Origin of the sequence: Streptomyces sp. NPDC005494 (genome assembly GCF_042872025.1) — a bacterium.
Taxonomy (GTDB): domain Bacteria; phylum Actinomycetota; class Actinomycetes; order Streptomycetales; family Streptomycetaceae; genus Streptomyces.
Genome location: NZ_JBIAJR010000008.1, coordinates 1 through 115343, shown reverse-complemented (window position 1 = coordinate 115343; position 115343 = coordinate 1). Strand labels below are relative to the sequence as shown.

The window sequence follows — 115343 nt, the reverse complement described above, 5'->3', positions numbered from 1 at the left end:
ACCGGTACAGCAACCGGCTCGTCAACGACTTCTGCCAGGAGGGCCGGGCGGACCTGGTCAGCCAGTTCGCCGAGCGGCTCCCGATGATGGTGATGTGCGCGATCATCGGCATGCCCGAGGAGTACAACGACCGGCTGGTACAGGCCGCCCGCGACATGACGCGGGGCTCGGAGACCGCCGTCGCGAGCAACGCCTACGTGATCGGCGCGCTGGACAGGCTGGTCCAGCGGCGCCGGGCCGTGCCGGGTGAGGACTTCGCGACCTGGCTGGTCGAGCACCCCGCCGGTCTCACCGACAAGGAGGTCAGCGAGCACCTGCGCGTGGTGCTGATCGTGGCCTACGAGACCACCACCAACCTGATCGCGAACGTGCTGCGCATGGTGCTCACGGACCCCCGTTTCCGTGCGCGTCTCAGCGGCGGGCACATGACCGTGCCCGAGGCGGTGGAGCAGACCCTGTGGGACGAGCCGCCCTTCACCTCGATCCTCGGCCGCTGGGCGGTGGGCGACACCGAGCTCGGCGGACAGCAGATCAAGGCGGGTGACGCCCTCATCGTCGGCATCGCACCGGCCAACACCGACCCGGTCGTGCGGCCCGACCTCAACGCCAGCATGGAGGGCAACCGCGCGCACATGGCGTTCAGCAGCGGCCCCCACGAGTGCCCCGGCCAGGACATCGGCCGCGCCATCGCTGACGTCGGCGTCGACGCCCTGCTGATGCGCCTGCCCGACCTGGAACTCAGCGTGGACGAGAGCCGGTTGCGCTGGGTCGGGAACTTCGTGTCACGGCACCTGGTGGAGCTGCCGGCGAGCTTCGCCCCGAGCCCGGAGCAGGAGATCGACGCCGAACCGCTGCCCGCGGTCTCCCGGGCCCGGTCGCAGGCCGACTGGGAGGTCGCCTCTCCCACCCTGCCCCCGCTCTCCGCGGCGGCACCGGCCGGCCACGCCCCCGCTGCCGGCCCCTCCGCCGAGCCCGGCGGACCCGCCGTGCTCCCGGCACAGCGGAGCGGACCGCCGAAGCTGTGGCAGGCCCTGGTGCGCTGGTGGAACGGCCACTGACACCGGCCGTCGCGATCGCCGTGCCCGGCGCCCCGGCCGTTCGGGTGCCGGGCCGCGTGCCCCGTACCATCGAGCAGCGTGAAGCTGACAATTCTTGGCGGTGGCGGATTCCGGGTGCCTCTCGTGTACGGGGCACTCCTCGGCGATCACGCCGAGGGCCGCGTCTCGCGGGTGACCCTGTACGACACGGACGCGGCCCGGCTCACCGCCGTCGCCAGGGTCCTCGCCGAGCAGGCCGAGGGCATCGCCGACGCGCCGGCCGTCGTCGTCGCCGACGATCTCGACGAGGCGCTGAAGGGGGCGGACTTCGTCTTCTCCGCCATCCGTGTCGGGGGCCTCGAAGGCAGGGCCGCCGACGAACGCGTCGCCCTCGACGAGGGAGTCCTGGGCCAGGAGACGGTCGGTGCCGGCGGCATCGCCTACGGGCTGCGCACGGTTCCCGTCGCCACCGGCCTCGCCCGTCGCATCGCCGCACTCGCGCCCGATGCCTGGGTCATCAACTTCACCAACCCGGCGGGGCTGGTCACCGAGGCGATGTCCCGGTACCTCGGCGACCGCGTCATCGGCATCTGCGACTCGCCGGTGGGGCTCGGCCGCCGGATCGCCCGGGTCCTCGGCGCGGACCCCGACCGGGTGTGGATCGACTACGTCGGGCTCAACCACCTCGGCTGGGTGCGCGGACTGCACGTCGAGGGCCGCGACCTGCTCCCGCGCCTCCTCGCCGACCCCGAGCTGCTCGGCTCCTTCGAGGAGGGCCGGCTCTTCGGCCCGGAGTGGCTGCGCTCGCTCGGCGCGATCCCCAACGAGTACCTGCACTACTACTACTTCAACCGGGAAGCCGTCCGCGCCTACCAGGACGCCGAGCAGACCCGTGGCGCCTTCCTCCGCGAGCAGCAGGAGGGTTTCTACGCCCGGATGAAGGACCCCGACGCGCAGCCGCTCGCCACCTGGGACCGTACGCGCGCCGAGCGCGAGGCCACGTACATGGCGGAGAACAGGGACGTGGCCGGAGCGGGCGAGCGCGAGGAGAGCGATCTGGACTCCGGCGGCTACGAGCAGGTGGCCCTCGCCCTCATGCGCGCCGTCGCCCGTGACGAACGCACCTCGCTGATCCTCAACGTCCGTAACAGGGGCACCCTTTCGGTGCTGGACGCCGACGCCGTCATCGAGGTGCCGTGCATGGTGGACGCGAACGGTGCCCACCCCCTCGCCGTCGACCCCCTGCCGTACCACGCGGTCGGGCTCGTCACAGCGGTGAAGGCCGTGGAACGGGCGGTGCTCGAAGCGGCGGAGAGCGGCTCGCGAGCGGCGGCCGTACGCGCCTTCGCCCTGCACCCGCTCGTCGACTCCGTGTCCGTGGCCCGCCGGCTGGTCGACGGCTACACCGAGGTCCACCCCGGGCTCGCCTATCTCGCACCGTGACGGGTCAGGCGCTCCCGGTGTCGAGGAGCTCGCCGCTGACCAGGACGTGCAGCTGAGCCTCACGCCAGGCGGCGGCTCCGGCGGACTCCTCGGCGCCGGCCCCGCTCACCGTGGCCAGGAAGCCGCGCAGCAGCGCCGCCCCGTGTGCCAGCCCGGTCCGTGACAGGGCCGTCGCCGCGGCGCCGAGGCGGTCCCGCGCGGGTACCGAAAGCAGGCGCAGCCCGCTGTGCGCCACCGCGGCCAGTGCGCCCGCCGCCTCGTCCAGGGCGGCCGACAGGGGATCGGACGGGCGGCCGACGGGGGTCGCCGGAGCCGCCGAGCCGCCACCGGGAGCCAGATCCGGCACGATCACCCCGGCCGGGGTCGACACACCCACGGGGTCGATCCGGATCTCACCGCCCACGAGCCGGACCGAACCGCTGACATGCGTGGCGCCGCTCCCGAGCGCCTCGGCGAGCGCGTCGAGAGCCCCGGGGCAGGCCGGCCGATAGGTGGAACTCACCACGGCGCGGGTGCCCGCCTGATCGCGGACGACGGCGTCCAGCCGCTGCTCGGCGGGGTCGTAACCCACCCGCTCCACCTCCGAGAGGGCGACGACACGCATCGATTCCGCCTCGACCCGAGGACGGATCAGCCGGGGCGGGCGGCCCTCCCAGGCCGCGGCGAGCGCCGCCAGATCCCGGACCAGGAGGGAGTCGGGCAACTCGCTCCAGGAAGAGGCCACCGGGGTCACGCTCGTGGCGCCCAGGCCGGCGGAGGACACCGTCAGCGCGCGGCCCGCGGTGCGCCGCGCGTTCTCGCTGACCATGTTGCACGTGGCCAGGCGCCCCAGCGTCGTACCGAGATGACGGCGCGTGGACAGCCGGTGTCCCGTCAGCTCCTGCCCGTCGGCAGCCGCCCACCGCTTGTGCAGGACGAGGACGGCACCCGCGCCGGGGTGCGCGAAGTACACCTCCGCGGCCGCACCGTCGCCTCCCGTGCGGACCCGGCAGCCGAGCGAGGTGAGCCGCACGCGCCGCAACCGCGTCTCGCCGGACTCCCGCACACCGAGCACCGAAGGGCCGGACGAGGCCGCGCGCCGGGCGTGGATCTCGGTGAGCAGCGCCGCGACGAGCTCGGGACGGTAGTCGGCGTTGCGCGAGGCGTACGCCGAGAGCTGGTGCGCCAGTTCGCCGACGGCGCCGGCAGGCCAGTGCAGGCCGGCCCCGGCGAGAGCCTCCCCGGAACGCGCCATGGCGCCGGCGAGCACGGGGCCCGCGTGCGCGACACCCGACAGCAGCAACTCGTCGGCCAGGCCTGCCGCGTCGTCCAGCGCGAGGCCGCCACCCGCGGACAGGACCGCGGGACGCCCGCCGACCCGCACCGTGTCGTGCCCCGCCGCCTCCTGTGCGGCGCGGAAGGCCCACACGGCGAGCGTCACCATCTCACCGCGCAGCGCGGCCGCCGCATCCGTCAGCGCGTAGGCGATCTCACCGGGGACCGGGAAGCGCACCGTGCACGTGGGCAGCTCCACCCAGGGCTCCGGACGGTCCACCGTGGGGTGGTGCACGCGTGCGCCGTACCCCTGCTCGAAGGTGCGGCGGGCGGCTGCCAGGGGCCGTGCCCCGAAGGCCTTGGTCAGCGCGTCGTCGTCCAGGGCTGCGGGAGACCAGACGGCCGGAGCGGGCTCGGCCGCGAGGTCCCTTTCGGCGCCCGCACCGGCTTCCGCGTCGGTCTCGCGATCCGGCCCGGTGGCGCTGTCCGACGGCGCGGCAGCGCGCTGGTAGGCGAGGACCAGGGTGACGAGGTGGCGGCAGACACCGGGGGCCGCGCAACTGCACACGCCACCGTCCAGACCGGCTCCGGGCGGCAGCGAAGCGGTCGTGCCGTCCCCGAAGAGACCCCGCACCGTGCGGTCCGGGTCCGTGGCGACCGAGGGGGCCGCGCCCGACTCCACGTCCTTCACCGCTCGCTTGACCAGACCCCGGTTGGCGAGCGCGGCGAGTGTCTCCGACGTGAGGGCCAGCAGGTCCGTACGCAGGGCCGGCCCGTCCGCGGTCGTCGTCCCTGTCATCGGCCCAGCTTCTCAGCGACGAACTCCGCGAGCCGCGCCGGTGTCATCGCCCCGACGTGCGCCCCTGCCTGTGCCAGCCGTCCGGCCAGCTCCCGGTCGTAGTCGGGGTCGGCGTCCTCGTCGAGCGCGGCCAGCCCCAGCACGGTGACACCCTGCTCCGTCAGCGCACGTACCGAACGCTCCAGCCTGTACGGGTCGCCGCCCTCGTAGAAATCGGTGACGAGAGCGATGATCGTGCGGCGCGGATTCTCGATCAGGCTCGCCCCGTAGGCCACCGCGCGTGCGATGTCGGTCCCGCCACCGAGCTGGACCCCCATCAGCAACTCCACAGGATCGGTGACCTCCGACGTCAGGTCGACCACGTCGCTGTCGAACGCGACCAGATGGGTCCTGAGACCCGGAAGCCCCCACAGACATGCGGCCGTCACCGCGGAGTGGATCACCGAACCGGCCATGGAGCCCGACTGGTCCACCAGGAGGATCAGCTGCCATCGGGTCAGATGGCGCTGCGTGCGGGAGCGGAAGTGGGCCCGTTCGATGAGCAGCCTGCGCTCATCGGGACGGTAGTGCGCGAGGTTGGCCCGTACGGTCCGCCGGAAGTCGAAGTCCCTGGCCAGCGGAACCCGGCTCGGCCGGCGCGAACGGGTGCCGTGGAACGCCCGGCGGATCTCCGGCCGCAGCCGCGCCAGGAGCTGCTCGACGACCGAGGCGACGATACGACGGGCGAGCGCCAGCACCTGAGGGTTCATGAGGTGCTTCGTGCGCAGCACGGCCCGCAGCAGGACGGCACTCGGCTCGATCCGCTCCAGGACGGCAGGGTCCGTGACGATCTCCTGGATGCCGTACCTCTCGACGGCGTCGCGCTCCAGACGCTCCACGGTCTCCTTCGGGAAGAGCCGGTGGATGTCGTCGAGCCAGTCGACCGCGGTCACCTGGGACGGGCCCGTCCCGCCCGTGCGCCCGGAGGGCCGTACGCCGCGGCGCCGGAGATCGGGATCGCGGCCGTAGAGCCAGTCCAGGGCCGCGTCCCGTGCCCCGGCGGCCTCGCCCAGCGGGCCCGTGGCGGACTCGGCGGCCTCGCCCAGGATCAGCCGCCACCGTTCGAGGCCGGCGTCCGGGGCGTCCGGAGTCCCGGCGGGCGGGGACATTCCGGCGGGCGGGGATACCCCGGTGGGCGGAGAGATCCCGGAGGGTACGGACGTTCCCCCGGACGCGGGAGGTTCCACCGGCACGGACGCCCCCTCGGGCCCGGGAGCGGTCGCGGGGCCGGTCATGAGGCGGCTCGCAATCCGAACCGGGCCAGTACTCGGGACACGTTCTCCTCCAGGGCGCCGGCGCGGGCCAGCAGCAAAGGGTCGGCGGTGGTGCGGAGCAGTCCGCGCGCGGAGCCGCGCACGGCGCGCCGTTCCAGCAGCGCGGCCGCGATCCGCTCGCGTTCGCGCGGGGGGAAGTAGGCGAAGGCCTGGCGCAACGCCGGCAGCCCCGCCAGGAACTCCTCGTCGGACAGATCACCGACCAGCGTGTCCAGCACGTCGATCAGGGACTCCGCACCGGCCCCCGAACCGCCCGTCACCTCCTCGCGGGCCAGGGCGAACAGCCCGGCCAGCCAGTCCCCGAGCGTGCTCGCGCCGCCGGCCGCGACCGCACGGACGACGGTGGCGAGGTCACCGGGCTCGACGCGGGCACCGTCGGCCAGGGCTCTGTACAGACCGAGGGCCGCGCCCCGCAGATCGTCCGGTGCCTCCGCGTCCCGGCTGACCCGCAGGGCGGTCTCCGCGACCGTCCTGGCGGACAGCGACAACAGCCCGTCCGCGTGCAGCACCGCGTCCCGTACGGCGGCGACCGCCCGAAGGCGGGCTACGTCGACCCCCGGCCCGCCGCGGGCGCCCTCCAGCAGCCACAGCAGCCGGCTCGTCGCGCCGTCGATCACCGAGGCGAGCAGCGGGCCGCGCGCCACCCCGTAGACCCGGTCGTGCCGCCACAGGCCGAGGGCCGTGGCCAGTACCTCGCCGAGCGGGCCCGGCGTCTTCAGCACCCCGACCCGGGAGGCCAGTGCGCCGAGGAGGTCCTCCGAGAGACCGCCCACTCCGCACAGGACGGCGTCGAAGAGCGTCCCGGCCAGGGCTCCGGCCTCCGCCGTGGTGCCCTGGGCCCGCTCGGCGAGGGCGGTCGCCGCGGCTTCCGCGAGGCTCCCGCCGTACGCCCCGGCCTCGACCAGAGCCGCGTCCCTCCCGGGCGACGGGTGACACTCCCAGCGTTCGGCGAACACCGGGTCCGCGCCGTGCTCGGGCCCCTGGGTCCGCTCGTGGCCGGGGACACCGAGGACACGCAGCCGGTGCAGTACCCGGCTGCGTTCCAGGTCCCGCGCGTCCGTCAGGTCGAGGCGGTACGGCGCGTCCCGGCCCCGCAGCCCCAGCCGGGCCAGCTGCGCCGCCACGTCGTGGACCAGCGGTGGCGCGGGCGTTCCTGGGTGCAGCCGCCCGGCACGTGCACCGCTGCACGCCGCGACCATCTCCACCACCGCCGGGTGGGAGCCCGGCGCCAGGGTGGACCGGGACGTCCAGGGCAACGGCTCGGCGAGATCGTCCGTGATCAGTGCGCCGGCCAGCCCGTCCAGGACGTCGATCCGCGCGGGGCGGGGATGACCGCGCAACGCGGTGAGCCCTTGCGAGAGAGTGCGGGCCGCCACCAGATCCGCGGTGGACACCGGGTACCTGCGGGACCGCAACCGCTCGACGACCGCCCGCAGCAGCCCCTCCGCCGCGGCCTCGGGCCCCTCCTCCCACACCTGCTGGTAGTAGCCGGGTGAGGGCATGCCGGACTGGTAGCCGGAGAAGGAGTCCAACTGCCGGAAGGAGTACGGCACCAGGAAGCTGCCGGCCAGCGCACCTGCGGGCGGAGCAGGCACCTCGGGCCACCCGTCCGCGCCGAGTGGCCACCCGTCCGCGCCCATTGGCCATCCGTCCGCGCCGAGTGGCGATCCGTTCGCGCCGAGGCACTGTTCGTCCGGAACCGGAGATCCGCTGCCGGAACCCTCCTCGTGGCCGCCCGCCTCGTGGCCCGCTCCTGGACGTGCGCCGCTTCGCGACCCGTGGCCGGCTCCCGGACGCATGCCGCTTCCCGCCTCGTCGTCCGCTCCCGGACGCGCGCCGCTGAGCGACCCGTGGCCGGCTCCCGGACGCATGCCGCTTCCCGCCTCGTCGTCCGCCACGAGTGCGCGCAGCGCCGGCTGGTGGAAGCCACCGGTCACCACCAGGACGGGGCGCCCGCGCGCCGCGTCCACCGCCGCCCGCACCCACTGCGCCATGTACGACTCACGCGCCCGGTCACGCGCGTCCGCCCGCGCGTCACCCCGTACCAGCGCGAAGTAGGCATCGAGCCGCTCCGCGAGACCCTCGTCCGGCTCCACCTCGAACAGCCGGTCCCAGAGGGCGTCGGACGAGTCCACCGCGAAGTGCGCGCACAGCCGCTCGGTCGCCTCGGCGTACCGGGCCTCCGCGTCCGCATAGCGGTTGGTGCGCTCCGCGAACGCCGGGTGCCAGGCGGGCAGATCGATGAAACGGACCTCGGCCCCGGCCGCCCTGCCCGCCCGGAGCGCGACCCACTCGGGTGAGTAGTCGCACAGCGGCGCCCAGGAGGTCGCCGCCCGCTCCCCGTCCCGGTAGTGGCTGAACACGGCGACCGGCAGCTCGTGCCCGAGCAGCAGCTCGTCCAGCCGGGCGTTCATCTCGGCCGGGCCCTCCACCAGCACGTGGGCCGGCCGCAGTTCCCCGATGGTCCGCTCCACGAGCCGGGCGCACGCCGGGGAGTGGTGGCGCACTCCGAGGAACACCGCGGACATCAGTCGGCCAGCAGGTGGCGCGCGTCGTACAGGGCCTGCCACTGCGGGCCGCGGCGACGCGGCACCCGCTGCTCCAGGAAACGGCGCAGTCTGGCCATGTCGTCCGGGCTGTCCTTCGCCGCCGTACCGGCCAGGCAGGCCACGACGTCGGCCGCGCTGCCCGCCTCACCCCGCAGGAACCAGCCGCGCACTCCCACGGCATGGGCCACCGAGACGGCCTCCGCCGTGCTCATCACCGCCGACGACGGACGCCCGCCGCCCGCACCGGGCCCCTCGGCGCCGGCTCCGGCACGCAGCTCCCGGAACGTCCCGACCAGGACCTCCAGCACATCGCGGTCCGGCGGCGGCTCCACCCCGGAACGGCGCAGCAGCGTGGCCGCCTCCGCCTCGACCAGGGCGAGTTCGGTGTCCAGGTCGGGGATCGGGAACACCGTCTCGAAGTTGAAGCGGCGCTTGAGGGCGGCGCTCATCTCGTTGACGCCCCGGTCCCGGGTGTTGGCGGTCGCGATCACGTTGAATCCCTGCCGGGCGAACACCATGCCTTCGGCACCCGTGAGTTCGGGGATGGCCACCACCCGCTCCGACAGCAGCGACAGCAGGGAGTCCTGCACCTCCAGGGGGCAGCGGGTGATCTCCTCGAACCGGACCACGCGGCCCTCCGCCATGCCGCGCAGCATGGGGGCGGGGACCAGCGACCGCGTCGACGGCCCTTCGGCGACCAGCAGCGCGTAGTTCCAGCCGTACTTGATCTGGTCCTCGGTCGTGGCGGCGCCGCCCTGCACCGTCAGCGTTGACACCCCGCTCACGGCGGCCGCGATCAGCTCGGACAGCAGCGACTTCGCCGTGCCGGGCTCACCCACCAGCATCAGCCCGCGGCTCGTCGCCAGCGTCACCAGGGCACGGTCGACCAGCGAGGGGTTGCCGACGAACTTCCGGCTGATCCCCGCGGCCTCGTCCCCGATCACGAACCGCCGTGCCGCCCGCAGACTCAGCTCCCAGCCCGGGGGGCGGGGATCCCGGTCGGCCGCCCTGAGTTCCGCCAGCTCCCGGGCGTACCGCACCTCGGCAGGCGGCCGCTGCACGGCGGTCTGCCCCGCCGTGGGCAGTGCCCCGTCCCGCACGGCGCCCCCGCTCATGCGGCGACGCCCTCGGTGAGTTCGGCCAGATCACCGAGCAGCTCGGACACGACGACCGGATCCAGACCGGAGAAGCGCAGGGGATAGCTGTACCTCCCGGGCCAGTGATCGCCAGGACTGCCGGCGAGCCAGACGGTCTCCAGGGTCTGCTCGGGGAACATGTCCACCACGCCGACGGCGATTCCGCTGTTCAACGCGATCACCAGGTATCCCGCCTCGCCGAGCCGCTTGGAGATCCAGCGCTCCACCCCGGCGTCCTGGGGCGCCCCGCGCTCCCATCCCCGCCGCTGCAGCCCGAGCACCTTGCCCGTCGGTACCTTGAGCCCCTCGAACCGGTGGAGCCGGTAGCCGTCGGCCTCCTCCGCCCGCAGCGTCTCCACCGCACGGCCCAGTTGCGGGAACGGCTGGAGGATCTCGTAGTCCGCGAACACCTCCGACCAGTCGGCGAGCGAGTCTCCCAGGTGCAGCGGATGCGCGAGGTACACGGTCGAATCGCCCGAGGGGACGAAGAGGTCGTCCCGCACATCCGCGAACGTACGGTCCTCCGCGACCCGGAACGCCGTACGCACCCCGTCCGTCTCGCTCAGCCAGACCAGGCGGCGCACCAGGTGCTGGAGCAGCGGATGCGTCACGAACAGGTCGTTGAACTCCTGGGCCGTCCAGGAACGCCCCGCGACCATCGCGGCCTCCAGCCTCCGCACCTGGTCGGACGCGATCGTGCGTACGTCCTTCTTCAGTGCCATGAAGCGCTTGCGCTCGGCGGGGGCCAGCTCCGCGTCGTCCTTCGCTCCCGGCACCGGCAGGTCCTTGCGGCGCTTGCCGTCACTGTCCAGGACGAACGGCCGCAGCTGCTCGTCGAATCCGACCGTGAACGAGCGCGTGCCGTAGTCGACGACCGTCGAACCGTCCGCGTCCAGACCGAAGTCCGGGACGAGCCGGTCGGACAGCTGCTCCCCGGAGAGCCCCAGACCCGCGGCGACCTCGGAGATCTTCTCCTGGGCGCGCACCTTCAGGGCCTTGAACTTCACCCGCTGGGCGATGCCGTGCAGATGCAGCAGCGCGGCATCGGTGCCGATCGCCGCCAGCACGTCGAGGCCCTCGACGGCCCGGTGGTGCGCGGCCTCTCCCGGCCAGGCCCGGATCACCGGAGTGAGCCGGCGGACCGTCACGTCGTTCCCGAGCAGTCCCAGCGCGTGCAGAGCCCAGGCCTCCCTGGCCGGCTGGTCCGCCTGTCGCCACTGTTCGAACAGCGCCCACGCGAACTCGGCGAGCGAGTCCGCCTCCGCCGCCTCGACGAGCGCGGTGACGCCGGGATACGGCTCGCCCGGCTTCGACAGCGCCAGCATCGTCACGGCATGGCGCGCCGCATCCTCAGGCAGTGCGCCGCCCGCCCGTGACGCGATCTGCGGCAGCAGCGCGGGCTGGGCCCAGCCGGGCAACTGCGGCATCGTCGCGGGCAGGGCCCGCTCCAGCGGATCGACGGCCAGCAGCCCACCGATGGCCTCCACCGCCCGCGCGCCGTAGTGTTCGGCCGCCTGCCGCACCACCTGGTCCCCGTGCAGCGCCGTGATCAGGAGGAGGGCCTGTTCGGCGGCCCGGCGCGCGGTTCCGGTCCTGCCCACGGCGTCGGGGACCAGGAGCGGCGCGGCCGCTTCCCCGTGCCGGCGGAACCAGGAACGCGTGGTCGTCGCCGCGGACTTCAGCCGGACCGCCCAGTTCGCCATGTGCCGTGCGACGGCCACGTCGACGTACGGCAGGAACAGCGGCGCGAGCGAGGCCGGCTGACGGGGCACGGCACGCAGCAGCAACGGCAGGGCGTCGAGCCCGAAACGCGCGGCGATCGGCTTGAGGGTGTCCAGGCCGTCGTACAGATCGGTCGGGTCCCAGACGGCGAGCGCCTCGGTCACCCACTCGTCCGGCGCGTGGACGTACACCCAGGCCGACTGTACGGACGATCCGGTCAGACCACCGCGCAGCCTGGCGATGTCCTGCTCCCAGTCGCCGCTGCCCTTACAGCCCGTGTACCAGCTGGAGCAGGCCGCCCACGCGTCCCGCTCCCCGGGAAGCCAGTCCAGCGAAGGTGTGTACCGCGCCGTCAGTCCCTCCACGACAGCGGGTGGAACCGTCGTACGCGGCCGGCTCCACGGCGGGGCCGTCAGCACGGCCGGCAGGGCACCCGCGTCGGTGTCCGGCATCAGGTCCACCGGGTTGAGCAGCGGATCGACGACGGCCACGACGTCGTCATCGAGCGTCGGGAGCAAGGACGACACGAGGGCGCGGTGACCACCGATGTGGCCCAGCAGCAGCCGGCGCGTGTCCTGGGCCGCCTTCCCGTCCGCGTCCCGCAGCTCGGCGGCGAGCAGTCGCAACGCGCGCACCGGATAGCGCCTCATCGCGTCGAGAAGGGCGGCGCGGGTGTGCTTGGAGTCCGCGTGGTCGATCAGCAGCCGCATCGCCTCGTCCGTCGGGATCTCGACCAGGACTGCTGCTGCCGTCTTGGCCCTGTCCGCGTACTGGTGGGGCCCGAGGCCCTGGGCCAGCAGCGGGGCGACCGCCGTGCCGATGCCGTCCGCCACCGTCCCGATCAGCGCGACGCTCTGGTGGATGCCCGGTCGGTGGGGGAACGTCTCCAGCTGGCCGGGGGAGTGGAACGAGCAGAGGAGCATCACGCTCAGGGTGTGATCCCTGATGCCCATCACGTCGAGGTCCGCGCAGAGTTCGTCGACCCATGAGGTCTCGCTCGGCACCAGATACGAGACGACGACCTTCCGCTGCGCGTCGGTACGGGACTCCGCGAGTGCCGCGACCGTCGCGCGGTAGGTGTCCTCGTCCGCCGCGGCGATCAGTGCCCGGATGCGGTCGGCCGCCGGACCGCGCGGGTCCGACCCGTGGTACCTGTACGTGGGACGGGGCGAGCGGAGTGCTTCCAGCCAGGGGTCGTAACGCTTGTGCCCGGACTGGAACCAGTGCGCCTCGATCAGGAAGAACTCGACCGCGGCGCGCGCGGCGAACGGGAGCCCGTGACGCGCGGTCCACAGATCCGCCCACCCGGATCCCGGCTGAGTGGTGGCGACCATGGACGCCAGTACCGACGCACCGGCCGGCGACGGGTCGCCGTCCAGTTGCGCGCGCGCCGCCGCGACGAGCGCGTCGTCGCTCGCGGGTGCTTCGAGGAACTCCTGGATCCAGTCTGCCTCTTCGGCGATCCGGCTCTCCAGCGCGTCCAGCACCTGCCGACGTGCCTTGCCCGGTGCGCGAGGCGTGCCACCGCGCCGGGGATGGAGCGCCCGCTGCCAGGCGGCGGGCATCACGAACGTGTCCTCGTCCGCCGGCTCCGCCGGTCCGGCGGCCGAGGCGGCAGGGGCAGGGCCGGGAGCAGCCGGTGAGGAGGCCGCGGGAGCCGGGAGGACGGCAGGTGCCGTTCCGGAGGCCCCCACCTCGCGGTACCCCTTGCGCTCCTTCTCGGCGACGGTCTTCAGGACCTGGGCCGCGGCGGCCTCCGCCGACGCGTACTCCTTCGTCCGGGTCCGTCCGTCGCTCCCGCACCGCCCGTACCGCACGGTGACCACGGCGCCGTCCGCCCCGGTCTCCCAGAACTTGGACGCACTGCCCTCTACGAACTCCCAGCGGCGCACAGGCCTGCCCCCTTCACACGGCCCCGCTCCGCCGCGGGTTTGTGGATCAGTGGTGCCAGACTAGGTCCGGCCACTGACAACGCCCCCGGGAGGTGCCCGCCGCCGCGACGGGTCAGGGGACGTGGACGGCCCTGGGGCGGCCGGACGGGTCCCAGGACGGCGTGTGGCCGGTCACCTGGCACACCATGAGGAAGAGCGGGATGGGCGGCGTGTAGGGCGTGCGGCTGTCCGGCGCGTGGATCAGCCGGGGCCGCCCGGCGGGGACGTACGCACCGGCGGCGTACGAAGCCTGCTCGGGCCAGTCCAGGTCGAGGTCCGAGCCCGAGGGGACGATCCACCACCACCGGTCCGCGTCGGCGAACACGCATCCGGCGCGCGGCAGATGCGACATGAGGCGGAATCCGTACCGCGCGGGCACCCCCACGGCGTCGCAGCCCAGGCTCGCGGACAGCGCGGGCGGCAGTGACAGCCGGACGCGGCTCCCGGCGCCGTCCTCCTCCCCGGCGCGGGTGCGACGCGCGCCGAGCAGCTGGGACAGGGCGTTCCTCAGCATGTCCGCTCCGTGCGGTACGGCAGTTCCGCCCAGACGATGCGCCCCGAGGAGTTCCCCGCGTCGACGGACCCCCAGGCCGTGCTCATGGAGTCGACGAGCAGCAGCCCGCGGCCGTGCTCGCCGTCGGCCGTCAGGGAAAGCCGTGGGCCGCCGGGCTGATGGCCCTGGTCCTGTACGGATATGCGCAGCCGCTCCTCGTCGCACCTGAGCTCGCAGACGACCCTGGTGCTCATGGTGTGTACGACCGCGTTGGTGACCAGCTCCGAGACGATCAGAACCGCCGCGTCGTGTGCGTCGCCTGACAGCCGCCACTCCGCCAGCCGTGAGCGCGTGAGACGCCGGGCACCGGCAACCGACTCGGGATGCGCCGGCAGTGCGAAGCAGTGTCGGAGCGCTTCCGTCCCGGGGCTGAGGTCCATGAGCCGGGGGATGAGCGCACTGCCAGGTGCCACGACCGATTCCTCACAGTGGGGGCTGTGTCACGCCTCGCGCCGCCCCGGAACGGGTGGGCGCGATCACGCGAACTTGGTTCGGGCACCAACTCTCCCCCTGACATGAACACTTGGCAAGAGGCACTCTGAAAAATTCAGAGTGGCTGTGTCCACCGGGCCATGCGCATGGCACACTGCTCGCACACAGCGCATCGGGAGGTCTGAAGTGAGCGAACCGCGGTCCGCCCCGACCGTGGGTCAGGTCGTTCTCGGCAAGCGCCTGCAGGATCTGCGGGAGCGCGTCGGCCTGAGCCGCGACCAGGCGGCGAAGGTGCTCCGTGTAGCCCCCGGGACCATACGCCGCATGGAGACCGCCGAGGTCGGGCTGAAGATCCCGTACGTCCAGCTCCTCCTGAAGGCCTACGGCATCGGTGACGACGAGACCGACGCCTTCGTCGAACTCGCCGAGGAGGCCAACAAGCCCGGCTGGTGGCAGCGCTTCCACGACGTGCTGCCGGACTGGTTCAGCATGTACGTCAGTCTGGAGGGCGCGGCGAGCCTCCTGCGTACGTACGAACCGCACTTCGTCCCGGGCCTGTTGCAGACCGAGGACTACGCGCGCTCCGTCATGCGTACCGGTGCCGTCGGCCAGACCAGACCCGAGGACATCGAGCGTCACGTCGCGCTGCGGATGGAGCGTCAGTCGCTGCTCACCAAGGCGGAGGCACCGAAGCTCTGGGTGGTGATGGACGAGACCGTCCTGCGTCGTCCGGTCGGCTCCACCGAGGTCATGCGGGACCAGATCGGCCGTCTGCTCGAAGCCACCGAGATGCCCCACGTGACGCTCCAGATCGCGGAGTTCTCGACCGGCCACCATCCAGGCACCTACGGCCCGTTCGTCCTCTTCCGCTTCGCGGTCCCCGAACTCCCGGACATGGTCTACAGCGAGTACCTGACGGGCGCCGTCTACTTCGACGCGCGCCCCGAGGTGGCTTCCTACCTCGAGGTCATGGACCGAATGGCGGCTCAGGCCGCCACTGCACAACGCACGAAGGAAATCCTCAGGGACTTCCGCAAGGAGCTGTGATGAACCACATATACAACGGCATGCCGGCCGCCGACCTCGGCACAGAAGGCTGGTACAAGCCGTGGAGCGGTGGTAACGGGGGCAACTGCATCGAGGCCATGAAGCTCGCGGACGGCAGGGTGGCGGTACGCCAGTCCGCGGACCCCGACGGCCCCGCGCTCATCTACTCCAACGGCGAGATCGCCGCTTTCATCCAGGGTGCCAAGGCCGGCCAGGCCGACTTCCTGTTGACCTGACAGACTGTCACAACCTTTTGCTCCACGCGCTGTTCGCCGAGACCACGACCAACGGAGTGCGCTATGACCGGGCAGGACCCCCAGGCCGTCGAGATCGACACCAGCAAGCCGCATCCGGCCCGGATGTACGACTGGTTCCTCGGCGGCAAGGACAACTACCCGGTCGACGAGGAGATGGCCGAGCAGCTGCTCGCGCTGGACTCCAGGGGCAGGGACATGGCCCGGGTCAACAGGGCTTTCATGCACCGGGCCACCCGATGGCTCGCAGAGAACGGCGTACGCCAGTTCCTCGACATCGGATCGGGCATACCCACCGAGCCGAACCTGCACCAGATCGCGCAGCGCACCGCTCCCGACGCGCGCGTCGTCTACTGCGACAACGACCCGATCGTGCTCGCGCACGCGGCAGCCCTCCTGCGCTCCACCCCGGAGGGCGCGACCGAGTACATCCAGGCGGACGCCCGGCAGCCCGACGCCATCCTCGAGGCCGCGGGCAAGGTCCTCGACTTCGACAGGCCCATCGCCCTGTCCCTCCTCGCGCTGCTCCACTTCGTGGACGACGAGGACGGCGCGGCGGAACTGGTGGACCGGCTCGTGGAGCGCCTGCCCTCCGGCAGCTATCTGGTCCTCTCCCACACCACGGGGGACTTCGACCCCGAGGGTGCCGCCGAGGCCCGTGCCATGTACAAGGCGCGGGGGATGACCCTGCGGCCTCGCTCGCGCGCCGAACTCACCGCTTTCTTCCACGGCCTCGAGATCGTCGAGCCCGGAGTCTCCCTCTCCGCGGACTGGCGTCCGGAGCTCGGCGAGGTCATCGACGTACCCGGCGACGCTCCCATCCCCGGCTACGCGGGCGTGGCCCGCAAGCGCTGAGCTCCGCCCCCGGCGCCGCCCGCAGTGATGCGGAGCCGCGTCCGCTCGGCCCCGGCCCGCCGAGCGGTCCGGGGCGAGGGTCACAATGGACGCATGTCACGACGTACCTCACGCCCGAGCAGGCCGGCCACCGTCCCGGAGAACTCCCCGCGGATCACCCCGGCCTCCCCGTGCCCGTGCGGGCTCCCCGCCGCCTACGGGGACTGCTGCGGCCGATTCCACGCCGGCACCGCGGCCCCGACGTGCGAGGCGCTGATGCGTTCGCGGTACTCCGCCTTCGTCGTCCGGGACGCCGGCTACCTGCTGCGTACCTGGCACCCGGAGACCCGGCCCCCGTCCGTCGACTTCGACCCCGCGATGCGCTGGACGGGCCTGGAGATCCTGGAGGCCACGGAGGGCACCGCCTTCCACACCACCGGCACGGTCACCTTCCGCGCGCACTACAGCGACGACGGCCGGCCCGACGCGCTCCACGAGAAGAGCCGGTTCGTCCGCCACGAAGGAGCCTGGGTCTACGCGTCGGCGATCTTCGTCGACTGAAATCCCTTGCACGGGCCCGCCGCCCGTTCCTACGATCCGCCGCATGGGTGAGGACACGGCGGAACAGGCCACCGAACGGAACCGCTGCTGGCGGGGGCGCGGCATCGGCCTCACGCCGCTGGAGATCGAGGACGCCGGACTCCTGCACCACTGGCGCTCCGACGCCGTGGCGGCACACGAGACCGGCGTCTGGCCCGGTTCGCTGTACGAACTGCGTGAGCGCGTCGAGCGCCACCTCGACGACAGCTCACGCGACGACTTCCTCGTCCTGCTGCCCGACGGCACGCCGATCGGCCTCATCGCCCTGCACGACCAGCAGCTGGCCGAGGGCACAGCCGAGGCGTATCTGCTGCTGGCACCGGAGCACCGAGGGCAGGGGCACGGCCTCGCCGCCCTCGACGCCCTCACCGACCTGGCCTTCGGTGAGCTGCCGATGCAGCGGGTCGAGGCGTTCACCCACACCGACAACGCCGCGGCCCTCTCCGTCCTGGCCGCCGCGGGCTTCGTGCGGGAGGGCGTCCGCCGTTCGTCCTGCCTCCACCGGGGCCGCCGCTACGACAACGCGGTGCTGTCCCTGCTCCGGCCCGAGTGGGAGGCGCTGACCCGCCCCCGGTCGTGGGAGCTCTGAGCGAGGCCTCAGACGGCGGCGACCGCCCGCTCGGGCGGGGCCAGCTGTTGTGCCAGGTCCTCCGCGAGCAGCCGCTTGGCGATCACGTCGACCGCTGCCCGCAGCTGCCGGTCGTCGGGCCGGGCGCCGTCCTCGGCCAGCCGTTCGTTGAGCCAGCGCCCCCACGCGGCTGAGATGGTCGCCGCTTCCCGCTCGCCGGCCGGGGTGTGGGTGAAGAGACGGCCGTCCCCGGTGAGGTAGCCCTCCTCGATCATCCGGTCGAACACCGGCACCAGTACCTCCGGCGGGATCCGGTGCCTGGTGGCGATCAGCCTGAGTCCCGCGTGGCCGACCATCCGTGTGAAGAGGTCGACCTGCATCACGGCCCACGCGCCCGCCATGTCGAGGCGGGTGTCGGACCCGGCCACGATCTGGCGGGCGGTATCGGGGCCGGCCTCGTGGAGGATCCTCGCCACGGACGATTCGAGCACCTTCGCCGCGTCCCCGGTACCGGGCTGGGCGAAGCCCTCGCCCATGTCGGTGGAGCCCGCCCGCGCGCTGTCGCGCAGCTTCACCTGCTTCAGGAAGAGTGAGACCACGAAGCCCAGCAAGGCCACCGGGACCGTCCAGAGGAACACCGTGTGCAAGGTGTCCGCATAGGCCTGCGCCAGCGGAGCGGTCTGTTCCGCGGGCAGGGCGTGCACCGCCTGCGGACTCTCCGCGGCCCGCGCGAGCGACGCCGGATCGCCGCCGGCCCGTGCTGCCTGCTCCACCCCCTGCGTCAGATTGGGCCGCAGCGCGTTGGCGTAGATCGTGCCGAACACGGCCGTGCCGAACGAGCTGCCGAGCGTACGGAAGAACGTGACGCCCGATGTCGCGGTGCCCAGGTCCGCGTAGTCCACCGTGTTCTGCACGGCGATCGTCAGCACCTGCATGGACAGGCCGATGCCGGTGCCCAGCACCAGCATGTACAGCGACTCCAGCCACACCCCGCTGCCCGGGCCCATCCGGGACAGGAGATAGAGCCCCGCAGCCATCACGAGCGACCCGATGACGGGGAAGAACCGGTAGTGGCCGGTCTTGCTGACGACGTTGCCGCTGAAGATCGAGGCGGCCAGCAGTCCCACGACGAGGGGCAGGGTCCGTACGCCGGACAGGGTGGCCGAGTCGCCGTCGACGTACTGCAGATAGGTCGGCAGGTAGATCATCGCGCCGAGCATGGCGAAGCCCACGATGAAGCTGAGGACGGAGCAGACCGCGAACACCGGATTGCGGAACAGCCGCATGGGCAGCATCGGCTCCCGCGCGCGTGTCTCCACGAGGCAGAAGAGCGCCAGGGCGATCAGGCCGCCCACGAACAGGCCGATGATGACCGGCGAGCCCCAGGCGTACTCGTTGCCGCCCCAGCTCGTGCCGAGGATCAGCGCGCTCGCGCCGGCCGCGACCAGGGCGATGCCCAGGTAGTCGATGACCGGCCGGCCGGCCGCACGCACGGAAGGGATGGTGCGGGCGGCGGCGATGACCACGACGATCGCGATCGGCACGTTGACGTAGAAGGCCCAGCGCCAGGTCAGATGGTCGGTGAACAGGCCGCCCAGCAGGGGACCGACGACCGTGGCGACACCGAAGACGGCGCCGATCGCCCCCTGGTACTTGCCCCGGTCGCGCAGGGGGATGACGTCGGCGATCAGCGCCATGGAGGTCACCATGAGTCCGCCCGCGCCGATGCCCTGGACACCCCGCCAGATGATCAGCAACAGCATGTTCGACGCGAGGCCGCAGAGGAACGAGCCGGTGATGAAGATGATCGCCGAGATCTGGAAGATCAACTTCCTGCCGAAGAGGTCACCGAACTTGCCGACCAGCACCGTCGCGACGGTCTCCGCCAGCAGATAGGCCGTCACGACCCACGACATGTGCTCCGCGCCGCCCAGGTCCGAGACGATCGTGGGCAGCGCCGTCCCCACGATCGTCTGGTCCAGTGCTGCCAGCAGGATCCCCAGCACGATCGTGACGAACACGATGTTCCGGCGTCGAGGGTCGAGGACGGGCGGCGCTGCGGCACTCTGCGCGGCGGGGGCGGTCTCGCTGGCAGTCGTCACCCTCGCACCGTCACACCCGGCCCCGTCCCGCGCATGCGGGGGACGGCCGGACGGGTCAGGTGGGGGACGGCCGGACGGGTCAGGTGGGCAGCTCCCGCACAGGGGTTCCGTCCGGCCCGGACATGGCCTCCCGTACGGAGTCCTTCATCCCGTCAGTCCAGGAGTTCCCGTACGGAGTCCTTCATCCGGGCCACGAACGCGTCACGGGTCTCCTCGGGGACGCGGTCCAGCGACAGGTACGGATTGAGGTCCTCCAGCTCGACGAGGAGCAGCTCGCCCTCCTGCGTCCGGCACGCGTCCACCCGCTGGATGCCGTGCGAGAGGGTGTTCCACTCCACGAAGCGGCGGGCGAACTCCAGATCCCCGGTGCTCGGCGCGTACGGTTCGAGGACCCATCGCTGATCCGGGCGGGGCGCGTTCAGGGCGTACTGGAAGTCCTGGTCGACGAAGTAGAAGGACACCTCGTAACGGAAGTCGATGCGCGGCTGGACGAGCAGCGTGCCGTCCGGCGCCCCCTGGAGGTCCGGCTCCTTCGTGAAGCGCAGGCCGACGGAGTCCGCGCCGAGCTTCGGCTTGACCACGTAGGCGTCCGCCCTGGGGAGCATCCCCAGGTCCTGCGCGCGGTCCACCGTGGGTATCACGGGGAACCCGGCCAGGCTCAGATCGACCAGGTACTGCTTGCCCGCCATGTCCGCGCGGCCGTCGAGCGTGTTGTAGACCCGGACCCCCGACTCCCGCGCCCTGACCCGGAACGCGTCGTACGCCTCCTGGTAGTGCAGCACCGGGCCGCTGTTGCGTACGACCACCGCGTCGAAGCCCTCCAGCAGAGCCGCGGCGTCCCGGGGGTGACAGAGCGCGACGTCGAAGGCCTCGCGCAGCCGGGACGTGAGGAAGATGTCCTCGTCGCAGTAGCGCCGGCCGCGCGCCTCGTAGGCGAGATCCGTGACGAAGAGGACGGAGGGGCGGGGGCCACCGGATGCGGCGTTCAAGAATACTCCCAGGGGGTTCGGGATCGGTTTGGCCATCAATAGCCTTGCTGGTATTGCCCGTTCACTGCCATGAAGCACACCGTCTCTGCCTCACAGGAGTCACACGTGTCCCAGGCGTCTTCACCTCCCGACATTCTCTCGCCCGCATTCGCCGCCGACCCCTACGGGGCGTACAGGACGATGCGTGAGCACGCCCCGCTGATCCGTCACGAGGCCACGGGGAGTTACCTGGTCTCGCGGTACGAGGACGTCGAGCGCGTCTTCAAGGACAAGGCGCAGGAGTTCACGACCGAGAACTACGACTGGCAGCTGGAGCCCGTCCACGGCAGGACGATCCTCCAGCTCAGCGGCAGGGAGCACGCCGTCCGCCGGGCCCTGGTCGCCCCTGCCTTCCGCGGCGCGGACCTCCAGGAGAAGTTCCTGCCCGTCATCGAGCGCAACGCCCGCGAGCTGATCGACGCCTTCCGGTACACCGGCGCGGCCGACCTCGTCGAGGCGTTCGCGACCCGCTTCCCGGTGCTGGTCATCGCGGACATGCTGGGCCTGGACCGCAAGGACCACCAGCGCTTCCACGGCTGGTACACCAACGTCATCGCCTTCCTCGGGAACCTGGCAGGCGACCCCGAGGTCGCGGCGGCCGGGGAGCGCACCCGGCGGGAGTTCGCCGAGTACATGATCCCGGTCATCCAGCAGCGCAGGGAGAAGCCGGGGGACGACCTCCTCTCCGCGCTCTGTGCCGCCGAGGTCGACGGCGTACGGATGAGCGACGAGGACATCAAGGCGTTCTGCAGCCTGCTGCTCGCCGCCGGCGGGGAGACGACCGACAAGGCGATCGCCTCGCTCTTCGCCAACCTGCTGGCACACCCGGAACAGCTGGCCGCCGTGCGGCGGGACCGGTCCCTGATCGACCGGGCCTTCGCCGAGACCCTGCGCTACACCCCGCCGGTCCACATGATCATGCGCCAGACCGCCGGGGACGTCGAACTCTCCGGTGGCACCGTCCCGGCCGGTGCCACCGTCACCTGCCTCATCGGGTCGGCCAACAGGGACGAGGCCCGCTACGCCGAGCCCGACCGCTTCGACCTGTTCCGTGACGACCTGACGAGCACCACCGCGTTCTCGGCTGCCGCCGACCACCTTGCCTTCGCGCTCGGCCGGCACTTCTGCGTGGGCGCGCTGCTGGCCCGGGCCGAGGTCGAGACGGGTGTGAACCAGCTGCTCGACGCGATGCCGAACCTGCGGCTCGCCGACGGCTTCAGCCCGGTCGAGGAGGGCGTCTTCACCCGGGGCCCGGCCTCGCTGCCCGTGCGGTTCACCCCGGTGGGCGGCTGAACGGAGCCGGTGCGGTGAACCGCCGCACCGGCTCCCGCTGTCAGCGGATGTGACGCCCCGAGATGGCCCGGGCGATGACCAGGCGCTGGATCTCGCTCGTGCCCTCGAAGATCGTGTAGATCTTGGCGTCGCGGTACATCCGCTCCACCGGGTGCTCCCTGCTGTAGCCGGCGCCGCCCAGGATCTGGACGGCCTTCTCCGTCGCGGAGACGGCCAGCTCGCCCGCGCGGAGCTTGGACATGGAGCCCTGCCCGGCGTCGAACGTCCGGTCGTTGCGCGCCATCCAGGCGGCCTGCCAGATCAGCAGGCGTACGGCCTCGATCTCCGTGCGGATGTCTGCCAGCGCGAACGCGATCGACTGGTTCTCGATGATCGGCCTGCCGAACGCCTCGCGCTCCCCGGCGTACTCCAGCGCGTACTCGTAGGCGGCCCGGGCGATCCCCAGGGCCTGCGCGCCCACGGTCGGGCGGCTGACCTCGAAGGTCGCCATCGCGGCCTGGCTCTTGCCCGTGCCCCCCTCGCGGGCACGGGCGAGCCGGGCGTCCAGCTTCTCCTTGCCGCCCAGCAGACAGTGCCCCGGCACGCGTACGTCGTCGAGGAAGACGTCCGCGGTGTGCGACGCACGGAGGCCGAGTTTCTTGATGGTGCGGCTCGCCGCCAGTCCCTTCGTGCCCGGCGGCACGATGAACGCGGCCTGTCCCCGGGCGCCGAGCGCCGGATCGACGGAGGCGACGACCACATGGATCTCGGCGATGCCTCCGTTGGTGATCCACGCCTTCTGGCCGGAGAGCACCCACTCGTCCCGGGCCTCGTCGTAACGGGCCCTGGTGGCCATCGCGGAGACGTCGGAGCCGGCCTGGGGCTCGGAGACGCAGAAGGCGGCCACCTTCGGGTCGTCCTCGTCGCCGTAGCACTGCGGGACCCACTCGGCGAGCTGGTCGGGGGTGCCGGACGCGAAGATCCCGGCGACCGCGAGTGAGGTGCCGAAGAGGGCCATGCCGATCCCGGCGTCGCCCCAGAACAGCTCCTCGTTGGCGATCTGGAGGGAGAGGCCGCTCGGGTCCCCGTACATGTCGGCGAGCGACTCGAAACCGTAGAGGCCGATCTTCGCCGCCTCCTGGATGACCGGCCAGGGGGTCTCTTCCCGGGCGTCCCACTCGGCGGCGGCGGGCCGCACCACCTGGGCGGCGAAGCCGTGCACCCAGGTGCGCAGATCCTGCTGCTCCTCGGTCAGGGCGAGGGAGAAGTAGCTCATGGCGCTCAGGCCTTCGGGATGTCGAAGTAGCGGGTGAGCCCGGAGGCCAGGCTCACGTCACCGGCCACCCTGAGCTTGCGCATCATGAACATCGTCACCGGGTTGCCGTTGCCCGAGACCAGCTTGAGGAACTCCGCGTCAGCCATCACCAGCGTCGTACGGGGCTCGGCGCCGGAGCGGCCCGCGCTCACCGTGCAGGCGCCGTCGGCTATGGAGGTCTCGTAGACCTCGTCGGTCTCGCCGGTGATCTTCCAGCGGATCAGGGCCTTCAGCTGCCCGGCCGCTTCGGGGCGGAACTGCTGCTGCATCCGGCCGAAGACCTCGCTCAGCACCCGGGTGCGCAGGTCACCCCGCATGACCTCGCCCAGCTGCTTGGCGGACAGGCCCTTGACGATCCGGGCGAACTCCTCCGGGGAGACGGCGGCGAAGTCGAGCCCGGACAGTTCGTCGGTGAGGTTCCCGCTGCTGTTGTCGGCCACGCCAAATCCTTACTCCAGAGTAAACTTACTTCTGGGTAAGGTAGAACGGCCGTGGCCGCACCGCAAGCGTCAGGAGGCGCCGTCCGGGCGCACCGCGAGACGGGGGTGATGGGCGGACAGCACCTTGTTGGCCCATGCCAGCTCGGAGAGCGCCTGCTCACGGTCCGCCTGGTCCTCGACGCCGAGCCTCGGTCCCCGGAACCTGCGCACCTCGCGGGCGGCACAGACGGCGTCGAACTCCGCCTGCAGGACGTGCGGAGGGGTGCAGGCGCCGATCAGTGCGGCGACCCTGTCGGGGATCGGCACGGGGACGAGGAGGTGCGAGGCGGTCATGGGGGTTCCCTCTCGGATGGTTGGCCAGGAGGTGGTGCTCCGCGGCGGCCGGTGGGCCACCGCTCCTCCTTATGTAACGGGACGCAGTTCCTGGTTTCTCGTCCGGAACGTCTCCGTGTCGCAACCGTTTGGGACTGACCGTCTATTTCGCGTTACCTCGGGGTAAGTTGACTCCCCGCCGCGCGTGTGATGCGTACTCAGTAAAGGGATTGGCCTCCCCGGGCGCGTAACTGCAGCGCACGCAGGACCGCTTCGGTGGCGAAGCGACTCTCCGGATCGGTCAGTTGTTCCCCGAAGATGGCCTCCAGGCTGCGCATCCGGTAGCGGACCGTCTGGGGATGAACGTCCAGCAACGCGCCCATCTGGGCCGCCGTGCCGCGTGTGTCGAGCCAGATCCGCAGCGTCTCGATCAGCCGTTCACGCCGCGTGGTGCTGATGCCGGCCACGGCGGCCAGCTCGCGCTCGGCGAGCTGGTCGAGAAGGGCGAGGTCGGAGAGGAGCCACAGCGTGACGAGGTGGTCCTCGCAGAGGATGACCGGCGCGTCGTCGATGACTCCGGCGTCGACCAGTTCGAGCACGCGGCGGGCCCAGCGGATCGAGTCGGCGGCGAGCGCCGTGGGCACGGTCAGGCCGATCGCCGCACCGCCGCCGGGGACCGTCCGGTCCAGCATCTCCCTGCGCGCGTCGTTCATCGGCCCCGGGATGAGCAGGTGCGGCTGTGGGTCGCCGGGATCGATCAGGACGTCGGGATCCGCACTGATCCGGTCGAGACCTGCCGGGGCGCGTACGGCGACGAGCGTGACCTGCTCGGGGAGTGTCCACCCGGTCTGCTCGCACAGCTCGGCGATGGCGCTGCGGGGGACGGGTCTGCCCGTGAGGATCAGGTGCAGCAGCCGCCGGCGTACCGCCTCGCTCTGCCGGTCGGACTGGGCCTGCACCTCCAGATAGCCCTCGCGGGACAGCGACTCGAGTTCGTCCACGTACGCGAACAGCGCGTCGGCGAAGCTGAGCATCAGCGCCGGCGAGAAGTTGTAGCTCCGCCCCACCTTCTTGGCCCTCCGCAGCGCGACGCGCGCGCCCAGCCGGTACGCCCCCTGGAGCGCGTCCATGGTGCGGCCCTCGTAGGCCTCGAACCTTCCGAACCTCCGGCACATGTCGTCGCGCAGGACGGTGGGCGCCGAGGGTTCGGCGACCAGGTCGACGAACGAGGAAAGGCTCTGCTCGACGCCCATGCGAATGGATTTGCCGTTGGGGCCGTTCAGCAGACGCGCGTATTCCGGATAGGCGCGGGTGACTTCCATGCCTATCTCTTTGATCAGGCTCGGCAGTTCGGGCCGCATGATCGCGGCGAACTCCTGGGGGAGAGGCCCCAGCGGATCTCCGGTGTCCAGCGGCTGGATGAGTCTCGACATGACCGTCCCCTTGCTTCCCGGGCCCGGCGTGGAGAGAGCAGGTGGGGGGAGAGCGCTCCCACGGACCGACAGGTGTATACCAACATCGGCGCCGAAGATAGACCAAGTCGGACGGGGTGCACACTGTCTGGACAAGATCGAAGTGCAAGGGGCACACAACGTGGCCCCGTTGTGAGGCTTCGGTGCAGGTGGGACGGTAAATGCTCACTTCCGGACAATGTTTTCGGCCGCCGGCCGCGCCGAGGGCGCCGATATGGGGCGGTGGCGTCCGCGTCGGGCCCGGGGTCCGTTCCTGACCCGTCGGCGCATTTTGACCTTGGCGGTGGGGGTGGCACGGAGTCGGGCACCCCGGTCGATGCTCGACATTTCTCAGGAATATTGCGCACCAAGTGACAAGTGCGCCGCATGAATTAGTGAGCTACTGACGAGGAAAAAAAATCGCTGAGCCAATCTTGACCGGCGGGATTGTGCTCGAAGTTTCCCGCAAGTAACGTCACGCCCTGTCACAGAACGTGTGTGGCTGAAAGAGCAGTACGGCCCCCCACGCAACACGATTCATCGCGGCACTCCCTGCACCTTTGCAGGAATTCGGGTGCTGTCCCCGCAACAGTGCTCCCGCACTGCCGAATCGGAGGAACTCACTGTGCGCAACACCCTCAGAAAGATCGCAGTCACGGCCGGTGCCGCCGCGGCCGCCATCACCCTCGGCGCCACCACCGCCACCGCCGGCGTCGCCGCTCCGACCTGGACCGTCACCCCGGCTCCCTCGCCGGTGGCGGTCACGGCCACCAACTCCGGTACCGTCGCGCTCAGCCTCAACGGAATCCCGATGACGTGTACGACATCGTCGGCCAACGCCGTGCTGGCGACCGCCTCCGGTACCTCGAACGTCACGGTCGGCACGATCGCTCCGCTGACCTGGAGCGGGTGCACCAGCCCCTTCGGCCCGGTGTCGCCGTCCGCCAACACCTCCCCCGCGTGGCAGCTGAAGGCGAACTCCTACAGCGCGGGCACCACCACCGGGTACATCACCGGGGTGAAGGCCACGGTGACGGTCCTCACCTGCACCTTCACGGTGACGGGTGATGTCACGGCGTCCTACAACAACACCAGCGGCCAGCTCACCATCGGCAACAACGCCACCTACCAGCTGACGGTCGCCACGGTCACCCCGGGCTGCACCGGCATCGCGGCCGTGGGCCAGCACCCGACTTACACCGCCAAGTACAACGCGGTCAAGACGGGTACGACCACCAAGCCGGGCATCGTCTACACCCCCTGACCCGGTCACCGACCCGTTCCCGGGTCATGAGAGATCGCGCAGCGGGCCCGCCCGCTGCGCGATCCCCGCACCGGACGGCACGTGCCCACCGCGCTCCTTGCCGAAGCTCGGGCCTCGCGGCCGTGGGTACCAACTGGACGTACAGCACGAGGCACACGCTTGTCACTCCGGCCGTACCGGCCATCGTGTACTCCCCCTGACCCGGCCGTACACCGGGGCAGGGGGAGCAGGGAACGCGCCGGGGCTCCTCCGGCGCGCGAGGCACGTCCGGTTGTCCGAGAAGGGGACATCGCCAGTGAAGGGAAGTCGTATGGCGGGAACGCGCAGGCGCACCGCGCGTGGTGCGGCAGTGGCCACCGCTGTGCTGCTCGGGGGAATGATCCCCGGCGCACAGGCCGCTCCCGGAGTGCAGGAGATCGACGCGGAGCTTGCCTATACGTGTGACTTCCCGGAGGGCGACCAGCCGGTCAAGGTCCGGCTGGCCGTGAAGGTGCCCGAAGCTGCTCGGGCCGGACAGACGATCCAGCCCGAGGAGATGGCGCTGGACCTGACCCTGCCCGAGGCTGCCTCGGCCGCCCTCGCCGAGTCAGGGGCGGCGGCCGTGAGCGCGGAGGCACAGCTCTCCGTCGACGTCGTCCAGGAGGGCCGGCAGGCCCGGGCGGAGTGGGCCGGGACGGCCTCCGAGGCAGTGCCGGTTCCCGAGGCGGGCGAGCTGACACTGAGAACGGCCGGCGGCGTTCCCTACGTCCGCCCCGGGGCGCCGGGCGATCTGGAGTTCAGGGCCTCCGACCTCTCGGTGGAGCTGGCCGTGAAGAACGCCGACGGCGTCCCGGCGGAGCCGCCGACCCTCTCGGTGCGGTGCGCGGTGGACGCGGACCAGGAGACGGCCCTGGCGACGGTCGGCGTAGAGGGCGGTGACGAGACGCCCACACCGGCACCGTCCTCGTCCGACGAGTGGCCCGATGACGAGGAGCAGGGACAGTCCGTCGCGCCCGAGGTCGGGAAGCGGGCGAAGGAGTCCGCCTCCGCGGCCGCGCCGCCGTGCGTCGGGGACCCGCTCAACGCGGAGGGCCGCGACATGGTCGCCTACGTGGCCGGCTACGCGAACGTGACCAAACTCGACGGCGCCACCAAATTCCCTCCGGCCTGCGCCCGGATCCACACGTACGACGGCCAGAACTGGTTCGAGTTCCCCTACGTGCACGCGGTCCTGAATGCGGCGATCGTGCTGGACTACAAGGGGAAGCCCCAGCTGCCGCCCACCACGGGGACGTTCCTGACGTTCGGTTTCATGCCGACGACGGCCACCCTCGAGATGACCCAGATCCCTCCCGAGCCCAACTCCCCGGAGGACCGCAACGTGGTGTCCCACGGCATCACGGATCTGCTCAACGGGGGCTTCACCAAGACGACCACCAGCGTCGACATGGACTTCGTGCTCCGGCTGCACGACGTGAAGGTCAACGGCGTCGCGCTGGACGTGGGCAAGAGCTGCCGGACGGAGCGTCCGTTCCGGCTCTCACTCACCGGCCTGGGGACCTGGGACCCGGAGAAGGGGAACGACGGCTACACGGTGATCACCGGAGGGGAACTGACCGGGTCGGTCACCATCCCGCCCTTCGAGGGCTGCGGTGTGGACGAGGACCTCGACAGCCTCTTCACCGCCTCCCTGTCCGGGTCTCCCGGATTCGTCAAGCAGGTACAAGGGGCGCCCTGCGTTCCTTCGACCGCTGCCGCCTGTACACCCGAGTACGAACCCCAGGACATTCCCAAGGCGACGCGCTGACCCGCAGTCACACCCGGCCATCGCACCGAACGGCGACGCGGCTGCACCGCGGTCGCCCTCGATCACCGTGCCCAACAGCGGCCGCCGACCCCGCGGTCGCCCCGAGCATCCTGCCGAGAACAGCACCTTCCCGCGCCTGCTACCGAATTGAGGGAACGATGAGACCTGCTCCGAAGACCTGGATCAAGGCCGCCGGTGCCGTCGCCGCGTCCGCCGCGCTGGTCATGCCGCTGACCGCGTCGCCGGCCGGTGCGGCCACGGCCGCCGCCCAGCTGGGCGGCGCGTGGGCCCCGTTCGACCGGTGTCCCGTGGACGCCCCCGCCATGCTCGCGACGGACGGCGACACGGCCGTCCCGCTGTGCGTGACGTCCACCTCACCCAACGGGACGATCAAACTGGGCGACGTCACGGCGACGACCGGTTCGACGAACCTGCAGTTCGGCGTCATCCAGCATCCGGCCGAGGGGACCTACACGGTCGTTCCGCCGCCGGCGGGCTCCATCGTCAGCGGGAAGACCACGATCCCGGGCGGGCTGCTGGGCATCATGTGCCCGAGTAACGTCCCGGTGGTCTCGGCCGTCTGCGGACAGATCACCAACGCCACCCTGAACAAGGTGACCGCCACGGTGGAATCGGCCGGTACTCCGACCGAGTTCAGCCTGGTCGCCGGTATCTCGACCGGGCCGATCGTGAAGCTGCCGGTCAAGATCCGCCTGGAGAACCCGTTGCTCGGCTCCAACTGCTACATAGGGAGCAACAGCAACCCGGTGCTCCTGCGCCCCGGGAACCTCAGTGCCCCGTCCCTGGCCGCCTCCCGGTTCAACGGTGACGGAACGCCCAACCCGGACGAGGGCTCCCTCATCAACCTCGCCCTGTCGGGGGCCGGGCAGGGCGACAGCCAGTTCTCCGCGCCCAAGGCCAGCGGCTGCGGTCTCGCCGGCATCCTCAGCTGGGCCATCGACCTCAAGGTGGGCCTGCCGGCTGCCGCCGGGTCGAACAACCTCGTCCTGAACGACGCCAAGACCTCGACGATCGGCCTCACCGCGCCGGGGCTCTCCGTGCCCAACGCGGGCAAGGAGCTCTCCGAGAGCTGGCACTCCGCGGTGCAGTAGTCCCAGGGGCTGACACGTCGCGCGCACCTTTGTCACTTGGTGCGTGCGGTCGTACCGCCCGTCCGAGCCCGCCCCGACCGCATGAACCCTGGTCGGGGCGGGCTTCGGCGTGACCCGCGCGGCATCCCCGAGCCGGCAGGTCGTCTCGAAAGCCCTCACTTCTCGATAGGTTTCGCGCCCAGAATGCTCATCGCGTCATAAGAATACGGGGCTGTGCAATTACCTCGGAGAAAGTTCGTGAAGTGGTATTGCGGACTAAGGTTACTGGCCCGTAGCGTCCCGCTTGAGCAGCTCGGAAACGCGTCCGTACCTGCTTGTCCGACGCACGTGGAGTCCTGGCCGAGCCCTCTTGACCCGGGATTCCTCCGGGAGTTCCCGCTACCCCCGAACCTCCCACCGGGGTGGGGCTCCTCCCCACTGCTGGGGTCTCGTGGCTCCGGCCCCCCTGGGCCGCGGGACCCCGGTGCACCCGAGTGCTTGCGCAGATTCCGACAAAGCCGCGGAGCGGGTTTGTCAATCGGTGACAAGTGATCCACACCGAGATCGACATCCGGCGAATCCCGCTGTTCAACGGCTTGTCCTGGCGGTTTCGACGGACATAACGTGCGCCCCCTGGTGCATGTGTGACAAGCCGTCGTTGCATGGACCGGAGCCGGAGCGCAGACAGATGACGTCGTTCACCACCACCTCGAGGGAGGGCCGATGGGAATCGAAGTAGTCGTCGAAGGCCTGACGAAATCCTTCGGCAAGCAGAACATCTGGCAGGACGTCAGCCTCACGCTGCCGGCCGGTGAGGTGAGTGTGATGCTCGGTCCTTCCGGCACCGGAAAGACCGTCTTCCTGAAATCCATCATCGGACTGCTGAAGCCCGAAAAGGGCCGCGTCCTCATCAACGGCGTCGACATGGTCAACAGCCCTGAACGCGAGATCATGGAGACCCGGAAGCTCTTCGGGCTCATGTTCCAGGACGGCGCGCTCTTCGGCTCGATGTCGCTCTTCGACAACATCGCCTTTCCTCTGCGTGAACACACCCGCAAGAAGGAGTCCGAGATCCGGCGCATCGTCATGGAACGGATCGACATCGTCGGTCTGCTCGGCGCCGAGGGCAAACTGCCCGGCGAGATATCCGGCGGTATGCGCAAGAGGGCCGGCCTCGCCCGCGCCCTCGTCCTGGACCCGCAGATCATCCTCTGCGACGAGCCCGACTCCGGGCTCGACCCGGTGCGCACCGCCTACCTCTCACAACTCCTCATCGACCTCAACGCGCAGATCGACGCGACGATGCTCATCGTCACCCACAACCTGGACATCGCGGCCACCGTCCCCGACAACATGGGGATGCTGTTCTGCCGCAACCTCGTCACCTTCGGGCCCCGAGAGGTGCTGCTCACCAGCGACATGCCGGTGGTCTCCCAGTTCCTCGCGGGACGCCGCGAGGGCCCCATCGGGATGTCCGAGGAGAAGGACGCGGCCACCCTCGCGGCCGAGCAGACGAACGGCGGCGGTCACGGCCCTCGCGCTCCGCGCACCGTCGTACCGCAGCTGGAGCCCTCACCCGGGATGCCCGTACGGCAGGCGGCCCTGCGCCGCCGCGAGCGGGTCATCTCCATGATGGGCCAGCTGCCGGAGGCGGCCCGTACGGCCATCATGAACAGCTACACGCCGACCTTGGACGGTGGGCGCCGATGACGGCACCGCTGCCCGTACGGCCACCCGAGCCGGCCGCCACGGAGGCGGGGGAGAAGACACCCGGGCAGAGGCAGCCCTCGCGGCTCCTCGCCCCGCTGCGCCAGACCGGCCAGTTGTTCGCGCTCGCCCTGGCGGTGTCGCGGGCGATCTTCCGACGGCCTTTCCAGGTAAGGGAGTTCATCGAGCAGTTCTGGTTCGTCGCCAGCGTGACCATCCTGCCCGCGGCGCTCGTCTCCATCCCGTTCGGCGCGGTCATCGCCCTCCAGGTCGGCTCGCTCACCGAGCAGCTGGGCGCCCAGTCCTTCACCGGCGGCGCCAGCGTCCTCGCCGTCATCCAGCAGGCCAGCCCGCTCATCGTGGCCCTGCTGATCGCCGGGGCGGCGGGTTCCGCCATCTGCGCCGACCTGGGGTCCCGGAAGATCCGCGAGGAGCTCGACGCCATGGAGGTCATGGGCGTCTCGCCCGTCCAGCGTCTCGTCGTCCCGCGGGTGCTGGCCACCATGTTCGTCGCCGTCCTGCTCAACGGGCTGGTCTCCGTCGTCGGCACACTGGGCGGCTACTTCTTCAACGTGATCATGCAGGGAGGCACCCCCGGCGCCTACCTCGCCAGCTTCTCCGCCCTCGCCCAGCTGCCCGACCTCTACATCGGTGAACTCAAGGCGCTGATCTTCGGCTTCATCGCCGGCATCGTCGCCGCCTACCGGGGACTCAACCCGCGCGGCGGGCCCAAGGGGGTCGGCGACGCGGTCAACCAGTCCGTGGTCATCACCTTCATGCTGCTGTTCGCGGTGAACATGATCATGACGGCGATCTACCTCCAGATCGTCCCCCCGAAGGGGGGCTGAGCGATGTCGATGCTCGGCTGGCTCGACCGCTCCGGCGAGCAACTCACCTTCTACGTACGGGCGCTCATCTGGATCCCCCGGACCCTTCGCCGCTATCTCAAGGAGGTCCAGCGGCTGCTCGCCGAGGTCGCCTTCGGCAGCGGTGGGCTCGGGGTGATCGGCGGAACCATCGGTGTGATGATCGCGATGACCCTCGCCACCGGTTCGGTGGTCGGCCTCCAGGGTTACGCCGCTCTCGACCAGATCGGCACCTCCGCCTTCACCGGCTTCATCTCCGCCTACTTCAACACCCGCGAGATCGCCCCTCTGGTGGCCGGCCTCGCTCTCTCGGCGACCGTGGGGGCGGGCTTCACCGCCCAGCTCGGCGCCATGCGGATCAACGAGGAGGTCGACGCCCTCGAAGCGATGGGCGTGCGCTCGATGCCGTACCTCGTCACCACGCGGATCATCGCCGGTGTCGTCGCCATCATCCCGCTGTACGCGATCGGGCTGCTCTCCTCCTACCTGGCGTCCCGCTGGATCACCGTCCTCTTCAACGGGCAGTCGGCGGGCACCTACGACCACTACTTCAATCTCTTCCTCTCCCCGGACGACGTCCTCCTGTCGGTGCTCAAGGTGCTGATCTTCAGCGTGCTGGTGATCCTCGCCCACTGCTACTACGGCTTCCACGCCACCGGCGGCCCGGCCGGAGTGGGCGTGGCCGTGGGCCGGTCGGTGCGCAACGCCATCGTGCTCATCAGCGTCACCGACTTCTTCCTCTCGCTCGCCATCTGGGGCGCGACGACAACGGTGAAGGTGGCCGGCTGATGTCCTCCTCCACGGCGCAGACGGTGCGCCGCAGACTCGCCGGTGTGGCCTTCGTGCTCGTGCCCGCGGTCCTCGTGTGGGTGTCGATCTCGGTGTACGAGAAGGACTTCACCGACGACGCCACCGTGACCGTACGCACCGGAAGCGTCGGCAACGAGATGCACGACAACGCCGAGGTCAAGCTGCGCGGCGTCGTCATCGGCGAGGTGCGCCACATCGAGGCCGACGGCGACGGGGCGCGGCTCACTCTCGCCATAGAGCCGGACCGGCTCGGTGCGATCCCGGCCGACGTCACCGCGCAGATGCTGCCCACCACCCTCTTCGGGGAGCGGTTCGTGGCCCTCGTGCCGCCCGCCGTTCCCTCCGCCGAGAGCCTCCGGGCCGGGGCGGTGATCCCGCAGGACCGCTCCAGCAACGCCATCGAGCTGGAGGAGGTCCTCGACAACGTCCTGCCGATGCTGACCGCGGTCAAGCCGGAGAAGCTCGCCGCCACCCTCAACGCCGTGTCACAGGCGCTCGAAGGACGCGGCGACAAGCTCGGCGACACGCTGGTCACCCTTGACGCGCACCTGAAGGAGTTCAACCCGCAACTCCCCACCCTCAACGCCGACATCAAGGAACTCGTCAAGGTCAGCCACCTCTACGCGGACGCGGCGCCCGACGTCCTCGACGCGCTCACCGACTTCACCACCACCAGCGGAACCCTCGCCGAACAGGAGGCGGAGCTGGCCGACCTGTACGGCTCCACGACCGCCTCCGCGAACGACGTCACCGCCTTCCTGCGGAAGAACAAGGACAACCTCATCCGTCTCTCCGCCTCCGGCCGGCCGACCCTGGAACTGCTCGCGAAGTACTCCGGGTCCTTCCCCTGCACCCTGCGCACCATGGCCGGGTTCGTCCCGGCCATGGACAAGGCACTCGGCAAGGGCACCGACGAGCCGGGCCTGCACGTCACCGTCAAGGCGGTCGAGTCCAAGGGCAAGTACGTGGCGGGCAAGGACACTCCGGTCTACGGGGCGTCCGGCGGCCCGCACTGCTACTCCGTGCCCTACACCGGCAGGACCGTCCCGACAGCCGACGCGCGCAAGGCCTCCGTACCGGCATCCGGCGCCGACGGCACAGGAGGCACGGACGGCGCGGACACGGCGGAAGCACCCGCCGCCGACAGCGCGCTCGGCATGCCGAACTCCCCCCAGGAGAGCCGGCTCGTCAACGAACTCGTCGCACCCTCACTCAAGGTCCAGCCGCAGTCCCTGCCCGACTGGAGCAGCGTGCTCATCGGTCCGGCCTTCCGCGGTGCGGAGGTGAAGCTCAAGTGAAGCGCCGTTCCCTCGCGGGACCGCTCGTCAAGTCCCTCGTCTTCGTCGTGGTGACCGCGCTAGCCACCACGGTCCTGGCCCTGTCCATCGCCAACACCGGCGTCGGCGACACCACCTCGTACAAGGCGAGGTTCACGGACGCGACCGGGCTGGTCGTCGGTGACAGCGTCAGGATCGCGGGCGTCAAGGTCGGGCAGGTCGAGTCCATCAGGGTCGCCGACCGGCGGGAGGCCGAAGTCGGCTTCGCCGTGCGCAAGGGCCGCGAACTGCCCGCATCGGTGACCGCGTCGATCAAGTACCTCAACATGGTCGGTCAGCGTTACATCGACCTCGACCAGGGCGCCGGTCCCGTGGGCGCGGCGTTCCGGCCCGGGGCGACCATCCCGCTGGCGCGCACCACACCCGCGCTCGACCTCACCCAGCTCTTCAACGGCTTCCAGCCCCTCTTCGAGGGGCTCTCCCCGCCGGACGTCAACCAGCTCGCCGGCTCCATCGTGCAGGTCCTCCAGGGCGAGGGCGGCACGGTGGACAGCATCCTCTCGCACGTCGGATCGCTGACCGGCACCGTCGCGGCCAAGGACAAGGTGATCGGCGAGGTGATCAAGAACCTCAACACGGTTCTCAAGACCGTCAACGACCGCGAGGCGGGCTTCGACGACCTCGTCGTCACTCTGGAGAAGCTCGTCAAGGGCTTCTCCGGCGACCGCAAACCCCTGGGCGATGCGGTCACGGCGATGGGTGCGCTCACCACCGTCACCGCGGATCTCCTCCAGGACGGCCGCGCACCCCTGAAGAAGGACATCGAGCAGCTCGGGCGGCTCAGCGATCAGCTCGACAAGGGCACGCCCCAGATCGAGAGCTTCCTGCGGAAGACGCCCGCCAAGATGGAGGCGATCACCCGCCTCACCTCGTACGGCTCGTGGCTCAACCTCTACCTCTGCGAGGCGAAGGTCAGCGGTGTGACGACCGAGGACGGCAGCGCACCGCCCACCGGCATCACGATCGGCGGATCGAGGTGCACGGGATGAGGATCAAACCCGTACGGGAACGCAACCCCGTCGCCATCGGCGTCATCGGGCTCGTCGTCCTCGCCCTCCTGGGCCTCGCCGCCTACCGGGCCGACGCACTGCCCTTCATCGGCGGCGGCACCACCTACAGCGCCGACTTCACCGAGTCCGCCGGGCTCGACGCCGGCGACGAGGTGCGGATCGCCGGGGTGAAGGTCGGAGAGGTCACCGGAGTCTCGCTCGACGGGGCCAAGGTCAAGGTCGACTTCAAGGTGGAGGACGCCTGGATCGGCAACTCCTCCACCGTCGGCATCGCCGTCAAGACCCTCCTGGGCGACAAGTACCTCGCCGTCGACCCACTCGGCAACGCACCGCAGGACCCCGGCTCCCGCATCACGTCGGGCCGCACCACCTCTCCGTACGACGTCACCCAGGCGTTCAACGGACTCGGGGAGACCATCGAGGAGATCGACACGGCCCAGCTCGCCCAGAGCTTCGAGACCATCTCGGACACCTTCAAGGACTCGCCGCCCGACGTGCGCAGCGCCGCGGAAGGGCTCTCCGCGCTGTCGAGGACCGTGTCCGAGCGCGACGCACAGCTCGCCACCCTCCTCAAGGGCAGCAAGCAGCTCACCAAGACGCTCGCCACGAAGAAGAGCAGCTTCGAGACCCTGCTGGAGGACGGCAACCTCCTCCTCGGCGAGATCCAGGCCCGCCGCGACTCCATCCACCTGCTGCTCACCGGCACCCGGGACCTCGGCACACAGCTCACCGGCCTCGTCACCGACAACAACAAGCAGCTGAAGCCCACCCTCGACTCGCTGGGACGGGTCACCACCGTCCTGGTCAAGAACCGCAAGAGCCTCGACAAGGTGCTCTCCATGGCCGGCACCTACAACCGGCTCGTCGGCAACACCCTCGGCAACGGCCGATGGTTCGACAACTACGTCTGCGGAGTCGTGCCGAAGAACTACCTGCCGAAGGACACGCCCCCGAGGAACGACTGCATGCCGCCGAAGCAGGGGGGCCGCTGACATGAGACGCACCCGCATCATCGGCATCGGAGCCGGACTCGCCGTGGTCGCCGTGGCCGTCGGCTCCGGCGTGACGGCCATGGACCAGCAGGGCACGACCACCATCACCGCCTTCTTCGACCGGGCCACCGGTGTCTACCCCGGGTCGGACCTGCGGATCCTCGGGGTGAAGGTGGGCACCGTCGAATCGGTGCAGCCGCGCGGCGAGGAGGTCCGGATCACCCTCCGGCTCGACGAGGGCGTCGAGGTACCCGCGGACGCGCACGCCGTCGTCGTCGCCCCCAGCCTCGTCGCCGACCGGTACGTCCAGCTCGCCCCCGCCTACACGGGAGGAGCGCGGCTGGAGGACGACGCCGTCCTCCCCGCCGCCGGCAACGCCACGCCCATCGAGGTGGACCAGCTCTACGAGTCGATCACGGAGCTCTCCACGGCCCTCGGCCCCGACGGAGCCAACGCCGACGGAGCCCTCTCCGGCCTCCTGAAGACCGGCTCCGCGAACCTCAAGGGCAACGGAGAGGCCATCGGGGACTCCATCGAGCAGTTCGGCAAGGCCACGAAGACGCTCGACAAGTCCAGCGGCAACCTCTTCGACACGCTCTCGTACCTCCAGACGTTCACCACCATGCTGAAGGAGAAGGACGGTGACGTGCGGGTCGCGGAGCAGCAGCTGAACACCGTCACCGGCTTCCTCGCCGACGACAAGGAGAACCTCGGCGCGGCCCTGAAGGAGCTGGGCACCGCACTCGGCCAGGTCAAGGGCTTCATAGAGAAGAACCGCGGAGCCCTGAAGAAGAACGTGGACCTCCTGGTGCCGCTCACCCAGACCCTGGTCGACGAGCGGGCCTCACTGGCCGAGTCGCTCGACACGCTGCCGCTCGCGGCGGGCAACGTGCTCAACGCCTACGACCCGGCGAACCGCACCCTCAACGGGCGTACGAACCTCAACGAGCTCTCCATGGGCGGCCCGCTCGTCGAAGCCGGGACGGGCGCCACGGGCATCGAAGGGCTGGCCCCGGTGGACGCCACCCGGCAGAAGACCCTGCCCGTCCTGCCGCTGCCCGCCGTGGGCACCGTCTACGGCACCCCGGCGGAGACGAAGAAGACCGGTAAGGGCGAGAAGAAGGAGGCCGGCCGATGAGCCCCGCCCTGCGCAGACCCGGCACCCGCGCCGTCGCGGGGCTCGGCGCCCTGGTCGCCGCCGGCGTCTGCTTCGCACTCGTGGCCACGACCACCGGCCTGCCGTCGTTCTCAGGCATCGACCAGATGCCGCTTCCCGGCGGAGCCGACCTGGGCGACCAGCCGTACGAGATCACCGCCGAATTCGGGGACGTACTCAGCCTGGCACCGCAGTCGTCCGTCAAGGTCAACGACGTGGCCGTGGGCCGGGTCACCAAGATCTCCCTCACCCCGGGCAGCTGGACCGCCGAGGTGACCATGCAGGTCAACGGGAAGATCAAGATGCCGGCCAACGCCTACGCCCATCTCGAACAGTCCAGTCTCCTCGGCGAGAAGTACGTCCAGCTCTCACCGCCCGCCGAGGGCACGGCCACGGGCTCGCTCGCCGACGGTGACCGGATCCCGCTCGTCCGCACCAACCGCAACCCCGAGGTCGAAGAGGTCTTCGGAGCCCTCTCCATGCTCCTCAACGGCGGCGGTGTCGCCCAGCTGAAGACCATCACCACCGAGCTCAACAAGGCGCTGGCCGGACAGGAACCGCAGATCCGCTCGATGCTGAGCCGGGTCGACACGCTGGTCACCGACCTGGACACGCACAAGGAGGACATCACCGACGCGCTCGACGGCGTCAACCGGCTCGCCGCCACACTCGCCACCCGCAAACAGGACGTCGGGACGGTACTCACCGGCCTGAGCCCGGGCCTGAAGGTGCTGGAGAAGCAGCGCGGCTCCCTGCTCACGATGCTGAGCTCGCTCGACACGCTCTCCACCGTCGCCGTCGACACGGTCGACAAGAGCAAGGCCGACATGATCGCAGACCTCAAGGCCCTCGCCCCCACGCTCACGGCGCTCGCCGACTCGGGCAAGGACCTTCCCGACTCCCTGCAGGTGCTGCTCACCTACCCGTTCACCGACGAGGTGCTGCGCGGAGTGAAGGGCGACTACCTCAACGTCTACCTGGACGTCACCGCCATGCCCGGCACACAGATCATCCCCGCACTCACCCCGCCGGCGGCCGGCACCCAGCAGAAGGGCTCGGCAGCGCTGCCGCTGCCGCTGCCCCCGGTCACCGCATCCGGCACGGAGGGCACCCGCTGATGATCACCCTCGCCACCCGGATCAAGAACATCGCCTTCCTGATCATCGCGGTGCTCGTACTCGGCTACCTGGGTGTCCGCTACGCAGACCTCGGCCACTACGTCGGACTGCGCAGCTACTACACCGTCACCGTGCAACTCCCGCAGACCGGAGGGCTGTTCACCCACTCCAACGTCACCTACCGCGGTGTCTCCGTCGGCCGGGTCGGCCCGATCGAACTCACCGACGACGGGGTCGAGGCCGAGCTGCGCATCGAGAACGACGCGCCACTCATCCCCGACAGCCTGGAAGCCGTCGTCGCCAGCCTCTCCGCGGTCGGCGAGCAGTACGTCGACCTGAGGCCCACCCGGGACGACGGCCCGTTCCTGGAGAACGGGTCGGTCATCGACCAGGGGGACACCACCATTCCCGCGCCCGTCACCGACGTCCTCACCAGCGTCAACGACCTCACCGCCTCGGTCGACACCGAGGATCTGCGCACCGTCGTCGAGGAGTTCGGCGCGGCGTTCGAGGGACGCGGCGACGACCTCCAGGTCCTGCTGGACACCAGCGGTGAATTCGTCGACGCGGCGGACGAGGCGCTGCCGACCACCACCAAGCTGATGGCGGACGGCGAGACGGTCCTGCGCACTCAGGCCGAACAGGGCGAGGCACTCAAGGGGTTCGCGTCCGGAGCGGAGGAGCTCGCCGCGGAGCTCAAGGGTTCCGACACCGACCTGCGGCGGCTGATCGCGGCGGCGCCCGGTGCCACCGCGCAGATCAGCGGGCTCCTGCGCGACCTCGAACCCGGCTTCGGAGTCGTCGTCGCCAACCTGCTCACCACCTCCGAGGTCGCCGTCACCCGCCAGCGCGGCCTGGAGGAGCTGCTGGTGAAGGTGCCCGCGGTCGCGGCGGCCGGAGCGAGCATCATCGACGAGGACGGGGGCGCCCGGTTCGGGATGTCCGTCACCTTCTTCGAGCCGCTGCCCTGCACCGCCGGATACGGCTCCACCACCTACCGCCCCGGCAAGGACCTCTCGCCCGCCCCCGCGGTCAACACCGGGGCGCGCTGCGCCTCCTCGCCGGACAGCGGCATCAACGTCCGCGGCAGCGCCAACGCTCCCGACGGGGGCGGTGTGCCACAGCCGGCGAAGCCCGGCTCGCTGCTCGCCGGAACCGGCGGGACCGGGCTGCCGGGAGCGCTCGGCACCACGGGGGACACCGGGCGCGCGGCCGAGGGCATGGCCGGGCTGCTCGGCCTGGGAGGTGGCGCGTGAACGCCCGTACGAAGAGCCTGAGCACATGGGCGGCCCTGTGCGCGGCCGTGCTGGTCTGCGCACTCGGCGGCTGGTCGTACGCGCAGGCGCGCGGCGACGACACCCTGGCCTACGCCAAGGCCCGTGACGCGGCGATCGCCGACGGCAGGCGCCACCTCGCGCGGCTGAACAGCATGGACGGCAAGAGCTCCGCGAGCGTGAAGTCCGGCCTCACGGGCTGGCTCGCCGCTTCCACGGGCCCGCTGCACGACCGGCTGAGGAGCACCCGGGAGAAGGACTCGGCCGACCTCACCGAATCCGGCGCCACCGCACGCGGCAAGGTCACCGACGCGGCGCTCACGGCACTCGACGAACGGGCCGGGACGGCGACGCTGATCGCCACCGTGGACGTCGAGATCACCCCGCGTACCGGGAAGGGCGGCACGGAGCGCAAGCGCTTCGAGGCGGCTCTGGCCAGGACGGGGCACGGCTGGAAGATCAAGGCACTGGACGCGATACCGGTCGGGAGCGGCGGATGACACGGACCGGAGGGACCACGATCGCGGACGCCTCCTCGACCCCGGACCCGGACGAAGAGGTGCGGGACGAAGAGGCGGGGACCACCCAGGAACCTGGCGCGCCCCGCAAGGCACCCTGGCGGCGCGTTCTCGCGGCTGTTCTGGCCGTCGCCCTGCTGGCCGCCGGGGCCGCGCTCTTCGTCGAGGGGCAGCACCTGCGGGACACCCCCGCCACCTCGAACCGGGCGCTGACCGACACCGCGGAGACCACCCGGGTCGCGGGTGACGTCAGCAGTGCGCTGGGCAAGGTCTTCTCGTACAGCCCGCAGGGCACCGCCGCCACCAAGGAAGCGGCGAAGCGGCTTCTCGCCGGCAAGGCGCTGAAGCAGTACGCGGCCCTGTTCGGCCAGGTGGAGAAGCAGGCGGCCGACCAGAAGCTCACACTCACCTCGCAGGCCGTACGCGCCGGGGTCACCCGGCTCGGCACCCGCAGCGCCCACCTCCTCGTCTTCCTCGACCAGGTGTACGAGCGCGAGGGGAAGCCCGCCACCACCGCGGCGGCGCAGCTCTCGGTCACGGCGGAACTGCGCGGCGGCCGCTGGATCATCGTCGACATCACCTCCAGGTAGGGGAGAGGCACCAATGGCACGGGTACGGACGACGAGGAATCCGCTGGTGGTGGCCGCGGTCGTGCTGACGGTCGCGGCGGCAGGCGCCGCCGGCTGGGGCGGCTGGTCGCGCTACGACGCGGCACACGACGACTCGGCTGCCTTCGCCGAGGCCCGCGACGACGCGCTGGCCGCGGGGCAGCAGGCGGTGCAGAACATGAACACGCTCGACCACGCACAGGTGGAGAAGGGGCTCGACAGCTGGGAGGACTCGACCACCGGCGATCTGCACCAGCAACTCGTCGACGGGCGGGACGCGTTCGTCAAACAGATCGAGGCGGCCAGGACCGTCAGTACCGCCAAGATCCTGTCGGGCGCGGTGACCGAGCTCGACGACCGGGCCGGAAAGGCCGGAGTGATGGTGGCGCTCCGGGTCACCGTGACCGCCCCCGAGGGCGAGCCCGCGGTCAAGGAGAGCCGGATGCTGGGGCAGCTCACCCGCACCTCCGAGGGGTGGAAGCTCAGCGCCCTCGGCCAGGCGCCGGTCGGTAACACCGCCGGCTGAACCCCGCCCTGCCGCACCGCCCTTCGAGAGGACCACCGACATGTCGACGACCCGACACCTCGTCAACCGCCGCCGCCGGCTCGCCACCGTCACCGCGACGGCCGCGCCCCCGCGCACGGCCACGGCCCCGGAGGGGGCTGCGTCCCCGGAGACCCCGGAGACCCCGGAGACCCCGGAGGCGCGGGAGGAGCCCGAGGGCGGAGGAGCCGCGGAAGCGGATCCCGGGAGTAAGGGCGACGGTGACGACGCGCCCGCCAGGGACGGACGCCCCCGCGGCCGGATGCCGCGCCTGCGCATCCGGCTCCCCGCCGTGCTCTGCGCGGCCACCGTCCTCCTCGGCGCCTTCGCCGCCTGGGCGTTCGCCTCGGCCGCGGCGCTCCGTGACGACCCGACGCGGCAGAACACCGCTCTCACCGACATGAGCAGGACGAGCGAGGTGAAGGGGCAGATCACCGAGGCGGTGGGCGCCGTCTTCTCCTACACGTACGCCTCGCCGGGGAAGTCGGACCTTGCCGCGCAGAAGTACCTGACCGGCAAGGCGGTCCAGCAGCACAAGGACATGCTCGCCGACGTACGGGCACAGGCGCCGAAGCAGAAGCTCGTCCTGACCACGACCGTCACCGAGAGCGGGGTCGAGCACCTCGACGGCGACCGGGCCCGGCTGCTGGTCTTCGCCGACCAGAGCAACACCCGCACCGGCAAGGAGGAGGAGACGACGTACGCCGCCGCCATGTTCGCCGTGGACGCCGTCCGCCGCGGTGACACCTGGCGGATCGCGGCCATCGACACCTTCACGCGATGACCGAGGAGAGGGAGGACACATGAGGTTCGACGGAACGGTGCGACGCGGGCTCACGGGCACGGCCACCGCCGTGGCGGCCATGGCGGCGCTCACCGCGTCCCAGGCCCCCGGGCTCGCCGCCGGAGGCGCCCACGACATGAAGAACGTGGCGTCGGACGACGTCGTATGGACCGAGGTGCCGAACGACGACAGCTATCACACCGAACTCCCGCCCCTGCGATCCCCCGAACCGCCGCCGAGGAGCACCGGACAGAAGCCCGGACCGGCCGTCGAGCGGTCCTGGGCGGAGGCCGGGATTCCGTCCACCGTGCTGGCCGCCTACCGCAAGGCGCAGAACGCCCTCGGCCGCAGCGACCCGGGATGTCACCTGCCCTGGCAGTTACTCGCGGCCATCGGCAAGGTGGAGTCCGGGCACGCGGGCGGGGGACGGGTGGACGCCGCGGGCACCACTCTGACGCCGATCCTCGGCCCCGTCCTGAACGGCGCCGGCTTCGCCGAGATCAGGGACACGGACGGCGGGGCGTACGACGGGGACACACGCTACGACCGGGCGGTCGGCCCGATGCAGTTCATCCCCTCCACCTGGGCGCACTGGGGCAAGGACGGCAACGGCGACGGACGCAAGGACCCCGGCAACATCGCCGACGCGGCCCTCGCCGCCGGCCACTACCTCTGCGCGGGGACGCGCGACCTGTCCGTACGGGCGGACCTGGACCGGGCGATCCTCAGTTACAACCACTCGGACACCTATCTGCGCACGGTGCTCTCCTGGCTGGAGTTCTACCGCAAGGGAACCCACCCCGTCGCCGACGGCAAGGGCGTGATCCCGCAGAGCCCGGGTGCCGGGAGCCCGCACGCGCCGAAGGCCCCGGTCGGAGGTTCCGGCAGCCCGGGCACCGGCGGTGGCGGCATCGTCGTCGGCCCGCAGCCCAGTGGCACACCCGGCCCCTCCACGTCACCGTCCCCCACCCCCACACCCTCGGATTCCGGCAGTCCGCAGCCGGGCGGCTCCGGGACGCCCACGAACCCGGGACCCGGACCCACCGACAGCGGCTCGCCCGGGCCGACGGTGACCCCGGACCCCACGACGACACCCGACCCCGAGCCGAGCACCACCGAGCCCACCACCACCCCGGACCCGGAACCCACCACCACCCCGGGCTGCCCCACACCCTCCGCGGAGGCCGATCCCACCGCCCCCACGGACGCGCCGAGCGACGAACCCTGCGCCACCCCCACCGCCTGACGGGTCAGCCGGCGTCGAGCACCTCGGAGAGGTCGTACCGCACCACTTCCTCCAGCTGCGCGTAGGTGCAGGTGGAGGGGGTGCGGTCCGGCCGCCACCGACGGAACTGGGTGGTGTGGCGGAAGCGGTCGCCCTCCATGTGGTCGTACGCCACCTCGCAGACCCGTTCCGGCGCGAGCGCCACCCAGGACAGGTCCTTCTTGCCCGACCATCGGCTCGGCGCGCCCGGCAGCCGGGACCCCTCGTGCGCCGCGGCGTCCGCCCAGGCCGCCCACGGGTGGGCTGCGGGTTCGATGCGCAACGGCTCCAGCTCCTCGACCAGTTCGGCCCGCCGTTTCATCGGGAACGCCGCGCACACCCCCACGTGCTGGAGGGCGCCCCCGGAGTCGTACAGGCCGAGCAGCAGCGAGCCGACGACAGGACCGCTCTTGTGGAAGCGGTAGCCCGCCACCACGACGTCCGCGGTCCGTTCGTGCTTGATCTTGTACATGGCGCGCGTGTCCGGCCGGTAGGGCAGGTCGAGCGGCTTGGCCACCACCCCGTCGAGCCCCGCGCCCTCGTAGCGCTCGAACCACCCCCGCGCGACCGCCTGGTCCGTGGTGGAGGGCGCGAGGTGGACCGGGGACGAGGCGTCCGCGAGGGCCTCCTCCAGGATCGTCCGGCGCTCCGTCTGCACGGTGGTGAGCAGGGACGTGTCGTCCAGGGCGAGGATGTCGAAGGCCACGAGGCTCGCCGGTGTCCGCTCCGCCAGCAGCCGGACCCGGGAGTCGGCCGGGTGGATGCGCTCACTCAGCCGGTCGAAGTCCAGCCGCCCCTCGTACGGCAGCACGATCTCGCCGTCGATCACGCAGCGACGCGGCAGGTTCTCCAGGACAGCCGTGACCACCTCGGGGAAGTAACGGGTCAGGGGCTTCCCCGTCCGGCTCCCGATCACCACCTCGTCCCCGTCCCGGTGCACAATCGCCCGGAAGCCGTCCCACTTCGCCTCGTACTGCATACCCGGGGGGATCGCGGACACGGACTTGGCGAGCATCGGTTTCACAGGCGGCATCACCGGCAGGTCCATGGCCCGATTCTGGCCCACGGGGCGGTGCACGTCCTCCGATGTGCGGCATATGTGGACCCGGCCTACGGTGTCCGACATGGGAGCTGGAGCGGCGATGGAGCTGGACGTGGACGGACGGGCGGTCCGCCTGTCCAACCCGGACAAGGTGTACTTCCCCGAGAAGGGCTACACCAAGAAGGACGTGGCCGACTACTTCCAGGCCGTCGGGCCCGGCATCCTCCGCGCCCTCAGAGAGCGGCCCACCACGCTCCAGCGCTTCGTCGACGGTGTCGAGGGCGAGTTCTTCTACCAGAAACGCGCGCCGAAGAACCTTCCCGACTGGACGCCCACGGCGCGCATCGAATTCCCCAGCGGCCGGCACGCCGACGAGATGTGCCCCACGGAACTCGGCGCGGTCCTGTGGGCGGCCAACCTCGGCACCCTGACCTTCCACCCCTGGCCGGTGCGCAGGTCCGACACCGATCACCCCGACGAACTGCGCATCGACCTCGATCCGCAGCCGGGCACCGACTACTCCGACGCGGTACGGGCGGCGCACGAGCTGCGCGCGGTCCTGGACGAGAACGGGCTGCGCGGCTGGCCCAAGACCTCCGGCGGACGCGGCATGCACGTCTTCGTCCCCCTCGTCCCGGAGTGGACGTTCACCCAGGTCCGGCGCGCCGCCATCGCGGCCGGCCGGGAACTGGAGCGCAGGATGCCGGACCGGGTGACCACCGCGTGGTGGAAGGAGGAACGGGGCGAGCGCATCTTCGTCGACTACAACCAGACGGCCCGCGACCGCACGATCGCCTCCGCCTACTCCGTACGCCCGTTCCCGCACGCCCCGGTGTCCGCGCCGCTGCGCTGGGACGAGATCGACGACGCGGAGCCCCGTGACTTCGACCTGCGGACCATGCCCGGGCGGTACGCCGACGTGGGCGACCTGCACGCCGACATGGACGACCACGCCTTCCGGCTCGACCAGCTCCTGGAACTGGCGCGCAGGGACGAGCACGAGCACGAACTCGGTGACCTGCCCTACCCGCCCGAGTACCCGAAGATGCCGGGCGAGCCCAAGCGCGTGCAGCCCAGCCGCGCCCGCCGCGACGACGGCGACAAGGCATGACGTCCGGAGCCACCGGCGGGCACGGGGATCGCGGTGACGGTCAGGAGGACCCCGAGCACGAGGAGAAGGACCGCGGCGGGCAGAGGACGCACGGGGCACACGGCCGGCCGCCGACCCCGCGGGAGCGATGGGAGGCGTTCAAGCAGTCGCCGTACTTCCCCGCGGTCGTCCTGGTGTTCATCCTGGCCGCAGCCGCCGGACTCTTCGCCGGTTCGTACACATATGCGATGGCCAACCCCACCCCGCACCGGATCCCGGCGGCCGTCGTCGAGGGGCCCAGGAGCCCCTACGCCACCGAGTTCGTCAAGGGGATGGACGAGGCGCTCGACGCCTCGCTCGAACTGCACAGGTACCCGGACGGCGCGGCGGCCCGGGCGGCGCTGGAGGAGCAGAAGGTCTTCGTGATCCTCCGGAGCGAGGGCGACGGCGTGCTCATGCAGGTGGCCGGCGCCTCCGGGGCCTCCGTCGCCCAGCTGCTGGGCGATACCGGGGTGAAGGTCGCCGACACCATCGGTGTCCAGCTCACCGTCAAGGACGTCAAGCCGCTCGGGGAGGGGGACCCGCGCGGACTCGCCCTCTTCTACATCTCCCTCGCCGCCGTCATCATCGGCTTCGTCGGGGCCATCCAGCTCAGTGTGCACGCACGGGCGCTCCTGCCGCTGGAGCGCATCCTCTTCACGCTCGGCTACGCACTGCTCGGCGGCTTCACGATCGCGGCCGTCGTGGACTGGGGGCTCGGTGCGCTCGATCTGCCGTTCGTCCAGTCGTGGATGATCCTGGCGTTCACGATGTTCACGTCGGGCATGGTCTTCACGATGTTCAACACCCTGATGGGACGCTGGGCGATGATCCCGACCTGGGGTGTCATGGTCCTGCTCGGCAACCCCTCGTCCGGCGGTGCGGTGTCCTGGCCGCTGCTGCCTTCGCTCCTCGGCCACGTCGGACGGTGGCTGCCGCCCGGCGCCTCGGTCAACGCCCAGCACACCGCCGTCTACTACCAGGGCCACCAGTACGTCTTCCCGTACCTCGTGCTGGGTGCCTGGGCGCTCGTCTCCTGCACGGTCTTCTGGGTGTGGCGCCACCGGCACCCCGGTGGCCGCGACCGCATGCCGGAGCATGCGGCCGCGGCCACCTGAGTGTGCCTCGCCCCTACAACTCCTTGATGCGGATGTCGCGGTACGAGATCACGTCCGTGGTGCTGTGGACCTGGAGCCCGATGTAGCCGGAGGCGTAGCGCCGCCCGTCGGTGCCCGGGTCGTCGCCCCGCGGGGGCTCGAAGAACTGCCCGCCGGTGTTGTCGAACTCGTTGATCAGGACACCGTTGCGGTAGACCGAGTAGTGCTGGTCCACGACCTTGACCTCGTAGTCGTTCCAGGTGCCCTTCGGGGTGACCCCGGCGCCGCCGAGACCGACCCGGTCGAAGCCGTAGAGGGACCCGGTCTTGTACATGTCGCCGTCGGGCCGGTCGTTGACCTGGATCTCATGGCCGTACTTGATGGCGACCCACTCCGGACGGGACTCCTCAGGGTGGTCGTGGACATCCGGGAAGCGGACGAAGACCCCGCCGTTGGCGTTGCCCGTGCCGGGGGCGTCGTCCCGCCACTGGAGCTTCAGCGAGAAGTCCCCGTACTGCCGGGCCGGGAACCACAGCATCCCCATGCCGTCCACGGTGGTGGAGCTGGTGATCGAGCCGTCCTCCGTGTTCAGCCCGAACTTCCCGCCGCCGACCTGCTCCCACTTGGCGAGGGACTCGGCGGTGCCGTCGAAGAGTTTGCGGTAACCCTCGTCCTGGCCGGGCTTGCCGATGCCGGACTGCTTGGCGGCCCGGTAGATCTTCTTGTGCTCACGGGCGTCGACGACCCCGTCGGCGAGCAGCTTGTCGAGGACCTTGTCGACGTGCTTGAGGAAGAGCGCGTGCGAGGACCAGTCCTTCTCGTCCTCGATGAGCTCGTTGATCGTGCAGCGGTTGCCTGTGATCCGGTTGGGTACGCCGGTGTCGACCGTGCCGACGAAGACGGTGAGCCGCACGTCGTACTCGGGGCAGTTCGGAGCCGGGACACCACCGCTCTCGGCGATGGTGAACGAGGTCTGCTTCGCCTCGGAGGTGTTGCCGGCCTTGTCCGTCGCCCGGTGGGCGAACGTGTGGCGGCCGACGCGGTCGACGATCACAGGCGTGGTGTACGCGAGGTAGGGACCGCCGTCGAGGGAGTACTCGGTCCGGTCCACCCCGGAGTCGGCGTCCTTGGCGGTGACGGTGGCCGTGGCACTGGTGATGAAGGCACCGTCCGAGTTCTTGTCGCCCGACACCACCACGGAGGTCTCCGGCGGTGTCTTGTCCTGGGACGGCGGCTCGACGACGGTGAAGTCGACGGCCTTCTCCGCCGCGACGTTGCCGGACTTGTCGGTGGCGCGGTAGCGGACCGTGTGCGTCCCCACCTCGTGCACCATGACGGGCGCGGTGTACGGCTGCCAGGCGCCGTCCGCCCCGACGGCGTACTCGATGGTGTTGACGCCTGACCCGGTGTCGGACGCGGTCACGGTGACCGTGGCCATCCCGAGGTAGGCCCCGGCGTCGTCCTTCTCGCCCGACACGGTCGCCGAGGTCTCCGGCGGGGTCTCGTCGTCCGTCGGCGGTGCGGCGACCGCGAAGTCCACCTTCTTCTCCGCTGCCGCGTTGCCCGCCTTGTCGGTGGCGCGGTAGCGGATCGTGTGCGACCCGACCTCGTTCACCACGACGGGGGTCGTGTACGGCTGCCAGGCGCCGTCCGCCCCGACGGCGTACTCGACGGTGTCGACGCCCGAACCCGCGTCGGTCGCGGCCACGGTGACGGTGGCCTGGCCGATGTACGCGCCGTCGGCGTTCTTGTCACCGTCCACCGTCGCCGAGGTCTCGGGAGCGGTGGTGTCCTCGCCGCCGCCGTCCTCGGTCACCGTCAGGATCCCCTGCATCGAGCCGTGGCCGGGGATCGTGCAGTGGTAGAAGTACCGGCCGGGCGTGAGGGTGACCTCGACGCTGTGCTTGCCGCCCTCGCTGTCGCTGGGGTTGGCCAGGATGTTGACGGCGACGTCGTTGTTGAACTCCGGGTCCGACACGCTGAACGTCAGCGTGTGCGGCATACCGGTCGTGTTGCCCGTCGCCGCGCTGTTCTCGAAGACGATGGTCGCGGCGCCGGCCACCGCAGTCTTCGGCGCCGTCAGATAGTGGTCGATGGGGTCGCCCGCGGTCCAGGTGAGGACCTGGTCGGCCGCGGCGGCCTTGCTGTCGTCCCGTCCGTACGCGGCGGTCGACGCCAGTCCGAGCACCATGAGGAACGAGCCGAGCAGGGCGAGCCACCAGCGTGCGGGCCCGTACCGTCGTCGAGCGAGGAGAGAGGGGTGTCTCACTGCGCTGCCGCCTTCCTGGCCAGGTCGGTGGCGGCCGGGGTCGGGCCGCCGCCCTTGTAGGTCACGCGCCACAGCGCGGACTTGGAGTCGGAGGTGAAGAAGCCGCGCCCGTAGTCGAGGACGTAGAGCGAGCCGTCCGGGGCGAACTTCCAGTCCATGAGGTTGCGGATGCCGTCGGCACCGACCGGAATGATCTTCTTCAGGGACTCGGCGTGCGTGGGCAGGCCGCCCCTGCCGACGGTCTTGGGGTCGGTCAGCACGGCGTGGCGCGGCTGGGTGTCGTCGTAGAAGTCACCGACGAACCACTTCCCGTCCCAGTACGCCGGCCACTTGGCCTCGCTGGTGCTCGCCGCGTCGTAGCGGTAGACCGGGCCGTTCATCGTGGCCTGGCCGCCGCCCTTGAGCCAGGGCAGGAGCTGCTTCTGGTCCTCGACCTTGTAGCTCGGGACGCCGTTCGCGTCACGCGGGTAGTCCACGCCGCCGCCCTGGGGCGAGTACCAGATGGTGTTCGACGTGACGGGAGGCAGTTTGACCAGGCCGTCGTTGTTCGGCGACTCGTTCCTCGGGGCGTCGCAGTCGTACCAGCCCAGAGGCTTGGTCGGGTCGGGCAGATTACGGTCCCGGTAGGGCTGCTTGTTGCCCATGCAGTACGGCCAGCCGTGGTTGCCGGCCTTGGTGATCGCGGCGAACGTGTCGTACTTCGCGGGACCCCAGGTCGTGCTGGGGGAGCCCGCGTCGGGGCCGACCCAGCCCGCGTACAGGGTGTCGGTCGCCTTGTCGATCGAGATGCGCGCCGGGTTGCGCACACCCATCACGTAGATCTCGCCCCGGGTCTTGCCGCCGCCCTCGTCGGGCTCCTTGCCGGTGAAGAGGTTGCCCTCGGGCAGCGTGTAGGTGCCGTCGTCCTCGGGGTGGATCCGCAGGATCTTGCCGTTGAGGTTGTTGGTGTTGCCCGCGGTGCGGCGGGCGTCCGCGAAGGACACGCCCTTGTAGTTCGGCTGCGGGTTGTTGCCGGAGTAACCGTCGCTGAAACCGGAGGAGTTGTTGTCCCCCGTGGCGATGTAGAGGTTGCCCTTCGAGTCCCAGGCCATGCCGCCGCCCGCGTGGCAGCAGCTGTGGATCTGGACCGGCCAGTGCAGCAGCACCTTCTCGGACGCCAGGTCCAGCTTGTTCGTGGCGTGGTCGAAGGTGAACCGCGAGACCTGCCGCACCGCCATCTGCTTGTCGCGGTCGATCTTGGCGTGCGGGGTGTAGTGCAGGTAGACCCAGCCGTTGGTGGCGAAGTCCGGGTCGAGCTCGATCCCGAGCAGCCCCTCCTCGACCTTGACCAGCTCGTCGCCGCCGCCCTTGTTGCCGAAGACGCTCAGCTTGCCGGCGAGGGTGACCTTCTTGGTCGCGGGGTCGTACACATGGATCTCGCCCTCGCCCTTGCCGATGTTCGGGTCGTTCCAGTCGGTGACCACCGGCACGCTGCTGTCCGCCCCGCCGCGGCCGATGTAGAAGACCCGGCCGTCCTTCGCGGTCACCAGGCCGTGGGGCTCGCCGATCTGGTCGTTCTGCCCCGGCTGGTTGGGCCGGGTGAGCCGCTCGGCCGTGTAGTTGGAGTCGATCGTCGCCTTGCAGTCGGCCTGCGACAGACGGCTCGTCCAGGCGAGCGCGCCGCGCAGATGGTCGCGGAAGTCGGTCTCGGCGAAGCTGCTGACCGTACCGCCCATGGCGGTGTAGAAGGACCGGCCGCCGTCGTAGTCACGGCACCAGGAGACCGGGTGGTCCCAGCCGTTGGCGCTCTTGCCCGGGGCGTAGGCGAGCTCGCGGACCCGGGCCACGGTGTGCACGTCGCCGGACGGGTTGTCCTTCCAGTTCAGCCACTTGTCCGGGCGCTTCCACTCCAGCGGGAGGTTCTTCGTCGCCGGGTGCTGCCGGTCGCCGATCTCGACGGTGGCGCGCTGGACGGCCGCCGGGCTGTCCGCCGCGGGTCGGGCACCGACCAGTCCGGTGAACCAGTCGGAGTACGGTTCCGTGCGCGCCGCGTCATGGATGCCGAGGAAGCCGCCGCCGGCCTCCATGTACGCCTCCAGGCCGGCTTCCTGCTCCGGGTCGAGCACGTCGCCGCCGCCGGTCAGGAACACGACCGCGTTGTACCTGCCGAGCTGCTTGCCGTTGGTGAACACGCCGGCGTCGTCGGTGGCGACGGTCTTGAAACGCCCGGCTTCGGGACCGCTGAGCCCGATCTTCTCGATGGCCGCGATGCCGGCGTCCACGGTCGGCGACTCGTCGCCCGCGGAGGCGTGGAACACCAGCACCCGCACGTTGGCACCGCCGGGCGGCGACGACAGGGACAACGTTGTCGCCATCCTCTCCTTCAGCCCTGGATCGGGATAAGGGCTGGCGGTGGCCGCGTTCCCGCCGAGCAGGGACGCGGTCAAGGCGCCTGCTGCCACGGCCGCCGCGATACCGCGGCGCGATCTGGACCTGTGATGTGGTGTGCGCTGCATGTGGTCACCCACCCCTCTTGGTCGCTTCTCCGGTCACTTCTCTCTCATCGCACCTCTGAGCTGAAGGCGACAGCGCACGAAGCTAGACCTCTTTTCGCGGCGCGCCAATAGGTATGGCAGCAATCGAACGAACTTTGTCCTGAGTGTGGATAAACCATCGGGCCCCGGCTACCGTGTGGGCCGTCCAGGGGAGCAGCGCGTCAGTTTCCTTCTCGCAGTGGGGAGTTCGACATGGACCGCAGGACCTTCAACCGCAGGATGCTGGTGGGCGGCGGGGTGGCGGCAGCCACCGGTGTGACATCGATGTCACTCGGTGCGGTGCAGGCCACCTCCGCGGAGAACCCCGCGAAGACGGCCCCCGCAGGAGGGGCTGTCCGCCATCTCAAGCTGTACGCGGAGAAACTGGCGGACGGTCAGCTCGGATACGGCCTCGAGAAGGGCAAGGCGTCGATCCCCGGCCCTCTCATCGAGATCACCGAGGGCGACACGCTGCACATCGAGTTCGAGAACCTCACGGACGTCGACGCCAGCCTCCACGTGCACGGCGTCGACTACGACATCGCGAGCGACGGCACCCGGATGAACCGCAGCCATGTCGAACCGGGCGGCACCCGCACCTACACCTGGCGCACCCACGCCCCGGGCCGGCGCAAGGACGGCACCTGGCAGGCGGGCAGCGCGGGTTACTGGCACTACCACGACCACGTCGTGGGCACTGACCACGGCACGGGCGGCATCCGCAAGGGGCTGTACGGGCCCCTCGTCGTGCGCCGCAAAGGGGACGTCCTGCCGGACAGGACGATCACGATCGTCTTCAACGACATGACGATCAACAACAAGGCGGCTCACGAGAGCCCGAACTTCGAGGCCACCGTGGGCGACCGGGTCGAGGTCGTGATGATCACGCACGGCGAGTACTACCACACGTTCCACATCCATGGGCACCGCTGGGCGGACAACCGGACGGGGCTGCTCACCGGACCCGACGACCCCAGCCGTGTGGTCGACACGAAGATCTGCGGCCCCGCGGACTCCTTCGGCTTCCAGATCATCGCGGGCGAGCACGTGGGGGCCGGCGCGTGGATGTACCACTGCCACGTCCAGAGCCACTCCGACATGGGGATGGCCGGACTGCTGCTGGTCGCCAAGGCGGACGGCACGGTCCCCGGGTACGACCCGCCGCACCACGCGGCCGGTGCCGCCGGGGACGCGCACGAGCACTGAGCCCGGGGCGTCGTCCTCGGTCAGACCTCGGCGGCGAGCCGCGATTGCTCCTCCTCGACGATTCGCCGGGCGAGGTCCCGGTCCGAGACGTCCACCGCGTCGGGCGTCGCCTCGGCGACATCACTGCGCCGTGCGTACGCGTCGAAGAGCCGGTCCTTGCGCGCCAGGATGTCCAGCAACCGCTGGTCGACGCTGTCCGCCGCGAGGAGCCGGTGCACCCGCACGGTCCGTATCTGCCCCATGCGGTGTGCCCTGGCCACCGCCTGGTGCTCCATCGTCGGCTTGATCTGCGGTTCGCACAGGATGACGACCGACGCGGCCTGGATGTTCAGGCCGACACCGCCGGCCTGTATCTGGCTGAGCAGCACCGCGTGCCCGTCCGCCGCGTCGAAGGAGTCGACCAGCTCCTGCCGGCGCGCGGCCGGGACCGAGCCGGACACCGGGCCGAACACCCCGTCGCCCAGAGCCTCCCGGACCGTGCCGAGCACCTCGCGGAAGTACGAGAACACCACGACCTTCAGCCCGTTGGCCTCGGCCTCCGCGACGAGTTCGCGCAACCGGTTCAGCTTGGCGGACGTCTCGGGGCGGGCGTACGCGGCGCGGCGCATCCGCATGAAGTGCCCCGACCCGACCGCCTCGCGATACGCCTCCGAGTCGGCGGGGGAGAACTCCTCCCACTCGTCCGCCCGCACCAGTGCCGGGAGTTCGGCGAGGACGTCCTCCTGGTTGCGGCGCAGATAGGCGGGGGCGACGGCCCGGCGGAACGCGTGCGAGCCGGCCACCCCGTGCGTGGAGGTGACGAGCGGGGCCAGCTCGGGCCGCAGCCGGCGCACCAGGCTCCGGAACTCCTCGACCCTGTTCTCCATCGGGGTCCCGGTGAGGAACAGCACCCTCTCGGTGTGCTCCGTCCAGCCGCTCACGGCACGGGCGCGGCGGGTCTCGGGGTTCTTCACGAAGTGCGCCTCGTCCACGACCACCATGCCCGGCCTGATCCCGCTCCGGGGGCCGTCCGGCAGCGTGTGCAGCGCGTCGAAGGTGGTCACGGCGACCCCGCCCCGCTCACACCACTCGGCGAACGCGTCCTGTCGCTCGGGTCCGTGCACCGGCACGGGCCGCAGGGTGGAGCGGGCGGCGACCTCCCGCCGCCAGTTGATCAGCACGCTCGCGGGGCAGACCACCAGGAAGTGGCTCTCGCCCCGGGCCGCGAGATGCGCCAGCGCCGCGATGGCCTGCACGGTCTTGCCGAGCCCCATCTCGTCGCCGAGCACCACCCGCTTCTGGGTCAGTGCGAAGCGTGCGCCGAAGGACTGGTAACCGCGCAGCGAGACCCGCAGACACGTGTCGTCCAGCCGCAGCCCGCGCACCCGGTCCGCGATCCCGGCGGGAAGGAAGCCCTCGGCGGCGTCCCGGTCGGGCTCGCTGCCGGACAGCTCGGCCAGCAGGCTGTAGTACTCGGGGGAGCGCAGCTCGAAGTCGACCCAGGCCTCCGCCTCCGACGCGGGGTCGCGCAGCAGGTCGACGGACACCTGCCCGAACAGTGTCCGGAGCCCACGCGCGGCGGCGTCCTCCGTCGTCGTCCGTACGGAGGTGGCGGCGGCCAGTGCCCGCGCGGCGCCCGCCCGGCCGGCGAAGAGCATCCGGAGCCGGCTCCGCGCCGGCGCCGCCGTGGCGAGCAGCGGTTCCAGCTCCCTGGTCAGACGGCGGGCGGCGTCGACCGCCCTGCGCACGTCGGGGCCGCCCTCGACGAGGCGGTGCAGGGCGACGAGCAGCGCGGTGGTGGCCGCGTCCGTCGTGTCCACGTCCATCCGTACGGCGACGGTGTCCCGGACCGCGTGCGCGATCTGCCGGGCCGCGGCCAGCGCCTGGTCGGCGGTGTGCGCGCCGACCCCGGGGATCTGGCGGAGCTCGTAGCGCCCCGCTGCGTGGACCTGCCCGACGCTGGCGTAGCCCGCCTGCTCCAGCGCGCCAAGGCGCAGCCTGCCCTCCGTGACGTCCGCGAGTCGTGCCACGGGGATGGAGGCCAGTTCCGTCCCGACGAGGGAGTCCAGCAGTGGGGTGAGCGCGGCGCGCGCCGCCTCGACGGCACGGTGGTGGTCGTCCAGCACCGCGCGGGCCGCCCCGGCGAGTTCCCCGGCGGTCCCGAACAGCTCCCGCGCGGCTCTCCCGGTGGGTGTCCGGCCCGTGGGTCCGGCCTGCGTCATGTACGTCCCTCTGTCCCCGCCACCACGCCCCGCCGGCGCGGGGCCCTGCCACGACCGGTCCATCGTGCCACGTGTCCCGCCGCGCCCCGTGCACGCGAACTGCGGTTGTCGGTGGCGGGTGCCAGACTCGGACAGAAGCGGCACATCCCTGTTCGACCAGGATGAGCGGGACACTCGACAACCATTCGACCCGGAGCGGCCGGACACCCGGCCAGGACGCGCGAGACAACGGAACTCGCCGAAGGAGCACATCATGCTCGACCCAGCTTTCGTCACCGGCGCCCCCAACTGGATCGACCTCGGCACCCCTGACGTCGAGGCGGCCACGGCCTTCTACGGCGGTCTCTTCGGCTGGGAGCTGGTGCCCGGCGGACCGGAGACCGGTGGCTACGGCATGTACCAGCTGAGGGGGAAGACCGTCGCGGGCGTCATGACCGTGCCGGCGGAACAGGGGAAGCCCGCCTGGTCGGTGTACTTCCAGACCCCTGACGCCGACGCCACCGCACGGTCGGTCGAGCAGGCCGGAGGCACCGCGGCGTTCGCCCCCATGGACGTGCTCGACTACGGACGCATGGGCGGGTTCACGGACAACAACGGTGCGTACTTCGGTGTCTGGCAGCCGGGGACGAACACCGGACTCGGCATGATCATGGAGTCCGGCTCGCTGATCTGGTCCGAGCTCTACACCCCGGACGTCCCCGCGGCAGCCGCCTTCTTCCACACGGTCTTCGGGTGGCAGACCCAGGACATGTCCTACCCCGACGGCTCCTACACGGTCGTCCGGCCCGCGGGCACCGAGAGCGAGGAAGCCTCCTTCGGCGGGCTCGTCCCGCTCGACGAGGTGCCCGCCCAGGCCGAGGCGGGACCGCACTGGCTGCCGTACTTCGCCGTGGACGACGTCGACGCCACGGCGGCCGCGGCCGAGCGGCTGGGCGGCCGGGTGACCGCTGCGGCCACGGACGTGCCGGAAGTCGGCCGCATCGCGACCTTCGTGGACGCCGCGGGCGCCGCCTTCGCGGTGATCAAGCCCGTCCCGATGTCGTAGCCGGCCTGCGGTAACGGCGGGCGGAGTGTGCGGCCCTCCGCCCGCCCGGCCGTTCGTTGAACGGTCGTTGATCGCTTGTTTATCGCCGCGGGGCACGGTGGGCACCATGCCGATCAACACCACGACCGACGAGCTCACCTGGCAGGAGACCGCGTTGTGTGCGCAGGCCGGGCCGGAGTTCTTCTTCCCTGCGCCGGGCAGCTCCACCCGCGAGGCCAAGCAGCTGTGTAACGCCTGCGAAGGCCGACTGGCGTGCCTGGAGTACGCACTCGCCCACGACGAGCGCTTCGGCGTATGGGGCGGGCTCTCCGAGAAGGAGCGCGAGCGGCTGCGCAGATCGCGCCCCGAGGTGCGCTGAGCACCCGCCCGCGAGCCCTTCCCCGTCAGGTGATGCGGAAGGTCTCGCCGTACACCTGCCACACCAAGGGCTTCTCGAGGGCCAGGTTGCCCTGGTCCAGGAAGACCCGTTGTGCGGTGTCGATCCTGGACGTGTCACGCTGCACCTTGCGGGCCCTGATCGCCGCCCTGGTCTCGTCCAGGAAGGCGTCGAGATACACCTTCTCGTCGCCGCCCTCGGCCGCCGTGTCCGCCGACTCCATCGCGGCGTCGCGGATGCCGTAGAAGCCGTCCGCCTCGATGCCGGGCCCGTGCAGCACCATCGCGTCGTAGTAGATGAACTGCCCCAGGGTGCCGAGCCCGTCCAGCTTCGCCAGCCGGACCGCCGGCTCGAAGTACAGCCTGTCCCGCGTCTCGTCCTGGGCCGCGCGGAAGGCCGGGTCCTCGGCCGCCTCGCGCCACGCGTCTGTGAAGCCCGGATCCAGACCCTCGTGCGAGTCCGTCCCGTCCACCGCGCGCAGGGCGGGGAGGAACGGGGCGAGCGGATTGCCGGGGTGCTCCTCGGTGTAGCCCTCGACCAGTTGCAGCATGTCGTTCGTACCGGAACAGAAACCGATGATCCCGGCCGTGTAGCCGGTGCCGTCCCCGATGTCCTCGATCGCTCCGTACTGGCTGCGCCAGTCCAGGGTGGACGCCTCGGCGCTGGCCACCAGCTGGGAGGCGGTCTCCTTCATCTCCGGAGCGGCGAGACCCGGCGGCAGGGCGTCGATCTCCTCGGCCTGTTCCGCCGCTTCCTGCTTCGCCGCGCCGGTCTGCGTCGGTGCGGCCGCCTGGCCGGTCACCGTGGGCGGCTCTGAGTCGCCACCGCTGAACAAGATCGAAACGCCGATGACAATCGGCGCACCGAAAAGAACGAGACGTGTCACTGGTTTCACCCGGCACAGAGTACGTTCCGTGAAGCCCGGGGGTGGCATCAGGCGGAGCGGCTGCACGGCGGAGCGGCAGCAACGCGAAGTGGCGGCAATGCGGAGTGGCAGCAACGCGAAGTGGCGGCGCACGCGGGGAGCGTGCGCCGCCACCGGGCCGTCGGATCGGGGAGCGGATCCCGAGGCGAGGCCGAAGGGCGAGCGGCCCGGTCCTGGGGCAGAGCCGTGGGCGCGGCCCCGGGGGTCAGCCGGAGTTTCAGCCCTGGGCGGCGCGGGCCGCCACGCGGGCCTTGCGGGCCGCCAGCTTCTCGTCGAACTTCGACGCCTCGCTGTCCAGGCCGCTCATGTACAGGCCCAGCTCCTCCTGTGCCTTGAGTCCCTCCGGGCCGAGGCCGTCGATCTCGAGGACCTTCAGGTAGCGCAGGACGGGCTGGATCACGTCGTCGTGGTGGATGCGCATGTTGTAGATCTCGCCGATCGCCATCTGCGCGGCGGCACGCTCGAAGCCGGGCATGCCGTGGCCGGGCATGCGGAAGTTGACGACGACGTCCCGCACGGCCTCCATCGTGAGGTCCGGGGCGAGCTCGAAGGCCGCCGCGAGTAGGTTGCGGTAGAAGACCATGTGCAGGTTCTCGTCGGTCGCGATCCGCGCGAGCATCCGGTCGCAGACCGGGTCGCCCGACTGGTGGCCGGTGTTGCGGTGCGAGACGCGGGTGGCGAGCTCCTGGAACGCGACGTACGCCACCGAGTGCAGCATGGAGTGGCGGTTGTCGGACTCGAAGCCCTCGGCCATGTGGGCCATGCGGAACTCTTCGAGCTTGTCGGGGTCCACGGCGCGCGAGGTCAGCAGGTAGTCCCGCATCACGATGCCGTGCCGGCCCTCCTCCGCGGTCCAGCGGTGCACCCAGGTGCCCCAGGCGCCGTCGCGCCCGAAGAGGGAGGCGATCTCGTGGTGGTAGCTGGGGAGGTTGTCCTCCGTGAGGAGGTTCACGACGAGGGCGATCCGCCCGATGTCGGTGACCTTGGACTGGCTGGTCTCCCACGCTTCGCCGTCCTCGAACACGCCGGGGAAGTTCCGGCCGTCGGAGAACGGTACGTACTCGTGCGGCATCCATGCCTTGGCGACCTTGAGATGGCGGTTGAGTTCCTTCTCCACCACCTCCTCCAGTGCGTACAGCAGTTGGGCGTCGGTCCACGCCTTCGAGCTGCCGAGGTGGGGAGAGGTGATCGTCACGGGTTGCTCCTGGGGACGGGAGAATTACCTACGGCTTCGTAGGTTACGTGACCGTAGGTTAAGGCGGCGGTAAGGCCCCAGCCAACCCCCGCCCCGCGTGGTGGTCGTCACCCACCGTCATTCATGCAGGTCACAGGTGTGCGTAGAGGGACAAGTCAGGCGTCCGTATTCCCCGTACCCCGGAGTTGACCAGGGTCGATGTCGTGCAGACCCCCCTCGTCGAGGGAAAGCCAGCGGGTGATCCCCAGCGACCGGAGGAACGGCACGTCGTGGCTCGCCACGATCAGCGCCCCCTCGTACGCCGCCAGCGCCGAGGTCAGGCGATGTACGGCGAGCAGGTCGAGGCTGTTGGTCGGCTCGTCAAGCATCAGCAGGCGGGGAGCGGGCTCGGCGAGCAGCAGGGCGGCGAGCGTCGCCCGGAAGCGCTCTCCACCGGAGAGGGTCCCGGCAGGCCGGTCCGCGCGGCCCCCCTTGAAGAGGAAGTGTGCGAGCCGGGCGCGGATGGCGTTGTCCGTGGCGCCCGGGGCGAAGCGGGCCACGTTGTCCACCAGCGAGAGGGAGTCGTCGAGGACGTCGAGGCGCTGCGGCAGGAAGCCCACCGGCACCTGTACGCTCGCCTCGCCGGACAGTGGAGCGAGCGACCCGGCGACGGTACGCAGGAGCGTCGTCTTTCCCGCGCCGTTGCGGCCGGTCAGCGCGATCCGTTCCGGCCCGCGCAGATCCCACTCACCCCGTATCCGTGGCCCGTGGGCGAGTTCGAGATCGCGCAGCAGGAGCACGCCGAGACCCGGATGCACCCGGGTGTGCGGCAACTCGATGCGGATCGCCTCGTCGTCGCGCACCGCGTCGACCGCCTCGTCGAGGCGCTCCTCCGCCTCCGCCAGCCGCTCCGTGTGCATGATGCGGTGCTTGGCCGCCGACTCCTGGGCCGTCTGCTTGCGCTGGCCCATCACAGCTTTCGGTTCGCGCTTGGTGTCCCACATCTTCTGCCCGTAGCGCTTGCGCCGGGACAGCTTGACGTGCGCCTCGGCCAGCTCGCGTCGCTGCCGCCGTACGTCGGCCTCCGCGACCCGCACCATGCGTCCGGCCGCCTCCTGCTCCACGGCCAGGGCCTGCTCGTACGCCGACAAGGGCCCTCCGAACCAGGTGACGTCGCCGTCGCGCAGATCGGCGATCCGGTCGACCCGCTCCAGCAGCTCCCGGTCGTGGCTGACGACGACCATCACGCCGGTCCAGGCGTCGACGGCGTCGTAGAGGCGGCTGCGGGCGTACAGATCGAGGTTGTTCGTCGGCTCGTCCAGCAGCAGGACCGAGGGGCGGGCCAGGAGCAGGGCGGCCAGGCGCAGCAGCACGCACTCCCCGCCCGACAGTTCGCCGATCGTCCGGTCGAGCCCGGCGCCGGCCAGGCCCAGCTGGTCGAGCAGCGCCAGGGCGCGTTCCTCCACGTCCCAGTCGTCACCGACCGTCGTGAAGTGCTCCTCCTGGACGTCGCCCGCCTCGATGGCGGCGAGCGCCGCCCGCTTCCCGGCGACACCCAGCACCTCGTCCACCCGCAGCGCGGTGTCCAGGACGAGATTCTGGGGGAGGTGACCGATGTCGCCGACGGTCGTGATCCGGCCCGCGGCCGGGGCGAGTTCGCCGGCGATCAGCCGCAACAGGGTCGATTTGCCACAGCCGTTACGGCCGATGAGCCCGGTGCGGCCGGGACCTACGGAGAGCTGGAAGGAGTCGAAGACCTCACTCCCGTCAGGCCAGGCGAACGACAGGGAGGAACAGGTGATGTGTGTGGTGGCTGCAGGCACAAGAGTCTCCCGGCTGCGTCGAGGAAAAGGGCGGACGGCTCGGACACACTGAGGTCACGCAGAGGCATGCGTGCGACGGCACGCGGCACGGTGTGCGGACAACTCTCAGATGTGGAGCAACGTCCTTCTCCGATACGACGACAGCAGGGACACCGAAGACGTTACGGACGGCCCTCGCCGTCGCGCAACCGAATTCGGGCCGGCCCCGCGCTCAGCAGGAACCGTCCAGCAGATCGGTCAGGCCGCCGTCCAGGTCCATGAAGCGGTACTCGTCACCCACCGGGACCAGCTCCTGGGCGCGTGCGAGGAAGTGGCGCAGCTCCGACGTCCGCACGTGCACCATGGCGATGCCCTCGACGGCGTGGAACTCCAGGACCGTGCGGTCGTATCCGAACGGCCTCACCCGGACGTCCCCGACCCCGGCAGGCGCGTCCATACCCGTGGTGAGCAACTCGCGGGAGAACTCCCACGCCACCTCGGTGCCTTCGAGGGTCGCGCGGGCCGGGAACGCCATGCGTACGGCGAAGGGATCCTTGCGGTCGTACTGCAGGGTTGCGGGCAGAGTCTCCATACGCGGCGCGGACGCGACCATACGGGCTTGCACGGACTGCTCGATAACGCTGGACAAGACCTGCTCCCTCTCGCCTCAAACGACGGTTCCCGGCATTGGAGTAGACGACGGAACGCCTCCGTCCGTGCACTGGCGGGTTGCGTGAGCTGCGTCACCGCCCGCCACCCCGTCTCTTCCCGATCACCTGCCCCGTTTCGACCGGCGCACCCTGGACGCCCGGCCACCTGTGCGTTAGCTTCCAGCGCCATGAGGCCCTTGCGGAGGATGCGACAGCTGACGGCGACGGCGCTCTGCGGGGCGGCGGTGATCGCGGCGTCGGCCGCGCCCTCGGCGCAGGCGGCCCCGCAGAGGCACCAGGAGCCCGGATGGGTGCTCACCACGACAGACTCGGACGCACGCTTCCGCGGCCTCGCCGCGGTCGGCCGGGACACGGCCTGGGCCGCGGGCTCCGGGGGAACGGTCCTGCGCACCGTCGACGGGGGCCGGCACTGGAGCGATGTCTCGCCCCCCGGCGCGGCGGGGCTGGAACTCCGTGACATCGAGGCGTTCGACCGGCGACGCGCGGTGGCCCTGGCCATCGGCGAAGGAGAGGCGTCGCGTGTCTTCCGTACGGAGGACGGCGGCACCACCTGGACCGAGTCCTTCCGCAACACCGACGCCCGCGCCTTCTACGACTGCCTGACCTTCTTCGACAGCCGCCACGGGCTCGCGATGAGCGACCCGGTGGACGGCAGATTCCGCATCCTGTCCACCTCCGACGGCGGACGGAACTGGCGGGTGCTGCCCGACGCGGGTATGCCCGCCGCGCAGCCCGGCGAGGCCGGGTTCGCGGCGAGCGGCCAGTGCCTGGTCAGCTCGGGCGCCCGGGACGTCTGGCTCGCCACCGGTGGCGCGGCGACCGCCCGCGTGCTGCACTCCCGGGACCGCGGACTGACATGGGCCGAGGCCGAGTCGCCGATCCCGGCGGGGGATCCGGCGCGCGGTGTCTTCGGTCTCGCGTTCCGCGACCGAACGCACGGCATCGCGGTGGGCGGCGACTACCGCGCGGACCAGCCGTCCCCGGCCTCCGCATCCGTCACCCGGGACGGCGGCCGGAACTGGGAGCGCTCGGCCACCCCGCCGCCGGCCTACCGCTCCGGCGTGGCATGGCTGCCGCACAGCGCGCGGTCCGCCCTGGCCGTCGGCCCGACGGGGACCGACCTCACCCGGGACGGCGGACGCACCTGGCGGACCGTGGACACCGGCTCGTACGACACGGTGGACTGCGCACCGGACGGCGGCTGCTGGGCCTCGGGCGAGAAGGGCCGCGTCGCCCGGCTGCGGTGACGGCGCGGCGGAAGAAGGCGGCGCGCGGCGGAGGGCCGAGTGGAGCGGTGCGCACGGCCGCTGTGGCTGGGAGGGTCGGGTGGAGCGGTGCGCACGGCCGCTGTGGCTGGGAGGGTCGAGTGGAGCGGTGCGCACGGCCGCTGTGGCCGGGCGGGTCGAGTGGAGCGGTGCACACCGCATCTGCGGCCAGGAGGCCCGCTGTTCCCGCGCGGCGGAAATGAGTGGTGCGCGGTCCCGGGGCCCGTCTAGGGTGACGGTGCGACCGCGCCCTCGATGCGCCCGGCTGCGGCTACTTCCTTCTGACAACCAAGTTACGCCGCGGCCCTCTTCTTGATCTCGGAGGCGCGGCCGTTCCCGCCCGGGCTTGCCCATATGCCTGCCGGCGGCCGTCCGTTGCTCGAATCCGGGGGGATTCACTGCCTCGTCACACCCAGCGCGTCTCCAAGATCTGGACGGAGATGCTCGTGGCCCCGCACGTCTCGGCGGCCGCCCGCACCGCCTCTTCACGACCGGGGTCCCGCCCCGGCCCGGCCGAACAGCGACTCAGGACGCACGCCGGGGGCCCGGCCTTCGTCCGGGAGCCCCGGGAGGAACTCTTCCTCCTGGCCGTCGGCAACTTCGTCACCCAGCAGACCTTCTACGAGAGCGGCCAGGAGCGCGACGACCGCTACGTCAGCCTCGTGAGCCGGCTCGCCGTCGAGGATCCGGTGTGGACGGCCGGCCTGCTGCGCCGGCTCCGCGCCGAGGGCAACATGCGCACCGCGCCCCTGGTGGGCGCCGCCGCGTACGTCCGGGCCCGGCTCGCGGCCGGGGTCACCGAAGGCCCGTCCAACCGGTCGGTGATCGACTCGGTGCTCCAGCGCGCCGACGAACCGGGAGAACTCCTCGCCCACTGGATCTCGGCGTACGGGCGGAACGTGCCGCAGCCCGTCAAGAGGGGTGTCGCCGACGCCGTGCGGCGGCTGTACTCCTCGCGGTCGCTGCTGAAGTACGACACCGCGTCCAAGGCCATCCGCTTCGGTGACGTGCTCAACCTGGTGCACGCGTCCCCGGACCCGGCCAAGCCCTGGCAGGGAGCACTGTTCCGGTACGCCCTGGACCGCCGGCACCACCCGGAGCGGGCGGTCCCGCCGCACTCCGACCGGATGCTGACCGCGCACCGGGCACTGACGGAGCTCCGGCCCGACGAGTGGCGCGCCGTGGTGACCGGCCCGGACGGCGCCGAGCGGCTGGCCGAGGCGGGCCTGACCTGGGAGGCCGTGGCGGGCCGGCTCCAGGGGCCGATGGACGCCGCCGTGTGGGAGGCCGTGATCCCCTCGATGGGGCCGATGGCCCTCGTGCGCAACCTGCGGAACTTCGACGAGGCGGGAGTCTCCGACGACGTGGCGGCCCAGGTCGCCGCACGGATCTCGGACGCCACCGAGGTCGCCCGGTCCCGGCAGTTCCCCTTCCGCTATCTCGCCGCCCACCGGCACGCGCCCTCACCGCGCTGGGCGGACCCGCTGGAACAGGCGCTGGGCCACTCGCTGGCCGCCGTTCCCACTCTGCCCGGCCGGACGCTGGTCCTCGTCGACCGGTCCGACTCCATGTTCTGGGACACCGTCTCCGAGCGCTCGGAACTCACCCGCGCCGACGCGGCAGCCGTGTTCGGCGCGGCGGTGGCGCTACGGGCCGAGCAGGCCGACCTCGTGCAGTACGGCTGGTCCAGTGCGGCGGTGCCGTTCAGGACGGGGGAGCCGGTGCTGGAGATACTGAAGCGCTTCCGCGCTCTCGGGGGCACGTACACCACGAAGGCGCTCCGCACCCACTTCGAAGGGCACGACCGGGTCCTGATCGTCACCGACGAGCAGGACGCGGCCCCGGGCCCCGGCGGCCTCGCCGACCCGGTGCCTGCGGACACCCCGGTCTACACCTGGAACCTGTCGGGGTACCGGCCTGCCCACGCCCCCACGGGACCCCATCGGCACACCTTCGGTGGTCTGACGGACGCCGCGTTCAGGACGGTCGGTCTCATCGAGGCCGGCAGCCACGCGGACCGGCAGTGGGCCGCCGGCCCGGCGTGACGCTCACCGGGGCCGGGGCATCAGTCCCAGGCCCCGGTTCACGGGTGGTCCCGTCCCTCACCATCCCGGGGCCAGACCGCTGAGGAACGGGGCGAGCCGGTCGGCGATCACCCGGTCGTCGCGAGCCGAGGTGTGTCCGTCACATCCGAGGAAGTCCAGGCCCGACTGGTCGAGGAACCAGTAGTGGACCCCGCTGTCGCCGGCGTCGTTGCGCGCCCCGACCACCTGTCGCACGTGCTCGGCGTTGGTGTCGAAGCCGACGGCCACGAGGGCGGTGCCGGCACCGTAGCGCGTCCGCAGTTTCCGGAGAAACCCGTCGTATGCGGTGCGGTAGGCGGCCGCGAGGCTGTCCGGCGTCCACGGTTCGCCGTCGGTGAGGCCGGAGAAGTCGTTGGAGCCGAGGTTGACCACCACGATCCGGGGGCGCCACGTCCCCGGGTTCTGCCAGACGTCGCCGTCGACGCTCAGCAGGGCGCGGTCGTAGTAGGTCCGGTAGGTGATGTCCGGAACGATGCCGGCGACGTTGCGCACCATACCGAGGCCGGAGAGGCCGTTGATCTGGTAATCGGCGCCCAGCTGCCGGGCGGTGAGGGCACCGTGGCTCACGTCGGTGTTGGTGTTCCGTCTGACCTGCTCCGGATCGCAGGCGCGGGTGCCCGAGACATTGCCGTAGCCCACCGTGATGGAGTCTCCGATGAACTCGATCTGGCGGTCCCGGGGAGCCGGCTTGCTCAGCACGGCGCCTCCGGGCGGGGCGACGAACCCTCCGAAGGTGCTGATGTCCCCCGACGTCTCGTTGCGTTTGACGACCCGGACCGTGTGCTCGCCGTTCCGCAGGCCGTCGATCCAGTGTGTGGTGTCACCGGGTGTGACCAGGGTGGCGACGGTGGCCCCGTCGATCTGGACGTCGAAATCGGCGGCCGCGCAGTCGATCACCACCCCGATGCCGGTCCCGCGGAAGTGGCCCTCGAAGTACACTCCGGGCCAGCTGAACTGCACCGTCTTCCCCAGGTCCTTGACCCGCCCTGCGGTGTGCACCTGCTCCAGGACGCTCTGCACGGGGAGCGGTCGCCACTCCTGAGCGGCGCTGCCCCGGTCGGTGAACCGCGCAGTGCCGCTGCCCCGGTCGATCAGCTCACGCCCGGAGCCGGCGTCCACGTCGGCCGCTTGCGCGGTCCTGGCGCCCGGTGACGGGTTCCTGTCTTCGAACGTCATCTGCGTGCCATCTCTCCGGCCCTGCGGCGCATCGGTGGGTCACGGCAGAACGTCCGACATCTCACCCCTGGGTGTCAACCGATTTGTGGTGCGCCAAAGCCCAACTGTGCCTCGCCGTACACGACTTAAGGGCCTTCCGGTTGTCCGTGCGCGTCAGGCATCGGATGTCTCGCGCATCGAAGCCTGGGCAGGGGAAATCTCCGCGGCGTCGCGAGACCCGGCACGCCGACAGCGCGTGGCGAACGCGGCGCCCCCTTCCGCGGGGACTCGCAACAGGCCTCAGCCGGGGAGCTGCTGACGGTACGGCGCGAGCGCGTCCGAGGTCTTCGTCGCGAGGAACTCCGTGATCCGGTAGGCACACACCCCGTGTGCGGCGAAGGGGTCCGAGGCCGCGATCCGCTCGATCTCGGCACGGTCGTCCCCCACGGCCAGGATCACGCCGCCGTCGCGGGGGTTCTTGCGCCCGGAGGCGATGAACACCCCGGCCGCGTACTGCGTGTCCAGCCAGCTGATGTGCTCCGTCATGAGGGCGTCGACGCGCTCGACCGGCGCCGTGTAGGTCAATTCGAGTACGAACATGATCGGCAGGTTACCGGGCTGCCTAGACTGGCCCGTCATGACGACTTTCCGGACGCCTGCCGACGAGGCCGAGGCCCGTGCCGTCCAGGACGCGCTGCGCACCCGCGTGATGCTGGACGAGACGGGGCCGCAGCCCGGTGCCGGGCGGGTCACGGGCGTCGACGTGGCCTACGACGACGAGCGGGATCTGGTCGTCGCGGCGGCCGTCACCCTGGACGCCGCCACCCTCGGCGTGATCGCCGAGTCAACCGCCACCGGCCGCGTCTCGTTCCCGTACGTCCCCGGGCTCCTGGCCTTCCGCGAACTCCCCACCGTCCTCGCCGCGCTGGAGGATCTGCCGGCGGATCCGGGGCTCGTGGTCTGCGACGGCTACGGACGGGCCCATCCCCGCAGATTCGGGCTCGCGAGTCACCTGGGTGTCCTCACCGGACTGCCCGTCATCGGTGTCGCCAAGAACCCCTTCACCTTCCGCTACGAACAACCCGGCCCCCGGCGAGGCGACTTCACCTCACTCATGGACGGCGACGAGGAAGTGGGCCGGGCGTTGCGCACGCAGGACGCGACCAAGCCCGTCTTCGTCTCGGTCGGCCACCGCACCGGACTGGACAACGCCTGCGCCCATACGCTCGCGCTGGCGCGGGACTTCCGCCAGCCCGAGACCACCCGCAGGGCGGACGCCCTGTGCCGGGCCGTTCTCAGGGAAGTGACCGGCTGACCCGGCAGCCGGTCGCCTCTGTTGCCGAATGAGTACGAATACGGATGTTGCTCGTCGAACATCAGGGGCAGGCTGATACACATGATCGACCACCACACTCCTCAGATGAGCACCGGAACCGTACGTCTCTCGCAGCGCGGCGTCGCCGTAGGCATGACCCTCGGCGTCCTGGCGGGCGTCGGCTGGACCGTGTCCATGGTCGTCACGCTGGCGTCCTGGATGATCTGACCGGCCGCGTCCGCCCGTCCCGGGCTCAGCGCACCGTCGCGACCCGGAAGCGCAGCCCGGCCTTCGTCAGCCGGTCCAGAAGCGCATCGCCCGCCACGACCGCGGTCGTGACCTGTCCCGATGTCGCGGGCAGGTCGTCGAAGGCGAGGGCGAGCGCCGTCTCGGCGAGCATCTTCGCCGTCTCGCCGTAGCCGGGATCGCCCCCGGACACCTCCGTCCACACCTGCCGGCCCCCGCCCTCGCCGATGAAGCGGACGGTGAACCAGCTGCGCCGCCTGCGCTGCTCGTCGGGGCCCGTGCCCGGTTCGACCCGCGCCGAGAGCCAGGACCGGGCCGCCGGGATCTGGGCGGCTGTGGCCAGCAGGGCCACGGCGGCCGTCCCGCCGAGCGCCATCGGCAGGCGCTTCACGGAGGCGAAGTGCCGGTAACGGAAGTCGGGACCGTAGCGCTCCAGCGCTCGCGCGGACCGCTCGACGACGCGAGGGTCGAGGGTCGGCAGGGGCAGGGCCCAGGTGCCGGTCTCCGGGCTGAAGTGGGGTGAGCCCTGCGGGGCGCGGGCCCGGCGTCCGACCAGCCGCGGCTCGTGCAGCCTGCGTTCCCTGGCCGCCCGCAGCGTCTGCTGCCCGCGGCTCATCGCGGTCAGCGCCGAGGCGAACGTACCGCCCGAGAAGACCGCGTCGGTGCGGACGTAGCCGTCGACCGTCAGCGGGACCCCCTCCGGGAGCTGCCGGACGGTGAAGTAGACCCCGAGGTCGTGCGGTACGGAGTCGAAGCCGCAGGCGTGCACGAGGCGGGCGCCGGTCTCGCGGGCCCGGGTGTCGTGCTCCAGATACATACGGTCGACGAACTCCGGTTCCCCGGTGAGGTCGGCGTAGTCGGTACCGGCCTCCGCGCAGGCGGCCACCAGTTCCTTGCCGTGGTTGATGTACGGCCCGACCGTCGACGCCACCACGTGCGTGGACTCGGCGAGTTCACGCAGGGCCGCGGCGTCGTCCGCGTCGGCCGTGAGCAGCGGCAGGTCCGCGCAGTGCGGACGGTTCACCGCGAGGCGGGCGCGCAGCTGCTCCAGCTTGCCGCGGTCACGGCCCGCCAGTGCCCAGCGGCAGCCTTCCGGCGCGTGGCCGGCGAGATATTCGGCGGTGAGCGCCCCCACGAAGCCGGTGGCTCCGAAAAGGACGACGTCGTAGGGGCGTTCTGCCCCGTTCTGCCTGTTCATGAGTGCCTCCGCAGGGCCCGGCGCAGATGTGGCAGGCAGAGGTTAGCGGAGGTGTTCGTGGTGCCGTGCGGCCGGGAGGGCTCCGGTGCGAGAGGATCCCCTGAAAAGAACTAAGCGCTTGCTCGGCCAAAAGGGTTGTGCGGAGCGTGGTCCCTTCTTAGCATCATCGATGTTACATCAGTTGTGTCATACCGCTGGGGGCTTGATGGCAACGACAGGACAGGGGCCGCAGGGCCCGTTGACCGGGGTGCGCGTCGTGGAACTGGCGGGCATCGGCCCGGGGCCGTTCGCCGCGATGCTCCTCGCCGATCTCGGTGCCGACGTGGTGCGCGTGGACAGACCGGGCGGTTCGGCCATCGGCATCGAACCCGCCTTCGACCTCACCAACCGCAACAAGCGCTCCGTCCTCGTCGATCTGAAGGCCGAGGGCGGGGCGGACACGGTCCTCGACCTCGTCGAGCGTGCCGACGTACTCATCGAGGGATACCGGCCCGGCGTCGCGGAGCGCCTCGGCGTCGGCCCCGAGGTGTGCCTGAAGCGCAATCCGCAGCTCGTCTACGGCCGGATGACCGGCTGGGGCCAGGACGGACCGCTGGCCGACCGGGCGGGCCACGACATCTCCTACATCGCTCTCACCGGCACCCTGTCCATGATCGGCAGGTCCGGTGAGCCGCCCACCGTGCCCGTCAACCTGGTCGGTGACTTCGCGGGCGGCTCGCTCTACCTGGTCGTCGGCGTGCTCGCCGCCCTCCAGCACGCGCGTACGCCCGGCGGAACGGGACAGGTCGTGGACGCCGCCATCGTCGACGGCGCGTCCCATCTCGCCACGATCATCCACGGGATGCTGGCGGCCGGCAGCTGGCAGGACAGGCGCGGCGCGAACCTCCTCGACGGCGGATGCCCCTTCTACGGCTCCTACGCGACCTCCGACGGCGAGTACATGGCGGTCGGACCGCTGGAACCCCGGTTCTACGAGGAATTCGCCCGGCACCTCGGACTGGGGGAGGAGGCGCCCGACCGTAACGACCCCGGGCGCTGGGAGGAGCTGCGGGCCCTCGTCGCCGACCGGTTCAGCACCCGCACACGCGCCGAGTGGACGGAGGTCTTCGAGGGGACGGACGCCTGCGTCGCGCCCGTCCTCTCGCTCCGTGAAGCACCGCACCACCCTCACCTCGCCGCCCGCTCCACCTATGTGGAACACGGCGGACTCACCCAGCCCGCCCCCGCCCCCCGCTTCTCCGCGACGCCCGTCTCCGTGCGCAGCGCACCCGCGCTGCCCGGAGCGGACACCGAGGCCGTCGCCGCGGACTGGGGCCTGCCGGGCCTGCTCACCACCGGGAAGGACACGACCGGCTGATGGAACTCTCCCTGCCGCTGAACTACGCGGGTGACCCGCGCGCCGCCTGCGACCAGGTCGCGGAACTCGAGTCCGCCGGACTCGACGCCGTCTGGGTGGCCGAGGCGTACGGCTTCGACTCGCCGACCCTCATGGGTTACCTCGCCGCCCGCACCGAACGCATGAAGATCGGCGCGGCGATCCTCAACGTCTACTCCCGCACTCCCGCCCTCATCGCCCAGACCGGCGCCGGTCTGGACGCCGTGTCCGGCGGCCGGGCGCTGCTCGGCCTGGGCGCGTCGGGGCCGCAGGTCGTGGAGGGCTGGCACGGCAAGCCGTACGACAAACCGCTCGGCCGCACCCGTGAGACCGTCGAGCTCTGCCGCCGGATCTGGCGCCGTGAGATCATCGACCATCACGGCATCACCGACATGCCGCTCCCCGCCGAGAAGGGCGGCAGGCTCGGCAAGCCGCTGAAGATCCTCACCAAGCCGGTGCGCGACACCATCCCGCTCTACGTGGCGTCCCTCGGCCCGGCCAACGTCAAGATGACCGCCGAGATCGCCGACGGCTGGCTGCCCACGCTCTACATCCCGGAGAAGGCCCAGCAGGTCTGGGGCAACGCACTCGCCGAAGGCACCGCGAAGCGCGACCCCGCGCTGGGACCCCTGCAGACCGTCGCGGGCGGCCTGTTGGCCATCGGCGACGACGCGGCGGCCGTCCGTGACCTGGCCCGCCCGCAGATCGCGCTGTACGTCGGCGGCATGGGCGCACGCGGCAAGAACTTCTACAACGACCTCGCCGTCGCCTACGGCTACGAGAAGGAGGCCGCCACCATCCAGGAGCTCTACCTCTCCGGGAAGAAGAGGGAGGCCGAGGCGGCCGTCCCCGACGAGTTCTGCGAACTCATGACGCTCTGCGGCCCCGAGGGCTACGTACGCGACCGCGTCGAGGCCTTCCGCGAGGCCGGGGTCACCATGCTCAACGTCACGCCCGTCGGCCCCGAACCGGCGCGGTCGATCTCCACCGTCAAGAACTGGCTCCAGGGGGCTTGAAGTGCAGCGGCAGATCTTTACCGAAGAGCACGACGCGTTCCGCGAGACCGTCCGCACCTTCCTGGCCAAGGAAGTCCTCCCGCACTACGAGCAGTGGGAGAAGGACGGCATCGTCTCGCGCGAGGCCTGGCTCGCGGCGGGCAGGCAGGGGCTGCTCGGCCTCGCCGTCCCCGAGGAGTACGGGGGCGGAGGCAACGCCGACTTCCGCTACAGCGCGGTCATCGCGGAGGAGTTCACCCGGGCGGGGGCCGCCGGCCTCGCAATCGGCCTGCACAACGACATCATCGGCCCCTACCTCACCGGCCTCGCCACCGAGGAGCAGAAGCGCCGCTGGCTGCCCGGCTTCTGCAGCGGCGAGACGATCACCGCCATCGCCATGACGGAACCCGGCGCGGGCTCCGACCTCCAGGGCATCCGCACCGCCGCCGAGGACAAGGGCGACCACTGGCTCCTCAACGGCTCGAAGACCTTCATCTCCAACGGCATCCTCGCCGACCTCGTGATCGTCGTCGCGAAGACCTCACCCGAGGGCGGTGCCAAGGGCCTGTCGCTGCTCGTCGTGGAGCGCGGCGCCGAGGGGTTCGAGCGGGGCCGCAACCTCGACAAGATCGGCCAGAAGTCCCAGGACACGGCCGAGCTGTTCTTCAACGACGTACGCGTGCCCAAGGAGAACCTTCTCGGCGAGCTCGACGGCGCCTTCATCCACCTCATGACCAATCTGGCCCAGGAGCGGATGGGCATAGCGGTCGCCGGGATCGCCGCCGCCGAACACCTCCTGGAGATCACCACCCAGTACGTCAAGGAGCGTGAGGCCTTCGGGCGCCCGCTCTCCAAGCTCCAGCACATCCGCTTCGAGATCGCCGAGATGGCCACCGAGTGCGCCGTCACCCGGACCTTCCTCGACCGGTGCATCGCCGACCACTCCGACGGGACGCTCGACGCCGTGCACGCGTCGATGGCCAAGTGGTGGGCCACCGAGCTCCAGAAGCGTGTCGCCGACCGCTGCCTCCAGCTCCACGGCGGCTACGGATACATGACGGAGTACCGGGTCGCCAAGGCATTCACCGACGGCCGCATCCAGACCATCTACGGCGGCACGACCGAGATCATGAAGGAGATCATCGGCCGCTCGCTGCTCGCCTGACCCAGGGCCTCCCGTCCGGAGCGCGCCAGGCCCGCGTGATCCGGCCCGGCCCGGACGGAAGACCCCACCCGCCCAGCACCGACCCGAAAGGCAGCTGCCTTGAGTACCGAAGCATTCGTCTACGACGCGATCCGCACCCCGCGCGGCCGGGGCAAGGCCAACGGCGCCCTGCACGGCACCAAGCCGATCGACCTCGTCGTCGGTCTCATCCACGAGATCCGCGACCGTTTCCCCGGCCTCGACCCGGCGGCCATCGACGACATCGTCCTCGGAGTCGTCAGCCCGCTCGGCGACCAGGGCTCCGACATCGCCCGTATCGCCGCGATCGCCGCCGGACTCCCGGACTCCGTCGCGGGCGTGCAGGAGAACCGCTTCTGCGCCTCCGGTCTGGAGGCCGTCAACCTGGCCGCCGCCAAGGTGCGTTCGGGCTGGGAGGACCTCGTACTCGCCGGTGGCGTGGAATCGATGTCCAGGGTGCCGATGGGCTCCGACGGCGGCGCCTGGGCCATGGACCCGATGACCAGCTTCGAGACCGGCTTCGCCCCCCAGGGCATCGGCGCCGACCTCATCGCCACCGTCGAGGGCTTCTCGCGCCGCGACGTCGACGAGTACGCCGCGCTGTCCCAGGAGCGCGCCGCGATCGCCTGGAAGGAGGAGCGCTTCGCCCGCTCGGTCGTCCCCGTCAGGGACCGCAACGGGCTGCTCGTCCTCGACCACGACGAGCACATGCGCCCCGGCACCACCGCCGACTCGCTGGCCTCCCTCAAGCCGTCGTTCGCCGCGATCGGCGAGATGGGCGGCTTCGACGCCGTGGCCCTGCAGAAGTACCACTGGATCGAGAAGATCGACCACGTCCACCACGCGGGCAACTCCTCCGGGATCGTCGACGGCGCAGCCCTCGTCGCGATCGGCTCCAAGGAGACCGGCGAGCGTTACGGGCTCACCCCGCGCGCCCGGATCGTCTCCGCGGCGGTCTCCGGCTCCGAGCCGACCATCATGCTGACCGGCCCGGCGCCCGCCACCCGCAAGGCGCTGGCCAAGGCGGGGCTCACCATCGACGACATCGACCTCGTCGAGATCAACGAGGCCTTCGCCGGAGTCGTCCTGCGCTTCGCCAAGGACATGGGCCTGAGCCTCGACAAGGTCAACGTCAACGGCGGCGCCATCGCACTCGGCCACCCGCTGGGCGCGACCGGCGCGATGATCCTCGGCACGCTCATCGACGAGCTGGAGCGGCAGGACAAGCGCTACGGCCTCGCCACCCTCTGCGTCGGCGGCGGCATGGGCATCGCCACCGTCATCGAGCGTCTCTGACCGTCCCCCGGCCACCCCTGCTTACGGAGAAGACAAGAATGACCGAGAGCACGACCATCCGCTGGGAACAGGACGAGACCGGCGTCGTCACCCTCGTACTCGACGATCCCGACCAGTCCGCCAACACGATGAACCAGGGCTTCAAGGATTCCATCGCGGCCGTCGCCGAGCGCGCCGTCGCCGAGAAGGACTCCATCCGGGGCATCATCTACACCTCCGCCAAGAAGACCTTCTTCGCGGGCGGCGACCTCAAGGACATGATCAAGATCGGCCCTTCGAGCGCCCAGGAGGCGTTCGACGCGGGAACCGCCATCAAGCGGTCGCTGCGGGCCATCGAGACCCTCGGCAAGCCGGTCGTCGCCGCCATCAACGGCGCGGCGCTCGGCGGCGGTTACGAGATCGCGCTCGCCGCCCACCACCGCATCGCCCTGGACGCCCCCGGCTCCCGGATCGGCCTGCCCGAGGTCACCCTCGGTCTGCTGCCCGCGGGCGGCGGCGTCACCCGCACCGTACGGCTGATGGGCATCACCGACGCGCTGCTGAAGGTGCTGCTCCAGGGCACCCAGTACACCCCGCACCGGGCCCTGGAGAACGGCCTGGTCCACGAGGTGGCCGCCACCCGCGAGGAGATGCTCGACAAGGCCCGGGCCTTCATCGACGCGCACCCCGAGTCGCAGCAGCCGTGGGACGTCAAGGGCTACCGGATCCCCGGCGGCACCCCGTCGAACCCGAAGTTCGCGGCCAATCTGCCCGCCTTCCCCGCCAACCTGAAGAAGCAGCTCGCGGGCGCCCCCATGCCGGCCCCCCGCAACATCATGGCCGCCGCGGTCGAAGGGGCGCAGGTCGACTTCGAGACCGCGCAGACCATCGAGGCGCGCTACTTCACCGAGCTGGTCACCGGCCAGGTCGCGAAGAACATGATCCAGGCGTTCTTCTTCGACCTGCAGGCCGTCAACTCCGGCGCCAGCCGCCCCGCCGGCGTCGGGGAACGCCAGGTCCGCAAGGTCGCCGTGCTCGGCGCCGGGATGATGGGCGCGGGCATCGCGTACTCCTGCGCCCGCGCCGGCATCGACGTCGTGCTCAAGGACGTCTCCACCGAGGCGGCGGCCAAGGGCAAGGCCTACAGCGAGAAGCTCCTCGCCAAGGCGCTCTCCCGGGGCCGTACCACCGAGGCGAAGCGGGACGAGCTGCTGGCCCGCATCACCCCGACCGGCGACCCGGCCGACCTCGCCGGCTGCGACGCCGTGATCGAGGCCGTCTTCGAGGACACCGCTCTCAAGCACAAGGTGTTCCAGGAGATCCAGGACATCGTCGAGCCGGACGCCCTGCTCTGCTCCAACACCTCCACGCTGCCCATCACCGTGCTCGCCGAGGGCGTCACCCGGCCCGCCGACTTCATCGGCCTGCACTTCTTCTCGCCCGTCGACAAGATGCCCCTCGTCGAGATCATCAAGGGCGAGAAGACCGGGGACGAGGCCCTGGCCCGCGCCTTCGACCTGGTGCGCCGCATCAGGAAGACCCCCATCGTGGTCAACGACTCACGCGGTTTCTTCACCTCGCGGGTCATCGGCCACTTCATCAACGAGGGCGTCGCGATGGTCGGCGAGGGCGCCGAGCCCGCGTCGGTCGAGCAGGCGGCGGCACAGGCCGGTTACCCGGCCAAGGTGCTCTCCCTCATGGACGAACTGACGCTCACCCTGCCGCGCAAGATCCGTAACGAGACCAAGCGCGCCGTGGAGGAGGCGGGCGGCACCTGGGCCACGCACCCCGCGGACGAGGTCGTCGACCGCATGGTCGACGAGTTCGGGCGGCCCGGCCGCAGTGGGGGAGCCGGCTTCTACGAGTACGGCGAGGACGGCAAGCGCGGTGCGCTCTGGCCGGGCCTGCGCGAGCACTTCACGAAGCCGGGCGCCGAGATCCCGTTCGAGGACATGAAGGAGCGGATGCTCTTCTCCGAGGCGCTGGACAGTGTCCGCTGCCTGGAGGAGAACGTCCTCATGACCGTCGCCGACGCCAACATCGGCTCCATCATGGGCATCGGCTTCCCGGCGTGGACGGGCGGCGTGCTCCAGTACATCAACGGCTACGAGGGCGGCCTGCCCGGTTTCGTGGCCCGCGCCCGGCAGCTCGCGGAGCGCTACGGCGACCGCTTCCTGCCGTCCCCGCTCCTGCTGGAGAAGGCGGAGAAGGGCGAGACCTTCCACGACTGACGGTGCCGGCGGGCCGCGTTCACTTCCGCTCCCCGCGGGTGAACGCGGCCCGCAGTTCCTCCTTCAGCGAGCGCTGGAAGGCCGTCAGCAGCGCCTGGAGCACCATCGGCTGCATATGGACCGAGAGGGACTTCATCGCCTGCACGCGCTCCGGGTCGGACTCCCGCTCCCGGTAGGGGTGCCACACCTCGTCCCGGAACAGCCGGGTCAGTTCATGGGCCGCTGACCGGGTGTGCTCCAGCAGGACCGTGCGCGCGGCCAGGATCGTCTCGTGCGCGATGGGCACGTCCAGGAGCTCCACCCCGAGCCGCAGCAGCCCCGGGTCCACGCGCAAGGGCCCCTCGGGTGTCGACGGGCGCTCCAGCACGCCCATGGCGGCGAGCCGGTCCACGTCCTGCGCGCTCAGGGGCCGGCCCGCGCGCCGTTCCAGCTCGGCACGCTCCATGTCCTCGGCGGAGTCCGGGGCCCAGGAGGCCACCAGAGCGCGGTGGATGGCGAGGTCCTTCGCGCTCAGATCCGGGGGCAGCTGCTGGAGATAGCGCTCGATCGCCGCGAGCGTCATGCCCTGGTGCTGGAGTTCCTCGATGAGGGCCAGCCGGGAGAGGTGGTCGTGCCCGTAGTGCCCCACGCGCCGGGGCCCGATCACCGGGGGCGGCAGCAGGCCCTTGGTGCTGTAGAAGCGCACGGTGCGCACGGTGACTCCCGCGCGCGCCGCCAGTTCGTCGACGGTCAGCGTCGGCTCTTCCGTCCCGGTCGCCATGTCCACTCCTCGTTGCCGTGGCACTACTGCTTCCGTGCCGCTGTGCCGGTGCTCGTACCTGTGTCTGTCCCTGTGCACCAATCAGGTGCAACAGTATTGCTGTCTCACCACTGTTGTGAAAGTGTCCGGCAGCATCGAAGCGCAGTCTTACCCCCGGTACGGACCGCATGGGTCCGGCCGAACGGACAGGAGGCGGCCGTGACCACGATCCTGCGACTTCCCACCGAGCCCGAGCAACTCACACTCCCCGCCCTGCTGCTGCGCAACGCCGAGGACCACGGTGATCTTCCCGCCCTCTCCTGGCGTACGGCGACGGACGGCGGTGCCGGTGAGGGATGGACCACCCTCACCTGGCACCAGGTGCGCGGCGAGGCGGCCGTACTCGCCGCCGGCTACAGCTCCCTGGGGGTGCAGCGCGGCGAGCAGGTCCTCATGATGATGGGCAACCGGCCCGAACACTGGCTGAGCGACCTGGCCCTCACCCACCTCGGCGCCGTGCCCGTCACCGTGTACGGCACGTCGGCCCCCGGGCAGACCGCGCACATCGCCCGGCACAGCCGCGCCCGGCTCGCCGTGGTCGAGGGCGCCCGTGAACGGGAGCTCTGGGAGCCCTTGCTGGCGGACCCCACCGTGCCGCTGGAGAAGCTCGTCGTGGTGGAACCGGCGGACGCCGGGCCGCACACCTCGTACACCACGCTGCACGGGACGGGGGAGCGGCTGCGGAGCGAGGAGGCCTTCGACAAGGCCTGGCGGGAGACCCGTGCGGAGGACCCGCTGACGGTCGTCTACACCTCCGGGACCACCGGCGACCCGAAGGCCGTTCCGATCACCCACCGCAGCATGGTGGTCAACGCCCTGGCCCTGGACCAGGTGGTGGAACTGCCCGACCACGTCGAGCACATCTGCTATCTCCCCTTCGCCCACATCGCCGAGCGGATGCTGGGCATCTACCTGCCGGTCTTCCGCGCCTCGCACGTCCATCTCTGCGCGGACACCGCTGCCGTGGCCGCCACCGCACGCTCCCTGCACCCCGCCCAGTTCTTCGGGGTGCCCCGCGTGTGGGAGAAGCTCGCCGCGTCCGTGCGGGCGGCCCTGGCGACGCTGCCGGAGGACCGGCGGGCCGCCATCGAGGAGGCGGGCGCGACGGCCCGTGAGCACGTCTCCTACCGGGAGCGGGGCGAGCAGCCGCCCGCCGAGCTGGAGGCGGCGTACCGGCGGGCCAAGGAGACCGTCCTGGACCCCGTGCTCTCCCTGGCGGGCTTCGAACGCCTGGTGTGGACGGCCAGCGCCTCCGCGCCGATGCCGCTCGACGTGGTGCGCTTCTGGGCGGGCTTCGGCATCGTCATCATGGACGCCTGGGGCCTCACCGAGACCGTCGGCGTGTTCACCACCAACAGCCCGTCGGCCTTCCGGCTCGGATCGGTCGGACGCCCGCTGGCCGGGCTGGAACTCAGGATCGCGCAGGACGGTGAGATCTGCGTCCGGGGGGAGACCGTCTTCGCGGGCTACCTGCGCGCCGACGGGACCGTGGACGGGGCGCTCGACGAGGACGGCTGGTTCCCGACCGGGGACATCGGCAGGGTCGACGACGACGGCTATCTGTGGCTCACCGACCGCAAGAAGGAAATGATCATCACTTCGACGGGGAAGAACGTCTCGCCGGCGCTCGTCGAGAACACCCTCAAGGAACACCCTCTGATCGGCCAGGCCCTCGTCCACGGGGACGGACGCTCCTACCTGGTGGCCCTGCTCGTGATCGACACGGAGATGGCACCGGTCTGGGCGGCGGCCCGCGGCATCGAGGGCGACCCGGCCACCCACCCCGAGGTCCACGCGGAGATCGCACGCGCCGTGGAGGCCGCCAACGCCCGGCTGAACCGCACCGAGCAGATCAAGCGCTACCGGCTGCTGACGCGGGAGTGGGGCCCGGAGACCGGAGAGCTCACGCCCTCTCTGAAGCTCCGCCGGCGCGTGATCCGCGACCAGTACGGCGAGGTCCTCGACGCGCTGTACGCGGAGGGCGGGGCCTGAGCGAACGGCCCCTTGTCGGTGGTGCCTTGTACGGTGAGGACATGCCGGGGATCACGTATGTACGGGGGGACGCCACCGCGCCGCAGGGGAAGGGCGTCAAGCTGATCGTGCACGTCTGCAACGACCTGGGCGGCTGGGGCAAGGGCTTCGTCCTCGCCCTGTCCCGCCGCTGGCCCGAGCCCGAAGCCGCCTACCGCCGCTGGCACCGCGAGCGCGCGGGTAACGACTTCGGGCTGGGGGCCGTGCAGTTCGTCCAGGTGTCCCCGTACGTCTGGGTGGCGAACATGGTGGGCCAGCGGGGGATGCGCACCGGCAGCAAGGGCGTGCCCGTGCGCTACGAGGCGATCGACGAGGGCCTGCGCAAGGTGGCGGTGCGAGCCGCCGAGCTCGGTGCCTCGGCGCACATGCCGAGGATCGGCTGCGGGCTGGCGGGCGGCAGCTGGTCCAGGATCGAACCCCTCGTCACCGAGCGGCTGGTGAAGGCCGGCGTCGAGGTGACGGTCTACGACCACGACTGACTGAGGGCGGTGCCGTCGAGCTGACCGGCCCCGACCGGCCTGGTGGCGCGCGCCTCACCGGCGGCGCCGCTTCCGGGGCCGTCCCACGGCACGCCCCGGAAGCCGACGGACGGTGTCTCCTCAGAGGCCGTAGCTCTTGCCGATGATGTCGCGCTGGATCTCGCTCGTGCCGCCGTACACCGTCGACACGACCGCCGCCCGCAGGTGGCGCTCCATGTCGTACTCGGTGGCGTAGCCGTAACCGCCCATCATCTGCATGCCCTCCAGCGCCGCGTTCCGGGCCGTCTCGGTCGCCTTGAGCTTGGCCATGGACGCCTCACGGGGGAACAGCCTGTCCGGCTCGGCGTCGCAGGCCGCCGCCACGTCGAAGACCAGCAGGCGGGCGCACTCGATCTCCGTGGCCAGGTCGGCCAGCCGGTGCCGCAGCGCCTGGAACGACCCGACCGGGCGGCCGAACTGCTCACGCCCCCGCACGTAGGCGACGGTGTCCTCCAGGATCCGCTCCGCCAGCCCCAGCATGTTCGCGGCGAGGAAGAGCCGCTCCGCGTTGAGCCCGGCCATCAGCTGGGTCCAGGCACGGTCGGCCGTGCCCACCACGGCGTCGGCGGGCAGCCGGACATCGGTGAAGAAGACGTCGTTGACCTCGCGCCCGCCCATCGTCTCGATGGGCCGGATCTCGATCCCCGGTGTGTTGGCCGGGACATGGAACATGGTCAGCCCGTCGTGCTTCGCTCCGCCCGTGCCGGTCCTCGCCACCAGCAGGATGTGCTCCGCCAGATGCGCGTTGGAGATCCACGTCTTGTGGCCGTCGACCAGCCAGCCACCGTCCTCCGCGCGCTCGGCCCGGCAGCGCAGCGCCGCCACGTCGGATCCGGCCCCGGGCTCCGACATCGCGATGGAGAGCACCTGTCCGGCCACCGCGCCACCGACCGCGGCCTTGCACTGCTCCTCGCTGCCGAAGCGCTCATAGGCCTTCGCCGTGATCACGGAGGTGATGAAACCTCCCGCCGGCACCAGGCCGCGGGCCGTCTCCCGCAGGAACAGGCAGGCGTCCGTCATCCCGCCGCCCGCGCCTCCGTACGCTTCGGGCAGGCACACCCCGAGCCAGCCGAGCTCGGCCATCCGGGCGTAGAGCGAGGGGGCGTGCGGCCCGCCCGTCTCCGCGGCCAGGGCATCGCGCTGCTCCCGGGTACCGCACTCGCGCCGGGCGAAGTCGCGCAGCGCCGTGACGAACGCCTGCTGTTCGGCGGAGGCGGACCGGGGAAGGGCATGGCTGACGGACATGGATGACCTCCGGAAGGGAAAAGTGACAAGGAGTTACAAAGAAACGGGTTAGGTAACACTGTTGCGGTGTCGATAGTGTGGGGTCGTCACGGCGGACGGGGAGGGCCCATGGCTGCACGGAACAGCGACGATTCACTGATGGCCAGGGCGCTCGTCGAGGAGCCGCCCACCGACGCGTTGAGCGAACAGATCCTGGACGCGGCGCGCGAGCAGTTCATGACCTTCGGGCTGCGCCGCTCGACCGTCGATGACGTCGCCAAGCGCGCCAAGGTCTCCAGGGTCACGGTGTACCGCCGCATCGGCAACAAGGACAGCCTTGTCTCGGCGTGCCTGCTGCGGGAGTACCGCAGATTCGTCGCGGACGTCGACGAGGCGGTGGCGGCGCTGCCCACCATGGAGGACCGGCTCGTCGCCGGCTTCGTCACCGTACTCAAGCACATTCGCGAACATCCGCTGGTGGGCGGGCTGCTGAGGCTGGAGCCCGAGATCATGCTCCCCTTCCTCACCCTGGAGAGCGGGCCGGCCTTCCTCGCGATGCGTGGATATCTGGCCGGCCGGCTGCGCCACGCCCAGCGCCTGGAAGGACGGCCCGAGACGGATCCGACACCGGTCGCCGAGCTGATGGTGCGGATCACGGTCTCCTTCCTCCTCAATCCGCTGAGCTGCTTCGAACTGGACGACGACGAGCAGGTGCGCGCCTTCGCCCGCCGCTATCTGGTGCCTCTGCTCAGCGCCGCCTGAACGCGGTCACCGGGCGGAGCCGGTCAGAAGCGGGCGTGCAGCTTCCGGCCGAGCTCGACCGCCCGGGCCACCTTCTCCCGGGGTGTGGAGAACGACGTCAGGTTCACCGCCGGCGCGAACCGCCGTACGGTGACGGAGCGGGGCGCCGCGAAGGACCTCAGCCCCTCCTCGCCGTGGATGCGTCCGTACCCGGACTCACCGGCGCCGCCGAACGGCAGCGAGGGGATCGCGGCGAAACCGAGCACCGAGTTCACCGACACCGCCCCGGAGTCCAGGCGTTCCGCCAGGGCCAGCCCCCTCGCACGGGAAGAGGTGAAGACCGCTGCGCCCAGCGAGTACGCCGAGGCGTTGGCCCGCTCCACGGCCTCGTCCATGTCCCGTACCGGATTCACCACGACGACCGGGCCGAAGGTCTCCTCGGTCACGGCCGGCGAATCCTCCGGCACGCCCGCCAGTACCACCGGCCCGAGCACGCGGTCCCGCAGGGAGTCGGGCCCGCCCAGCACGGCCCGGCCGCCGTCCATCAGGGCCTGCTTCACATGGCGTTCCACCACGTCCAGCTGGGACGGCAGGGTGAGCGGACCGTAGGCCTCGCCGTGCGGCAGCGCCTGCGCGCGGCTCCTGATCCTGGCACACAGGGCCTCGTGCACCGAGGCCACCGCGTACACCCGCTCCACGCCCGCGCAGGTCTGTCCCGCGTTGCTCATCGCGCCCCAGACGATCGCGTCGGCCGCGGCGTCCAGATCTGCGTCGGCCGCGACCAGCACCGCGTCCTTGCCCCCGCACTCGGCGAGCAGAGGAGTGAGCGTGGCCGCGCAGGACGCCGCGACCTTGCGGGCGGTGCCGGGCGAGCCGGTGAAGGCGACCTTGTCCACGCCCGACGGTCCCTCCGCACCCGCCAGTGCCGCCCCCGTGGACCCCGGGCCGGTGACCGTGGCCAGCAGGTCCGCGTGGCCGGGGACGGCTTCCGCGAAGCTCCTGGCCAGCAGAGTGCCCACCCCTGGCGTGAGTTCGGACGGCTTGAACACCACGGCGTTGCCCGCGGCGAGGGCGTAACCGATGGACCCCATCGGCGTGTACAGCGGGTAGTTCCACGGTCCGATCACGCCGATCACACCGAGCGGGCGGTAGGCCAGCCGGGCCTGCTGATGGACCGACAGCAGACCGGACCGCACCCGGCGCGGACCCAGGACCCGGCGGGCGTTGCGTGCCGCCCAGTCCAGATGGACCAGCGTCAGCAGCACCTCGGAGCGGGCATCGAGCGCCGGCTTCCCGGTCTCGGCCGCGATCACCTCGGCGAACTCGTCCGTGCGCCGGGCCAGGGCGCGCTTCCAGAGGAGCAGCGCGTCCCGCCGCTCGCGCGCCCCCAGCGCCGCCCAGACCCTGCCCGCCTCCCGGCCCCGCGCCACCGTGGCGCGGATGTCGTCGAGGCCGTGCACAGGGCTGTCCGTACGCGTCGTCATGAGGTCTCCATGGGCAGAGGTTCCAGGGGGCGGCTCTGCGCCCAGTGCGGTCCGAGGTCGTCGAGCTGGTAACCGAAGGGGTAACTGCGCGGGCGGGGCCGGGAGGGCAGCCGGCGAGGGCGGGCCGGAAGCAACCTGACGCCGAACGACCGGGCGCGTAACAGCCGTGCGGCAACCGACCGAGCCCAGCGGGGCTGGACGGGGAAGCCGAGTGCGTTCAGCAGCGGCTCGTCCAGCAGCGCCAGGGTGAACCGCGCGACCAGGGGACGCAGCGGGGCCGGGTACCAGGAGGCCATGACCCGGAAGGTGGCGTTGGCGACACGGCGGTTGGCCGGGTCGTAGGCGAACATCCGGTCCTCGTAGGAGTCGAGCAGCTTCTCGAAGTCCTCGTAGGTTCCGGGAGCGCCCTCGATGCCCATCATGTCGGCCATCCGCCGTCCCACCTCAGCGAGCGCCGCCGTCTCCTGGTGGCACAGGGGGCGCCACCCGAAGCGGTCTATCCACCGCTTCGGGCCGACGACCGTGGTGGCCAGCACGTAGAGGTAGTCCTCGTTCGGGATGCGGTACTTGCCGTGGATGCGGTTGAGGTGCCGGGCGGCGGCCCTGGCGCGCTCAGAGTCGAAGCCGTCGGCGGCCATCTCGTATCCGAACAGGACCGTGTCGTCGTAGCGTTTCTGACCGTTGCGCTCGAACTCCTGGGTGCGGTCGAGCAGTACGGAGATCCTCGGGACCCCGTAGTCGCGCAGGAAGGCGACACTGATGCCCTGCCGGTAGTCCCACGGAAACTCGTACTGCGACATCAGCCGGAGAATCTCGGCGCAGTCGCGGGCGGGATCCATCCGGCGGATCTCGCGCAGGCGGCTGTAGCGGCCCATTCGTGCAACCTCCTCGGTGGTCGGAGCCGTGCAGGTACGGGGCCCGCGGTGAGGCCGGACGAAGCGGACGCCCCGGGGGCGTCCGCGAGGACCTGACCCGCCTCGACGGGCTTCGCGGTGAGCCGGGGGAGCCGGACCGCGCCGTGCGGATTCGCGCCGACGTCGGTCACGGCGGTCCGGGCGGACGCCGTGACGCAGCGGCGGTTTCGGCCGTGCGGGGGTTCAACTCGGCTGTCATGTAGGGCCTGTGACGGTCACTCTCCCCGTTGAGAGTCAAAGTTACAAATACTATTGACTTGTTTCACGTGCACGTCAACACTGCTGACACGGATTCGAGGAAGGGGGCCCGCGGATGGGCGAGGGCGACCGGCCACGCTCCGCCAGGGCGACGCATACTGGAACACAAGGGCCCGGCACCGGCCCGAGCACCTGCCGCACCCTGGGAGCGACCGCATGACCAGCGCAGGCGAACCCGTACCGCCCCCGCCCGGCGGCGTCCTGTGGAGCCTGGCGGGTGACGTCCGCGGTCTGCTGATGCTGCCCGCCGCCCTCACCCTGCAGGTCGCCCATCCGGCGGTCGGAGCGGGCGTCGACGACCACTCGGTCTTCCGCACGGACCCGTGGGGGCGCGGGGAGAGGTCCCTCAGCTCGCTCCAGCTCTGGGTGTACGGCGGTGAGGCCGCGGCCGAGGAGGGGCGCAGGCTCAGGAAGCTGCACCGCAATATCCAGGGCACCGACACACGTGGCCGCCGCTACCACGCCCTCACCCCGGCGAACTACGCGTGGGTGCACGCCACCGGTTTCCCCGTCTACCGGCACGCCTCCCGCTATCTGGTCCGCCCGCTCACCGAGGGCCAGGAGCGCGCCCTGTACCGCGAGTGGCTCCAGGTCGGCCGGGTCCTGGGCATCCACGACCGGGACATGCCGCAGACGATCGAGGAGTTCTGGCCGTACTACCGGAAGATGCTGGCCGAGGAGGTGGAGGCGACCGTCGTCGTGCGGGAACTGGTCGCGGCCGACGCGCCCGTGCCGCCGCCCGACCGCGGCCCGCTGCCGCTGCGGCTGCTCCTGCGGGCGCTGTGGCCGGTGCTGCTTCCGCCGCTGGCGCGCTTCCGCAGCTTCATCACCGTCGGGCTGATGCCTCCCGACGCTCGTGCGGCCATCGGGCTGGACTGGACTCCGGAGCAGGAGCGGCGCCTGCGGCGCTTCGGCGCAGTGGTGCGGCGCGTCGTACCGGTGCTCCCGGAGCGGCTGCGCTATCTGCCCCGGGCCCGGTCGGCGCGGGCGGCCTGGCGGGCGGAGGGAGAGCGACCGGGCCGGGGTTCCGTACGGCCGGGGTGATCACCTCGTCGCCGGGCGCGAGGGGTGGGCGGAGGGCTCAGGGCGACGCCCGGCGGATCAGTTCCGCCGGGGTCATCACCCGGCACCCGGGCGCGAGGGGTGGGCGGGGGAGGTCAGGCCGACGCCCGGCGGATCAGTTCCGTCGGCGTGATCACCGACTCGGGCCAGGCGCCGGTGTCGCTGTTCAGCCGCTCCATCAGGAGCCGCACCATCAAGCGCCCCATGCCCTCCACGTCCTGGCGGACCGTGGTCAGCGGCGGTTCCGTGGCCTCCGCCACCGATTCCATGTCGTCGAAGCCCACCACGGCGACGTCCTCCGGAACCCGCACACCGCGCTCCCGCAGCACTCGCAGGGCGCCCGACGCCATCATGTCGTTGGACACGAAGACGGCGTCCAGATCGGGGTGGGCGGCCAGCAGCTCCGCCATGGCCCGGGCCCCGCCCTCCGTGGTGAAGTCGCCGTCGGCGACCAGCTCGGGCCCCGCCTCCGGGAGTGCGTCGTGATAGCCGTCGATCCGGTCGAGCGCCGAGGTCTGGTCGCGCGGGCCGGCGATGTGCGCGATGCGCCGCCGGCCGAGCGAGACGAGATGGCGCACGGCCTCGCGGGCGCCGCCTCGGTTGTCGCAGTCGACGTACGGAACCTGTGGCGCGTCCTCTGCGGCTGACGCGGTGTGCTCCGGGCGTCCCCCGTACACCGTGGGCACCCGGAACCGCCGGATGATGGCGGGAAGTTCGTCGTCGGTGTGCAGCGAGAAGGCCAGTACGCCGTCCACATGGCCACCGGCCAGATAGCGCGTGACGCGGTCGAAGTCGCCGCTGCCCTCGACCAGGAGCAGGACGAGCTGTGCGTCGTGCGCGTTGAGCTCGCGGCTGATCCCCCGGATCTGGCGCGAAAAGAACGGGTCGGAGAAGATCCTGAACTCCGGCTCGTCGATGATCACGGCCACCGCGCCGTTGCGCCGGGTCACCAGTGTCCGCGCCGCGTGGTTCGGAATGTAGCCGAGCTCGTCCACCGCCTCCCGCACCCGTTCCACCAGGGGCAGGCGCACGCCCGCCCCGCCGTTGACGACGCGGGACGCCGTGGCCCGGGACACGCCGGCCCGGGCCGCCACGGCCTCCAGGGTCGGCCGGGCGTCACGCTGCGGATCGGAGGTCGGGTCGGGCAAGGGTCGCTCCTCGTACACGCGCGCCCCGGTGGGGAACGGCTTGAACTGGCGGGTCCGGCACGCACGAACCGGCGGGTTCGGCACGAACGCCGTCAGCCTAACCGCCTGGTCCGGGCGGCACTCCGGGAGATCAGCCAGAGGTCCGTGCCATACCGGGTCATAAACGGTCAAGGTGCAACAGCTTGTTGGTCCCGGACGATGCACTCCCCGTGTGGTACTGCCTACGGAGAGCGAAATTTCGCAAGGGTGAAAGGTGCCATCTGTGTCACAAGACGAGCAGGGTCCGGGCGGGCGGGGGGACTATCTCCCGGTCACGGCCGATCTACCCGCCGAGCCGCCCCACGGCCGGCGCCCCACGACCGACCGGGTGGTCTTCGGCGTCACGGCGGTGCTCACCGTCGCCTTCGTGGTCTGGGGCTCCACGGCCACCGGTTCGCTGGAGACCGTCTCCAACAAGCTGCTCAACGGCCTCATCCACAACGGTGGTTGGGCCTTCATGCTGGCGGCGTCCGGCTTCGTGGTCTTCGCCCTCTGGCTCGCGATCAGCCGCTACGGCAACATCTCGCTGGGGCAGGAGGGCGAGGAACCCGAATTCCGAACGGTCTCCTGGGTCGCGATGATGTTCAGCGCGGGCATGGGAATCGGTCTGATGTTCTACGGCGTGAGTGAGCCGCTGGCCCACTTCGTCGATCCGCCGCCCGGGACCCGGCCCGCGGACGCGGCCGAGGCGATGCAGACGGCGATGGCCACCACCCTCTTCCACTGGACGCTGCACCCCTGGGCGATCTACGCCGTCGTCGGTCTCGCCATCGCGTACAGCGCCTATCGCCGGCGCAGGCGGCAGACGATCAGCTCCGTCTTCGTACCGCTCATCGGTGAGAAGCGCGCGAACGGAACCCCCGGCCGGATCATCGACATCCTTGCGATCTTCGCGACGCTCTTCGGCTCCGCGGCCTCGCTCGGCCTCGGCGCGCTCCAGATCGGCAGCGGTTTCCAGGAGCTCAACTGGATGGAGAAGACCGGCACGGGCCTTCTGGTCGCGATCATCGCCGTGCTGACGGTCGCCTTCGTCGCCTCCGCCGTCTCCGGTGTCGAGAAGGGCATCCAGTGGCTGTCCAACATCAACATGGTGCTCGCCCTGATCCTGGTGGTCTTCGTCTTCATCGCGGGCCCCACCATCATCGTGCTCGACCTGCTGCCCACCTCGATCGCCGCGTACTTCGGTGATCTCGCCCAGCTCGCCGGGCGCACCGAGGCCACCGGGAAGGGCGAAGTGGCCGACTGGCTGGCCAGCTGGACGGTCTTCTACTGGGCGTGGTGGATCTCCTGGACGCCCTTCGTCGGCATGTTCATCGCCCGGATCAGCCGGGGGCGCACGATCCGCCAGTTCGTCGGCGGAGTGATCCTGGTCCCCAGCACGGTCAGCCTGGTCTGGTTCGCGGTCTTCGGCGGGTCGGCGATCAGGCTGGAGGAGGCGGGGCGGCTCAAGGACGTGGGGGACACCGCGGAGGCACAGCTCTTCGGCGTGCTGCAGGAGTTCCCGATCGCCACCGTCATGAGCATCCTGGTGATGGTCCTGGTCGGGATCTTCTTCGTCTCCGGAGCCGACGCCGCCTCGATCGTGATGGGCACGCTCTCCCAGAAGGGCGTCCTCGAACCCGCCAAGTGGGTCGTGATCTTCTGGGGTGTCGTCACCGGCGCCGTGGCGGCGGTCATGCTGCTCGTCGGCGACGGGCAGGGCGACGCGCTGGCGGGCCTGCAGAACCTGACCATCCTCGTGGCCGCGCCCTTCACCATCGTGATGATCGGGATGTGTGTCTCCCTGATGAGGGACCTGCGGCACGACCCCATGATCGTCCGCAGGGAGTTCGGTGTGGAGGCCGTCGAATCCGCGGTCATCGAGGGCCATGCCAAGTACGACGGGGACTTCGAGATCCGGATCGGCCCCGGCACGACGGAGGTCACCACCGACCGGCGCCACAAGGACGAGTCGTAGGACCGTCCGCCTCTGCGGCCCTGCCCACGGGCTGGGCCGCAGCCGGCACCCCGTGGCCGGCTGCTCGCACCCCGCGGCTCAGCCCACCAGCTGGGCCGCGGCCCGGGCACAGCCCCAGGCCACCGTCACCCCGGCGCCGCCGTGGCCGTAGTTGTGCACCAGCAGAGCGCCGCCCGGCAGCTCCTCCGCCTCGATGCGCACCCCCGTGTCGCGGGCCGGCCGCAGCCCCACCCGGTGGCCGATGACGCGGGCCCCGGCTATCTCCGGCCGCACCCGGGCGCAGCGCGCCACGATCTCCTCGGCCGTGCCGGGATCGGGCTCCGTGCGCGGATCGCCGACCTCGGCGGTCCCGCCCAGCACCAGCCCGCCCGGCTGCGGAAAGAAGTACGTCGTCCTGCTGGACGCCGGATCCGCCAGGGTGAACCACTCGTCGATGCCCGGATTCTCCACCACCACCAACTGGCCCCTGACCGGACGCACCCCGGCATCCGGGACCAGCTCGCGGGCGCCCAGACCGGTGCAGTTGACCACCACCGGCGCCTCGGCCGCCGCCTGGGCGAAGCGCCGTACCGTACGCCGCTCGACCGTACCCCCGGCCTCCGCCAGCAACTCCTCCAGCCGGCGCAGATGGACGGGCATGTCGATCAGCGGGAGGGTCACACGAAGCCCCTCGGCCACCTCGGCCGCCCCCTCCAGGGACCGGGCCCAGGGTCCCAGCGCGGCCAGCCGTTCGCCTCCGTGCACTCCGGCGACCATCCGCACACCGGACCGCGCAGGGTCGGCGGCCATGCGCTCGTACACCCGGAGGGATTCGAGCGACCACGCGCCGACCAGGGCCTCGGGCTCGATCCGGTACGGCCACCACAGGGCGCCCGCCACTGCCGAGGTGGTGCCCGATGCGGGGTCCCGGGACCAGACCCGCACCCGCAGACCGCGCTCCGCCAGCACCAGGGCCGTGGTCAGCCCGCTGATGCCACCGCCCACCACGATCACGTCCGCCACCGTGCTCACCCCTGTCTCCGCCATGACCCCGTGCCTGCAGGCCGCCGGGCAGGCCATGGTCGCACCGGGGAGCGGAGGCGGGACGGCCGCTCCCGTTCGTTAGGATCGGCACCCTGATGACTGCCACCCTCGTCGCCAAGGAACTCGCCGCCGGACACGGTGACCGCACCCTCTTCGCCGGACTCGACCTCGTTGTCGCGCCCGGAGACGTGATCGGTCTCGTGGGAGCCAACGGCGCCGGTAAATCCTCGCTGCTCCGCCTGCTCGCCGGACTCGACCGGCCCGAGGAGGGGGAGCTCCGGCTGTCCCCGCCCACCGCCACCGTCGGCCACCTCCCGCAGGAGCCCGAGCGCCGCGAGGGGGAGTCCGTACGGGAATTCCTCGCCCGCCGCACGGGGGTCGCCGAGGCCCAGACCGCGATGGACGCCGCGACCCAGGCCCTGGTCGAGGGAACCCCCGGTGCCGACGACGCCTACTCGGAGACCCTGGAGCGCTGGCTGGCCCTCGGCGGCGCCGACCTGGACGAGCGGGCCGAGGAGATCGCGGCCGACCTCGGCCTCACGGTCGGCCTCGACCTCCCGATGACCGCCCTCTCCGGCGGGCAGGCCGCGCGGGCGGGACTCGCCTCGCTGCTGCTGTCGCGCTACGACGTCTTCCTGCTCGACGAGCCCACCAACGACCTGGACCTCGACGGCCTGGAGCGCCTGGAGCGTTTCGTGTCCGGGCTGCGGGCCGGCACCGTGGTGGTCAGCCACGACCGCGAGTTCCTGATGCGTACGGTCACCAAGGTCCTGGAGCTCGATCTCGCCCAGCAGCAGATCAACCTCTACGGCGGCGGCTACGCCTCCTACCTGGAGGAGCGTGAGCGCGCGCGCACGCACGCCCGCGAGGAGTTCGAGGAGTACGCCGACAAGCGCTCCGCGCTCGAAGGGCGCGCCCAGATGCAGCGGGGCTGGATGGACAAGGGCGTCAAGAACGCCCGCCGCAAGGCCACCGACAACGACAAGATCGGCCGCAAGTTCCGCAGCGAGGCCAGCGAGAAGCAGGCCGCCAAGGCCAAGCAGACGCAGCGCATGATCGAGCGCCTCGACGTCGTCGAGGAACCCCGCAAGGAGTGGGAGCTGCGGATGGAGATCGCCTCCGCACCACGCTCCGGCTCCGTGGTGGCCACCCTGCGCGACGCCGCGGTCGTCCGGGGCGGCTTCTCGTTCGGCCCGGCCACCCTGCAGATCGACTGGGCCGACCGGGTCGCCATCACCGGCGCCAACGGTGCGGGCAAGTCCACGCTGCTCGCCGCCCTGCTCGGCAGGCTGCCGCTGGACACCGGCCACGCCTCGCTCGGATCGGGCGTCGTGGTGGGTGAGGTGGACCAGGCGCGCAAGCTGTTCCACGGTACGGAGAGTCTGCTGGACGCCTTCTGCGCCGCCGTCCCCGACACCGAGCCCGCCGAGGTGCGCACGCTGCTCGCCAAGTTCGGCCTGCGCGCGGCTCATGTGCTGCGGCCCGCGACCACTCTCTCGCCCGGCGAGCGCACCCGCGCCGGGCTCGCCCTGCTCCAGGGCAGGGGAGTCAATCTGCTGGTCCTGGACGAGCCGACCAACCACCTCGACCTGCCGGCCATCGAACAGCTGGAGTCGGCGCTGGAGGCGTACACCGGGACGCTGCTGCTGGTGACGCACGACCGGCGGATGCTGGAGGCGGTCCGCACCACGCGCCGCGTCGAGGTCGCCGACGGCAAGGTCACCGAGGCCGCCTGAGCGGGAAGGGCCCGCCCCTCCCGGCAGGGAGGGACGGGCCCGGACCGGCGCCCGGCGCCTCAGTCGACGTAGGTGATCTCGGACGAGGAGTAGATGCAGTTGGTGCCGTCGGCACCCGAGCCGATCTCACTCGGCTCCCCGCTCGTCGTGCCCTTGTACTTGGTGCAGATCTTCATGTCACGGTCTTCGTCCTCGTAGATCGTGACGTCCGAGATCCGGGCCGTGTCCCCGTAGTTGGTGTTGATGCCGACCAGGCTGGTCCCGGGGGCGGTCGCCCAGATGTTCTGCAGCTGGATGTGACGGGCGTTCTGCGTGGAGCAGTTGCCGCAGGAACGGACCAGCTTGCCGAAGTCGTCGACCTGGAAGTTCTTCACGACCAGGGTGCCGACGCCGTTGTGCTGGAACACCTTGTCGTCGGCCAGCTTCGCGCCGCCGCCGTCGATTGTGCGGACCGTCGAGGAGGAGCCGCCGCGGAAGGTGGCGGCGTCCTCGCCCACGTCCTCCCACCAGACGTTCTTGATCGTGCAGGTGCCCGCGCAGTGCACACCGTCGGCGGCCGGAGCCCCGAGGATGACGTTCTGCAGGGTGGCGCCGTCCGCGAGCTTGATGATCGGGGGCTGGTCCTCGTCCTGGTCACCGCTGCCCAGGTCACCGCTGCCGTACAGGCGTTTCATGCCACCGTCGTACGTGCCCGAGACCTCGATGGTCGAGGAGACCGCCTGGCTGCCGTTGGCGGTCGGCCACGAAGGCCGGTCCGTGGGCGGGTCGGTCGGATCGGTGGGCGGGTCGGTCGGATCCGTCGGCGGGTCCGTGGGGACGGTGCCCGACGCAGTGAAGGTCCAGCTCTTGCTGGCCACCGAGTCGCAGGAGTTCTGCTGCACCAGGGCGCCGGCGGCGGACGAACTGTCCTTGACGTTCAGGCACTTGCCGCCGTTGCTGTTGACGACCCGGTAGGTGCTGCCGCTGACCGACGTCAGGGTCCACACCTGCGTGGCCGAGCCGGCGCAGTTCTGCTGCTCCACGGCCTTGCCGGCGCTGGTGGACGCGTCCCGCACACCCGCGCACTTGGCGCTGTGCGCGGCGGTCAGCGTGTAGCCGCTGCCCGAGGCGGTGAGCTTCCAGGTCTGGTTCGCGGCTCCGGTGCAGGCGCGCTGGGCGAGCTGCGTGCCCGCGGAGGTGCCGGAGCCCGGGACCTCCAGACACAGACCGCTGGCAGCGTTCGCCAGTCTGTACGAGCCCGCAGCGGGGGCTGCGGAGGCCGAGCCGGTCGCGAAGAGGGCCGTGAGGCCCGCCGCGAGCAGTGAAACCACGGCGACAAGGGTGGCGGCAGCACGGCCGCCACGCCTTCTGACGTGCTGATTCTCAGTGCGCACTGGCTATTCCTTTCACCGCCTGCGGCGTCCTCCGCAGGCACCTGTCGGGGTTTGGTGCGGTGGTGAAGGCCGGTACCCGGCCACGGAACAAGATTCAGTAGGGTGAACCAAGTTCGTGTATGCGAACAGCGGTGACGGTACGACACGCACTGGGAGCGGTCAATAAGTTGAGCCGAAGGATCAGTCGGCCGACTGGTCCGGGGGCGCGGTCGAGTCCCTGACGACCAGTGAGGTCGTCAGCGTGCTCTGCGCGGTGGCGGGAGCGGGCTCCGCGCTCTCCAGGGCCTGGATCAGCAGGTCGATCGCCGTACGGCCGGCCGGAGCCGTGGGCATCGCGATCGTGGTGAGCCGTGGCCGGTTCAGGCGCCCGGCCACGGTGTCGTCCACGCCGATCACGCTGATGTCGCCCGGGACCCACACCCTGCGCTCGTCCAGGCCTTCGATGAGGCCGATGGCGACCAGGTCGTTGTAGCAGATCACGCCCGTGGCGCCGGTCCTGAGTACCTCGGCGGTCGCCGCGATGCCGCCCTGTTCCGTCGGCGCGTTGGGGCCGAGCACGTCGAGCCGGATGCCCGCGTCCGACGCGGCCTTCCCGGCGGCCCGGCGCATCTGCGCACTCGTCCACGAGCCGCGCGGACCGCAGACCAGAGCCAGATGTCCGTGCCCCAGCCCGGCCAGGTGGTCCACCGCCAGTGCGGCACCGTGGGCCACATCCATGAGCACGGCGGACAGCCCCGTGATCTGGCGGTTGACCAGGACGAAGGGCAGCTCCCCGCCCAGCCGGGCTATCACGTCGTCCGACAGCCGGGGGCTGACCAGGATGACCCCGTCCACCTGGCGGGCGAGCGTCTGGATCAGCTCCTCCTCGACCCGGACGTCCTCGTCGGTGTCGGCCACGAAGACCTGGTATCCGCGCACCCGTGCGTACGCCTGCGCCGCCTTGATGAGCGGCGGGAAGAAGGGGTTGGCGATGTCCGAGACGATCAGCCCGAGGTTCCGGGTGCGGCCGGTCGTCAGTGCCCGTGCGGACTCGTTGGGCCGGTACCCCAGCTCCTCGGCGGCGGCGAGAACCCGGTCCCTGGTCTCCTTCTTCACGAGAGAGGAGGCCGTCAGGGCGCGGGACGCGGTGGAGACATGGACCCCCGCGGCCTGTGCGACGTCACGGATGGTCATGGCCACGAACGCATCACCCTGTCCGCCCCGCCCGCATCCCTGCCGACCGGGCCGTCGTGGAGTTCTGCAACCGGTTGCCGGGCGGATCGGACATCAGGGAGCCGCGCGCACCGGGAACGGCGGGGCCGTCCGCCGGGCTGTAGGGGCCATCGGAAGTCCTCTCCTCCGGCAGAATGCAACCGGTTGCATTCCGGTTGGCATCAGAGTGGCGGCGCGTCCTGAGCATGTCAATGCTTCGGGCGATACCCGTGCGCGGTCGACGGCGGTGGCCCCACACCGTCCGGCTGGGCGAAGGGCGGGCTCGAACGGGGTGGGCGGGGCACCGCCCCGCCCACCCCGTCGGCGCGCCCGCCCGCCCCCGCGTCAGCGCTTCCGGCCGCCGCCCTCGGGGCCGGTCAGACCCGCACGCCGCAGGGCGTCGGCCATCGCACTGTTCGCAGGCGCGGCACCCTGGCGTGCCGAGCCGCCCGAGCTGCCGCCACGAGATCCGCCCGCACCTCCTCGGGAGCCACCGGTACCGCCGCCCCGGGAGCCTCCCGCGTTGCCGCCACGCCGGTCACGGCCGCCCTGGCCCTCCGGCGCCTCGCCCTGGCCCTGCCGCTGGCGCGGCGGGCGTTCGCCCCGTCCGCCCCGCTCGCGCCTGGGACCCTGTCCGCCGCCCTGGCCCGGCGCCGCCTCGTCGTCGAGCCGCAGCGTCAGGGAGACGCGCTTGCGCGGGATGTCGACCTCCATGACCTTGACCTTCACGATGTCGCCCGGCTTCACGACGTCCCGGGGGTCCTTCACGAACGTCCGCGACATCGCCGACACATGGACGAGACCGTCCTGGTGGACGCCGACGTCCACGAACGCGCCGAACGCCGCCACGTTGGTGACGACTCCTTCCAGCACCATCCCGGCGGCCAGGTCACCGAGCTTCTCGACGCCCTCCTTGAAGGTGGCCGTCCTGAAGGCCGGACGGGGGTCACGGCCCGGCTTCTCCAGCTCCTTGATGATGTCGGTGACCGTCGGCAGGCCGAACTTCTCGTCGACGAACTCCTGCGGCCGCAGCGACCGCAGGGTGTCGGTGTTGCCGATGAGCGAGGCGACGTCCCCGCCGGTCCGCTTCACCATCGTCCGCACCACCGGATAGGCCTCCGGGTGCACGCTCGACGCGTCCAGCGGGTCGTCACCGCCCCGGATCCGCAGGAAGCCCGCGCACTGCTCGTACGCCTTCGGCCCGAGCCGTGCCACGTCCTTGAGCGCCCGCCGGGAACGGAAGGGGCCGTTCGCGTCCCGGTGCGCCACGATGTTCTCGGCCAGTCCCGAGCCGATGCCGGAGACACGCGAAAGAAGCGGGGCCGAAGCGGTGTTGACGTCCACGCCGACGCCGTTCACACAGTCCTCGACCACCGCGTCAAGGGAACGCGACAGCTTCACCTCGGACAGGTCGTGCTGGTACTGCCCGACACCGATCGACTTGGGGTCGATCTTCACGAGCTCGGCGAGCGGGTCCTGGAGCCGGCGCGCGATCGAGACCGCGCCGCGCAACGACACGTCCATGTCCGGGAGTTCCTGCGAGGCGAAGGCCGAAGCCGAGTACACGGAGGCACCCGCTTCCGAGACCATCACCTTGGTGAGCCCGAGCTCCGGGTGGCGGTCGCACAGTTCGCCCGCGAGCTTGTCGGTCTCCCGGGACGCCGTGCCGTTGCCGATGGCGATCAGGTCGACGTGGTGCTCCCTGGCCAGGCGCTCCAGGGTGGCCAGCGAACGGTCCCACTGGTTGGCGGGCACATGAGGGTGGATGACGTCCGTGGCGACGACCTTGCCGGTCGCGTCCACGACGGCCACCTTGACGCCCGTACGGAAACCGGGGTCCAGACCCAGGGTCGCCCGCGTCCCCGCCGGTGCGGCGAGCAGCAGGTCGCGCAGGTTCGAGGCGAAGACGCGCACCGCCTCGTCCTCGGCCGCCGTGCGCAGCCGGAGCCGCAGGTCGATCCCGAGGTGCACCAGGATCCGGGTCCGCCAGGCCCAGCGCACGGTGTCGCCGAGCCACTTGTCCCCGGGCCGCCCACGGTCCGCGACACCGAAACGGCGGGCGATCATCTTCTCGTAGGAGGAGGGGCCGGGCTGCTCCGACGGTTCCTCCGGTTCGAGGACGAGATCGAGGACGTCCTCCTTCTCGCCCCGCAGCATCGCGAGGACCCGGTGCGAGGGCAGCGCGGTGAAGGGCTCGGCGAAGTCGAAGTAGTCCGCGAACTTCGAGCCGGCCTCCTCCTTGCCCTCCCGGACCTTCGCGACGACCCTGCCGCGCGACCACATGCGCTCGCGCAGCTCGCCGGTGAGGTCGGCGTCCTCGGAGAAGCGCTCGGTCAGGATCGCCCGGGCACCGTCCAGAGCCGCCGCGGCGTCCGCGACACCCTTCTCGATGTCGACGAACGCGGCGGCGGCGGTGAGCGGGTCCACGGAGGGATCGCCGAGCAGCCCCTCGGCCAGCGGTTCCAGACCCGCCTCGCGCGCGATCTGGGCCTTGGTCCGGCGCTTCGGCTTGAACGGCAGGTAGATGTCCTCCAGCCGCGCCTTGGTGTCGGCCGCCCGGATCCGGGCCTCCAGGGCCGCGTCGAGCTTGCCCTGCTCGCGTACGGAGTCGAGGACCGCCGTGCGGCGGTCCTCGAGCTCCCGCAGGTACCGCAGCCGTTCCTCGAGCGTGCGCAGCTGCGCGTCGTCGAGCATCTCGGTCGCTTCCTTGCGGTAGCGCGCGATGAACGGCACGGTCGAGCCGCCGTCGAGCAAGTCGACCGCCGCCTTCACCTGACGCTCATGTACGCCGAGCTCCTCGGCGATCCTGCCTTCGATGGACGTCGTCACGGTTTTCCCGACTCGCCTTCTCATGCTGGCTGTGCTGGCTGTGCCACTGGGGTGGTCCCCACCCGGGTGGGCCCCTTCGCCTGCATTGTGCCGGGTGGCCGGGGGCCGTGTCGCGTGACCTGCTCGATCACGGCCCCGGCGTCCTGGTGTCCGGAGCGGTCACGCGCGCCGGGTCCTGGCACCGCGCGACGCTCCACCGGAGCGTCGCGAACGTGCCGGAGCTCAGCCCTTGCCGACCAGGTCCTCCGGGAACGCGCCCGCGGCAGCCGCCGCGAACAGGAAGCCGCGCCCCAGCTCGGTGAGCCGGGCCACCCCGTCGGCCCCCAGGTGTTCGTACGGCGCGGCGTCCATGCGGTCCGTCGCCTCCTCCAGGCCGGCCCGGAGCGCGGTGCCCGCTTCGGTGAGCTCGCCCTCCGCGTCCAGCACCCCACGCGCGCGCAGCCGCTCCACCGCCGCGTCCCAGTCCGTGCGCCGCCAGCCACGGGTGGCGAGAATCCAGCGCGGAGCCATGCCCTTGCCGGTGGCGGTGTGGCTGACCAGGGCTTCCAGCGGGTCCAGGTCCGCCGCCAGCAGCGCGGCCAGATGCCCGTCGCCCCGGTGCTCGCGCAGCAGGGTCGCCGCGTGCCAGTAGGCCAGATGCGGCTCCTCGGGCACCGGCAGATCGGCGTGCGCGGCGTACAGCGGGCGGGCGTGACGGGTGCAGGCCTCCGCGGCCCGCAGGGCCAGCCCCGCCGCCTCCGCCATCTCCGGCGAGGCGAGGGTCTCCTCGCCGAGCACCCGGCGCAGCGTCGAGTCGGCGGCCCGCAGCCGGGCGTCGAGCGCGGCCCCGGGAGTGATGCGGGACCAGACGGCGGGCAGGTGACGGCTCACCAGCTCGTGGTTGAAGTTGTAGAAGGTGGCCGTGACCGTGCCCGCCCCGGCCGCGCCCAGGGCCGCTCCGCGAGCGGCGAAGTAGACGGCGCTCGCGTCCTCGACGCCGAGCTCGCCGAACTCCTTGCCAAGGTCCGGTGAGAAGTAGACGCAGGAGTGCAGCGGGTTGAGTGCGTTGTGGCAGCGGCGCCCGGCGCGCGGCGGAAGAGTGCTCATGGCAGCACGTTACCGACTGGTTGGTACGTCGAACAGCCCCGGGGTGGCCGCCGCCCGCCCAGCGCCTCCCGCATGGCAGGAAAGGCGGGAAACTCGTCATTGCGGCCACCGGTCCGGCCGCCCAGGATGACGGACATGAAGCAGCGATCCGTGCTCGTCGTCCTCTTCGAGGGAGTCCAGAGCCTCGACGTGAGCGGCCCGATGGAAGTCTTCGCCGGCGCCTCCCACTTCCCGGGCATCTCCTACGAGCTGCGCACCGCCTCGCTGGACGGGGCTCCGGTCCGCTGCTCCAGCGGCCTCACCCTCGTCCCCGACGGCGTACTCACCGACGCCCCCGCGCCGGATGTGCTCCTCGTGCCGGGCGGGGCGGGTACGAGGTTCCAGGACCCCGAGCTGATCGACTGGCTGCGCGCCCACGCACCGGCGGCCCGGCAACTGGTCTCGGTGTGCACCGGCGCCCTGCTCCTCGCTGCGGCGGGCCTGCTCGACGGCCACCGGGCCACGACCCACTGGTCCGTCTGCGAGACGCTCGCCCGGGACTACCCGGCCGTGGAGGTGGACCCGGACCCGATCTTCGTACGCGACGGACGGCTGGCCACCTCCGCGGGCGTCACCGCCGGCATCGACCTCGCGCTCGCCCTGGTCGAGGAGGAGCACGGCCGGGAGGTCGCGCTCACCATCGCCCGGCACCTGGTGGTGTTCCTGCGGCGCCCGGGCAACCAGGCCCAGTTCAGCGCGCAGCTCACCGCCCAGACCGCCGTCCGGGAGCCCCTGCGCGAGGTCCAGCACTGGGTCACCGAGCACCCCGACGCCGACCTCTCGGTGGAGACGCTCGCGGCCCGTGCCAGCCTCTCGCCCCGGCACTTCGCCCGCGCCTTCCAGGCCGAGACCGGGACCACGCCCGGCAAGTACGTCGAGCGCGTACGCCTCGAACAGGCGCGACGGCTGCTGGAGGACACCGCCGACGGCGTCACGGGGATCGCGCGCGCCAGCGGCTACGGCACCCCCGAAGCGATGCGCCGCGCCTTCGTCAAAGCCCTCGGCACGGCCCCCGCCGAATACCGGCGCCGTTTCCGTGCCCAGTCCGTGTGACCACGACCGCCACACCCGTGACTCGACCGCCACACCCGTGAAAGGAACACCCATGCAGATCGCCGTCGTGCTCTTCGACCGCTTCACCGCGCTCGACGCCGTGGGCCCGTACGAGATGCTCAGCCGGGCCCCCGGCGCCGAAACCGTCCTTGTCGCCGAGCGGGCGGGAGCGGTGCGCAACGACATCGGCAGTCTCTCCCTCGTCGCCGACCGCACCTTCGCCGACGTGCCCGCCCCCGACGTGGTGATCGTGCCCGGAGGTCCGGGACAGAGCGGCCAGATGGAGAACGAGGCGCTGCTCGGCTGGCTGCGCACGGCCGACACCACCAGCACCTGGACGACCTCCGTGTGCACCGGCTCGCTGCTGCTGGGCGCCGCCGGACTGCTCAGCGGCAGGCGCGCCACCACGCACTGGCTCGCCCTCGACCAACTGAAGACGTACGGAGCCGAGCCCACGGGCGAGCGGGTGGTCGTCGACGGCAAGTACGTCACCGCCGCCGGCGTCTCGGCGGGCATCGACATGGGTCTCACCCTGCTCGGCAGGATCGCGGGCGACGACCACGCCCAGGTCGTCCAGTTGCTGACCGAGTACGACCCGCAGCCGCCCTACGACTGCGGATCACCCGCGAAGGCGCCCGCGGACATGGTCGAGGAATGGCGCTCCAAGAGCCGGTTCATCCTGACGTAGGCGAGGTTCCGTCAGCTGCGGTGGTCCACGTGAACCGTGGCTGACGGCGTTCCAGGAAGGCGGCGACCCCCTCCGCGGTGTCGCCGCTTCCCCGCGCCTGCCGGGACCAGTACCCGTCCCTGTCCTCACGGCCGTCGGCGAACTCCTTCGCCGCCGCCTGGGTCAGCTGCGAGCGCGAGGCCAGCACCCGCGCGAACGAGAGCACCCGTTCCTCCAGCCCGCCCGCGGGCAGGACCTCGTCCACCAGCCCGGTACGCAGCGCCCGTTCGGTTCCGATCAGCTCGCCGGAGAACAGCAGGTACTTCGCGCAGGCGGGGCCGACCAGCGAGACGAGCCGGCGGGTCGAGGAGGAGGGGTACACGATCCCGAGCTTGGCCGGGGTGACGCCGAAGGACGCGCCCTCCTCGGCGAACCGCAGATCGCAGGCGGCGGCGAGCTGGCTGCCGCCGCCCACGCAGTAGCCGCGCACGGCGGCCAGCGTCGGCCGGGGGAAGGCCGCCAGGGCCTCCTCGGCCCGGACCGCGAGCGCCTGCGGCCGGCCGGCCGGGTCCTGGAGGGAGGCGATGTCCGCACCGGCGCAGAAGGTGTCACCCGCACCGGTGAGCACGAGGACGCGGACCCCGGGGTCGGCCGCCAGCGCTTCGAGCAGCGCGGGCAGGGCCCGCCACATGTCCGACGTCATGGCATTGCGCTTGGCGGGGTTGCTGATGACGACGGTCGCCACCCCGTCCACGACCGTGTGCTCCAGCCGGGGTTCCGTCAGCGCGGCCCGTTCCGTGAGGTCCATGCGCCGGATGCTATCCGCACCCCTCGAACGTGTGATCAGAAGGGGAAGCGAGCACGCACCGTGAGGCGCCGCCGATGTCCGGCGGGCTCGGACCGATCGCGATCGGGGTGGCGGGGGCGACGGGTCGTCGGCCTGGTGACGGACTAGATGGCGCCCGAAGAGGGCGAGAAGTAGTCCGAACCTCCGACGATGACATGCTCACTCGGTCAAATTGGTTCCATGAGAGACCACTTGTGGTCAGAGCCGTACTCCGGAGCACGCCGGTCCCGACACTCATTACTCGATGGTCAGTGATGTGCGAGCCGAGAGCGGGTGCCGGTCCATGGAGAGCCGCGGGAGTGTTCCGGCCCGACCCGTGTCGTACGAAGGGGTGTGGCGCTTCACCGCCCCCGCCGTCGACGCCTCGGTGCCGCTGGCCCGGCACGCCGTACGGGACCTGCTCGACAGGCAGGGCGTACCCGTCGAGGACGACATCCTTCAGGGAGTGCTGCTGATCGTGTCGGAGCTGGTGACCAACGTGGTCCGGCACGCGGCGCTCCTCTCGCCCGAGCTGGCCGTCGAGGTGGCCATCGGGGCGGAATGGATAAGAGTCTCCGTCGAGGACAACCACCCCTACCGCCCCACGGCCCTGGTCACCGACTACGGGCAGACCGGCGGCCGGGGGCTGCTGCTCGTGCGGGAGATCACCGCGGAGGCGGGCGGTACCTGCGACGTCGAGCACACCGCGGGCGGGGGCAAGATCATCTGGGCGGCGCTGCCCCTGAAGACGCAGCTCTGAACGCCCCTGCGCGGTGCTCTTTGGGCCTCACCAGCCCGCGGACGGTCCCGTCAGCTCCCGGATCGCCGGCCGTGCCGCGTCCAGCACGGTCATGAACCAGGCCGAGAACGGCGCGGCGGCGTGCCGCTCCGCGAGTTCCGCCGCGCTCACGAAGGCCGTCTCGCCGACTTCCTCGGCGTCCGGCCGCAACTCCTCCTGGGCCAGGCCGACGAACAGATGGTTGAACTCCTGCTCCACCAGGCCCGACACCGGGTCGGGGTGGTTGTAGCGGACCGTGCCCGCCGCGGCGAGCAGCGAGGGCGAGAGCCCCAGCTCCTCGTAGGTGCGCCGGGCGGCGGCGGCGAACGGCGCCTCTCCCGGATACGGGTGACCGCAGCAGGTGTTCGACCACACGCCGGGGGAGTGGTACTTGCCGAGCGCGCGGCGCTGGAGCAGCAGCCGTCCCCGCTCGTCGAAGAGGAAGACGGAGAACGCCCGGTGCAGCTGGCCCGGTGCCTGGTGGGCGGCGAGCTTCTCCGCGGTGCCGATGGTGGTGCCGCTCTCGTCGACCAGTTCGAGCATGATCGCGTCGGCTGCGGCGTTCGACGAGCTGTGCGCCGCGGTGGCTGGTGTGGTCGGCATACCCATCCTTCGCTTTGGTTCCCGGCCTCGTGCGCCGGACCCCTCGAGTGCGGTCAAGTCTGCCGTACAAAAGCCGCCTGTCCGTACTTCGGGTACGGGCATGTCCGCCCCGCGGGTGCGGCGGGGCCGGCTCCGGCGCGCGCCCGGCGCCGGGCCGTCGCCCGCGTCAGTGGCAGAGCCGCGCCTCGTGCTCCGCGTGCCCGCTGGGCTCCAGCTGGAAGGTGCAGTGCTCGACGTCGAAGTGATGGCCGAGGCACCCCTGGAGATCGTGCAGGAGTTTCTCGTGCCCGATCGAGTCCAGCATCTCCTGGTGCACGACGACATGGGCGGAGAGCACCGGCATGCCCGAGGTGATCGTCCAGGCGTGCAGGTCGTGTACGTCGAGCACACCGGGAAGCGCCGTGATGTGGGAACGCACCTCCTCCATGTCCACCCCCTTGGGGGCCGACTCCAGCAGCACGTCGAGGGTCTCCCGCAGCAGCTTCACCGTGCGCGGCACGATCATGAGGCCGATCAGCAGTGAGGCGATCGGGTCGGCGGCCTGCCACCCGGTGGCCATGATGATGCCCGCCGACACGAGCACGGTCACCGAGCCGAGGGTGTCCGCGACGACCTCGAGATAGGCGCCCCGCACGTTGAGGCTGTCCCGCTGCCCGCGCATCAGCAGCGACAGCGAGACCACGTTGGCCACCAGGCCCACGGCGGCGAAGGCGATGGCCAGTCCGCCCCGGGTCTCCGCCGGGGTGACGAAGCGGTCGACGGCCTCGAAGACCAGATAGCCGCCGACGCCGAGGAGCAGCAGGCAGTTCGCGAGGGCGGCGAGGATCTCGGCCCGGGCGAAGCCGAAGGTGCGGTTGGGGCCGGCGGGCCTGTTCGCGAAGTGGATGGCCAGCAGCGCCATGCCCAGGCCCAGCGCGTCGGTCGCCATGTGGGCGGCGTCCGCGATGAGCGCCAGCGAGTCCGCGAGGAGTCCGCCGACGATCTCCATGACCATCACGCCGAGCGTGATGCCCAGCGCGACCCGGAGCCTGCCCCGGTACGCGGCGGCGGCCGTTCCCGTCGGGGGCGGCCCTCCGTGCGCATGCCCGTGATCGTGGCCTGCCCCCATGAGAACGCCTCCCGAACGCGTCGTGACCCTCGAACGGCTCGTGACCCGCCAGCGGCTCGTCACCCTCGAACGGCTCGGACGCATCTCGCCCGATGCGGCCAGTGAACTACGGGGGAGGGGTACGGGGCAACACGGCACTGAACACCGTTGTCATATGCTCTGACCTGCGGAAACGTTCGCAGGTCAGAGGATGGGGCCCAGGTCGTCGCCTAGCGTGCGGCGCGTGCCTCCGGGTGGCGCAGGCACCAGCCCTCCCAGGCCGACTCGACCATCTCGCGCATCCCGCGGCGTGCCGTCCAGCCCAGCTCGTCGGTCATCCGGGTGGCCGACGCCACGGCCCTGGCCGCGTCCCCGGGCCTGCGCGGCTCGACCACCGGCTCGACGGGCCTGCCGGTGACCTCCGCCACCAGCTCGGCGAGGCGGCGTACGGACACGCCCTCGCCCCGCCCGATGTTGACGGTGAGGTCCCCGCCGCTGCCGTCACCCGCGCCCTCGTCCAGCTTCCGCGCGACGGCGAGATGCGCGTCCGCCAGGTCGGCGACGTGGATGTAGTCGCGCACACAGGTGCCGTCCGGCGTCGGGTAGTCGTCACCGAAGATCCGCGGGGCCTCCCCCCGCGTCAGCCGGTCGAAGAACATGGGGACGACGTTGAAGACACCTGTGTCGGCCAGCGCGGGCTCCGCCGCCCCCGCCACGTTGAAGTACCGCAGGCAGGCCGTCGAGATGCCGTACGCCTTCCCCGCGGCGCGCACCAGCCACTCCCCGGCGAGCTTGGTCTCGCCGTACGGGTTGATCGGCGCGCAGGGAGTGTCCTCGGTGATGAGGTCGGTGTCCGGGACCCCGTAGACCGCCGCGGACGAGGAGAAGAGGAAGCGCCGCACGTCGGCCGCGACCACGGCCTCCAGCAGCACCGCGAGCCCGGCCACGTTCTCCCGGTAGTAGAGCAGCGGCTCCGCGACGGACTCGCCGACCTGCTTCTTCGCCGCGAGATGCACCACACCCGTCACGGCGTGCTCGGCCAGGACCCGGTCGAGCACCTCCCGGTCGGACGCCGAGCCGCGCACCAGCGTGACCTCCGCGGGCAGTCGCTCCTCGATGCCTGTGGAGATGTCGTCGAGTACGACGACCCGTTCCCCGGCCGCCGTCATGGCCTTCGCCACATGTGCCCCGATGTAGCCGGCTCCGCCTGTGATCAACCACGTCATGGACGTCAGCTTATGCGCTGCGCGGACGCGGTTTGTGGGGCGAGGCGTTGATCGACGATGATGATCGCGAACGGCGCCGCATGATGGCCGGTTCGCCCGAACGGAGCACAAACGGGCGGTGAACTCGGTCTTCCGTTCATCCGATAGCCTCAGCCGACGTGCCGCCGGCCCACCTCCGGGCCGCACTGTCGCGCGCCGTTCCCGTCAGCGCCAAGGAGTGAGTTCGTCTGTCGACCGCCATTCTCACCGGTGCGCCGGTACCCGGGTCGTCACTCGAGGACGATCTGAGGTCACTCGGCTTCGACGTGACCGCCGCAGCCGACGCCTCCGAGGCCGCCGAGCTGCTCGCCGCGGTCCCCGCGAGCAGGCGCGTCGCGCTCGTGGACCCACGCTTCGTCGGCCATGTCCACGCCCTCAGGCTCGGACTCACCGACCCCCGCTTCGCCGCCGCCGCGATCCCCGGTGCGCTCACCGCGCAGCCCGAGGCTCGCCCCGCGCTGCTGCGCGCCCTGCGCCGTGCCGTCGTGGCCGTCGGCGCGGGCAGCCCCGTCGCGCCTCCCGGCGCCGAGCCCGTCACCGAGGACCGCACCGTCCCCGGCCGGCTGGCCGTCGCGCTGGACGCGGAGGGCACCCACGTACAGCGTCCCGAGCTCGGATCACTCACGGCCGAGGTGCCCACGGGCGCCGAGGAGCGGGTGGCCGCGCGGACCGCCGTCGACGCCGTCGACGACGAGGCCGTACGGCTGCGCAGCGCGGTGAAGGCGCACGACGGCTTCTTCACCACCTTCTTCATCAGCCCGTACTCCCGCTACATCGCGCGCTGGTGCGCCCGCCGGGGCCTCACCCCGAACCAGGTCACCACCGCCTCGCTGATCACCGCGCTGATCGCGGCGGGCAGCGCGGCGACCGGCACCCGCGGCGGATACATCGCGGCCGGGGTGCTCCTGCTCCTCTCCTTCGTCCTGGACTGCACCGACGGGCAGCTCGCCCGCTACTCGCTCCAGTACTCGACGATGGGCGCCTGGCTGGACGCCACCTTCGACCGGGCCAAGGAGTACGCGTACTACGCGGGCCTCGCCCTCGGCGCTGCCCGCGGCGGCGACGACGTGTGGGTCCTGGCACTCGGCGCCATGGTGCTCCAGGCCTGCCGCCACGTGGTGGACTTCTCGTTCAACGAGGCCAACCACGACGCGGTGTCCAACACGAGCCCGACGGCCGCGCTGTCCGACAAGCTCGACAGCGTGGGCTGGACGGTCTGGCTGCGCCGGATGATAGTGCTGCCCATCGGTGAACGCTGGGCCATGATCGCCGTGCTGACCGCCGTGACCACGCCCCGGATCGTCTTCTACGCCCTGCTCGTCGGCTGCGCCCTGGCCGCCTGCTACACCACCGCGGGGCGGCTGCTGCGCTCGCTGACCCGCAAGGCGCAGCGCACCGACCGCGCGGCCCGCGCACTCGCCGACCTCGCCGACTCGGGGCCGCTCGCCGAGGCCGTCGGCGCCGTGCTCCGACGTCCCGGCGGCGGCTTCACGGCCCCGTTCCTCGCGCTCGCCGGGGCTGTCGTGCTCGTCGCCGCGGCACTGTTCGCGCCGTACGGCGGCTGGCTGACCGTGGGGGCCGCGGCGCTCTACGCGGTCATCTCCGGCCTCGCCGTCTCGCGGCCCCTCAAGGGCGCCCTCGACTGGCTCGTCCCCCCCGTCTTCCGGGCCGCCGAATACTGCACGGTGCTCGTGCTGGCCGCGCGCAGCGACGTGCCGCACGCCGTTCCCGCGGCATTCGGCCTGGTTTCGGCCGTCGCCTACCATCACTACGACACGGTGTACCGCATCCGTGGCGGCACCGGAGCACCGCCCCGGTGGCTGGTGCGCACCATCGGCGGGCACGAGGGCAGGGCCCTGGTCGTGGCCGTCCTCGCCGCCGCACTGACCGGCGGTACAGGTTTCACCACGGCACTCACCGTCCTCGCGGCGGCCGTGGCTCTCGTGGTGCTCGTGGAGTCCATCCGCTTCTGGGTGTCCTCCTCGGCCCCCGCAGTACACGACGAAGGAGAACTCGCATGATCGGCCTCGTACTGGCTGCCGGTGCCGGACGCCGTCTGCGTCCCTACACGGACACGCTGCCCAAGGCCCTGGTGCCGGTGGACGGCGAGAAGACGGTCCTGGACCTGACGCTGGCCAACTTCGCCGAGGTCGGGCTCACCGAGGTCGCGGTCGTCGTCGGCTACCGCAAGGAGGCGGTCTACGCCCGCAAGGCCGAGTTCGAGGCGACGTACGGCGTGAAGCTGACGCTCATCGACAACGACAAGGCCGAGGAGTGGAACAACGCCTACTCCCTGTGGTGCGCCCGTGAGGTCTTGAAGCAGGGCGTCATCCTGGCCAACGGCGACACCGTCCACCCGGTCTCCGTCGAGAAGACCCTCCTGGACGCACGCGGCAAGGGCCAGAAGATCATCCTCGCCCTCGACACGGTGAAGAACCTCGCCGACGAGGAGATGAAGGTCATCACCGAGGACGGCAAGGGTGTCAGCCGGATCACCAAGCTGATGGACCCGGCCACCGCGACCGGCGAGTACATCGGCGTCACGCTGATCGAGCCCGAGGCCGCCGAGGAGCTCGCCGACGCGCTGAGGACCACCTTCGAGCGCGACCCCGACCTCTACTACGAGGACGGCTACCAGGAGCTGGTGAACCGCGGCTTCACCGTCGACGTGGCGCCCATCGGCGAGGTGACGTGGGTCGAGATCGACAACCACGACGACCTCGCCAGGGGCAGGGAGATCGCGTGCCGGTACTGACCCGTCTCATCCCGTCCCCGGTCGTCGTCGACATCCGGTGCGGTGCCATGGACGATCTGGCCGGCCTCCTCGCCGACCAGCGGATCTCCGCCTCGGGCAAGCTCGCCATCGCGATCAGCGAGGGCTCCGGGCGCGCCCTGCGCGAGAGGCTCGCCCCGGTGCTGCCCGGGGCCGACTGGTACCCGGTCACCGACGGCACGATCGACGCCGCGGTGCGGCTCGCCGACGGCATCAAGGGCAACCGTTACGACGCCGTCGTCGGCCTCGGCGGCGGCAAGATCATCGACGTGGCGAAGTACGCCGCGGCGCGCGTGGGCATGCCCATGGTCGCCGTGGCGACGAACCTGTCCCACGACGGACTCTGCTCCCCGGTCGCGACCCTGGACAACGACAACGGGCGGGGCTCCTACGGGGTCCCCACCCCGATCGCCGTGGTCATCGACCTCGACGTGATCCGGGAGGCGCCCGCGCGCTTCGTGCGCTCGGGCATCGGCGACGCGGTCTCCAACATCTCGTGCGTGGCCGACTGGGAGCTCGCCCACGCGACGCGCGGCGAGGACATCGACGGCCTGGCGGCGGCGATGGCCCGGCAGGCCGGCGAGGCGGTGCTGCGCCACCCCGGCGAGGTCGGGGACGACGCCTTCCTCAAGGTGCTCGCCGAGGGCCTGGTCCTGACCGGCATCTCGATGTCGATCGCCGGTGACTCCCGGCCGGCGTCGGGTGCCTGCCACGAGATCAACCACGCCTTCGACCTGCTCTACCCGAAGCGCGCGGCCAGCCACGGCGAGCAGGTCGGCCTCGGCGCCTGCTTCGCCATGTACCTGCGGGGTGCCCACGCGGAGGCGCTCGACATGGCGTCCGTACTGCGGCGTCACAGGCTGCCGGTCCTGCCCGACGAGATCGGCTTCACCACCGAAGAGTTCGTGCGGGCCGTCGACTACGCACCGCAGACGCGCCCGGGACGCTTCACGATCCTGGAACACCTCAACCTGTCCACCGACCAGATCAGGGACGCGTACGCCGACTATGCAAAAGCCATCCATAGCTGAACTCCGCCCGGTCGTGCACCCTCCGGGCGTGAAGGACCGGCGCAGTGGCGAGCACTGGGCGGGTCGGCTCTACATGCGCGAGATCTCGCTGCGCATCACCCGGCGCCTGGTGACCACGAAGGTCACGCCCAACCAGCTGACCTATGTGATGACCGTCGCGGGTGTTCTCGCGGCTCCCGCCCTGCTGGTCCCGGGCATCCCGGGCGCCCTGCTCGGCGTTATCGCGGTCCAGCTCTACCTGCTGTTCGACTGCGTCGACGGCGAGGTGGCCCGGTGGAAGAAGCAGTACTCCCTGGCCGGGGTCTACCTGGACCGGGTGGCCGCCTACCTCTGTGACGCGGCCGTGCTGGTCGGCTTCGGCCTGCGCGCCGCGGACCTGTGGGGCTCCGGACGCGTCGACTGGCTGTGGGCCTTCCTGGGGACGCTCGCCGCGCTCGGAGCCATCCTGATCAAGGCCGAGACCGACCTCGTGGGCGTCGCGCGCCACCAGGGCGGGCTGCCGCCGGTCAAGGAGTCCGCGTCCGAGCCGCGTTCCTCCGGCATGGCCCTCGCCCGCCGGGCCGCCGGTGCGCTCAAGTTCCACCGGCTGATCCTCGGCATCGAGGCGTCCCTGGTCATCCTGGTCGTCGCCGTCCTCGACACCGTCAGGGACGACCTCTTCTTCAGCCGCCTCGCGGTCGCCGTCATGGCCGGCATCGCCCTTCTCCAGACCGTCCTGCACCTGGTGTCGATCCTGGCGTCCAGCAGGCTGAAGTGAGCTCTCCCATGAAACTCGGCGCAGTCATCATCACCATGGGCAACCGCCCGGACGAACTGCGCGCCCTCCTCGATTCGGTCGCCGGACAGGACGGCGACCGGATCGAGGTGGTCGTCGTCGGCAACGGAGCCCCGGTCCCCGACGTCCCCCCGGGCGTCCGGACCGTCGAGCTGCCCGAGAACCTCGGCATTCCGGGCGGCCGCAACGTCGGTATCGAGGCCTTCGGCCCCTCCGGGGCCGACGTGGACGCGCTGCTCTTCCTCGACGACGACGGGTTCCTCCCGAACACCGACACCGCCGAGCTCTGCCGGCAGGCGTTCGAGGCGGACCCGAAGCTCGGCATCATCACCTTCCGCATCGCGGACCCGGAGACCGGGGTCACCCAGCGCCGGCACGTGCCGCGGCTGCGCGCCTCCGACCCGATGCGCTCGTCCCGTGTCACGACGTTCCTCGGCGGCGCGAACGCCGTACGCAGCCAGGTGATCGCCGAGGCCGGTCCGCTCCCCGGCGAGTTCTTCTACGCCCACGAGGAGACCGACCTCGCGTGGCGTGCCCTGGACGCCGGCTGGATGATCGACTACCGCGCGGACATGGTGCTCAACCACCCCACCACCGCGCCCTCGCGGCACGCGGTCTACCACCGCATGGTGGCCCGCAACCGGGTCTGGCTCGCCCGCCGGAACCTCCCTGCCCCGCTCGTCCCCGTGTACGTCGGCGTGTGGCTGCTGCTCACCCTGGTGCGCAGGCCCTCCCTGCCCGCGCTCAAGGCCTGGTTCGGCGGCTTCCGCGAAGGCTGGACGACCCCCTGCGGTCCCCGGCGCCCCATGAGGTGGCGTACGGTTTGGCGGCTGACCAGACTGGGCCGGCCGCCCGTGATCTGAGAGGCTCTCCTCTGAGACCATGAGCCGTACTCATTCCGTACGGGTACCTGTCCGCCTTGGCCGCGCCCGCGACCGGCAGCGCATTGTGAAGACGAGAGTTCTTAACTGTGAGTGACACGACCCACGACGGCGGGATTGCGCTGAGCAACCCGCCGTCCGCCGACGAAGGGCTCAGCGCCTCCCAGCTGGCCGACAAGTACGGCCTGACGGTGAGCGGTGCCCGGCCCGGGCTGTTCGCGTACCTGCGACAGCTCTGGGGCCGCCGGCATTTCATCCTGGCGTTCTCGCGGGCCAAACTGACCGCGCAGTACAGCCAGGCCAAACTCGGCCAGCTGTGGCAGGTGGCGACGCCGCTCCTGAACGCGCTGGTCTACTTCCTGATCTTCGGCCTGATCCTGGGAACCCGGAAGGGGATGACCCAGGAGGTCTTCATCCCGTTCCTGGTGACCGGCGTCTTCGTCTTCACCTTCACGCAGAGCTCGGTCATGGCGGGGGTGCGCTCCATCGCGGGCAACCTCGGCCTCGTGCGGGCCCTGCACTTCCCCCGTGCCTCGCTGCCCATCTCGTTCTCGCTCCAGCAGCTCCAGCAGCTGATGTACTCGATGATCGTGCTGCTGGCCGTGGCCGTGGGCTTCGGGAGCTATCCCAGCCTCTCCTGGCTGCTGGTCCTGCCTGCGCTGGCGATGCAGTTCTTCTTCAACACCGGCCTCGCGCTGGTCATGGCGCGCCTCGGCAGCAAGACCCCCGACCTCGCCCAGCTGATGCCCTTCGTCATGCGCACCTGGATGTACGCGTCAGGCGTCATGTTCTCCATCCCCGTGATGCTGGCCGACAAGCCGCAGTGGATCGCGGACGTGCTCCAGTACAACCCGGCGGCGATCTACATGGACCTGGTCCGTTTCGCGCTGATCGACGGCTACGGCTCCGAGAACCTGCCGGACCACGTCTGGGCTGTCGGGCTCGCCTGGTCGCTCGTGGTGGGCGTCGTGGGCTTCGTGTACTTCTGGAAGGCAGAGGAACGGTACGGCCGTGGCTGAGCAAGCGTCCCAGGGACACATCCCGACCGTGATCGCGGACGACGTGCACATCGTGTACCGCGTCAACGGCACGGGCGGCGGAAAGGGCAGCGCCACCGCGGCGCTGAGCCGGATAATGCGCCGGGGCAAGGGTGAGCCCCGAGGCGTACGCAAGGTGCACGCGGTGCGCGGTGTCTCCTTCACCGCCTACCGCGGCCAGGCCATCGGCCTCATCGGCACCAACGGTTCGGGCAAGTCCACCCTGCTCAGGGCCATCGCCGGACTGCTGCCTACCGAACACGGCAAGGTGTACACCGACGGCCAGCCGTCGCTGCTCGGTGTCAACGCCGCGCTGATGAGCGACCTGACCGGTGAGCGCAACGTCGTGCTCGGCGGTCTCGCCATGGGCATGAGCCGCGAGGAGATCCGCGCCCGCTACCAGGACATCGTCGACTTCTCCGGAATCAACGAGAAGGGCGACTTCATCACGCTGCCGATGCGGACGTACTCCTCCGGCATGGCGGCGAGGCTGCGCTTCTCGATCGCCGCCGCCAAGAACCATGACGTCCTGATGATCGACGAGGCGCTGGCCACCGGTGACCGCAAGTTCCGGGTCCGCTCCGAGGAGCGCATCCGCGAGCTGCGCAAGGAGGCGGGCACCGTCTTCCTGGTCAGCCACAACAACAAGACGATCCGGGACACCTGCGACCGGGTCCTGTGGCTGGAGAAGGGCGAGCTCCTGATGGACGGCCCGACCGAAGAGGTGCTCAAGGCGTACGAGCGGGAGACCGGCAAGTAGCACACGTCCGTGGTGGCCCCCGCCCGAGCGCAGCGGCGGGGGCCACCACGCTGTGCCGCTCCGGGCGGAAGGCCGCTCGGCGTACCAGGGGCGATCTCCTCCCGGCGGATGACGTCAATCGCCCCCGCTGCGGGGAAGGTTGGCGGGAGTTCAGGCGTTGTACGGTCGCGCGCCGCACCCCGGCGCGGCCCTGTGAGCTCTGCAACGTAAGCTGTACCGGTGCTGATTCGCGCCAATGTGGGGTGATACGCCCCCCGGCACATCCCCCGTTGCGTGCATGTCGCACTCGGGAGGACGAGCGGCGTGTCCGAAAAGGGATGTTTTGGGTCAGCAGTGTAGAACGGGAGATATGACGGCAATGATGGCAGATCTCCAGCTCCGACGTGGTTTCGCCGTCCCCGCGTCGGGTGGTCCGCAGTGACTCCTGTGCAGCAGGCGCGCACCGACGCCGCCGCCATCGGCACGCTGGACAAGGCCACGGACGAGAACTTCCCCGTGGCCCCCTTCTTCCTGCCCCGCGCATGGCGTGACGACCTGATGGCCGTGTACGGCTTCGCGCGCCTCGTCGACGACATCGGTGACGGCGACCTCGCCCCCGGCGGCGGCGACGCCCGCGGTCTCGGCCTCGAACCCGGACAGAGCGAGGACCGGCTCGCCCTGCTCGACGCGCTCGAGGCCGACCTGCACCGCGTCTTCGACCGCTCCGGCGACGGCCCGAGCCACCCGCTGATGCGCGCCCTGCGTCCCACCGTCCGGCGCTGCGGCCTCACCCCCGAGCCCTTCCTCGGCCTCGTCGAGGCCAACCGGCAGGACCAGAAGGTCCGCCGCTACGGCACCTACGGCGAGCTGCTGGCCTACTGCGAGCTCTCCGCCAACCCCGTCGGACGCCTCGTGCTGGCGATCACCGGCACCGCGAGCCCCGAACGGATCCGCCGCTCCGACGCCGTCTGCACGGCGCTGCAGATCGCCGAGCACCTCCAGGACGTCGCCGAGGACCTCGGCCGCGACCGGATCTACCTTCCCGCCGAGGACATGGAGCGGTTCCACGTCACCGAGGCGGACCTGGCCGCACCGACCGCCAACGCGTCCGTGCGTGCCCTCGTCGCCTTCGAGGCGGGACGCGCCCGGGAACTGCTCGACGAGGGCATTCCCCTGGTGGACAGCGTCCACGGCCGGCTCAGGCTGCTGCTCGCCGGTTTCGTCGGCGGAGGGCGCGCGGCGCTCACCGCGATCGCGGCCGCCGGTTTCGACGTACTGCCCGGACCGCCCAGGCCCACCGCGCCCAGACTGCTGCGCGAAATGGGTGCCGTCCTGCGAAGTGCGCACAGAGAGGGGTGAGCCGGACCGTGGAGGGACAGACGACGTACATGTCGGCACCGGTACAGGCCGCATACAGCTACTGCGAGGCCGTCACCGGACAGCAGGCCCGCAATTTCGCGTACGGCATCCGGCTGCTGCCGTACGAGAAGCGACAGGCCATGTCGGCGCTGTACGCCTTCTCCCGTCGGGTCGACGACATCGGCGACGGTGAGCTGGACCCGGAGGTCAAGCACGCCCGGCTGGCGGACACCCGCAAGCTGCTCGACCGCATCCGGGACAAGGCGGTGGACGAGGACGACACCGACCCGGTCGCCGTCGCGCTCGCCGACGCCGCGCAGCGCTTCCCGCTGCCGCTCGGCGGTCTCGACGAGCTCATCGACGGTGTGCTGATGGACGTGCGCGGGGCGAGCTACGAGACCTGGGACGACCTGAAGCTGTACTGCCGGTGCGTCGCGGGCGCCATCGGGCGCCTCAGCCTCGGCGTCTTCGGTACGGAGACGGGCGCGCCCGGCTCCGAACGGGCCGCGGAGTACGCCGACACCCTCGGCCTCGCGCTCCAGCTCACCAACATCCTGCGCGACGTGCGCGAGGACGCGGGCAACGGGCGTACCTACCTTCCCGCCGACGACCTCGCGAAGTTCGGCTGCTCCGCCGGATTCGCACGGGCCACCCCGCCCCCCGGGTCCGACTTCGCCGGCCTGGTGCACTTCGAGGTCCGGCGTGCCCGGGCGCTCTTCGCCGAGGGCTACCGGCTGCTGCCGATGCTGGACCGGCGCAGCGGTGCCTGCGTGGCGGCCATGGCCGGCATCTACCGCCGGCTGCTGGACCGCATCGAACGCGACCCCGAGGCCGTGCTGCGCGGGCGGGTCTCGCTGCCGGGCCACGAGAAGGCGTACGTGGCGGTGCGCGGCCTGTCGGGCCTCGACGCGCGGTACGTCTCCCGCCGGACGGCCAGGGGGAGGATCTGATGACGGGCCGCAACCGGGCCGGGCACGGACCTCGGGCAACCCCCACGGGGCCCGGTGCGTCCCACACTGCGACAAAGCGACGGAAGCAGCCGTGCGCGGCGGCAGGGCGAAGGGGGCAGGCATGACCGGCCGGAACGACCCTCACCGCTCCCATGCCGTGGTCGTCGGCGGCGGCCTCGCGGGTGTGACCTCGGCGCTGCGCCTCGCCGGCGCAGGCGTCGACGTGACCCTGCTCGAAGGCCGCCCCCGGCTCGGTGGCCTCGCCTTCTCCTTCCGGCGCGGCGACCTCTCCGTCGACAACGGCCAGCACGTCTACCTGCGCTGCTGCACCGGCTACCGCTGGTTCCTCGACCGCATCGAGGGCAGCCACCTCGCCCCGCTGCAGGACCGCCTCGACGTGCCCGTACTCGACGTGGGCCGGCCCGCGGGCCCGAGGCTCGGACGGCTGCGCCGCACCGCGTTGCCCGTACCCCTGCACCTCGCAGGAGGTCTCGCCGCCTACCCGCACCTCTCGCTCGCGGAGAAGGCCGGCGTCGCCCGGGCCGCACTGGCGCTGGGCCGTCTCGACCCCGCGGACCCCGCACTCGACGGCATCGACTTCGCCACCTGGCTCCGCCGCCAGGGCCAGTCGCAGCGCACCATCGAGGCCCTCTGGGACCTCGTCGGCGTCGCCACGCTGAACGCCACCGCGCCGAACGCCTCGATGGCGCTGGCCGCGAAGGTGTTCAAGACCGGACTCCTCTCCGAACCGGGCGCCGCCGACATCGGCTGGGCCGCCGTGCCGCTCGGGGACCTCCACGACACCCTCGCCCGCAAGGCGCTCGAATCCGCGGGCGTACGCATCCACCTGCGCACCCGGGCCGCCTCCCTCACCCGTACCGAGGACGGACGCTGGGCCGTCGGGACGGACGGCGAGCGGATCGAGGCGGACACCGTCGTCCTCGCCGTACCGCAGGGTGACGCCCACCGGCTGCTGCCCGAGGGCGCGCTGGACGACCCCGGCCGGCTGCTGGACCTCACCGACGCGCCCATCCTGAACGTCCACGTGGTCTACGACCGCACGGTGCTGCGCAGGCCGTTCTTCGCCGCGCTCGGCTCACCCGTGCAATGGGTCTTCGACCGCACCGCGTCCTCGGGTCTCCAGGGCGGCGGCCAGTACCTCGCGGTGTCCCAGTCCGCGGCGGGCGACGAGATCGATCTGCCCGTCGCCGAGCTGCGGAGGCGCTACCTGCCCGAACTGGAGCGACTCCTCCCGGCCGCCCGGGGGGCGGGCATCCGCGACTTCTTCGTCACCCGGGAACGCACCGCGACCTTCGCGCCCGCGCCGGGCGTAGGGCGCCTGCGGCCGGGCACGCACACGCGTGCCCCCGGGCTGCATCTCGCGGGAGCATGGACCGCCACGGGCTGGCCCGCCACGATGGAGGGCGCGGTCCGCAGCGGCTTCACCGCTGCCGAGGCCGCGCTCCAGGCCCTCGGCCGGCCACACGAACATCCGCTGCAGGAGGCGGCATGAGCAGTACCACCGGAACAAGAGGAGAGTCTGTGACCCCGGCGAATCCGGCTTCCGACACCGTGGCGGACACCACGGACGTCACCGCGCTTCTGGAGCGCGGACGGGCCCTGTCAGCGCCGGTGCTGCGAGCTGCCGTGGAGCGGCTCGCGCCCCCCATGGACACCGTCGCGGCCTACCACTTCGGCTGGATCGACGCCCAGGGCAGGCCCGCCGACGGCGACGGAGGCAAGGCGGTGCGCCCCGCGCTGTCCCTGCTGTCCGCGGAGGCGGCGGGTGCTCCTGCCGAGGCGGGGATCCCCGGCGCCGTCGCCGTCGAACTCGTGCACAACTTCTCACTGCTGCACGACGACCTCATGGACGGCGACGAGCAGCGCCGTCACCGCGACACCGTGTGGAAGGTGCACGGCCCCGCCCAGGCGATCCTCGTCGGCGACGCGCTCTTCGCGCTGGCCAACGAGGTCCTGCTCGAGCTCGGCACCGCCGAGTCGGGCCGTGCGGCCTGGCGCCTGACGAAGGCGAGCCGCAAGCTGATCGACGGCCAGGCCCAGGACATCTCCTACGAGCACCGCGAGCGGGTCACCGTCGAGGAGTGCCTGGAGATGGAGGGCAACAAGACGGGCGCGCTGCTCGCCTGCGCCGTCTCCATCGGTGCCGTGCTCGGCGGTGCCGACGACCGCACCGCCGACGTCCTGGAGACGTACGGCTACCACCTCGGGCTCGCCTTCCAGGCCGTCGACGACCTGCTCGGGATCTGGGGCGACCCGGAGTCCACGGGCAAGCAGACGTGGAGCGATCTGCGCCAGCGCAAGAAGTCCCTGCCCGTCGTCGCCGCGCTCGCCGCTGGCGGGCCCGCCTCGGAGCGCCTGGGCGAGATGCTCGCCGCCGACGCCAAGAGCAATGACTTCGACAGCTTCTCCGAAGAGGAGTTCGCCGCACGTGCGGCACTCATCGAGGAGGCGGGCGGCCGTGAGTGGACCGCCCAGGAAGCCCGCCGTCAGCACGCGGTAGCCATAGAGACGCTGGACGGCGTCGACATGCCGGAACATGTGCGCGCGCAGCTCACCGCGCTCGCCGACTTCGTTGTCGTACGAAAGAGATGATCATCATCCAGATATGACTCGCAGTCGCCGGCGGGGGCCCCCCCGGGGGCCCCCCCCCCGCGCCCCCCCCCCCCCCCGGGGGCCCCCCCGCCCCCCGGGGGGGCCCCCCCCCCCCCACACACCGGCACACCCCGGGCCCCCCCCCCCCCCCCGGGCCCCCC

98 protein-coding genes and 1 pseudogene (1 of these 99 running past the window's edge) are annotated in these 115343 nt (G+C 71.2%); 59 read left to right on the top strand and 40 right to left on the bottom strand.

Annotated elements, in window-relative coordinates; all coding sequences use genetic code 11:
* Window positions 1–1058: the 3' portion of a cytochrome P450 gene (locus tag ACFYQ6_RS23060; protein WP_361585324.1), read on the top strand. It extends 454 nt beyond the left edge of the window; only the last 1058 of its 1512 coding nucleotides appear in the window; the start codon falls outside the window, past its left edge; its stop codon occupies window positions 1056–1058.
* Between the two features lie 78 nt (window positions 1059–1136).
* Window positions 1137–2480: a 6-phospho-beta-glucosidase gene (locus ACFYQ6_RS23055; protein WP_388764632.1), complete on the top strand. Its 1344-nt coding sequence runs from the start codon at window positions 1137–1139 to the stop codon at window positions 2478–2480.
* Window positions 2481–2484: 4 nt separating this feature from the next.
* On the opposite strand, the gene ACFYQ6_RS23050 is transcribed toward ACFYQ6_RS23055, so the two are convergent.
* The 7 genes from ACFYQ6_RS23050 to ACFYQ6_RS23020 form a co-directional block, all read right to left on the bottom strand.
* Window positions 2485–4533 carry a hypothetical protein gene (locus ACFYQ6_RS23050; RefSeq protein WP_388764631.1) on the bottom strand — a complete coding sequence of 683 codons (2049 nt, stop codon included), beginning with the start codon at window positions 4531–4533 and terminating at the stop codon, window positions 2485–2487.
* On the bottom strand, window positions 4530–5681 hold the full coding sequence (locus ACFYQ6_RS23045; RefSeq protein ID WP_361585316.1) for a VWA domain-containing protein: 1152 nt from the start codon (window positions 5679–5681) through the stop codon (window positions 4530–4532). The genes ACFYQ6_RS23050 and ACFYQ6_RS23045 overlap by 4 nt, the downstream gene beginning before the upstream one ends.
* 122 nt (window positions 5682–5803) lie before the next feature.
* Complete coding sequence (locus ACFYQ6_RS23040) at window positions 5804–8374, bottom strand: DUF5682 family protein (protein ID WP_361585313.1); 2571 nt, start codon at window positions 8372–8374, stop codon at window positions 5804–5806.
* On the bottom strand, window positions 8374–9510 hold the full coding sequence (locus tag ACFYQ6_RS23035; protein ID WP_361585311.1) for an AAA family ATPase: 1137 nt from the start codon (window positions 9508–9510) through the stop codon (window positions 8374–8376). Before ACFYQ6_RS23035 ends, ACFYQ6_RS23040 begins: the two co-directional genes overlap by 1 nt.
* Window positions 9507–13145 carry a DUF4132 domain-containing protein gene (locus ACFYQ6_RS23030; protein ID WP_388764628.1) on the bottom strand — a complete coding sequence of 1213 codons (3639 nt, stop codon included), beginning with the start codon at window positions 13143–13145 and terminating at the stop codon, window positions 9507–9509. The genes ACFYQ6_RS23035 and ACFYQ6_RS23030 overlap by 4 nt, the downstream gene beginning before the upstream one ends.
* A gap of 112 nt (window positions 13146–13257) precedes the next feature.
* Window positions 13258–13698 (bottom strand): hypothetical protein, encoded by a 441-nt coding sequence (locus ACFYQ6_RS23025; RefSeq protein WP_361585306.1) that lies wholly within the window; start codon window positions 13696–13698, stop codon window positions 13258–13260.
* On the bottom strand, window positions 13692–14150 hold the full coding sequence (locus tag ACFYQ6_RS23020; protein WP_361585304.1) for an ATP-binding protein: 459 nt from the start codon (window positions 14148–14150) through the stop codon (window positions 13692–13694). The genes ACFYQ6_RS23025 and ACFYQ6_RS23020 overlap by 7 nt, the downstream gene beginning before the upstream one ends.
* Window positions 14151–14355: 205 nt before the next feature.
* Between ACFYQ6_RS23020 and ACFYQ6_RS23015 the strand changes: the two genes are divergently transcribed.
* The 5 genes from ACFYQ6_RS23015 to ACFYQ6_RS22995 all read left to right on the top strand — a co-directional run bounded on the left by ACFYQ6_RS23015 (window position 14356) and on the right by ACFYQ6_RS22995 (window position 17493).
* The gene (locus ACFYQ6_RS23015) at window positions 14356–15216 is read left to right on the top strand and encodes a helix-turn-helix transcriptional regulator (protein WP_361585301.1); all 861 of its coding nucleotides are present in this window, start codon (window positions 14356–14358) and stop codon (window positions 15214–15216) included.
* Window positions 15216–15452 (top strand): DUF397 domain-containing protein, encoded by a 237-nt coding sequence (locus tag ACFYQ6_RS23010; RefSeq protein ID WP_014049581.1) that lies wholly within the window; start codon window positions 15216–15218, stop codon window positions 15450–15452. Before ACFYQ6_RS23015 ends, ACFYQ6_RS23010 begins: the two co-directional genes overlap by 1 nt.
* 63 nt (window positions 15453–15515) lie before the next feature.
* Window positions 15516–16325 (top strand): SAM-dependent methyltransferase, encoded by an 810-nt coding sequence (locus tag ACFYQ6_RS23005; protein ID WP_361585299.1) that lies wholly within the window; start codon window positions 15516–15518, stop codon window positions 16323–16325.
* Between the two features lie 93 nt (window positions 16326–16418).
* A complete protein-coding gene (locus ACFYQ6_RS23000) occupies window positions 16419–16865 on the top strand; it encodes a YchJ family metal-binding protein (protein WP_361585297.1) in 447 nt (148 codons plus the stop codon).
* A gap of 43 nt (window positions 16866–16908) precedes the next feature.
* Entirely contained in the window at window positions 16909–17493 is a 585-nt protein-coding gene (locus tag ACFYQ6_RS22995; RefSeq protein ID WP_361585294.1) for a GNAT family protein, read from the top strand.
* 8 nt (window positions 17494–17501) lie between these two features.
* On the opposite strand, the gene ACFYQ6_RS22990 is transcribed toward ACFYQ6_RS22995, so the two are convergent.
* Entirely contained in the window at window positions 17502–19574 is a 2073-nt protein-coding gene (locus ACFYQ6_RS22990) for an MDR family MFS transporter (protein ID WP_388764624.1), read from the bottom strand.
* Between the two features lie 152 nt (window positions 19575–19726).
* On the bottom strand, window positions 19727–20563 hold the full coding sequence (locus ACFYQ6_RS22985; RefSeq protein WP_361585288.1) for a hypothetical protein: 837 nt from the start codon (window positions 20561–20563) through the stop codon (window positions 19727–19729).
* Window positions 20564–20668: 105 nt separating this feature from the next.
* On the opposite strand from ACFYQ6_RS22985, the gene ACFYQ6_RS22980 reads away from it, so the two are divergent.
* Window positions 20669–21895 carry a cytochrome P450 gene (locus ACFYQ6_RS22980; protein WP_388764622.1) on the top strand — a complete coding sequence of 409 codons (1227 nt, stop codon included), beginning with the start codon at window positions 20669–20671 and terminating at the stop codon, window positions 21893–21895.
* 40 nt (window positions 21896–21935) lie between these two features.
* Here ACFYQ6_RS22980 and ACFYQ6_RS22975 read toward each other — a convergent pair whose 3' ends face one another.
* The 4 genes from ACFYQ6_RS22975 to ACFYQ6_RS22960 form a co-directional block, all read right to left on the bottom strand.
* Window positions 21936–23150 (bottom strand): acyl-CoA dehydrogenase family protein, encoded by a 1215-nt coding sequence (locus ACFYQ6_RS22975; RefSeq protein ID WP_361585282.1) that lies wholly within the window; start codon window positions 23148–23150, stop codon window positions 21936–21938.
* Window positions 23151–23155: 5 nt separating this feature from the next.
* Window positions 23156–23629 (bottom strand): SCP2 sterol-binding domain-containing protein, encoded by a 474-nt coding sequence (locus tag ACFYQ6_RS22970; RefSeq protein WP_361585280.1) that lies wholly within the window; start codon window positions 23627–23629, stop codon window positions 23156–23158.
* Between the two features lie 69 nt (window positions 23630–23698).
* Window positions 23699–23962 carry a hypothetical protein gene (locus tag ACFYQ6_RS22965; protein WP_361585277.1) on the bottom strand — a complete coding sequence of 88 codons (264 nt, stop codon included), beginning with the start codon at window positions 23960–23962 and terminating at the stop codon, window positions 23699–23701.
* A 197-nt stretch (window positions 23963–24159) separates the two neighbouring features.
* Window positions 24160–25374, bottom strand: a complete 1215-nt coding sequence (locus tag ACFYQ6_RS22960; protein ID WP_388764619.1) for a helix-turn-helix domain-containing protein — start codon at window positions 25372–25374, stop codon at window positions 24160–24162.
* Window positions 25375–26017: 643 nt separating this feature from the next.
* On the opposite strand from ACFYQ6_RS22960, the gene ACFYQ6_RS22955 reads away from it, so the two are divergent.
* From ACFYQ6_RS22955 to ACFYQ6_RS22875, 17 genes are all read left to right on the top strand, one after another.
* The gene (locus ACFYQ6_RS22955; RefSeq protein WP_361585273.1) at window positions 26018–26656 is read left to right on the top strand and encodes a hypothetical protein; all 639 of its coding nucleotides are present in this window, start codon (window positions 26018–26020) and stop codon (window positions 26654–26656) included.
* Between the two features lie 310 nt (window positions 26657–26966).
* Entirely contained in the window at window positions 26967–28442 is a 1476-nt protein-coding gene (locus ACFYQ6_RS22950; protein WP_361585271.1) for a DUF6801 domain-containing protein, read from the top strand.
* Window positions 28443–28600: 158 nt separating this feature from the next.
* The gene (locus tag ACFYQ6_RS22945) at window positions 28601–29554 is read left to right on the top strand and encodes a hypothetical protein (RefSeq protein WP_388764616.1); all 954 of its coding nucleotides are present in this window, start codon (window positions 28601–28603) and stop codon (window positions 29552–29554) included.
* A gap of 702 nt (window positions 29555–30256) precedes the next feature.
* The gene (locus ACFYQ6_RS22940; RefSeq protein ID WP_388764615.1) at window positions 30257–31243 is read left to right on the top strand and encodes an ABC transporter ATP-binding protein; all 987 of its coding nucleotides are present in this window, start codon (window positions 30257–30259) and stop codon (window positions 31241–31243) included.
* Window positions 31240–32088, top strand: a complete 849-nt coding sequence (locus ACFYQ6_RS22935) for an ABC transporter permease (RefSeq protein ID WP_361585263.1) — start codon at window positions 31240–31242, stop codon at window positions 32086–32088. The genes ACFYQ6_RS22940 and ACFYQ6_RS22935 overlap by 4 nt, the downstream gene beginning before the upstream one ends.
* A gap of 3 nt (window positions 32089–32091) precedes the next feature.
* Window positions 32092–32895 (top strand): ABC transporter permease, encoded by an 804-nt coding sequence (locus ACFYQ6_RS22930; RefSeq protein WP_361585260.1) that lies wholly within the window; start codon window positions 32092–32094, stop codon window positions 32893–32895.
* Complete coding sequence (locus tag ACFYQ6_RS22925) at window positions 32895–34214, top strand: MCE family protein (RefSeq protein ID WP_361585258.1); 1320 nt, start codon at window positions 32895–32897, stop codon at window positions 34212–34214. The genes ACFYQ6_RS22930 and ACFYQ6_RS22925 overlap by 1 nt, the downstream gene beginning before the upstream one ends.
* Window positions 34211–35242 carry an MCE family protein gene (locus ACFYQ6_RS22920; protein ID WP_388764612.1) on the top strand — a complete coding sequence of 344 codons (1032 nt, stop codon included), beginning with the start codon at window positions 34211–34213 and terminating at the stop codon, window positions 35240–35242. The genes ACFYQ6_RS22925 and ACFYQ6_RS22920 overlap by 4 nt, the downstream gene beginning before the upstream one ends.
* Window positions 35239–36255 (top strand): MCE family protein, encoded by a 1017-nt coding sequence (locus ACFYQ6_RS22915; RefSeq protein WP_388764610.1) that lies wholly within the window; start codon window positions 35239–35241, stop codon window positions 36253–36255. Before ACFYQ6_RS22920 ends, ACFYQ6_RS22915 begins: the two co-directional genes overlap by 4 nt.
* A 1-nt stretch (window position 36256) precedes the next feature.
* Window positions 36257–37393: an MCE family protein gene (locus ACFYQ6_RS22910; RefSeq protein WP_361585251.1), complete on the top strand. Its 1137-nt coding sequence runs from the start codon at window positions 36257–36259 to the stop codon at window positions 37391–37393.
* Complete coding sequence (locus ACFYQ6_RS22905; RefSeq protein WP_361585248.1) at window positions 37390–38529, top strand: MCE family protein; 1140 nt, start codon at window positions 37390–37392, stop codon at window positions 38527–38529. The genes ACFYQ6_RS22910 and ACFYQ6_RS22905 overlap by 4 nt, the downstream gene beginning before the upstream one ends.
* Complete coding sequence (locus tag ACFYQ6_RS22900) at window positions 38529–39785, top strand: MlaD family protein (RefSeq protein WP_361585246.1); 1257 nt, start codon at window positions 38529–38531, stop codon at window positions 39783–39785. The genes ACFYQ6_RS22905 and ACFYQ6_RS22900 overlap by 1 nt, the downstream gene beginning before the upstream one ends.
* Entirely contained in the window at window positions 39782–40303 is a 522-nt protein-coding gene (locus ACFYQ6_RS22895) for a hypothetical protein (protein WP_361585244.1), read from the top strand. Before ACFYQ6_RS22900 ends, ACFYQ6_RS22895 begins: the two co-directional genes overlap by 4 nt.
* A complete protein-coding gene (locus ACFYQ6_RS22890; RefSeq protein ID WP_361585241.1) occupies window positions 40300–40911 on the top strand; it encodes a hypothetical protein in 612 nt (203 codons plus the stop codon). The genes ACFYQ6_RS22895 and ACFYQ6_RS22890 overlap by 4 nt, the downstream gene beginning before the upstream one ends.
* 13 nt (window positions 40912–40924) lie before the next feature.
* Complete coding sequence (locus ACFYQ6_RS22885) at window positions 40925–41455, top strand: nuclear transport factor 2 family protein (RefSeq protein WP_388764607.1); 531 nt, start codon at window positions 40925–40927, stop codon at window positions 41453–41455.
* Between the two features lie 40 nt (window positions 41456–41495).
* On the top strand, window positions 41496–42257 hold the full coding sequence (locus ACFYQ6_RS22880) for a hypothetical protein (RefSeq protein ID WP_388764605.1): 762 nt from the start codon (window positions 41496–41498) through the stop codon (window positions 42255–42257).
* A gap of 19 nt (window positions 42258–42276) precedes the next feature.
* Window positions 42277–43503 (top strand): lytic transglycosylase domain-containing protein, encoded by a 1227-nt coding sequence (locus ACFYQ6_RS22875; protein WP_361585232.1) that lies wholly within the window; start codon window positions 42277–42279, stop codon window positions 43501–43503.
* 4 nt (window positions 43504–43507) lie between these two features.
* Here the strand turns inward: ACFYQ6_RS22875 and ACFYQ6_RS22870 are convergent, their stop codons facing one another.
* Window positions 43508–44569, bottom strand: coding sequence for an ATP-dependent DNA ligase (locus ACFYQ6_RS22870; RefSeq protein ID WP_388764603.1), 1062 nt, complete (start codon window positions 44567–44569; stop codon window positions 43508–43510).
* Window positions 44570–44663: 94 nt separating this feature from the next.
* Between ACFYQ6_RS22870 and ligD the strand changes: the two genes are divergently transcribed.
* Both ligD and ACFYQ6_RS22860 read left to right on the top strand, forming a co-directional pair.
* Window positions 44664–45674, top strand: coding sequence for a non-homologous end-joining DNA ligase (gene ligD / locus ACFYQ6_RS22865; RefSeq protein WP_361585373.1), 1011 nt, complete (start codon window positions 44664–44666; stop codon window positions 45672–45674).
* Window positions 45671–46810: an ABC transporter permease gene (locus ACFYQ6_RS22860; protein WP_388764602.1), complete on the top strand. Its 1140-nt coding sequence runs from the start codon at window positions 45671–45673 to the stop codon at window positions 46808–46810. The genes ligD and ACFYQ6_RS22860 overlap by 4 nt, the downstream gene beginning before the upstream one ends.
* A 13-nt stretch (window positions 46811–46823) precedes the next feature.
* Here the strand turns inward: ACFYQ6_RS22860 and ACFYQ6_RS22855 are convergent, their stop codons facing one another.
* Entirely contained in the window at window positions 46824–49058 is a 2235-nt protein-coding gene (locus ACFYQ6_RS22855; protein ID WP_388764600.1) for an OmpL47-type beta-barrel domain-containing protein, read from the bottom strand.
* On the bottom strand, window positions 49055–51553 hold the full coding sequence (locus tag ACFYQ6_RS22850; protein WP_388764597.1) for a ThuA domain-containing protein: 2499 nt from the start codon (window positions 51551–51553) through the stop codon (window positions 49055–49057). Before ACFYQ6_RS22850 ends, ACFYQ6_RS22855 begins: the two co-directional genes overlap by 4 nt.
* 231 nt (window positions 51554–51784) lie before the next feature.
* Here ACFYQ6_RS22850 and ACFYQ6_RS22845 point away from each other — a divergent pair, with 231 nt between their 5' ends.
* Window positions 51785–52777 (top strand): multicopper oxidase domain-containing protein, encoded by a 993-nt coding sequence (locus ACFYQ6_RS22845; RefSeq protein ID WP_361585219.1) that lies wholly within the window; start codon window positions 51785–51787, stop codon window positions 52775–52777.
* Between the two features lie 20 nt (window positions 52778–52797).
* Here ACFYQ6_RS22845 and ACFYQ6_RS22840 read toward each other — a convergent pair whose 3' ends face one another.
* Complete coding sequence (locus ACFYQ6_RS22840; RefSeq protein WP_361585217.1) at window positions 52798–54978, bottom strand: DEAD/DEAH box helicase; 2181 nt, start codon at window positions 54976–54978, stop codon at window positions 52798–52800.
* 253 nt (window positions 54979–55231) lie between these two features.
* Here ACFYQ6_RS22840 and ACFYQ6_RS22835 point away from each other — a divergent pair, with 253 nt between their 5' ends.
* Entirely contained in the window at window positions 55232–56023 is a 792-nt protein-coding gene (locus ACFYQ6_RS22835) for a VOC family protein (protein WP_361585214.1), read from the top strand.
* A gap of 106 nt (window positions 56024–56129) precedes the next feature.
* Window positions 56130–56381 (top strand): WhiB family transcriptional regulator, encoded by a 252-nt coding sequence (locus ACFYQ6_RS22830; protein ID WP_361585212.1) that lies wholly within the window; start codon window positions 56130–56132, stop codon window positions 56379–56381.
* A gap of 25 nt (window positions 56382–56406) precedes the next feature.
* Here the strand turns inward: ACFYQ6_RS22830 and ACFYQ6_RS22825 are convergent, their stop codons facing one another.
* From ACFYQ6_RS22825 to ACFYQ6_RS22810, 4 genes are all read right to left on the bottom strand, one after another.
* Window positions 56407–57285: a chitosanase gene (locus ACFYQ6_RS22825; protein ID WP_388764888.1), complete on the bottom strand. Its 879-nt coding sequence runs from the start codon at window positions 57283–57285 to the stop codon at window positions 56407–56409.
* A gap of 256 nt (window positions 57286–57541) precedes the next feature.
* Window positions 57542–58519, bottom strand: coding sequence for an acyl-ACP desaturase (locus tag ACFYQ6_RS22820; RefSeq protein ID WP_361585718.1), 978 nt, complete (start codon window positions 58517–58519; stop codon window positions 57542–57544).
* Window positions 58520–58674: 155 nt separating this feature from the next.
* The gene (locus tag ACFYQ6_RS22815) at window positions 58675–60321 is read right to left on the bottom strand and encodes an ATP-binding cassette domain-containing protein (RefSeq protein ID WP_361585720.1); all 1647 of its coding nucleotides are present in this window, start codon (window positions 60319–60321) and stop codon (window positions 58675–58677) included.
* A gap of 211 nt (window positions 60322–60532) precedes the next feature.
* Window positions 60533–60949 carry an SsgA family sporulation/cell division regulator gene (locus ACFYQ6_RS22810; protein ID WP_388764594.1) on the bottom strand — a complete coding sequence of 139 codons (417 nt, stop codon included), beginning with the start codon at window positions 60947–60949 and terminating at the stop codon, window positions 60533–60535.
* 207 nt (window positions 60950–61156) lie between these two features.
* Here ACFYQ6_RS22810 and ACFYQ6_RS22805 point away from each other — a divergent pair, with 207 nt between their 5' ends.
* Window positions 61157–62218, top strand: coding sequence for a WD40/YVTN/BNR-like repeat-containing protein (locus tag ACFYQ6_RS22805; protein ID WP_388764592.1), 1062 nt, complete (start codon window positions 61157–61159; stop codon window positions 62216–62218).
* 458 nt (window positions 62219–62676) lie between these two features.
* Window positions 62677–64281, top strand: a complete 1605-nt coding sequence (locus tag ACFYQ6_RS22800; protein WP_388764590.1) for a TROVE domain-containing protein — start codon at window positions 62677–62679, stop codon at window positions 64279–64281.
* A gap of 57 nt (window positions 64282–64338) precedes the next feature.
* Here the strand turns inward: ACFYQ6_RS22800 and ACFYQ6_RS22795 are convergent, their stop codons facing one another.
* Window positions 64339–65496, bottom strand: a complete 1158-nt coding sequence (locus ACFYQ6_RS22795; RefSeq protein WP_361585731.1) for an SGNH/GDSL hydrolase family protein — start codon at window positions 65494–65496, stop codon at window positions 64339–64341.
* A gap of 279 nt (window positions 65497–65775) precedes the next feature.
* Entirely contained in the window at window positions 65776–66075 is a 300-nt protein-coding gene (locus ACFYQ6_RS22790) for a YciI family protein (RefSeq protein ID WP_361585733.1), read from the bottom strand.
* A 37-nt stretch (window positions 66076–66112) separates the two neighbouring features.
* Between ACFYQ6_RS22790 and ACFYQ6_RS22785 the strand changes: the two genes are divergently transcribed.
* Window positions 66113–66790 carry an endonuclease V gene (locus ACFYQ6_RS22785; protein WP_361585736.1) on the top strand — a complete coding sequence of 226 codons (678 nt, stop codon included), beginning with the start codon at window positions 66113–66115 and terminating at the stop codon, window positions 66788–66790.
* A gap of 81 nt (window positions 66791–66871) precedes the next feature.
* Window positions 66872–67018, top strand: a complete 147-nt coding sequence (gene mmpA / locus ACFYQ6_RS22780) for a morphogenic membrane protein MmpA (RefSeq protein WP_388764587.1) — start codon at window positions 66872–66874, stop codon at window positions 67016–67018.
* A 25-nt stretch (window positions 67019–67043) separates the two neighbouring features.
* On the opposite strand, the gene ACFYQ6_RS22775 is transcribed toward mmpA, so the two are convergent.
* Complete coding sequence (locus tag ACFYQ6_RS22775; RefSeq protein ID WP_361585742.1) at window positions 67044–68234, bottom strand: saccharopine dehydrogenase NADP-binding domain-containing protein; 1191 nt, start codon at window positions 68232–68234, stop codon at window positions 67044–67046.
* 205 nt (window positions 68235–68439) lie between these two features.
* Between ACFYQ6_RS22775 and ACFYQ6_RS22770 the strand changes: the two genes are divergently transcribed.
* From ACFYQ6_RS22770 to ACFYQ6_RS22750, 5 genes are all read left to right on the top strand, one after another.
* Window positions 68440–69591, top strand: coding sequence for a CaiB/BaiF CoA-transferase family protein (locus tag ACFYQ6_RS22770; protein ID WP_361585745.1), 1152 nt, complete (start codon window positions 68440–68442; stop codon window positions 69589–69591).
* Window positions 69591–70625: an LLM class F420-dependent oxidoreductase gene (locus ACFYQ6_RS22765; protein ID WP_361585748.1), complete on the top strand. Its 1035-nt coding sequence runs from the start codon at window positions 69591–69593 to the stop codon at window positions 70623–70625. Before ACFYQ6_RS22770 ends, ACFYQ6_RS22765 begins: the two co-directional genes overlap by 1 nt.
* A 1-nt stretch (window position 70626) precedes the next feature.
* The gene (locus ACFYQ6_RS22760) at window positions 70627–71769 is read left to right on the top strand and encodes an acyl-CoA dehydrogenase family protein (RefSeq protein WP_388764584.1); all 1143 of its coding nucleotides are present in this window, start codon (window positions 70627–70629) and stop codon (window positions 71767–71769) included.
* Window positions 71770–71868: 99 nt separating this feature from the next.
* Complete coding sequence (locus tag ACFYQ6_RS22755; protein WP_145805915.1) at window positions 71869–73083, top strand: acetyl-CoA C-acetyltransferase; 1215 nt, start codon at window positions 71869–71871, stop codon at window positions 73081–73083.
* A gap of 38 nt (window positions 73084–73121) precedes the next feature.
* Window positions 73122–75293: a 3-hydroxyacyl-CoA dehydrogenase NAD-binding domain-containing protein gene (locus tag ACFYQ6_RS22750; protein ID WP_361585752.1), complete on the top strand. Its 2172-nt coding sequence runs from the start codon at window positions 73122–73124 to the stop codon at window positions 75291–75293.
* 19 nt (window positions 75294–75312) lie between these two features.
* Here ACFYQ6_RS22750 and ACFYQ6_RS22745 read toward each other — a convergent pair whose 3' ends face one another.
* Window positions 75313–76053 (bottom strand): MerR family transcriptional regulator, encoded by a 741-nt coding sequence (locus ACFYQ6_RS22745; RefSeq protein WP_361585755.1) that lies wholly within the window; start codon window positions 76051–76053, stop codon window positions 75313–75315.
* Between the two features lie 104 nt (window positions 76054–76157).
* A complete protein-coding gene (locus ACFYQ6_RS22740) occupies window positions 76158–76319 on the bottom strand; it encodes a hypothetical protein (RefSeq protein ID WP_356740539.1) in 162 nt (53 codons plus the stop codon).
* Here ACFYQ6_RS22740 and ACFYQ6_RS22735 point away from each other — a divergent pair.
* Both ACFYQ6_RS22735 and ACFYQ6_RS22730 read left to right on the top strand, forming a co-directional pair.
* Window positions 76252–78084, top strand: a complete 1833-nt coding sequence (locus ACFYQ6_RS22735) for an AMP-dependent synthetase/ligase (protein ID WP_361585758.1) — start codon at window positions 76252–76254, stop codon at window positions 78082–78084. The genes ACFYQ6_RS22740 and ACFYQ6_RS22735 overlap by 68 nt on opposite strands.
* A gap of 41 nt (window positions 78085–78125) precedes the next feature.
* Window positions 78126–78602 carry a macro domain-containing protein gene (locus ACFYQ6_RS22730; protein ID WP_388764580.1) on the top strand — a complete coding sequence of 159 codons (477 nt, stop codon included), beginning with the start codon at window positions 78126–78128 and terminating at the stop codon, window positions 78600–78602.
* A 120-nt stretch (window positions 78603–78722) separates the two neighbouring features.
* Here ACFYQ6_RS22730 and ACFYQ6_RS22725 read toward each other — a convergent pair whose 3' ends face one another.
* Window positions 78723–79886 carry an acyl-CoA dehydrogenase family protein gene (locus ACFYQ6_RS22725; protein ID WP_361585764.1) on the bottom strand — a complete coding sequence of 388 codons (1164 nt, stop codon included), beginning with the start codon at window positions 79884–79886 and terminating at the stop codon, window positions 78723–78725.
* Window positions 79887–80024: 138 nt separating this feature from the next.
* On the opposite strand from ACFYQ6_RS22725, the gene ACFYQ6_RS22720 reads away from it, so the two are divergent.
* Window positions 80025–80627, top strand: coding sequence for a TetR/AcrR family transcriptional regulator (locus ACFYQ6_RS22720; RefSeq protein WP_388764886.1), 603 nt, complete (start codon window positions 80025–80027; stop codon window positions 80625–80627).
* Window positions 80628–80650: 23 nt separating this feature from the next.
* Here the strand turns inward: ACFYQ6_RS22720 and ACFYQ6_RS22715 are convergent, their stop codons facing one another.
* Together ACFYQ6_RS22715 and ACFYQ6_RS22710 are read right to left on the bottom strand one after the other, a co-directional pair.
* Entirely contained in the window at window positions 80651–82090 is a 1440-nt protein-coding gene (locus tag ACFYQ6_RS22715; protein WP_388764578.1) for an aldehyde dehydrogenase family protein, read from the bottom strand.
* On the bottom strand, window positions 82087–82965 hold the full coding sequence (locus ACFYQ6_RS22710) for an oxygenase MpaB family protein (protein ID WP_361585773.1): 879 nt from the start codon (window positions 82963–82965) through the stop codon (window positions 82087–82089). The genes ACFYQ6_RS22715 and ACFYQ6_RS22710 overlap by 4 nt, the downstream gene beginning before the upstream one ends.
* A 453-nt stretch (window positions 82966–83418) precedes the next feature.
* On the opposite strand from ACFYQ6_RS22710, the gene ACFYQ6_RS22705 reads away from it, so the two are divergent.
* The gene (locus tag ACFYQ6_RS22705; RefSeq protein ID WP_388764575.1) at window positions 83419–84306 is read left to right on the top strand and encodes an oxygenase MpaB family protein; all 888 of its coding nucleotides are present in this window, start codon (window positions 83419–83421) and stop codon (window positions 84304–84306) included.
* A gap of 113 nt (window positions 84307–84419) precedes the next feature.
* Here ACFYQ6_RS22705 and ACFYQ6_RS22700 read toward each other — a convergent pair whose 3' ends face one another.
* Window positions 84420–85472, bottom strand: a complete 1053-nt coding sequence (locus ACFYQ6_RS22700) for a LacI family DNA-binding transcriptional regulator (protein ID WP_361585779.1) — start codon at window positions 85470–85472, stop codon at window positions 84420–84422.
* 262 nt (window positions 85473–85734) lie between these two features.
* Between ACFYQ6_RS22700 and ACFYQ6_RS22695 the strand changes: the two genes are divergently transcribed.
* Window positions 85735–87468, top strand: coding sequence for a BCCT family transporter (locus tag ACFYQ6_RS22695; RefSeq protein ID WP_361585782.1), 1734 nt, complete (start codon window positions 85735–85737; stop codon window positions 87466–87468).
* A gap of 78 nt (window positions 87469–87546) precedes the next feature.
* Here ACFYQ6_RS22695 and ACFYQ6_RS22690 read toward each other — a convergent pair whose 3' ends face one another.
* Window positions 87547–88479 (bottom strand): FAD-dependent oxidoreductase, encoded by a 933-nt coding sequence (locus ACFYQ6_RS22690; RefSeq protein WP_388764884.1) that lies wholly within the window; start codon window positions 88477–88479, stop codon window positions 87547–87549.
* Window positions 88480–88586: 107 nt separating this feature from the next.
* On the opposite strand from ACFYQ6_RS22690, the gene ACFYQ6_RS22685 reads away from it, so the two are divergent.
* Window positions 88587–90227, top strand: coding sequence for an ABC-F family ATP-binding cassette domain-containing protein (locus tag ACFYQ6_RS22685; RefSeq protein WP_361585785.1), 1641 nt, complete (start codon window positions 88587–88589; stop codon window positions 90225–90227).
* Between the two features lie 59 nt (window positions 90228–90286).
* Here the strand turns inward: ACFYQ6_RS22685 and ACFYQ6_RS22680 are convergent, their stop codons facing one another.
* The 5 genes and pseudogenes from ACFYQ6_RS22680 to ACFYQ6_RS22660 form a co-directional block, all read right to left on the bottom strand.
* Window positions 90287–91084: a pectate lyase gene (locus ACFYQ6_RS22680; protein WP_388764883.1), complete on the bottom strand. Its 798-nt coding sequence runs from the start codon at window positions 91082–91084 to the stop codon at window positions 90287–90289.
* Window positions 91058–91537: pseudogene (locus ACFYQ6_RS22675) on the bottom strand (RICIN domain-containing protein); the annotation flags it as partial. The gene ACFYQ6_RS22680 and the pseudogene ACFYQ6_RS22675, both read right to left, overlap by 27 nt.
* 243 nt (window positions 91538–91780) lie before the next feature.
* Window positions 91781–92773 (bottom strand): LacI family DNA-binding transcriptional regulator, encoded by a 993-nt coding sequence (locus ACFYQ6_RS22670; protein WP_388764573.1) that lies wholly within the window; start codon window positions 92771–92773, stop codon window positions 91781–91783.
* A 363-nt stretch (window positions 92774–93136) separates the two neighbouring features.
* Complete coding sequence (locus ACFYQ6_RS22665) at window positions 93137–95620, bottom strand: Tex family protein (protein WP_388764571.1); 2484 nt, start codon at window positions 95618–95620, stop codon at window positions 93137–93139.
* 222 nt (window positions 95621–95842) lie between these two features.
* A complete protein-coding gene (locus tag ACFYQ6_RS22660) occupies window positions 95843–96706 on the bottom strand; it encodes a hypothetical protein (protein WP_361585792.1) in 864 nt (287 codons plus the stop codon).
* Window positions 96707–96841: 135 nt separating this feature from the next.
* Between ACFYQ6_RS22660 and ACFYQ6_RS22655 the strand changes: the two genes are divergently transcribed.
* Window positions 96842–97798, top strand: coding sequence for a GlxA family transcriptional regulator (locus ACFYQ6_RS22655; RefSeq protein WP_361585795.1), 957 nt, complete (start codon window positions 96842–96844; stop codon window positions 97796–97798).
* Between the two features lie 52 nt (window positions 97799–97850).
* Entirely contained in the window at window positions 97851–98486 is a 636-nt protein-coding gene (locus ACFYQ6_RS22650; protein ID WP_361585798.1) for a DJ-1/PfpI family protein, read from the top strand.
* Here the strand turns inward: ACFYQ6_RS22650 and ACFYQ6_RS22645 are convergent.
* The gene (locus tag ACFYQ6_RS22645) at window positions 98473–99273 is read right to left on the bottom strand and encodes an enoyl-CoA hydratase/isomerase family protein (protein ID WP_361585800.1); all 801 of its coding nucleotides are present in this window, start codon (window positions 99271–99273) and stop codon (window positions 98473–98475) included. The genes ACFYQ6_RS22650 and ACFYQ6_RS22645 overlap by 14 nt on opposite strands.
* Window positions 99274–99595: 322 nt before the next feature.
* On the opposite strand from ACFYQ6_RS22645, the gene ACFYQ6_RS22640 reads away from it, so the two are divergent.
* A complete protein-coding gene (locus tag ACFYQ6_RS22640) occupies window positions 99596–100051 on the top strand; it encodes an ATP-binding protein (protein ID WP_361585803.1) in 456 nt (151 codons plus the stop codon).
* Window positions 100052–100078: 27 nt separating this feature from the next.
* Here ACFYQ6_RS22640 and idi read toward each other — a convergent pair whose 3' ends face one another.
* The 3 genes from idi to galE all read right to left on the bottom strand — a co-directional run bounded on the left by idi (window position 100079) and on the right by galE (window position 102985).
* A complete protein-coding gene (gene idi / locus ACFYQ6_RS22635) occupies window positions 100079–100672 on the bottom strand; it encodes an isopentenyl-diphosphate Delta-isomerase (RefSeq protein WP_361585806.1) in 594 nt (197 codons plus the stop codon).
* Between the two features lie 166 nt (window positions 100673–100838).
* Window positions 100839–101780 carry a cation diffusion facilitator family transporter gene (locus tag ACFYQ6_RS22630; RefSeq protein WP_361585808.1) on the bottom strand — a complete coding sequence of 314 codons (942 nt, stop codon included), beginning with the start codon at window positions 101778–101780 and terminating at the stop codon, window positions 100839–100841.
* Window positions 101781–101989: 209 nt separating this feature from the next.
* Window positions 101990–102985, bottom strand: coding sequence for a UDP-glucose 4-epimerase GalE (galE, locus tag ACFYQ6_RS22625; protein ID WP_388764566.1), 996 nt, complete (start codon window positions 102983–102985; stop codon window positions 101990–101992).
* Window positions 102986–103290: 305 nt separating this feature from the next.
* On the opposite strand from galE, the gene ACFYQ6_RS22620 reads away from it, so the two are divergent.
* The 11 genes from ACFYQ6_RS22620 (at window position 103291) to ACFYQ6_RS22570 (ending at window position 115182) form a co-directional block, all read left to right on the top strand.
* Window positions 103291–105045: a DUF5941 domain-containing protein gene (locus ACFYQ6_RS22620; protein WP_361585814.1), complete on the top strand. Its 1755-nt coding sequence runs from the start codon at window positions 103291–103293 to the stop codon at window positions 105043–105045.
* Entirely contained in the window at window positions 105042–105779 is a 738-nt protein-coding gene (locus tag ACFYQ6_RS22615) for a phosphocholine cytidylyltransferase family protein (protein WP_361585817.1), read from the top strand. The genes ACFYQ6_RS22620 and ACFYQ6_RS22615 overlap by 4 nt, the downstream gene beginning before the upstream one ends.
* Entirely contained in the window at window positions 105767–106828 is a 1062-nt protein-coding gene (locus ACFYQ6_RS22610) for an iron-containing alcohol dehydrogenase family protein (protein ID WP_361585820.1), read from the top strand. Before ACFYQ6_RS22615 ends, ACFYQ6_RS22610 begins: the two co-directional genes overlap by 13 nt.
* The gene (locus ACFYQ6_RS22605; RefSeq protein ID WP_361585822.1) at window positions 106806–107585 is read left to right on the top strand and encodes a CDP-alcohol phosphatidyltransferase family protein; all 780 of its coding nucleotides are present in this window, start codon (window positions 106806–106808) and stop codon (window positions 107583–107585) included. The genes ACFYQ6_RS22610 and ACFYQ6_RS22605 overlap by 23 nt, the downstream gene beginning before the upstream one ends.
* Before the next feature lie 8 nt (window positions 107586–107593).
* A complete protein-coding gene (locus tag ACFYQ6_RS22600) occupies window positions 107594–108466 on the top strand; it encodes a glycosyltransferase (protein ID WP_361585824.1) in 873 nt (290 codons plus the stop codon).
* Window positions 108467–108573: 107 nt separating this feature from the next.
* On the top strand, window positions 108574–109503 hold the full coding sequence (locus ACFYQ6_RS22595; protein WP_361585826.1) for an ABC transporter permease: 930 nt from the start codon (window positions 108574–108576) through the stop codon (window positions 109501–109503).
* Window positions 109496–110281, top strand: coding sequence for an ABC transporter ATP-binding protein (locus ACFYQ6_RS22590; RefSeq protein ID WP_145805852.1), 786 nt, complete (start codon window positions 109496–109498; stop codon window positions 110279–110281). The genes ACFYQ6_RS22595 and ACFYQ6_RS22590 overlap by 8 nt, the downstream gene beginning before the upstream one ends.
* Window positions 110282–110698: 417 nt before the next feature.
* On the top strand, window positions 110699–111619 hold the full coding sequence (hpnC, locus tag ACFYQ6_RS22585; RefSeq protein WP_361585829.1) for a squalene synthase HpnC: 921 nt from the start codon (window positions 110699–110701) through the stop codon (window positions 111617–111619).
* Window positions 111620–111648: 29 nt separating this feature from the next.
* Window positions 111649–112569 carry a presqualene diphosphate synthase HpnD gene (gene hpnD / locus ACFYQ6_RS22580; RefSeq protein ID WP_361585831.1) on the top strand — a complete coding sequence of 307 codons (921 nt, stop codon included), beginning with the start codon at window positions 111649–111651 and terminating at the stop codon, window positions 112567–112569.
* A 121-nt stretch (window positions 112570–112690) separates the two neighbouring features.
* Complete coding sequence (hpnE, locus tag ACFYQ6_RS22575; protein WP_361585834.1) at window positions 112691–114082, top strand: hydroxysqualene dehydroxylase HpnE; 1392 nt, start codon at window positions 112691–112693, stop codon at window positions 114080–114082.
* Entirely contained in the window at window positions 114079–115182 is a 1104-nt protein-coding gene (locus ACFYQ6_RS22570) for a polyprenyl synthetase family protein (RefSeq protein WP_388764561.1), read from the top strand. Before hpnE ends, ACFYQ6_RS22570 begins: the two co-directional genes overlap by 4 nt.
* Window positions 115183–115343: the final 161 nt, after the last annotated feature.

Bases quoted from the DNA above. Each gene is read 5' to 3' on its own strand.
- ACFYQ6_RS22845 (WP_361585219.1), top strand. From the start codon at position 51,785: ATGGACCGCAGGACCTTCAACCGCAGGATGCTGGTGGGCGGCGGGGTG.
- ACFYQ6_RS23045 (WP_361585316.1), bottom strand. From the start codon at position 5,681: ATGTCCCCGCCCGCCGGGACTCCGGACGCCCCGGACGCCGGCCTCGAA.
- ACFYQ6_RS22940 (WP_388764615.1), top strand. From the start codon at position 30,257: ATGGGAATCGAAGTAGTCGTCGAAGGCCTGACGAAATCCTTCGGCAAG.
- ACFYQ6_RS22705 (WP_388764575.1), top strand. From the start codon at position 83,419: ATGACCAGCGCAGGCGAACCCGTACCGCCCCCGCCCGGCGGCGTCCTG.
- ACFYQ6_RS22830 (WP_361585212.1), top strand. From the start codon at position 56,130: ATGCCGATCAACACCACGACCGACGAGCTCACCTGGCAGGAGACCGCG.
- ACFYQ6_RS22605 (WP_361585822.1), top strand. From the start codon at position 106,806: ATGCAAAAGCCATCCATAGCTGAACTCCGCCCGGTCGTGCACCCTCCG.
- ACFYQ6_RS22915 (WP_388764610.1), top strand. From the start codon at position 35,239: ATGAGGATCAAACCCGTACGGGAACGCAACCCCGTCGCCATCGGCGTC.
- ACFYQ6_RS22835 (WP_361585214.1), top strand. From the start codon at position 55,232: ATGCTCGACCCAGCTTTCGTCACCGGCGCCCCCAACTGGATCGACCTC.
- ACFYQ6_RS22600 (WP_361585824.1), top strand. From the start codon at position 107,594: ATGAAACTCGGCGCAGTCATCATCACCATGGGCAACCGCCCGGACGAA.
- ACFYQ6_RS22950 (WP_361585271.1), top strand. From the start codon at position 26,967: ATGGCGGGAACGCGCAGGCGCACCGCGCGTGGTGCGGCAGTGGCCACC.
- ACFYQ6_RS22640 (WP_361585803.1), top strand. From the start codon at position 99,596: ATGGAGAGCCGCGGGAGTGTTCCGGCCCGACCCGTGTCGTACGAAGGG.
- ACFYQ6_RS22655 (WP_361585795.1), top strand. From the start codon at position 96,842: ATGAAGCAGCGATCCGTGCTCGTCGTCCTCTTCGAGGGAGTCCAGAGC.
- ACFYQ6_RS22715 (WP_388764578.1), bottom strand. From the start codon at position 82,090: ATGACGACGCGTACGGACAGCCCTGTGCACGGCCTCGACGACATCCGC.
- ACFYQ6_RS22650 (WP_361585798.1), top strand. From the start codon at position 97,851: ATGCAGATCGCCGTCGTGCTCTTCGACCGCTTCACCGCGCTCGACGCC.
- ACFYQ6_RS23025 (WP_361585306.1), bottom strand. From the start codon at position 13,698: ATGCTGAGGAACGCCCTGTCCCAGCTGCTCGGCGCGCGTCGCACCCGC.
- galE (WP_388764566.1), bottom strand. From the start codon at position 102,985: ATGACGTGGTTGATCACAGGCGGAGCCGGCTACATCGGGGCACATGTG.
- ACFYQ6_RS22960 (WP_388764619.1), bottom strand. From the start codon at position 25,374: ATGTCGAGACTCATCCAGCCGCTGGACACCGGAGATCCGCTGGGGCCT.
- ACFYQ6_RS23000 (WP_361585297.1), top strand. From the start codon at position 16,419: ATGTCACGACGTACCTCACGCCCGAGCAGGCCGGCCACCGTCCCGGAG.
- ACFYQ6_RS22805 (WP_388764592.1), top strand. From the start codon at position 61,157: ATGCGACAGCTGACGGCGACGGCGCTCTGCGGGGCGGCGGTGATCGCG.
- ACFYQ6_RS22765 (WP_361585748.1), top strand. From the start codon at position 69,591: ATGGAACTCTCCCTGCCGCTGAACTACGCGGGTGACCCGCGCGCCGCC.
- ACFYQ6_RS22790 (WP_361585733.1), bottom strand. From the start codon at position 66,075: ATGTTCGTACTCGAATTGACCTACACGGCGCCGGTCGAGCGCGTCGAC.
- ACFYQ6_RS22995 (WP_361585294.1), top strand. From the start codon at position 16,909: ATGGGTGAGGACACGGCGGAACAGGCCACCGAACGGAACCGCTGCTGG.
- ACFYQ6_RS22905 (WP_361585248.1), top strand. From the start codon at position 37,390: ATGAGCCCCGCCCTGCGCAGACCCGGCACCCGCGCCGTCGCGGGGCTC.
- ACFYQ6_RS22935 (WP_361585263.1), top strand. From the start codon at position 31,240: ATGACGGCACCGCTGCCCGTACGGCCACCCGAGCCGGCCGCCACGGAG.
- ligD (WP_361585373.1), top strand. From the start codon at position 44,664: ATGGAGCTGGACGTGGACGGACGGGCGGTCCGCCTGTCCAACCCGGAC.
- ACFYQ6_RS22670 (WP_388764573.1), bottom strand. From the start codon at position 92,773: ATGACCATCCGTGACGTCGCACAGGCCGCGGGGGTCCATGTCTCCACC.
- ACFYQ6_RS22730 (WP_388764580.1), top strand. From the start codon at position 78,126: ATGCCGGGGATCACGTATGTACGGGGGGACGCCACCGCGCCGCAGGGG.
- ACFYQ6_RS22975 (WP_361585282.1), bottom strand. From the start codon at position 23,150: ATGAGCTACTTCTCCCTCGCCCTGACCGAGGAGCAGCAGGATCTGCGC.
- ACFYQ6_RS22875 (WP_361585232.1), top strand. From the start codon at position 42,277: ATGAGGTTCGACGGAACGGTGCGACGCGGGCTCACGGGCACGGCCACC.
- ACFYQ6_RS22945 (WP_388764616.1), top strand. From the start codon at position 28,601: ATGAGACCTGCTCCGAAGACCTGGATCAAGGCCGCCGGTGCCGTCGCC.
- hpnD (WP_361585831.1), top strand. From the start codon at position 111,649: ATGTCGGCACCGGTACAGGCCGCATACAGCTACTGCGAGGCCGTCACC.
- ACFYQ6_RS22925 (WP_361585258.1), top strand. From the start codon at position 32,895: ATGTCCTCCTCCACGGCGCAGACGGTGCGCCGCAGACTCGCCGGTGTG.
- ACFYQ6_RS22770 (WP_361585745.1), top strand. From the start codon at position 68,440: ATGGCAACGACAGGACAGGGGCCGCAGGGCCCGTTGACCGGGGTGCGC.
- ACFYQ6_RS22725 (WP_361585764.1), bottom strand. From the start codon at position 79,886: ATGTCCGTCAGCCATGCCCTTCCCCGGTCCGCCTCCGCCGAACAGCAG.
- ACFYQ6_RS22910 (WP_361585251.1), top strand. From the start codon at position 36,257: ATGAGACGCACCCGCATCATCGGCATCGGAGCCGGACTCGCCGTGGTC.
- ACFYQ6_RS22645 (WP_361585800.1), bottom strand. From the start codon at position 99,273: ATGGACCTCACGGAACGGGCCGCGCTGACGGAACCCCGGCTGGAGCAC.
- ACFYQ6_RS23010 (WP_014049581.1), top strand. From the start codon at position 15,216: ATGAACCACATATACAACGGCATGCCGGCCGCCGACCTCGGCACAGAA.
- ACFYQ6_RS22840 (WP_361585217.1), bottom strand. From the start codon at position 54,978: ATGACGCAGGCCGGACCCACGGGCCGGACACCCACCGGGAGAGCCGCG.
- idi (WP_361585806.1), bottom strand. From the start codon at position 100,672: ATGCCGACCACACCAGCCACCGCGGCGCACAGCTCGTCGAACGCCGCA.
- ACFYQ6_RS23035 (WP_361585311.1), bottom strand. From the start codon at position 9,510: ATGAGCGGGGGCGCCGTGCGGGACGGGGCACTGCCCACGGCGGGGCAG.
- ACFYQ6_RS22660 (WP_361585792.1), bottom strand. From the start codon at position 96,706: ATGAGCACTCTTCCGCCGCGCGCCGGGCGCCGCTGCCACAACGCACTC.
- ACFYQ6_RS22965 (WP_361585277.1), bottom strand. From the start codon at position 23,962: ATGACCGCCTCGCACCTCCTCGTCCCCGTGCCGATCCCCGACAGGGTC.
- ACFYQ6_RS22745 (WP_361585755.1), bottom strand. From the start codon at position 76,053: ATGGCGACCGGGACGGAAGAGCCGACGCTGACCGTCGACGAACTGGCG.
- ACFYQ6_RS22570 (WP_388764561.1), top strand. From the start codon at position 114,079: ATGAGCAGTACCACCGGAACAAGAGGAGAGTCTGTGACCCCGGCGAAT.
- ACFYQ6_RS23050 (WP_388764631.1), bottom strand. From the start codon at position 4,533: ATGACAGGGACGACGACCGCGGACGGGCCGGCCCTGCGTACGGACCTG.
- ACFYQ6_RS22775 (WP_361585742.1), bottom strand. From the start codon at position 68,234: ATGAACAGGCAGAACGGGGCAGAACGCCCCTACGACGTCGTCCTTTTC.
- ACFYQ6_RS22880 (WP_388764605.1), top strand. From the start codon at position 41,496: ATGTCGACGACCCGACACCTCGTCAACCGCCGCCGCCGGCTCGCCACC.
- ACFYQ6_RS22890 (WP_361585241.1), top strand. From the start codon at position 40,300: ATGACACGGACCGGAGGGACCACGATCGCGGACGCCTCCTCGACCCCG.
- ACFYQ6_RS22930 (WP_361585260.1), top strand. From the start codon at position 32,092: ATGTCGATGCTCGGCTGGCTCGACCGCTCCGGCGAGCAACTCACCTTC.
- ACFYQ6_RS22870 (WP_388764603.1), bottom strand. From the start codon at position 44,569: ATGGACCTGCCGGTGATGCCGCCTGTGAAACCGATGCTCGCCAAGTCC.
- ACFYQ6_RS22860 (WP_388764602.1), top strand. From the start codon at position 45,671: ATGACGTCCGGAGCCACCGGCGGGCACGGGGATCGCGGTGACGGTCAG.
- ACFYQ6_RS22900 (WP_361585246.1), top strand. From the start codon at position 38,529: ATGATCACCCTCGCCACCCGGATCAAGAACATCGCCTTCCTGATCATC.
- ACFYQ6_RS22795 (WP_361585731.1), bottom strand. From the start codon at position 65,496: ATGACGTTCGAAGACAGGAACCCGTCACCGGGCGCCAGGACCGCGCAA.
- ACFYQ6_RS22850 (WP_388764597.1), bottom strand. From the start codon at position 51,553: ATGCAGCGCACACCACATCACAGGTCCAGATCGCGCCGCGGTATCGCG.
- ACFYQ6_RS22615 (WP_361585817.1), top strand. From the start codon at position 105,042: ATGATCGGCCTCGTACTGGCTGCCGGTGCCGGACGCCGTCTGCGTCCC.
- ACFYQ6_RS22630 (WP_361585808.1), bottom strand. From the start codon at position 101,780: ATGGGGGCAGGCCACGATCACGGGCATGCGCACGGAGGGCCGCCCCCG.
- ACFYQ6_RS23005 (WP_361585299.1), top strand. From the start codon at position 15,516: ATGACCGGGCAGGACCCCCAGGCCGTCGAGATCGACACCAGCAAGCCG.
- ACFYQ6_RS22785 (WP_361585736.1), top strand. From the start codon at position 66,113: ATGACGACTTTCCGGACGCCTGCCGACGAGGCCGAGGCCCGTGCCGTC.
- ACFYQ6_RS22710 (WP_361585773.1), bottom strand. From the start codon at position 82,965: ATGGGCCGCTACAGCCGCCTGCGCGAGATCCGCCGGATGGATCCCGCC.
- ACFYQ6_RS23040 (WP_361585313.1), bottom strand. From the start codon at position 8,374: ATGTCCGCGGTGTTCCTCGGAGTGCGCCACCACTCCCCGGCGTGCGCC.
- ACFYQ6_RS22685 (WP_361585785.1), top strand. From the start codon at position 88,587: ATGACTGCCACCCTCGTCGCCAAGGAACTCGCCGCCGGACACGGTGAC.
- ACFYQ6_RS22750 (WP_361585752.1), top strand. From the start codon at position 73,122: ATGACCGAGAGCACGACCATCCGCTGGGAACAGGACGAGACCGGCGTC.
- ACFYQ6_RS22885 (WP_388764607.1), top strand. From the start codon at position 40,925: ATGGCACGGGTACGGACGACGAGGAATCCGCTGGTGGTGGCCGCGGTC.
- hpnE (WP_361585834.1), top strand. From the start codon at position 112,691: ATGACCGGCCGGAACGACCCTCACCGCTCCCATGCCGTGGTCGTCGGC.
- mmpA (WP_388764587.1), top strand. From the start codon at position 66,872: ATGATCGACCACCACACTCCTCAGATGAGCACCGGAACCGTACGTCTC.
- ACFYQ6_RS22800 (WP_388764590.1), top strand. From the start codon at position 62,677: ATGCTCGTGGCCCCGCACGTCTCGGCGGCCGCCCGCACCGCCTCTTCA.
- ACFYQ6_RS22720 (WP_388764886.1), top strand. From the start codon at position 80,025: ATGGCCAGGGCGCTCGTCGAGGAGCCGCCCACCGACGCGTTGAGCGAA.